Annotated in this window: 113 protein-coding genes and 2 pseudogenes (2 of these 115 only partly in view); 87 read left to right on the top strand and 28 right to left on the bottom strand. The window is 36.4% G+C overall.

Annotated features, from left to right (window positions below):
* The 5 genes from ACNHOZ_RS08945 to ACNHOZ_RS08925 all read left to right on the top strand — a co-directional run.
* Positions 1-85: the 3' portion of a hypothetical protein gene (locus ACNHOZ_RS08945; protein WP_028412856.1), read on the top strand. Its footprint begins 824 nt before the window's first position; only the last 85 of its 909 coding nucleotides appear in the window; its start codon lies beyond the left edge, outside the window; it ends in the stop codon at positions 83-85.
* 216 nt (positions 86-301) lie between these two features.
* Complete coding sequence (locus ACNHOZ_RS08940; protein WP_048019044.1) at positions 302-1,399, top strand: acyltransferase; 1,098 nt, start codon at positions 302-304, stop codon at positions 1,397-1,399.
* 121 nt (positions 1,400-1,520) lie between these two features.
* Entirely contained in the window at positions 1,521-2,057 is a 537-nt protein-coding gene (locus tag ACNHOZ_RS08935; protein WP_048019045.1) for a sigma-70 family RNA polymerase sigma factor, read from the top strand.
* A gap of 1 nt (position 2,058) precedes the next feature.
* A complete protein-coding gene (locus ACNHOZ_RS08930; protein WP_048019046.1) occupies positions 2,059-2,457 on the top strand; it encodes a PadR family transcriptional regulator in 399 nt (132 codons plus the stop codon).
* Positions 2,454-3,728 (top strand): FtsW/RodA/SpoVE family cell cycle protein, encoded by a 1,275-nt coding sequence (locus ACNHOZ_RS08925; protein WP_048019047.1) that lies wholly within the window; start codon positions 2,454-2,456, stop codon positions 3,726-3,728. The genes ACNHOZ_RS08930 and ACNHOZ_RS08925 overlap by 4 nt, the downstream gene beginning before the upstream one ends.
* Before the next feature lie 10 nt (positions 3,729-3,738).
* On the opposite strand, the gene ACNHOZ_RS08920 is transcribed toward ACNHOZ_RS08925, so the two are convergent.
* Positions 3,739-4,026, bottom strand: a complete 288-nt coding sequence (locus ACNHOZ_RS08920) for a hypothetical protein (RefSeq protein WP_048019048.1) — start codon at positions 4,024-4,026, stop codon at positions 3,739-3,741.
* Positions 4,027-4,248: 222 nt separating this feature from the next.
* Here ACNHOZ_RS08920 and ACNHOZ_RS08915 point away from each other — a divergent pair, with 222 nt between their 5' ends.
* The 3 genes from ACNHOZ_RS08915 to ACNHOZ_RS08905 all read left to right on the top strand — a co-directional run bounded on the left by ACNHOZ_RS08915 (position 4,249) and on the right by ACNHOZ_RS08905 (position 5,900).
* Complete coding sequence (locus tag ACNHOZ_RS08915) at positions 4,249-4,737, top strand: GyrI-like domain-containing protein (RefSeq protein ID WP_033579408.1); 489 nt, start codon at positions 4,249-4,251, stop codon at positions 4,735-4,737.
* Between the two features lie 93 nt (positions 4,738-4,830).
* Complete coding sequence (locus ACNHOZ_RS08910; protein WP_013057601.1) at positions 4,831-5,121, top strand: hypothetical protein; 291 nt, start codon at positions 4,831-4,833, stop codon at positions 5,119-5,121.
* Between the two features lie 320 nt (positions 5,122-5,441).
* A complete protein-coding gene (locus ACNHOZ_RS08905; protein WP_033579407.1) occupies positions 5,442-5,900 on the top strand; it encodes a hypothetical protein in 459 nt (152 codons plus the stop codon).
* Between the two features lie 41 nt (positions 5,901-5,941).
* Here the strand turns inward: ACNHOZ_RS08905 and ACNHOZ_RS08900 are convergent, their stop codons facing one another.
* The gene (locus tag ACNHOZ_RS08900) at positions 5,942-7,162 is read right to left on the bottom strand and encodes a DUF418 domain-containing protein (RefSeq protein ID WP_048019049.1); all 1,221 of its coding nucleotides are present in this window, start codon (positions 7,160-7,162) and stop codon (positions 5,942-5,944) included.
* A 165-nt stretch (positions 7,163-7,327) separates the two neighbouring features.
* Here ACNHOZ_RS08900 and ACNHOZ_RS08895 point away from each other — a divergent pair, with 165 nt between their 5' ends.
* The 6 genes from ACNHOZ_RS08895 (at position 7,328) to odhB (ending at position 15,667) form a co-directional block, all read left to right on the top strand.
* Entirely contained in the window at positions 7,328-8,224 is an 897-nt protein-coding gene (locus tag ACNHOZ_RS08895; RefSeq protein WP_028412863.1) for an NAD-dependent epimerase/dehydratase family protein, read from the top strand.
* 121 nt (positions 8,225-8,345) lie between these two features.
* Positions 8,346-8,792: an OsmC family protein gene (locus ACNHOZ_RS08890; RefSeq protein ID WP_048019050.1), complete on the top strand. Its 447-nt coding sequence runs from the start codon at positions 8,346-8,348 to the stop codon at positions 8,790-8,792.
* A 138-nt stretch (positions 8,793-8,930) separates the two neighbouring features.
* Positions 8,931-10,475 carry an MDR family MFS transporter gene (locus tag ACNHOZ_RS08885; protein WP_048019051.1) on the top strand — a complete coding sequence of 515 codons (1,545 nt, stop codon included), beginning with the start codon at positions 8,931-8,933 and terminating at the stop codon, positions 10,473-10,475.
* A 66-nt stretch (positions 10,476-10,541) separates the two neighbouring features.
* Complete coding sequence (locus ACNHOZ_RS08880) at positions 10,542-11,129, top strand: PadR family transcriptional regulator (protein ID WP_028412866.1); 588 nt, start codon at positions 10,542-10,544, stop codon at positions 11,127-11,129.
* Positions 11,130-11,493: 364 nt separating this feature from the next.
* Positions 11,494-14,355 (top strand): 2-oxoglutarate dehydrogenase E1 component, encoded by a 2,862-nt coding sequence (sucA, locus tag ACNHOZ_RS08875; protein WP_033579402.1) that lies wholly within the window; start codon positions 11,494-11,496, stop codon positions 14,353-14,355.
* A gap of 16 nt (positions 14,356-14,371) precedes the next feature.
* Entirely contained in the window at positions 14,372-15,667 is a 1,296-nt protein-coding gene (odhB, locus tag ACNHOZ_RS08870) for a 2-oxoglutarate dehydrogenase complex dihydrolipoyllysine-residue succinyltransferase (protein WP_048019052.1), read from the top strand.
* A 41-nt stretch (positions 15,668-15,708) separates the two neighbouring features.
* On the opposite strand, the gene ACNHOZ_RS08865 is transcribed toward odhB, so the two are convergent.
* Positions 15,709-16,317 (bottom strand): TetR/AcrR family transcriptional regulator, encoded by a 609-nt coding sequence (locus ACNHOZ_RS08865; protein ID WP_033579400.1) that lies wholly within the window; start codon positions 16,315-16,317, stop codon positions 15,709-15,711.
* 193 nt (positions 16,318-16,510) lie between these two features.
* On the opposite strand from ACNHOZ_RS08865, the gene ACNHOZ_RS08860 reads away from it, so the two are divergent.
* The 8 genes from ACNHOZ_RS08860 to ACNHOZ_RS08825 all read left to right on the top strand — a co-directional run bounded on the left by ACNHOZ_RS08860 (position 16,511) and on the right by ACNHOZ_RS08825 (position 24,651).
* The gene (locus ACNHOZ_RS08860; RefSeq protein ID WP_048019053.1) at positions 16,511-17,686 is read left to right on the top strand and encodes a YhgE/Pip domain-containing protein; all 1,176 of its coding nucleotides are present in this window, start codon (positions 16,511-16,513) and stop codon (positions 17,684-17,686) included.
* Positions 17,687-17,721: 35 nt separating this feature from the next.
* Positions 17,722-19,233, top strand: a complete 1,512-nt coding sequence (locus tag ACNHOZ_RS08855; RefSeq protein ID WP_230683475.1) for an FAD-dependent monooxygenase — start codon at positions 17,722-17,724, stop codon at positions 19,231-19,233.
* 148 nt (positions 19,234-19,381) lie between these two features.
* Positions 19,382-19,573 (top strand): hypothetical protein, encoded by a 192-nt coding sequence (locus tag ACNHOZ_RS08850; RefSeq protein ID WP_168760334.1) that lies wholly within the window; start codon positions 19,382-19,384, stop codon positions 19,571-19,573.
* Between the two features lie 121 nt (positions 19,574-19,694).
* On the top strand, positions 19,695-20,387 hold the full coding sequence (locus ACNHOZ_RS08845; RefSeq protein ID WP_048019614.1) for a response regulator transcription factor: 693 nt from the start codon (positions 19,695-19,697) through the stop codon (positions 20,385-20,387).
* Positions 20,384-21,853 (top strand): sensor histidine kinase, encoded by a 1,470-nt coding sequence (locus ACNHOZ_RS08840; protein ID WP_028412872.1) that lies wholly within the window; start codon positions 20,384-20,386, stop codon positions 21,851-21,853. The genes ACNHOZ_RS08845 and ACNHOZ_RS08840 overlap by 4 nt, the downstream gene beginning before the upstream one ends.
* A 25-nt stretch (positions 21,854-21,878) precedes the next feature.
* Positions 21,879-22,946: a TolB family protein gene (locus ACNHOZ_RS08835; RefSeq protein ID WP_047750609.1), complete on the top strand. Its 1,068-nt coding sequence runs from the start codon at positions 21,879-21,881 to the stop codon at positions 22,944-22,946.
* Between the two features lie 156 nt (positions 22,947-23,102).
* Positions 23,103-23,864, top strand: coding sequence for a M15 family metallopeptidase (locus tag ACNHOZ_RS08830; RefSeq protein ID WP_048019055.1), 762 nt, complete (start codon positions 23,103-23,105; stop codon positions 23,862-23,864).
* Positions 23,865-23,979: 115 nt separating this feature from the next.
* A complete protein-coding gene (locus tag ACNHOZ_RS08825; protein ID WP_013057585.1) occupies positions 23,980-24,651 on the top strand; it encodes a DUF421 domain-containing protein in 672 nt (223 codons plus the stop codon).
* Positions 24,652-24,678: 27 nt separating this feature from the next.
* Here ACNHOZ_RS08825 and ACNHOZ_RS08820 read toward each other — a convergent pair whose 3' ends face one another.
* From ACNHOZ_RS08820 to corA, 3 genes are all read right to left on the bottom strand, one after another.
* Complete coding sequence (locus ACNHOZ_RS08820) at positions 24,679-25,413, bottom strand: polysaccharide deacetylase family protein (RefSeq protein WP_053074032.1); 735 nt, start codon at positions 25,411-25,413, stop codon at positions 24,679-24,681.
* 83 nt (positions 25,414-25,496) lie between these two features.
* Entirely contained in the window at positions 25,497-26,774 is a 1,278-nt protein-coding gene (locus ACNHOZ_RS08815) for a polyamine aminopropyltransferase (protein WP_048019056.1), read from the bottom strand.
* Between the two features lie 431 nt (positions 26,775-27,205).
* On the bottom strand, positions 27,206-28,168 hold the full coding sequence (gene corA, locus ACNHOZ_RS08810) for a magnesium/cobalt transporter CorA (protein ID WP_048019057.1): 963 nt from the start codon (positions 28,166-28,168) through the stop codon (positions 27,206-27,208).
* 130 nt (positions 28,169-28,298) lie between these two features.
* Here corA and ACNHOZ_RS08805 point away from each other — a divergent pair, with 130 nt between their 5' ends.
* The 15 genes from ACNHOZ_RS08805 (at position 28,299) to ACNHOZ_RS08735 (ending at position 36,883) form a co-directional block, all read left to right on the top strand.
* Complete coding sequence (locus ACNHOZ_RS08805) at positions 28,299-29,174, top strand: STAS domain-containing protein (RefSeq protein WP_063247750.1); 876 nt, start codon at positions 28,299-28,301, stop codon at positions 29,172-29,174.
* A gap of 218 nt (positions 29,175-29,392) precedes the next feature.
* Complete coding sequence (ssuD, locus tag ACNHOZ_RS08800) at positions 29,393-30,463, top strand: FMNH2-dependent alkanesulfonate monooxygenase (protein ID WP_048019058.1); 1,071 nt, start codon at positions 29,393-29,395, stop codon at positions 30,461-30,463.
* A gap of 121 nt (positions 30,464-30,584) precedes the next feature.
* A complete protein-coding gene (locus tag ACNHOZ_RS08795; protein ID WP_047750613.1) occupies positions 30,585-31,358 on the top strand; it encodes an alpha/beta hydrolase in 774 nt (257 codons plus the stop codon).
* Between the two features lie 79 nt (positions 31,359-31,437).
* Positions 31,438-31,638 (top strand): DUF6501 family protein, encoded by a 201-nt coding sequence (locus ACNHOZ_RS08790; RefSeq protein ID WP_013057578.1) that lies wholly within the window; start codon positions 31,438-31,440, stop codon positions 31,636-31,638.
* 279 nt (positions 31,639-31,917) lie between these two features.
* Positions 31,918-32,157 carry a YiaA/YiaB family inner membrane protein gene (locus tag ACNHOZ_RS08785; protein WP_168760958.1) on the top strand — a complete coding sequence of 80 codons (240 nt, stop codon included), beginning with the start codon at positions 31,918-31,920 and terminating at the stop codon, positions 32,155-32,157.
* 124 nt (positions 32,158-32,281) lie between these two features.
* Complete coding sequence (locus ACNHOZ_RS08780) at positions 32,282-32,803, top strand: hypothetical protein (RefSeq protein WP_168760957.1); 522 nt, start codon at positions 32,282-32,284, stop codon at positions 32,801-32,803.
* Between the two features lie 109 nt (positions 32,804-32,912).
* The gene (locus tag ACNHOZ_RS08775) at positions 32,913-33,131 is read left to right on the top strand and encodes a spore germination protein (protein WP_013083687.1); all 219 of its coding nucleotides are present in this window, start codon (positions 32,913-32,915) and stop codon (positions 33,129-33,131) included.
* An 8-nt stretch (positions 33,132-33,139) separates the two neighbouring features.
* A complete protein-coding gene (locus ACNHOZ_RS08770; protein ID WP_028412882.1) occupies positions 33,140-33,373 on the top strand; it encodes a hypothetical protein in 234 nt (77 codons plus the stop codon).
* Between the two features lie 155 nt (positions 33,374-33,528).
* On the top strand, positions 33,529-33,870 hold the full coding sequence (locus tag ACNHOZ_RS08765) for a DUF1033 family protein (RefSeq protein WP_013057574.1): 342 nt from the start codon (positions 33,529-33,531) through the stop codon (positions 33,868-33,870).
* A 97-nt stretch (positions 33,871-33,967) separates the two neighbouring features.
* The gene (gene sigY / locus ACNHOZ_RS08760; RefSeq protein WP_013057572.1) at positions 33,968-34,498 is read left to right on the top strand and encodes an RNA polymerase sigma factor SigY; all 531 of its coding nucleotides are present in this window, start codon (positions 33,968-33,970) and stop codon (positions 34,496-34,498) included.
* Positions 34,495-34,815 (top strand): YxlC family protein, encoded by a 321-nt coding sequence (locus tag ACNHOZ_RS08755; protein WP_048019061.1) that lies wholly within the window; start codon positions 34,495-34,497, stop codon positions 34,813-34,815. Before sigY ends, ACNHOZ_RS08755 begins: the two co-directional genes overlap by 4 nt.
* Positions 34,815-35,015: a hypothetical protein gene (locus tag ACNHOZ_RS08750; RefSeq protein ID WP_013057570.1), complete on the top strand. Its 201-nt coding sequence runs from the start codon at positions 34,815-34,817 to the stop codon at positions 35,013-35,015. The genes ACNHOZ_RS08755 and ACNHOZ_RS08750 overlap by 1 nt, the downstream gene beginning before the upstream one ends.
* Positions 35,016-35,207, top strand: coding sequence for a PLD nuclease N-terminal domain-containing protein (locus ACNHOZ_RS08745; protein ID WP_013057569.1), 192 nt, complete (start codon positions 35,016-35,018; stop codon positions 35,205-35,207).
* A gap of 12 nt (positions 35,208-35,219) precedes the next feature.
* Positions 35,220-36,110 carry an ABC transporter ATP-binding protein gene (locus ACNHOZ_RS08740; protein WP_168760956.1) on the top strand — a complete coding sequence of 297 codons (891 nt, stop codon included), beginning with the start codon at positions 35,220-35,222 and terminating at the stop codon, positions 36,108-36,110.
* The gene (locus tag ACNHOZ_RS08735) at positions 36,107-36,883 is read left to right on the top strand and encodes an ABC transporter permease (protein WP_168760955.1); all 777 of its coding nucleotides are present in this window, start codon (positions 36,107-36,109) and stop codon (positions 36,881-36,883) included. The genes ACNHOZ_RS08740 and ACNHOZ_RS08735 overlap by 4 nt, the downstream gene beginning before the upstream one ends.
* A 27-nt stretch (positions 36,884-36,910) precedes the next feature.
* Here the strand turns inward: ACNHOZ_RS08735 and ACNHOZ_RS08730 are convergent, their stop codons facing one another.
* A complete protein-coding gene (locus tag ACNHOZ_RS08730; protein ID WP_063247755.1) occupies positions 36,911-37,714 on the bottom strand; it encodes a lipid II flippase Amj family protein in 804 nt (267 codons plus the stop codon).
* A gap of 108 nt (positions 37,715-37,822) precedes the next feature.
* Positions 37,823-37,969 carry a hypothetical protein gene (locus tag ACNHOZ_RS08725; protein ID WP_014459567.1) on the bottom strand — a complete coding sequence of 49 codons (147 nt, stop codon included), beginning with the start codon at positions 37,967-37,969 and terminating at the stop codon, positions 37,823-37,825.
* Between the two features lie 251 nt (positions 37,970-38,220).
* On the opposite strand from ACNHOZ_RS08725, the gene ACNHOZ_RS08720 reads away from it, so the two are divergent.
* Positions 38,221-38,868 carry a VC0807 family protein gene (locus tag ACNHOZ_RS08720; RefSeq protein WP_013057564.1) on the top strand — a complete coding sequence of 216 codons (648 nt, stop codon included), beginning with the start codon at positions 38,221-38,223 and terminating at the stop codon, positions 38,866-38,868.
* Positions 38,869-39,003: 135 nt separating this feature from the next.
* Positions 39,004-39,276 (top strand): hypothetical protein, encoded by a 273-nt coding sequence (locus ACNHOZ_RS08715; protein WP_223260190.1) that lies wholly within the window; start codon positions 39,004-39,006, stop codon positions 39,274-39,276.
* Positions 39,277-39,333: 57 nt separating this feature from the next.
* Here the strand turns inward: ACNHOZ_RS08715 and ACNHOZ_RS08710 are convergent, their stop codons facing one another.
* Positions 39,334-41,034 (bottom strand): L-lactate permease, encoded by a 1,701-nt coding sequence (locus tag ACNHOZ_RS08710; RefSeq protein WP_155010048.1) that lies wholly within the window; start codon positions 41,032-41,034, stop codon positions 39,334-39,336.
* A gap of 381 nt (positions 41,035-41,415) precedes the next feature.
* Here ACNHOZ_RS08710 and ACNHOZ_RS08705 point away from each other — a divergent pair, with 381 nt between their 5' ends.
* The 7 genes from ACNHOZ_RS08705 (at position 41,416) to ACNHOZ_RS08675 (ending at position 50,993) form a co-directional block, all read left to right on the top strand.
* Entirely contained in the window at positions 41,416-42,741 is a 1,326-nt protein-coding gene (locus ACNHOZ_RS08705; RefSeq protein WP_168760954.1) for an FAD-binding oxidoreductase, read from the top strand.
* Positions 42,742-44,103, top strand: coding sequence for a (Fe-S)-binding protein (locus tag ACNHOZ_RS08700; RefSeq protein WP_168760953.1), 1,362 nt, complete (start codon positions 42,742-42,744; stop codon positions 44,101-44,103). It begins immediately after the preceding gene.
* Positions 44,087-45,538, top strand: a complete 1,452-nt coding sequence (locus ACNHOZ_RS08695) for an FAD-linked oxidase C-terminal domain-containing protein (RefSeq protein WP_168760952.1) — start codon at positions 44,087-44,089, stop codon at positions 45,536-45,538. Before ACNHOZ_RS08700 ends, ACNHOZ_RS08695 begins: the two co-directional genes overlap by 17 nt.
* A gap of 171 nt (positions 45,539-45,709) precedes the next feature.
* Positions 45,710-47,887 (top strand): malate synthase G, encoded by a 2,178-nt coding sequence (locus tag ACNHOZ_RS08690; RefSeq protein WP_028412896.1) that lies wholly within the window; start codon positions 45,710-45,712, stop codon positions 47,885-47,887.
* Between the two features lie 106 nt (positions 47,888-47,993).
* Complete coding sequence (locus ACNHOZ_RS08685) at positions 47,994-48,770, top strand: fumarylacetoacetate hydrolase family protein (protein ID WP_168760950.1); 777 nt, start codon at positions 47,994-47,996, stop codon at positions 48,768-48,770.
* Between the two features lie 52 nt (positions 48,771-48,822).
* Positions 48,823-49,617: an IclR family transcriptional regulator gene (locus tag ACNHOZ_RS08680; RefSeq protein WP_034268928.1), complete on the top strand. Its 795-nt coding sequence runs from the start codon at positions 48,823-48,825 to the stop codon at positions 49,615-49,617.
* Positions 49,618-49,760: 143 nt separating this feature from the next.
* Positions 49,761-50,993 carry an aminopeptidase gene (locus tag ACNHOZ_RS08675; protein WP_034268925.1) on the top strand — a complete coding sequence of 411 codons (1,233 nt, stop codon included), beginning with the start codon at positions 49,761-49,763 and terminating at the stop codon, positions 50,991-50,993.
* Between the two features lie 60 nt (positions 50,994-51,053).
* Here the strand turns inward: ACNHOZ_RS08675 and ACNHOZ_RS08670 are convergent, their stop codons facing one another.
* Complete coding sequence (locus ACNHOZ_RS08670) at positions 51,054-52,178, bottom strand: site-specific integrase (RefSeq protein ID WP_447697106.1); 1,125 nt, start codon at positions 52,176-52,178, stop codon at positions 51,054-51,056.
* Between the two features lie 1,015 nt (positions 52,179-53,193).
* On the opposite strand from ACNHOZ_RS08670, the gene ACNHOZ_RS08665 reads away from it, so the two are divergent.
* Complete coding sequence (locus ACNHOZ_RS08665; protein ID WP_447697105.1) at positions 53,194-54,696, top strand: RNA-directed DNA polymerase; 1,503 nt, start codon at positions 53,194-53,196, stop codon at positions 54,694-54,696.
* 198 nt (positions 54,697-54,894) lie between these two features.
* Here ACNHOZ_RS08665 and ACNHOZ_RS08660 read toward each other — a convergent pair whose 3' ends face one another.
* Positions 54,895-55,068 carry a hypothetical protein gene (locus tag ACNHOZ_RS08660; protein ID WP_447697104.1) on the bottom strand — a complete coding sequence of 58 codons (174 nt, stop codon included), beginning with the start codon at positions 55,066-55,068 and terminating at the stop codon, positions 54,895-54,897.
* 760 nt (positions 55,069-55,828) lie between these two features.
* Between ACNHOZ_RS08660 and ACNHOZ_RS08655 the strand changes: the two genes are divergently transcribed.
* The 7 genes from ACNHOZ_RS08655 (at position 55,829) to ACNHOZ_RS08625 (ending at position 63,883) form a co-directional block, all read left to right on the top strand.
* Positions 55,829-56,524, top strand: a complete 696-nt coding sequence (locus ACNHOZ_RS08655; protein ID WP_447697103.1) for a hypothetical protein — start codon at positions 55,829-55,831, stop codon at positions 56,522-56,524.
* A gap of 117 nt (positions 56,525-56,641) precedes the next feature.
* Positions 56,642-58,576: a homing endonuclease associated repeat-containing protein gene (locus ACNHOZ_RS08650; protein ID WP_447697102.1), complete on the top strand. Its 1,935-nt coding sequence runs from the start codon at positions 56,642-56,644 to the stop codon at positions 58,574-58,576.
* A 1,311-nt stretch (positions 58,577-59,887) separates the two neighbouring features.
* Positions 59,888-60,613, top strand: a complete 726-nt coding sequence (locus tag ACNHOZ_RS08645; RefSeq protein WP_447697101.1) for a hypothetical protein — start codon at positions 59,888-59,890, stop codon at positions 60,611-60,613.
* Between the two features lies 1 nt (position 60,614).
* Complete coding sequence (locus ACNHOZ_RS08640; protein ID WP_447697100.1) at positions 60,615-60,860, top strand: hypothetical protein; 246 nt, start codon at positions 60,615-60,617, stop codon at positions 60,858-60,860.
* Positions 60,861-61,070: 210 nt separating this feature from the next.
* The gene (locus ACNHOZ_RS08635; protein WP_182028954.1) at positions 61,071-61,493 is read left to right on the top strand and encodes a DUF6884 domain-containing protein; all 423 of its coding nucleotides are present in this window, start codon (positions 61,071-61,073) and stop codon (positions 61,491-61,493) included.
* 31 nt (positions 61,494-61,524) lie between these two features.
* Positions 61,525-62,604 carry an HNH endonuclease gene (locus tag ACNHOZ_RS08630; RefSeq protein ID WP_447697099.1) on the top strand — a complete coding sequence of 360 codons (1,080 nt, stop codon included), beginning with the start codon at positions 61,525-61,527 and terminating at the stop codon, positions 62,602-62,604.
* Between the two features lie 46 nt (positions 62,605-62,650).
* Positions 62,651-63,883, top strand: coding sequence for an EVE domain-containing protein (locus ACNHOZ_RS08625; protein WP_182028952.1), 1,233 nt, complete (start codon positions 62,651-62,653; stop codon positions 63,881-63,883).
* A gap of 338 nt (positions 63,884-64,221) precedes the next feature.
* Here ACNHOZ_RS08625 and ACNHOZ_RS08620 read toward each other — a convergent pair whose 3' ends face one another.
* Positions 64,222-64,788: a restriction endonuclease gene (locus tag ACNHOZ_RS08620; RefSeq protein WP_447697098.1), complete on the bottom strand. Its 567-nt coding sequence runs from the start codon at positions 64,786-64,788 to the stop codon at positions 64,222-64,224.
* A gap of 416 nt (positions 64,789-65,204) precedes the next feature.
* Here ACNHOZ_RS08620 and ACNHOZ_RS08615 point away from each other — a divergent pair, with 416 nt between their 5' ends.
* Positions 65,205-65,570: a hypothetical protein gene (locus ACNHOZ_RS08615; protein ID WP_447697097.1), complete on the top strand. Its 366-nt coding sequence runs from the start codon at positions 65,205-65,207 to the stop codon at positions 65,568-65,570.
* 526 nt (positions 65,571-66,096) lie between these two features.
* On the opposite strand, the gene ACNHOZ_RS08610 is transcribed toward ACNHOZ_RS08615, so the two are convergent.
* Complete coding sequence (locus ACNHOZ_RS08610; RefSeq protein WP_447697096.1) at positions 66,097-68,862, bottom strand: UvrD-helicase domain-containing protein; 2,766 nt, start codon at positions 68,860-68,862, stop codon at positions 66,097-66,099.
* Between the two features lie 593 nt (positions 68,863-69,455).
* Here ACNHOZ_RS08610 and ACNHOZ_RS08605 point away from each other — a divergent pair.
* The 4 genes and pseudogenes from ACNHOZ_RS08605 to ACNHOZ_RS08590 all read left to right on the top strand — a co-directional run.
* Positions 69,456-70,388, top strand: a complete 933-nt coding sequence (locus tag ACNHOZ_RS08605) for an HNH endonuclease (protein WP_182028950.1) — start codon at positions 69,456-69,458, stop codon at positions 70,386-70,388.
* Positions 70,389-70,806: 418 nt separating this feature from the next.
* On the top strand, positions 70,807-73,830 hold the full coding sequence (locus tag ACNHOZ_RS08600; protein ID WP_447697095.1) for a DEAD/DEAH box helicase: 3,024 nt from the start codon (positions 70,807-70,809) through the stop codon (positions 73,828-73,830).
* A gap of 403 nt (positions 73,831-74,233) precedes the next feature.
* Entirely contained in the window at positions 74,234-75,313 is a 1,080-nt protein-coding gene (locus tag ACNHOZ_RS08595) for a type I restriction endonuclease (RefSeq protein ID WP_182028945.1), read from the top strand.
* 162 nt (positions 75,314-75,475) lie between these two features.
* Positions 75,476-75,592: pseudogene (locus ACNHOZ_RS08590) on the top strand (aminopeptidase); the annotation flags it as partial.
* A gap of 239 nt (positions 75,593-75,831) precedes the next feature.
* Here ACNHOZ_RS08590 and ACNHOZ_RS08585 read toward each other — a convergent pair.
* Both ACNHOZ_RS08585 and ACNHOZ_RS08580 read right to left on the bottom strand, forming a co-directional pair.
* On the bottom strand, positions 75,832-75,966 hold the full coding sequence (locus ACNHOZ_RS08585) for a hypothetical protein (protein WP_014459590.1): 135 nt from the start codon (positions 75,964-75,966) through the stop codon (positions 75,832-75,834).
* A gap of 80 nt (positions 75,967-76,046) precedes the next feature.
* Complete coding sequence (locus ACNHOZ_RS08580; RefSeq protein WP_028409022.1) at positions 76,047-76,538, bottom strand: hypothetical protein; 492 nt, start codon at positions 76,536-76,538, stop codon at positions 76,047-76,049.
* 407 nt (positions 76,539-76,945) lie between these two features.
* On the opposite strand from ACNHOZ_RS08580, the gene ACNHOZ_RS08575 reads away from it, so the two are divergent.
* The 3 genes from ACNHOZ_RS08575 to ACNHOZ_RS08565 all read left to right on the top strand — a co-directional run bounded on the left by ACNHOZ_RS08575 (position 76,946) and on the right by ACNHOZ_RS08565 (position 79,160).
* Positions 76,946-77,365 (top strand): hypothetical protein, encoded by a 420-nt coding sequence (locus ACNHOZ_RS08575; protein ID WP_028412901.1) that lies wholly within the window; start codon positions 76,946-76,948, stop codon positions 77,363-77,365.
* 72 nt (positions 77,366-77,437) lie between these two features.
* On the top strand, positions 77,438-78,454 hold the full coding sequence (locus tag ACNHOZ_RS08570) for a hypothetical protein (RefSeq protein WP_048019067.1): 1,017 nt from the start codon (positions 77,438-77,440) through the stop codon (positions 78,452-78,454).
* A gap of 127 nt (positions 78,455-78,581) precedes the next feature.
* Positions 78,582-79,160, top strand: a complete 579-nt coding sequence (locus tag ACNHOZ_RS08565; RefSeq protein WP_048019068.1) for an HAD-IA family hydrolase — start codon at positions 78,582-78,584, stop codon at positions 79,158-79,160.
* Between the two features lie 2 nt (positions 79,161-79,162).
* On the opposite strand, the gene ACNHOZ_RS08560 is transcribed toward ACNHOZ_RS08565, so the two are convergent.
* The 3 genes from ACNHOZ_RS08560 to ACNHOZ_RS08550 all read right to left on the bottom strand — a co-directional run bounded on the left by ACNHOZ_RS08560 (position 79,163) and on the right by ACNHOZ_RS08550 (position 84,063).
* Entirely contained in the window at positions 79,163-79,759 is a 597-nt protein-coding gene (locus tag ACNHOZ_RS08560) for a mechanosensitive ion channel family protein (RefSeq protein WP_028412904.1), read from the bottom strand.
* An 848-nt stretch (positions 79,760-80,607) separates the two neighbouring features.
* Entirely contained in the window at positions 80,608-81,630 is a 1,023-nt protein-coding gene (locus ACNHOZ_RS08555; protein ID WP_033579375.1) for a hypothetical protein, read from the bottom strand.
* Between the two features lie 969 nt (positions 81,631-82,599).
* Positions 82,600-84,063 (bottom strand): hypothetical protein, encoded by a 1,464-nt coding sequence (locus tag ACNHOZ_RS08550; RefSeq protein ID WP_013083667.1) that lies wholly within the window; start codon positions 84,061-84,063, stop codon positions 82,600-82,602.
* Positions 84,064-84,376: 313 nt separating this feature from the next.
* Here ACNHOZ_RS08550 and ACNHOZ_RS08545 point away from each other — a divergent pair, with 313 nt between their 5' ends.
* The 5 genes from ACNHOZ_RS08545 to ACNHOZ_RS08525 all read left to right on the top strand — a co-directional run bounded on the left by ACNHOZ_RS08545 (position 84,377) and on the right by ACNHOZ_RS08525 (position 90,409).
* Complete coding sequence (locus ACNHOZ_RS08545; RefSeq protein WP_048019069.1) at positions 84,377-85,258, top strand: HAD family hydrolase; 882 nt, start codon at positions 84,377-84,379, stop codon at positions 85,256-85,258.
* 567 nt (positions 85,259-85,825) lie between these two features.
* On the top strand, positions 85,826-86,650 hold the full coding sequence (locus ACNHOZ_RS08540) for a pyruvate, water dikinase regulatory protein (RefSeq protein ID WP_028409016.1): 825 nt from the start codon (positions 85,826-85,828) through the stop codon (positions 86,648-86,650).
* Positions 86,651-86,770: 120 nt separating this feature from the next.
* Complete coding sequence (locus ACNHOZ_RS08535) at positions 86,771-88,273, top strand: malate:quinone oxidoreductase (RefSeq protein ID WP_048019070.1); 1,503 nt, start codon at positions 86,771-86,773, stop codon at positions 88,271-88,273.
* Between the two features lie 251 nt (positions 88,274-88,524).
* A complete protein-coding gene (locus ACNHOZ_RS08530) occupies positions 88,525-89,184 on the top strand; it encodes a 2OG-Fe(II) oxygenase (RefSeq protein WP_033579371.1) in 660 nt (219 codons plus the stop codon).
* A gap of 400 nt (positions 89,185-89,584) precedes the next feature.
* Positions 89,585-90,409, top strand: a complete 825-nt coding sequence (locus ACNHOZ_RS08525; RefSeq protein WP_048019071.1) for a thermonuclease family protein — start codon at positions 89,585-89,587, stop codon at positions 90,407-90,409.
* 66 nt (positions 90,410-90,475) lie between these two features.
* Here ACNHOZ_RS08525 and ACNHOZ_RS08520 read toward each other — a convergent pair whose 3' ends face one another.
* Positions 90,476-90,619 carry a hypothetical protein gene (locus tag ACNHOZ_RS08520; protein WP_155404581.1) on the bottom strand — a complete coding sequence of 48 codons (144 nt, stop codon included), beginning with the start codon at positions 90,617-90,619 and terminating at the stop codon, positions 90,476-90,478.
* 160 nt (positions 90,620-90,779) lie between these two features.
* Between ACNHOZ_RS08520 and ACNHOZ_RS08515 the strand changes: the two genes are divergently transcribed.
* From ACNHOZ_RS08515 to ACNHOZ_RS08475, 9 genes are all read left to right on the top strand, one after another.
* Positions 90,780-91,334 carry a GNAT family N-acetyltransferase gene (locus ACNHOZ_RS08515; protein ID WP_047750646.1) on the top strand — a complete coding sequence of 185 codons (555 nt, stop codon included), beginning with the start codon at positions 90,780-90,782 and terminating at the stop codon, positions 91,332-91,334.
* 197 nt (positions 91,335-91,531) lie between these two features.
* Positions 91,532-92,092, top strand: coding sequence for a hypothetical protein (locus tag ACNHOZ_RS08510; RefSeq protein WP_048019072.1), 561 nt, complete (start codon positions 91,532-91,534; stop codon positions 92,090-92,092).
* A gap of 199 nt (positions 92,093-92,291) precedes the next feature.
* Positions 92,292-93,122 carry a YitT family protein gene (locus ACNHOZ_RS08505; RefSeq protein WP_047750647.1) on the top strand — a complete coding sequence of 277 codons (831 nt, stop codon included), beginning with the start codon at positions 92,292-92,294 and terminating at the stop codon, positions 93,120-93,122.
* A 312-nt stretch (positions 93,123-93,434) separates the two neighbouring features.
* Positions 93,435-93,848 carry a DUF4395 domain-containing protein gene (locus ACNHOZ_RS08500; RefSeq protein ID WP_048019073.1) on the top strand — a complete coding sequence of 138 codons (414 nt, stop codon included), beginning with the start codon at positions 93,435-93,437 and terminating at the stop codon, positions 93,846-93,848.
* A 244-nt stretch (positions 93,849-94,092) separates the two neighbouring features.
* Positions 94,093-95,616, top strand: a complete 1,524-nt coding sequence (gene nikA / locus ACNHOZ_RS08495) for a nickel ABC transporter substrate-binding protein (RefSeq protein ID WP_048019074.1) — start codon at positions 94,093-94,095, stop codon at positions 95,614-95,616.
* A gap of 2 nt (positions 95,617-95,618) precedes the next feature.
* Positions 95,619-96,560 (top strand): nickel ABC transporter permease, encoded by a 942-nt coding sequence (gene nikB, locus ACNHOZ_RS08490; protein WP_028412916.1) that lies wholly within the window; start codon positions 95,619-95,621, stop codon positions 96,558-96,560.
* Positions 96,557-97,363: a nickel transporter permease gene (gene nikC / locus ACNHOZ_RS08485; RefSeq protein WP_047750651.1), complete on the top strand. Its 807-nt coding sequence runs from the start codon at positions 96,557-96,559 to the stop codon at positions 97,361-97,363. The genes nikB and nikC overlap by 4 nt, the downstream gene beginning before the upstream one ends.
* Positions 97,364-97,368: 5 nt before the next feature.
* Positions 97,369-98,166 (top strand): ABC transporter ATP-binding protein, encoded by a 798-nt coding sequence (locus ACNHOZ_RS08480; protein WP_048019075.1) that lies wholly within the window; start codon positions 97,369-97,371, stop codon positions 98,164-98,166.
* Positions 98,167-98,175: 9 nt separating this feature from the next.
* Entirely contained in the window at positions 98,176-98,946 is a 771-nt protein-coding gene (locus tag ACNHOZ_RS08475) for an ABC transporter ATP-binding protein (RefSeq protein WP_033579363.1), read from the top strand.
* Between the two features lie 64 nt (positions 98,947-99,010).
* On the opposite strand, the gene ACNHOZ_RS08470 is transcribed toward ACNHOZ_RS08475, so the two are convergent.
* Together ACNHOZ_RS08470 and ACNHOZ_RS08465 are read right to left on the bottom strand one after the other, a co-directional pair.
* Positions 99,011-99,307, bottom strand: a complete 297-nt coding sequence (locus tag ACNHOZ_RS08470) for a hypothetical protein (RefSeq protein ID WP_048019076.1) — start codon at positions 99,305-99,307, stop codon at positions 99,011-99,013.
* A 281-nt stretch (positions 99,308-99,588) separates the two neighbouring features.
* The gene (locus ACNHOZ_RS08465) at positions 99,589-100,908 is read right to left on the bottom strand and encodes a DUF2254 domain-containing protein (protein WP_230683474.1); all 1,320 of its coding nucleotides are present in this window, start codon (positions 100,906-100,908) and stop codon (positions 99,589-99,591) included.
* A 173-nt stretch (positions 100,909-101,081) separates the two neighbouring features.
* Here ACNHOZ_RS08465 and ACNHOZ_RS08460 point away from each other — a divergent pair, with 173 nt between their 5' ends.
* On the top strand, positions 101,082-101,528 hold the full coding sequence (locus ACNHOZ_RS08460) for a DUF4385 domain-containing protein (RefSeq protein WP_034268877.1): 447 nt from the start codon (positions 101,082-101,084) through the stop codon (positions 101,526-101,528).
* Here the strand turns inward: ACNHOZ_RS08460 and ACNHOZ_RS08455 are convergent, their stop codons facing one another.
* Complete coding sequence (locus tag ACNHOZ_RS08455; RefSeq protein WP_033579360.1) at positions 101,529-102,842, bottom strand: hemolysin family protein; 1,314 nt, start codon at positions 102,840-102,842, stop codon at positions 101,529-101,531.
* Between the two features lie 269 nt (positions 102,843-103,111).
* Here ACNHOZ_RS08455 and ACNHOZ_RS08450 point away from each other — a divergent pair, with 269 nt between their 5' ends.
* The gene (locus ACNHOZ_RS08450; protein ID WP_063247770.1) at positions 103,112-105,145 is read left to right on the top strand and encodes a Na+/H+ antiporter; all 2,034 of its coding nucleotides are present in this window, start codon (positions 103,112-103,114) and stop codon (positions 105,143-105,145) included.
* A gap of 47 nt (positions 105,146-105,192) precedes the next feature.
* Here ACNHOZ_RS08450 and ACNHOZ_RS08445 read toward each other — a convergent pair whose 3' ends face one another.
* Positions 105,193-105,729, bottom strand: a complete 537-nt coding sequence (locus tag ACNHOZ_RS08445) for a histidine phosphatase family protein (protein ID WP_221833035.1) — start codon at positions 105,727-105,729, stop codon at positions 105,193-105,195.
* Positions 105,730-105,992: 263 nt separating this feature from the next.
* On the opposite strand from ACNHOZ_RS08445, the gene ACNHOZ_RS08440 reads away from it, so the two are divergent.
* Entirely contained in the window at positions 105,993-106,874 is an 882-nt protein-coding gene (locus ACNHOZ_RS08440) for a M23 family metallopeptidase (protein WP_048019080.1), read from the top strand.
* A 29-nt stretch (positions 106,875-106,903) separates the two neighbouring features.
* On the opposite strand, the gene ACNHOZ_RS08435 is transcribed toward ACNHOZ_RS08440, so the two are convergent.
* A complete protein-coding gene (locus tag ACNHOZ_RS08435; protein ID WP_028412928.1) occupies positions 106,904-107,362 on the bottom strand; it encodes a hypothetical protein in 459 nt (152 codons plus the stop codon).
* 154 nt (positions 107,363-107,516) lie between these two features.
* On the opposite strand from ACNHOZ_RS08435, the gene ACNHOZ_RS08430 reads away from it, so the two are divergent.
* The 4 genes from ACNHOZ_RS08430 (at position 107,517) to ACNHOZ_RS08415 (ending at position 110,499) form a co-directional block, all read left to right on the top strand.
* A complete protein-coding gene (locus ACNHOZ_RS08430; protein WP_447697130.1) occupies positions 107,517-108,206 on the top strand; it encodes a GntR family transcriptional regulator in 690 nt (229 codons plus the stop codon).
* 81 nt (positions 108,207-108,287) lie between these two features.
* On the top strand, positions 108,288-109,319 hold the full coding sequence (locus ACNHOZ_RS08425) for a zinc-dependent alcohol dehydrogenase (protein WP_328174980.1): 1,032 nt from the start codon (positions 108,288-108,290) through the stop codon (positions 109,317-109,319).
* Entirely contained in the window at positions 109,316-110,077 is a 762-nt protein-coding gene (locus tag ACNHOZ_RS08420) for a glucose 1-dehydrogenase (RefSeq protein ID WP_047750660.1), read from the top strand. The genes ACNHOZ_RS08425 and ACNHOZ_RS08420 overlap by 4 nt, the downstream gene beginning before the upstream one ends.
* A 62-nt stretch (positions 110,078-110,139) precedes the next feature.
* Entirely contained in the window at positions 110,140-110,499 is a 360-nt protein-coding gene (locus tag ACNHOZ_RS08415; protein ID WP_394531760.1) for a hypothetical protein, read from the top strand.
* 42 nt (positions 110,500-110,541) lie between these two features.
* Here ACNHOZ_RS08415 and ACNHOZ_RS08410 read toward each other — a convergent pair whose 3' ends face one another.
* Entirely contained in the window at positions 110,542-110,772 is a 231-nt protein-coding gene (locus tag ACNHOZ_RS08410; protein ID WP_013057513.1) for a hypothetical protein, read from the bottom strand.
* Positions 110,773-111,025: 253 nt separating this feature from the next.
* Here ACNHOZ_RS08410 and ACNHOZ_RS08405 point away from each other — a divergent pair, with 253 nt between their 5' ends.
* Positions 111,026-111,538, top strand: a complete 513-nt coding sequence (locus tag ACNHOZ_RS08405; protein ID WP_394531758.1) for a topology modulation protein — start codon at positions 111,026-111,028, stop codon at positions 111,536-111,538.
* A gap of 82 nt (positions 111,539-111,620) precedes the next feature.
* Here the strand turns inward: ACNHOZ_RS08405 and ACNHOZ_RS08400 are convergent, their stop codons facing one another.
* Complete coding sequence (locus ACNHOZ_RS08400) at positions 111,621-112,289, bottom strand: glyoxalase (RefSeq protein ID WP_394531757.1); 669 nt, start codon at positions 112,287-112,289, stop codon at positions 111,621-111,623.
* A gap of 43 nt (positions 112,290-112,332) precedes the next feature.
* Positions 112,333-112,734, bottom strand: a complete 402-nt coding sequence (locus tag ACNHOZ_RS08395) for a hypothetical protein (RefSeq protein ID WP_014459632.1) — start codon at positions 112,732-112,734, stop codon at positions 112,333-112,335.
* Positions 112,735-112,862: 128 nt separating this feature from the next.
* Between ACNHOZ_RS08395 and ACNHOZ_RS08390 the strand changes: the two genes are divergently transcribed.
* The 3 genes and pseudogenes from ACNHOZ_RS08390 (at position 112,863) to ACNHOZ_RS08380 (ending at position 115,018) form a co-directional block, all read left to right on the top strand.
* Positions 112,863-114,095 (top strand): MFS transporter, encoded by a 1,233-nt coding sequence (locus tag ACNHOZ_RS08390; protein ID WP_328174978.1) that lies wholly within the window; start codon positions 112,863-112,865, stop codon positions 114,093-114,095.
* Positions 114,092-114,253 (top strand): annotated as a pseudogene (locus ACNHOZ_RS08385) (GNAT family N-acetyltransferase); the annotation flags it as partial. The gene ACNHOZ_RS08390 and the pseudogene ACNHOZ_RS08385, both read left to right, overlap by 4 nt.
* Before the next feature lie 27 nt (positions 114,254-114,280).
* Positions 114,281-115,018 carry a hypothetical protein gene (locus tag ACNHOZ_RS08380; RefSeq protein WP_394556320.1) on the top strand — a complete coding sequence of 246 codons (738 nt, stop codon included), beginning with the start codon at positions 114,281-114,283 and terminating at the stop codon, positions 115,016-115,018.
* Positions 115,019-115,204: 186 nt separating this feature from the next.
* Here the strand turns inward: ACNHOZ_RS08380 and ACNHOZ_RS08375 are convergent, their stop codons facing one another.
* Positions 115,205-115,343: the final stretch of a DMT family transporter gene (locus ACNHOZ_RS08375; RefSeq protein ID WP_394556319.1), read on the bottom strand. Its footprint extends 773 nt past the window's final position; 139 of the gene's 912 nt are visible here — the last part of the coding sequence; the start codon falls outside the window, past its right edge; it ends in the stop codon at positions 115,205-115,207.

Below are 115,343 nucleotides of genomic sequence, written 5' to 3'. Positions count from 1 at the left end.
AATTAAACAGCATGTGCAGGCTTTGCATGAAAAAGAAATCGATATTAAACAAGATAATAAGTTTGCATGGAAAATGTTAATTTAAAAAACAGGTTACCGATAATCTGTTTTTTGTTTTGTAGTTCTTTAGAATCATTTATTTGGAATATTGAAAGACATCATACAAGTAAACAAGACTAGAATATTGGAAGTTAAGAAATTTTTTCCATGACTATAAGGTTAATTTTACCAAAATGTCTTTTTCGTTTGGATAATTATGCTAAAATAGAGCTCGAGTTTATTTTAAGGAGCTGACAACAAGATGGAACGTAATTATTCAATTGATTTTATTAAGTTTTTTGCTACAGTGTTTGTGGTTTGTATTCATGTTAATCCATCACATAACGATTTCTTTTTAGGGAACCAGGAAAATGTGCTAGATGTCATTGTTGACACATTTGCACGATTCGCGGTTCCTTTTTTCTTTATTGTATCAGGGTATTTGTTTATGAATAAAATTCAAAAACATCCAAAACCTTCTGCATACTTAAAAAAATACACGTGGAATATTTCAAAGCTTTATGCATGTTGGTTCATCTTTTATTTATTGTTTGGTGTAGTTCTGCGCTTATTTCAAAACCACGGAACATTAGCAGAGCGAAAAGATGCAGTAGCTGATTATTTAACATCATCCATCACATTCAAAGATATCTTTTATTATGGAAGTGACACAAGCGGATTTCAGCTTTGGTACTTAATTGCGTTAATTTGGGCTGTTGTCATCGTTTTCTTATTTCAAAGATGGAAAAAGATCGGTTTATTAATGCTTATCAGCACCGTATTATATGTAACTGGGTTATTTGGACAGTCTTATTCTTTATTTTTTCCACTTTCTTTTCAAACGAGAGATGCCCTGTTCTTTGGTTTGTTCTATACAGTATTAGGAGCTATGTTTGCCCTATACGGCCAGCGAATTCTATCAGTATTAAACGTAAGGCCAATGATTTATTTAGCCAGCTTTTTTGTGTTTTCAGCGTTAGAGATCGCCGAGCGCTACTGGTTGGTTAATATCCAGCACAGCAAGCCCGGAGACTATTTTATTTCTACGATTTTTTTATCAGCATCATTGTTTTTATTCGTATTAAGCAGTCCAAGTCTTGGCAAAAACTCGTTTTTTTCAAAGGTTGGGAAAAATTCAGTTGGCATTTATGTCGTGCATATATGTATATTAAATGAGACCTATCGATTGCTTCGTTCCATAGATTCTTCTTTCTTTACAAATAGTATCGTCGCATATGTACTTATCGTCCCAGCAGTTTTTTGGTGCTCGTACTATTTATACAGAGGGATTCAATGGACAAAGGGAAAATTACATGCAAAGCCGCACAAACATTCGTTTACAAAGCTACAGCATAAATAAGAAAAGCACCGGAGCAAGGGACTGACCCCAAAGCTTCCGGTGTTTTTTTGATAAAAAATAAGTAATTTAAAACCTAATTGGCTTGAGCTTCGTCTAATGTATTGAAAAAGAGGTGAGTGAAGTGAACGATTTGCTATTTGCATTAGTAGAGCAAGAAGAGTATGAAATTCTTTTAGAAGAGGCTATGAATGAATATGGTCAATCCATCTTGCAGCTTGTATATTCTTACGTGCGAAATTCTACTGTTAGTGAGGATTTGACACAAGAAATTTTTGTGAAGTTTTATAATTCTCTTTCTACGTATTCTAAGCAATCTAGTTTGAAAACTTGGTTATGGCGCATTGCTATTAATCACTGCAAAGATTATTTAAAAAGTTGGTACGTGCGAAAAATGCAATTTACAGAACATATACATACGATTTTTGAATCAAGCAAAGAAATGATCGAAGAAGAAATGGTAAAAAAAGAGGAGTCTGAAGAATTGGTTCAAACTGTAATGAGTCTTCCATTAAAGTATAGAGAACTCATTTATCTACATTATTTCGAAGAATACACAATTAAAGAAATAGCTGAGCTTTTATCTATTAATTCTAATACGATTAAAACACGATTACGGCGCGGAAAAGAATTGTTAAAACAAATGATAGAGGAGGGCTAATATGGATGAAAGATTACGTCATCTAAAAGGCTCAATGAAGCAATCTGTATTCCAAAACCTGCAGTTTACTGACAAGCACAAGCAAGCTATTAAGCGACAAATAAAACAAGAAAACATTTTACTGCCAGCGCTACAGCTTCTGTCAGTTGAAAAAAATGGAATAGAACTTGTTCAAAAATTACGGAGTAGAGGAATTCAAGAGTTTGATGAACAAGAAGGGTTTGTGTACATTCTGCTGCATCAGCTTGAGCAAAAATCATACGTAACAAGCCGCTGGAAAGAAGATCAGAAGAAATACTATCAGCTGAATAGTAAAGGTAAAAAGGTAATGAAAAGCTTAGAAAATGGAAGTCAACGATCAGCTTTTGTCCTTCAAGGGTTATTAGGAGGAGGACAATGAAAAAAGAAGAATTTTTACAGTCAATTACTCAAGAAATAAAACATAAAGAAGCAAAAGAAGCAGTGCATCAAGAGCTTGATGCCCATATTAAAAACTTAGAACGAGAATCTATTCAGCGCGGTGTTTCTCAAGAGGAAGCTGAAAAAAAAGCTGTTGAACAAATGGGCAGTTCAGCGGAACTAAGCAGACGCTTTCAAAAGCTATACCGCACAAAGATTGATTGGATCTTAGTTTCATTATTTGTTGCAGCGTTAGGCTTAGGAATGTTGACAATTAAGCTAGGTTCATCTATATCAATGGAAACCAAACTTATTACTGCATTAATTGGACTAGCCCTGACAGCAGTATGTGCTTTTCAAAACTACCGCAAGTGGAGAGAGTGGGGGTGGGTAGCATTTATAGCTCCTACACTCCTCCTTGTAGTATTTAATCTGCATATATTGCCAGAAAGGATTCAACCAAACGTTCAAGGTACAACCGTAGTAAACCTATCTTTTTTTAGCCTAGATTTAAATTTCATTTTAATATTTTATTTAATAGGTTGGGGATATATTTTACAACGTAGGTCATGTAACGTTCCCATTATAGCAGTACTATTTATTTTAACCATAGTCTTATACGGGCGTTTAACTAGTATTCCTAATGTGATGATGTACATCATCATGATCGCTTCTATGTTTATATTTAGTGCTCGTAAACATGCTAAAAAGATCACTTTGTTGTTTCTACTCACACTGTTTATAATTATAGCCGTTATGCTGCTCCTTTCAGGAAGCTCTTATTACTTAAGTCGTCTATCAATTGTGTTGCATCCAGGGAAAGATCCAGCAGGGGCAGGCTACGTCCCTGTACATCTTTCTCGCCTGTTCCATCAGGCTGAGTGGCTTCCTCAAGCTAATCCATCAGAGGGATACCGAATAGGTGGAATCGACACAGAATTTGTATATGCAGGTTTGACCTATGCCTACGGCTGGGGAATTTCAATTTTTATTATGCTAGTGTTGAGTGCTTTATTAGTAAAAATGATACTGTTAATTAAACAGATTCGCGGTCCGTTTGGAAAAATGCTTGTTTCCGGAAGCGTAAGCGTGTATGCATTTCAGTTGCTTTATAATTTAGGTATGTCGTTTAATCTCCTCCCAATTATGGGTGTATGGTTGCCATTTATAAGTTATGGTATGGGTCCCACAATTGCAAATGCGGTGTTCATTGGCATTGTGCTTAGTATATATAAAACAAAAGATATACCGATAAAAGAGCTGGCTAACTAAGCCAGCTCTTTTATGATGCAATAGCATACAAAAGCTGCTTTTGCATTCTAGGAGATAAAGGAATATTTTGATACAATTCGTAAATATGATGTTCGTTCCGGTGATAACAAATCCAATCCTTGTACGTTCCTTTTAAGAAGATGCGAAAAAACACGATTCGCTTATTCGTGCCGCCTGTTTTTAATTCAATTTTCAAATCATCTGTTTCTAATGTATACTGTACTGTAGAAGAGGAGAGAGCAAGTTTAGTTGTTTTTTTACTTGTTTTAATGAATTCGGCAAGTTCAATGATCTTCATTTTTTTACCTCACTCTATTGTAAATTAGGGGTATCTTATACGTATGATGTGTACAAAGAAAATAGAATCGTTTTTTTTATAGTTTAGAAGAATGATCTTCAGCCCCTTCGTTAAGGGATTTGCATAAAAGGTTGACGTTTTCTTTGAATACAAATAAAATGCATATTAAGAAGTATTTCCCTCATTGTAACTACAGAAAAAGAAGAATTAAGGGGGCTCAATATGTTGACTGACTTAGTCGTAAGTCAAAAAGTAGTCAAGGTAAATGAATTTACTGTTGTAGGAGTGCCTATTCGAACAGATGAACCTGTGGAAGAAACGGGCACAGGTCTTATTCCTGAGCACTGGCAGACTTTTTATAAACAACAGTTAGCTAATAAAATCGCCAATAAAGTAAATGGTAATACATTTGCTCTTTATACAGAATTTGAATATAATCAAAAAATGGATTTTACATTTGCTCTAGGATATGAAGTTTTACCTGGCGGCGAACTCAAAGATGATATGAGAGAGTTCATCATCCCAGAAGGTGAATATATGGTGTTTACAACAGCTGTTGGGCCAGCTAGACAGGTAGTAGTAGAGGCTTGGGCTTATATTCGCGAGTGGGCTAAAAAAAATCATCGTGCCTATAAAATAGACTTTGAATTATATGATGAACGCTGTATTGATCCTGAGTGCAGTCAAGTTGATATTTATGTTTCGATTTAATAGCTAGTTTTGCTAAGTAGTTAAGATGCAGATAAGCGTTTTTTGCTGCGTTCTTACTTTTGACGATAGGAATACAAAAGGGGTTTAGCGAGAGTGATCAGCAACGATTTATTACAAGCTTTAAAAGACGGATATAAACAGAGAATTAAATGGGTACTTATAAGTCAAATGGCACTGTTCATCACCGTAGCAGTCATACTTGTATCAAATTTTGTCACTAAATTTTCGTTTAACCAATTAAGCTTTATTTTTGTTTTGGTTAGTATAAGTTCGCTGTTATCAGGGGTAGAGCACGTATTGTTAAAACGTGAGAAGTGGCAATGGATTTTTGATTTTATTTTAGCTGCTTTTTTTATTGGTTTATCTATTTTTTTACACCGTTAAAGCGCCTGATTCAGCGCTTTTTTATTTTGGGCAGCACCGCACGCAATGTTCGAATCTTTCTAGTATAAACAAAAAATAGGTATTTATGACGAAAACAGTCAGAAAATTCAGTAAAAAAGTCTTGTATCTTGTCTTTATTTCGATTATGATAAGTTTACACCCTTCGTATTCACTTCTTTGGATGTCAGTACCTCTATTTTTACACTACAGAAAAGAGGTGAAGCCATTTCTTCAGTTTTCCTGCTAGCCTGCATATTAACCCTTTTAGCTATTTTATTTAGTAGCAACTACCCTCAAAATTAAAGGAGAGATCCGCGCTTATGTCAAAAGCTCCTGTAAAAAACGATATTGAACTTCAACTATCTGAAACGCACTTTTTTCAACTGCTTGATTTAATTTATTTAGGTAACTGGATGGTCACAGCATGTTCTGGAGTGGAAGATGAGCATGCACAGGAATATACGGATGTAGAAAAACAAATGTTTTCACATGCAGAGCCTTTCCTTGAAAAAGGACCTTTTCACACGCTAAACAGTGAGGTTATGTTTACAGAAGAACATGAAGATTCTCTTCAAGATATTATTGGAGAATACGATAACGAAGTGTTTTGGGAAGCGCTAGCCTATCGCATGGCTAAACGAGATGTGATAGAGCAAATAGGACCCACTAAAGAAATAAAAAATGAAGTTTTTATGCAAATTTTTCATCGAGAAATGGATTATATACGAGAGTTTGAGACAAATGGAATTAAACGAATAACTATACCGCCTTTGCAGTAAAGGAGACAAATCGGCTTTCAACCTTGAAGGCCGATTTGCTGTTAAGCTGAAGCTTTTCTATTCCGCCTGAGAGGCGGGAGAGATCGGTATGTAAAGCTCCGCCATAACCATTCACACGGACCGTAATAGAAATAATAAAGCCACCACTTATTAAGAAAAAGCTGGAGTGTATAGATGATGAGACAAATAACCGTGCTTTCCGTTAAGGTAAGAGTTCCGTATAAACCAAAGACTCGAACCATCCACAGGCAAATTAAAGTTTGGCTAAGGTAAGTTGTTAATGCCATTGTTCCACTATACTTAAAAAGACCCAGCATTGAAGCGTAAGGAGAAAATTGCAGGAATAACAGTAAGGTGGTAAGATAAAAAAAACATAGAAAAATGCCGCTCAAACTTGTAAAAAGGTGAATGGCCGCCTGCTGATAGAGTTCGTATCTTAAAATCTCTGTTTTTAGCATGGCCAGAATAATAGTTAAAGTGAAACCTGCTGCGCCTGTTATTGACTGAATTTTCTTGAAAAAAGAACGATTTTGTTCGATATTATGTACCAATCCTTTTTTAGCCGTATATAAGCCAAATAACAACATAGAAAATACGGGAAAGATAGAAAACGGTAGATTTAATAGCATAGGCACCACTTCAACATTCAAACGATAAAACAGCCAAGATAAATAGTCTGCTTGCCTGTAGGTGGATAAATATTGGGTTAAGACATGTTCATGTAAAGCTTTATACTCCCACTGAGCCTCCTGCAAGACGTGTGCTGGAGTAAAAAACTGCATACAAGCCAAAAGATAAAAAAAGCATAGCAAGCCTATTGCCCACAGCAAAATCGTCTTAGCTTTTCGATTGTAAAAAAAGAATAATAAAAGACCGCCAATAGCATACACATGCAAAATGTCTCCATACCAGAAAAAGACAAGATGAAAAAGCCCGATTAATAGCAAAGCAGCCATTCTTCTTGACCATAAAGCAGCGGCAAAGTACTGCTTTTCTTCAGCTCTATGCAAAAAAATTCCGCATCCAAGTCCAAACAAAAAAGAAAAGATGGTAAAAAACTTCCCTTGGACAAACAGCTGCAAGAATAAATCAATATAAGCATCTATTCCTTCATACTTATAAGAAACATTGTACAGCTGAAAAATAAATATCGGAGAAGTAAAAGCCGGTATATTCACTAAAAAAATGCCCAGCAAAGCAATGCCCCGAATAATATCAAGAATAACAAGACGTTCGTTAAGGGGAAGTGGAGAAGGATTCATCGCTGTCGCTCCTTTTGGTTAGATATGTACATCTTAACACGGCAGTGGCGAAAAAATAGGTGGAAGTACAAAAAAATAAGCGGAAAGATTCATAGCTTTATGGATGAAAAAGTTGGATAATAATGGTATGGTCACCCATATCAAATATGAAAGGTGGAGAAAAAGATGAAAACAGCACTTGTGTTAGGTGGAACGCGTTTTTTCGGAAAAAATTTAGTTCAGACATTGCTTTCTAAAGGAGTACAGGTTACGTTAGCAACGCGAGGTAAAACACCGGATGATTTCGGCGACCGAGTTGAGCGAATTTTTCTTGATCGTGTAGAAAAAGATTCTGTAATCGAAACAACAAGAGGAAGAAAATGGGATGTTATCTTCGATCAAATATGCTATTCTTCACACGGCGCAGCTGTTGCTGTTGAAGCTTTTCGTCATAGTACGAGTCACTATGTACTTACCTCGACTCTTTCAGTATATGGTTCTTTAGAAAAAACGTGTTATGAAGAAGATTTTGATCCATACAAGTATCCTATTTCATATACACGCCGTGAAAATATTTCCTATCAAGAAGGAAAACGCCAAGCCGAGGCAGTATTCTTTCAAAAAGCACCGTTTTCGGTAACAGCTGTCCGTTTTCCAATTGTCATGGGAAAAGATGATTATACGGACCGCTTGCGTTTTCACATAGAAAAAATTATGCATGGAGAAGAAATTGGTGTACCGGCTATTGAAGCAGAAATGAACTTCATTTCACAGGAAGAAGCAGGTGAATTTTTAGTTTGGTGTGCAGAACAGAAGCTAAAAGGGCCGATTAACGCTTGTTCAAATGGTACCATTTCACTCAAAAATTTATTTTCATATATTGAACAAGCAGCGGATAAAACAGCAAGAACAACCTCTCGTTTAACGGATGAAAATAGTTCTCCGTACGGAGTAGATCATTCTTGGACGATGAGCAATGAAAAAGCTAGCTTTTGGGGATATTCATTTACGAACCTGCAGGACTGGCTGCCTTCATTAATCAAAACTGTCGTTGAAAGCGAAAAGAAAGTACCTTTAAGTTAGAGAACAACAAAGACTGCACGTTTAGCAGTCTTTTTGCTGTTACAAGCAGAACATTTTTATTTTATGAGCAAAAAAGGTACGCTAAGTATACATCATTATATAGAAGAAAGAAGGATACACTATGGCAAAACATCACTTTCATTTGCAAGCAAATTGGCCAGGAGGCCGAAATGAAGTGGGAACAATTGAAGCAGGGCAATTAAAAACAAACATTTCTATTCCACCAGAAATGGACGGGCCAGGAGCCGGGACAAATCCAGATGAAATGCTGCTAGGAGCAGCAGCCACCTGCTACATTATCACGCTTGCAGCGATGCTAGAAAGAAGTGGAATCCATCAGGAGGCTTTAACGATGGAATCAGAAGCTATCGTGGACGTAATGAATGGTGTGTTTACGTACGAAAAAATCATTCATAAACCTCACGTGATCGTCACACCTGAATTCGCGGCCCAAGAAGAGAAAATCAATCGACTTATAAAAAAAGCAGAAACGTCCTGTATGATTTCAAGAGCCATTCAAGGAAATGTAGAGATCGAATTAGAACCTCAGTTCACAGTAAAAGCGTAATGAATCCATTACGCTTTTGTTATGTTTATTTCTAAAAATAGCACATTTAAGATTGTAAAATACTCAAATTTGAATATAATAATTTAAGTAGCTATCATTTCTGTTCATCAAAAAGATGACGCGAAAGGAGGAACTGAAATGGTTTCATCAGAAAAACATATTCGTTTTATCGTAGCAGGATTGCTGCTCGGTATTTTTATGTCAGCCATGGATAATACCATCGTAGCGACGGCTATGGGGAAAATCATTTCTGATCTAGGCGGATTAGATAAGTTTGTTTGGGTTACGTCCGCTTATATGGTTGCCGTGATGGCAGGTATGCCGATATTTGGTAAACTATCTGATATGTACGGCCGTAAACGGTTTTTTATTTTTGGGTTAACCGTATTCTTACTTGGATCCGCGTTGTGTGGTTTAGCACAAAGCATTGTGCAGCTAAGTATTTACCGAGCGATTCAAGGAATTGGAGGAGGAGCGCTTCTTCCGATTGCTTTTACCATCGTATTTGATATTTTCCCTCCTGAAAAACGCGGGAAAATGACGGGATTATTAGGTGCCGTTTTTGGCTCAGCAAGCGTATTTGGTCCACTTCTCGGTGCTTACATTACGGAATACATCAGCTGGCACTGGGTGTTTTACGTGAACGTGCCAATTGGACTTTTATCGTTATTTTTTATTATGCGCTTTTATAAAGAGTCAAAAAGTCATAAAAAGCAAAAAATTGACTGGGCTGGTGCAGCCACTCTTGTCATTTCAGTAGTAAGTTTAATGTTTGCTCTTGAACTTGGAGGAAAAGAGTATGAGTGGTCTTCTCCGCAAATTTTATCTCTTTTTGCTATCTTTGCTGTGGCGCTGTCACTCTTCTTTTTTGTGGAAAAGCGCGCGCAAGAGCCGATTATTTCATTTTGGATGTTCAAGCGCCGTTTATTTGCAACATCACAAATTCTCGCTTTCTTATACGGAGCAACGTTTATTATTTTAACGGTATTTATTCCTATTTTCGTTCAAGCTGTCTACGGAGGTTCTGCTACAAATGCAGGTTTAATTTTAACTCCGATGATGTTAGGCTCAGTAGCAGGAAGTGCGATCGGCGGGATTTTTCTCACAAAAACAAGCTTCCGAAACTTGATGATTATGTCCGTTTTTTCATTTGCAGTAGGAATGTTCTTGTTAGGAACAATGGAACCTGATACACCTCGTTGGATGCTCACGGTATTTATGATTTTGACTGGATTTGGCGTAGGATTTAGCTTTTCTCTTTTACCAACGTCGTCAACTCATAAGCTAGATCCACAGTTTAGAGGTTCTGCCAACTCAACAAACTCATTTGCTCGTTCTTTAGGAATGACGCTGGGAGTTACGATTTTTGGAACGATTCAAAGCAATACATTTACAAATGAGCTGCAGCGCAATTTTCAAGGTATGGGAAATGGATCACAAGGAGCATTTTCTCAAATAGGAGATCCGAGTGCAGTTTTTCAATCAAGTGCCCGAAAGAGCATTCCGCCTCAAATATTAGATAAGATTGTTGATGCTATGTCTACATCGATCACGTATGCATTTATGCTTGCTCTTATTCCAATTGCAGTAGCTATTATTACTGTCTTTTTAATGGGAAATGAACGAGTGGAAGTTCCCCCTAAAAAGCGGGTAGAAGCTAAGGAACCGGCAGCTCAAAAATAGAAAAGGCACGAATTTATTCGTGCTTTTTTTACTAAATAAGATGCATATCAAGAGGTGAAAGGTGTTATGAGTGTTAAATTAGTCATACTGGGCTTATTAATGGAAGGAAATAAGCACCCTTATGAAATTCAGCAAACCATTAATGAAAGACAAATGAAGCACTATATTAAACTTGCAAGCGGTTCTTTATATTACGCTTTTGATACGCTCGAAAAAGATCAGCTGGTGAAAGTAGTCGATGTGATTCGAGAGACGAACAGACCTGAAAAGACCGTTTATTCTATCACGGATGCAGGAAGAGAAGAATTTGAACGCCTTTATTTTGAACAGCTGTTAAAAAAAGAGCATATGCATAGACCTGTTTATGCTGCTCTTTCATTTACTTCTTACGTGGATCAAAAAAAAGTGGCTTCTGCTTTAGAAAAAAAGATTGAGGAAACGGCAGCTTATTTAGAAAAAATGCAAAATTTGTACCAAGTTAAAAAGGTGGATCATTCCATTGCAAATCTGTCGATCATTATGCGCACGATTATGCATTTGAAAGTAGAACTAACTTGGTTCACTCATTTACTCGAAGCGGCGAAAAGCAGCAAGCTTACAGAAGTAGATGATGGTTATTTTAAAGACGTTGAAAAAATCGTAGATGAGTTTTAAAAAAAGAAGCAAAACACTGCTTCTTTTTTTAAATAGTCATAAAATATATTTCAAGCAATTTAATTTTGCCAAAAGCTAGGTCAATAACAATTAATTAACACCTGATTCGACCTTTAATCAGCTTTACTTATAAAACGCTTTCAAAAAGTAGTAAGACTATTAAAAAAGTAAAAAAAATTAAAGAAATATAGCGATTTCATTTTGATTGACGAGTAAAAGAGTGGTAAAATATAAGCAGATATCAGATACACACGCAGTGAGATTTATCACTCGTTGTAAAGATGTCAGACGATAAGGTAATCGACATTCAAAATGGAAAGATTGTTGAGTACGACAATTATTATAACTCGTTGGGGGTTTTATCATGGGTAACGAAACGTCGAATAGAGGGGAGCCTTGGCAAGGATTTTTGGGTCCGAACTATGGCTATGTATTAGAACAGTATGAGTTATACGAAGAGCAGTCAGATCTAGTAGATCCAGACTTAAAAGAATTATTTGATTATTGGGGTGCTCCTCCATTAAACGAAAGTGAGCAGGTTCAGCAAGCTGAATACGCACAGGCTGCACCTTCAGCTAACACATCTAAAATTGCATCGGCTATTAAGCTAGCGGAAAACATCCGTGCTTATGGTCATCTATACGCGTCAATTAAGCCTCTTGAAAGCGAGAAGAAAGATCCTGTCTTGCTTCACTTGGAAGATTACAATTTAACGCAAGAAGATTTAAAATCAATTCCGGTTGATATTTTATGTACGAATGCGCCATCACACGTCAAAAATGGTTTAGACGCAATTAACTATTTAACAGATGTCTACACAAAAACCATTGCGTTTGAATTCCATCACGTACATAACATGGAAGAGAATAAGTGGCTGACTGATATGGTCGAGTCAGGTGCTATTTTCCAACCTCTTTCAAATGAGAAAAGAACTTCTGTATTAAAGCGTTTAACAGAAGTAGAAGGCTTTGAACAATTTTTACACCGTACATTTGTCGGACAAAAACGCTTTTCTATTGAAGGCGTAGATATGCTAATTCCACTTGTAGATGAACTGATTGCACGCTCAGTGGAAACAAGCCCAAAAACGGTTAATATCGGTATGGCTCACCGTGGACGTTTAAATGTATTAGCACACGTATTAGGCAAGCCGTATGAAATGATTTTTGCGGAATTCCAGCATGCGCCTAACAAGGAATTAGTTCCTTCAGAAGGTTCAATCGGTATCAACTATGGCTGGACGGGAGACGTAAAATATCACCTGGGTGCCGACAAACAAATTAAAGCAGAGAACACAGTTCGAGCTCGTTTGACATTGGCTAGTAACCCTAGTCACTTGGAGTTTGTTAATCCGGTTGTGGAAGGGTTTACAAGAGCGGCTCAAGATGAGCGTGATGTGAATGGATACCCGAAACAAGATGTAAAAAAATCGTTCGCGATTTTAATTCACGGAGATGCTGCGTTCCCTGGTGAAGGTATTGTACAAGAAACGCTGAACTTAAATCAATTGACTGGTTATCAAACAGGTGGAACAATCCACATTATTGCTAACAACATGATTGGATTTACAACAGAAAGCGTCGATTCTCGTTCAACAAAATATGCAAGTGACTTAGCAAAAGGGTTTGAAATTCCAATTGTTCACGTAAACGCGGATGATCCGGAAGCCTGTTTAGCGGCTGCTTATTTTGCTTATGAGTATCGCAGACGTTTTAACAAAGATTTCTTGATTGATTTAATTGGATACCGTCGATTTGGCCACAATGAAATGGATGAACCGTCTGTAACGCAGCCGAAGATGTATGAAATTGTGACAAAACGTCCAACCGTTCGTGCTATGTATGCAAAGCAGCTCGAAGAACAAAACGTTATTCAAAGCGGTCAAGCAGATCAAATTAATGAAGAGTTACAAGCGAAGTTAAAAGCAGCTTATGAGAAAGTACCGCCAAAAGCTGAAAAACAACATAGAATTATGGAAATGCCACAAGCAGTCTTCAAAGGAATTTCAGATATTGATACATCTGTTACAAAAGAAGAGCTGTTTGAAGTGAATCAAGAGCTAGTGAAATACCCTGAAGGATTTAACGTATTTCCAAAACTTGATCGTATCTTATCTAAACGTGCCAAAGCGTTTGAAGAAAATGAAAGCGTGGATTGGTCATTGGGTGAGGCATTTGCATTTGCTACGATTTTAAGAGACGGCACGCCAATTCGTATTACAGGCCAAGATTCTGAACGTGGTACGTTTGCACATAGACATCTTGTTCTTCATGATCATAAGACAGGGGATGTTTACTCACCACTACACGCAATGAAGAACGTAAGCGCTTCCTTTGATATTCGTAACAGTCCATTATCTGAAGGTTCAGTGCTTGGATTTGAATACGGCTATAATGTATTTGCTCCTGAAACGCTTGTTCTTTGGGAAGCACAATTCGGTGATTTTGCCAATGCAGGTCAAGTTATTATTGACCAGTTTATTGCAGCAGGTCGTGCTAAGTGGGGACAAAAATCTGGAATGGTCTTATTGCTGCCACATGGCCATGAAGGTCAAGGGCCAGAACACTCAAGCGCTCGTCTAGAACGTTATTTACAGCTAGCTGGAGAAAACAACTGGACAATCGCAAACGTAACAAGCGCTGCGCAATATTTCCACTTACTTCGACGACAAGCTGCCATTTTACAGCGCGAAGAAGTAAGACCGCTAGTAGTTATGACACCAAAAAGTTTGCTTCGTAATGCTTTTAGTGTGTCAAACCTTGAAGAGTTTACAAAAGGCTCTTTCCGCTTAGTAGTAGAACAGCCTGGATTAGGCAAAAAAGAAGATGCAGTTGAACGAATCGTTCTGTGCAGCGGAAAAATCAGCAGTGAGTTAACGGAACGCTTAAACAAAGCAGAAGATGATAAAGATTGGCTACACGTTCTTCGTCTAGAACAAATTTATCCGTTCCCAAGACGCGTAATTGCTGAAATCTTTGCTCGCTATAAAAATTTAAAAGAGATTGTCTGGTTACAAGAAGAGCCTGAAAACATGGGCGCATGGAACTATGTAGAAGATCGACTGCGTGAAGTAGCACCAGAAGGAGCTACTGTTGACTACATCGGCCGCACAAGACGCTCAAGTCCAGCTGAAGGAGATCCAACAGTTCACAGACAAGAACAAGAACGTATTTTACAAGATGCATTAACTAAAAATGAAATTGCTAACGACGTTGTTACACGATAAGGAAGGGGAATGAACCATGGGAGAGATTAAAGTACCGGAATTAGCAGAATCAATTTCTGAAGGAACAGTTGCACAGTGGCTAAAACAAGTAGGAGATTTCGTTGAAAAAGGCGATTATATCGTTGAACTTGAAACAGATAAAGTTAACGTTGAAATTACAGCTGAAGACTCTGGTGTGCTAACAGAACTTCTTGCTGGCGAAGGCGACACAGTACAAGTTGGTGAAACAATTGCACGTCTTGAAGCGAAAGAAGGAGCTTCAGCACCAGCAGCACCAAAAGCTGAAGAAAAACCAGCAGAAGAAGCATCAAAACAAGAAGCTGCTCCAGCTCAGCAAAAAACAGTTGAAGAAGTAGCGCCAGCAGCTGAAGCGCCTCAACAAGGAAATCAAAAACAATGGCTGATTGCTTCTCCTGCAGCTCGCAAAGCAGCAAGAGAACGCGGAATCAAGCTAGATCAAGTACCAACTACTGATCCTCTTGGCCGTGTGCGTAAACATGATATTGATTCATATGCAGATCAAAAATCAAATGAGCAAAAACAGCAGGCACAAGCAAGTAAGCCAGCTAACCCGGTATCTCCGTCTCCAGCGGCAAGTGAAAATAGCGACAAACCTGTTGAACGCGAACGTATGTCACGTCGTCGTCAAACAATTGCCAAACGTCTCGTTGAAGTTCAGCAAACAGCGGCTATGTTGACAACGTTTAACGAAGTAGACATGACGGCTGTTATGGCTCTTCGCAAACGACGCAAAGACAAATTCTTTGAACAGCACGACGTAAGACTTGGCTTTATGTCATTCTTCACAAAAGCAGTAGTAGCAGCACTTAAAAAATACCCATTATTAAATGCTGAAATTCAAGGCAACGAGTTATTAATTAAAAAATTCTACGATATTGGTATTGCTGTGTCAGCTCCAGACGGTCTTGTTGTTCCAGTTGTACGTGATGCTGACCGTAAAACATTCGCTGGTATCGAAGGATCTATCGTTGATTTAGCGAAAAAAGCGCGCGACAACAAATTAGCATTAAAAGATTTACAAGGTGGAACGTTCACAATTACAAACGGCGGTGTATTCGGTTCATTAATGTCTACACCAATTTTAAACGGGCCTCAAGTTGGTATTTTAGGAATGCACAAAGTTCAGCTTCGTCCGGTAGCAATTGATGAAGAGCGTATCGAAAATCGTCCGATGATGTACATTGCACTTTCTTACGATCACCGTATCGTTGACGGCAAAGAAGCCGTAAGCTTCCTAGCTACTGTTAAAGAACTATTAGAAGATCCAGAATCTTTATTACTAGAAGGTTAATAAAAAGAACCTGCTATTCTCCGAGAGAATAGCAGGTTCTTTTATGTTCGCTTAATGCCTGCAACATAAGCAGGACCCAAAAAAGTCATGCTAGCGAGTGTCAGAGCCATTTCTCTAGGTGACTGCTTCATATCTTGTTCTAGCCAGTGCTGAATGACGCCAAGATGCGCTGACGTTACATAAGACATTAAATGTTCAAGTGGAACAAGCGGAGGCGTTTTATTATCCATGAGCTCTAATTTTTCCAGCATATTGGTTTTCATAACTTCTTTAATTTTAAGATGAAAGCCAGGGTTGCCTTTTGGACCGAGCATAACCTGCATAAAACGCGCATTCTCTTGAATATATTCAAAAAGCGCAATAATAAACGGCAAAGGCTGTTCTTTCAAATTAGCAGATACAATCTCATTTGGATTTGCTTTTTTGATAAATTCTTTTATTTCTTGAATGACTTCATTTTCACTTTTTTCAAGCAAATCGTATTTGTCTTGGTAGTGTAAATAAAAAGTTCCTCGATTAATATCGGCTTTTTTCGTCAGATCTCTGACCGTTACGCCTTCAAATCCTTTCTCTTCCATTAATTCTGTTAAAGCATCTCGGATAAATTTCTTCGTTCGAATAATTCTACGATCTGTTTTTGAATTCCCCACAGTTTTTAAACACCTACTTTTTTCTTTAATAATGAACAGTTATGTGTTTTGTGTTAAGTAAGCGACATTCCCATGATTATTGCATATTGAGAATGCAGGTAAATTTATTATAATTTACATAGTGATCACTAATCAACAGCATGTACATTATCTTTCCATCAACGTGTATATGCTTAAAGAAGGGGATATCTATATGAAATTAAGTAACCAAAAGCTTATATATCTTTCACCAATTATAGTGGTAGCAGTTATTTTCATTTTTACCCTAACGTTAATTCCTTCAGTAAGCCAAGCACCTAAGAATTTGCCAATCGCATTTGTAAATGCCGACGAAGGAATGACAGTTCCAGCAAAGGGTAAGGTAAATATAGGAGATCATATAAAACAAAATATGAAGAGTTCAAGCGCTGAACAGGCTTCGGTTAAATGGATTTTTGTATCAACTACTAAAGAAGTTGAAACAGGGTTAAATAATCAAAAATACTACGGAGCGCTTATCATTCCAAAAGATTTCACCAAAAAACAGGCGACTCTTCAGACGGCTCAGCCTGAGGCACCTGCTATTAGATTGTTAGTGAATCAAGGAATGAATACAGCTGCTTCAACACTAGCCAGTCAGGTGCTAAACGGAGCAGTTGATCAGATGAATGAAAATATGCGCTTGCAGCTAGTGAAAAGATTTGAACAAAGCGGAACGCAACTAAGTGCAAACCAAGCATTAGCACTCGCTGCACCGATTCAAAAGACAGTGATAAACGTCAATAAAACAGGGACTCATAGTGTCAACGGAAATGCCCCCGTTTCATTATTTCAGCCGCTGTGGATGGCAAGCATAGCAGGGGCAGCAGTTGTCTTCCTCAGCATCCACAAAATCACGTTTTCTTCTCGCAAAGAGAAAATTGTTAACCAAGTAGGGTTCGTAATCATTGGTGCTACACTTGCTTTAGCTGCAGGTTTCGGGCTAGCGTGGCTAGCTGAAGTAGTTGGAATAAGCGTTCCTTCATTTTTGGATACAGCACTATTCTTAGCTATTGCTTACTTCAGTTTTTTCACCTTGATATCAGCCGTACTTTCATGGCTAGGACTAAAGGGACTTCCAATTTTCGTTATTATTCTATTTTTTGGCGCACCTTTGCTTTCAATGGCCCCAGAAATTATGCCTGATTTTTATAGAGAGTGGATTTATCCATGGCTGCCAATGAGATTTATGGTAGATGGCGTAAGAGAATTATTTTTCTTTGGAGAACATCTGACATGGAATTCTTCTGTATCTGCTCTAGCTCTTATCTCTTTAATAAGTTTGTGTGCTCTGTTTGCTTCTGCTTTACCTGCATCTTCTGTGAAAAAAGAGAAGTCTCGCTCAATATAAAAAATACTGCAACTGAATGAGAAGGAGAGATAATGATGAAGCCACAAATCCTAATCGTTGGTGCCGGACCTACTGGCCTTGTGATGGCCTATAATTTAGCCAGACATACCATTCCTTTTCGAATTATTGATAGAAACGAAGGGCCTGGGCAAGCCTCCCGGGCAATGGCTATTTTACCGCGAACCCTTGAATTTTATCAGCAGTTCGGTTTTGCAGATGAAGTCATAGACCGCGGGATTAAGATGGAAGATGTATACGTCCGAGTAAAGAATAAAATAAAAGCAAAAGTTCATCTAGGATCTTTAGGAGAAGGATTAAGTCCTTTTCCTTTTGTTCTTACATTTCCACAGGACGACCACGAGCGGTTTCTGCTTGAAAAATTAAAAAATCTTGGGATTGAAGTAGAATGGAAGACGGAGTTACTATCTCTAGCTGAACACGGAGAAGGGATAAAAACTTTATTAAAAGCCCAGCAAGAGGAAACCGCTTATTTTAAGTATATTTGTGGATGTGACGGAGCACACAGTACAGTTCGTAAACAAATGAATATAGAGTTTAAAGGAGAAAAATATAAACAGCATTTTTATGTGATGGATGTTCACGGCTCTGGTGAAGTGATGAAGAATCAAAAAATCAGTATTTCATTTAGCAATGAAGAATTTTTGATTTGTATGCCTGTTAGAAGTAAAGGAACGTATCGAATGATCGGCATTATTCCTTCAGCTCTTTTGGATCAAAACGATATAAAAGCTGAAAATATTCAAACTTTTCTTCAACAAACATTTGGTGCTGAGATTGAAAATATAAATTGGTTCTCAACATACAATATCCATCACAGAGTAGCAAGTCGTTTCCGACAAGGGCGTATTTTTCTAAGTGGAGATGCAGCCCATATTCATAGTCCTGCAGGCGGCCAAGGAATGAACACAGGAATTGGAGATGCAATCAACCTTTCATGGAAATTAGCAGCTGTCCTTCAACACAAAGCGGCACTTTCCATATTAGATACATACGAAGAAGAAAGGTTACCTTTTGCAGAGCTGCTTGTAAATACAACTGATCGCGCTTTTAAGCGAATGGTGGCAAGAGATAAAACGAGTCAATTTTTTAGAAAGCATATCTTTCCGCCTGTACTGTCCTTTTTATTTCGCTTTCCTTATCTCCGTCACAAAGCATTTACAATTTTATCTCAAATCCGCATTAAATATCGAAATAGTAACCTAAGCAGCGGACAAGGGACAAATGTGCAAAGTGGTGATCGGTTACCTTATGTGGAAGGGAATTTTGAATCTTTACAGTCCTTAAACTGGCAAATACACGTCTATGGAACAGCAGCACAGAAGCTAAAAAAGAGCATGAGAGAAAAAGGCTTCTCTTTGCATGAGTTTTCTTGGAACCCCTATATGAAGAAAGCAGGGCTTCAAAAAGATGCACTGTATGTTATTAGACCGGACGGGTATATCGGTTTTATTAGCAGCGAACAGCGTATAGAGCTTCTTTATCAATATTTGAATACTCATAAAATCCGTCCTTTTACAAATGAATAATAACGCTAATAAAAAGCTAAGACAACATGATTTTAGCTAAAAGAAAATTGGATCGATGAATCGAGACTCTTCAAGGAAAATCAACTTTATTCGGATTTTTTTATGGTCATGTAAACGTAGATTTCATCTATTTAGTTTACTCAAGCGGTTGATTGGAGGGCAAGGCGCAGACTCCTGCAGGAAAAGCAGAACAGGTGAGACCCCGCAGGAGCGCAAGCGACGAGAAGGCTCAGCGGCCGCCCGCGGAAAGCGAAGCCTTGCACGGAAATCAACCGCGGTGTCAAAAGCGCTCCATACTAAGCCTCTTTTATCTCATTTGTGCGTCTTTAGATTGAATTGATTTTGTTATGTCTCAATCTCTTTATTTTTGTTTACAATTTCGAAACAACTTGGAGATGTTTTTGCTAAAGCTGTTTGATAAGATAGACGAAGAGAAATATCAAATGAAAGTACGTGATACATTGAATAAAAGGATTTTAGTAGTAGATGATGAAAAAAGTATTGCCACAGCGGTATCTTATGCTTTCAAGCGCGAAGGATATATTGTAGACACAGCATCTGACGGTGAAGAAGCACTTGAAAAAGTAAAAAGCTTTCGACCTGACGTGATGATATTAGATGTGATGATGCCAAAACTAACCGGCTATGAAGTATGCCGAAAACTTGAGAATCGAAGAGGAATGGGGATTATCTTGTTGACGGTTAAAAATGATATCGTCGATAAAGTTCTAGGTTTAGAGTTAGGCGCTGATGATTACATGACCAAGCCATTTGATGTAAGAGAACTTGTAGCTAGAGCTAAAGCACTTGTTCGGCGAATAGAAAAAAATGAAGCTCCTGAAGCTGTGGGAGAAATCACGGTGGGAAAAGTGAAAGTGAACTTAATTCAGCGCACGTTACATGTTGATAATGAGTTAGTTAAGCTTACACCAAAGGAGTTTGATCTTATTGCTTTATTGCTTGCCAATTTAGAGAGAGTGTACACACGAGAAGATTTACTAGATCTTGTCTGGGGAATGGATTATGCAGGCGGTACACGTACGGTAGATATTCACATGCAGCGCCTTCGAAAAAAAGTAGGAGAAGCAGAGCCTTATTTGCTTCAAACGGTATACGGGGTTGGATATAAAGCGACTGCAGGAACCAATGAATGAAAATCAGCCTAAAAGCTAAGATGGGACTCGTTCTTGCTTTTTTAATTATTTTAACAGTAACCGTACTGAGCGTACTCGTATTAAAAGGAATTGAGACCAATCAGCGTGATCAGCTAGAAAGTGAACTTATTCAAAAAAGCAAAGCAGCGGAGCAAACGATTCATCAAAGTTATGTAACAGGTGACCCGTCTCTGAATACAGATTCCTTTCTTCAGCAAAAAGGACAGCGCCTTGCATCTTCAATTGCATCACAAAGCGGAATGCAAACAGTCCTATATAATCAAAAAGGACAGGAAGCAGGAAGCTCTATTCCCATCGGCCAAAAAGATGTGGATGTTTCTGATACGCTTAGCTATGCTTTGAAAGGAAAAATAGCCTATCAAATCTCGGGTTCTTCCCTTATTTACTTTGCACCTGTGTCAATCGAGAATCAATTTATTGGAGTCCTTCGTTTTGACCATTCCCTAAAAAATAATCAGCAGTTTATAGCTGACATTAGGCACTTATTTCGTATGGGGGGAACGATTGCAGCGGCAGCAGCTTTTTTAATTGGCTATGCTTATTTTTATCGCATTGCTTCTCTCATCGCTACGCTTCAAAAAACTTCACAGCAGATTCGAAAAGGCCATTATTTAACTGATGTGCCCTTCAAACGGCGCGATGAACTCGGAGAGCTCAGTCAAGGCTTGTTTTTTATGAGTACGTCGATTGAAAAAAACATCGATCAAATGAATAAAGAAAAAAGAAAGCTTGAGTTCGCCATTTCGAAACTGCAGTCTCTCGAACAGCAGCAAAAGCAGTTTATCGGTAACATTAGCCACGAATTTAAGACGCCTTTAACATCGATCAAAGCTTATGTTGACTTACTTGATATGTATCGAGATGATCCTCAGCTTATGGAAGACGGTGTGCAGAACATTCGTAAAGAAACGAATCGCCTCCATGAAATGGTGGATAAAATCTTAAAGCTTTCAGCACTTGAGAAATATGATTTCGAGCAGCGACCAGAGCAAGTTGAATTGAAACGGCTTCTAGAAGACATATGCGATCGTATGAAAGGAAAAGCTGCTAAATTTGATTTGACTCTTCATACAAATATAAAAGAAGCGGTTGTTTGGGCTGATCGCGAAAGCTTAATACACATTTTCATTAATTTAATTGACAATGCTATTAAATATAATGAACCCGGAGGAAAAGTGGAAGTAGCATCTTATACTTTAGAGAATTCTATCATTGTAGATGTAGCCAACACCGGAATAGGAATTCCACCCGAAGCAGAAGAGAAATTATTCCAACCATTTTTCACCGTAAATAAAGATCGGTCGCGTTTATCCGGAGGAACAGGTCTTGGCTTAGCATTAGCCAAAGATTTAACTGAAAAACAAAACGGTGTTATCAAGCTGCATCATTCTGACTCTACATGGACAACTTTTAAAGTGTCGTTTCCTTTAAAAAACGAGAACTGAGTTAGCTAAAAGGAGTGAACCGTTATTGAAACGGTATAGATTAATGATATATATCGCAAGCACTTTTCTTATTTTAGCATCATGCGGCCAAGGAGAAGGTCATAGAGAAACGGTTGAAAAACCAGACAAGAAAATTACTGTATTGGACCACGTAAATCAAGATGGAAAAATAGAAGTGAAAGACGTTCAAGATATTAACGGAGTAAGAGCGTTTCAATTTTTGAATGAAAACACAGTGATTGTTAGTCAAGAAAATAAACAATTTCGGTCGCACGATTTCGGTCCCAAAGAGGTATATGCGCAGAATTTAGCTACTTATAATCTAAAAAACAAGTCTACTTTTGTGTTGCATCCAAGCAATGAAATTCAACATGCGGCGAAGCTTTCTCCAAATGGCAAATATCTTTTTTATAAAGTTGCAAAAGGCGAAGATACATTTGGTTATATAATGAACGTTCAAACAAAAAAAACAGTTGAAATCAAGAATGTTCTTCTCTACCCATCAAGCGGAGAGTGGCTTAATAATTCAGAAGTAATGTTTATTACAATGGAAGGAAAGCTTTCTAAAGCAAATGTAAAAGGAAAAGCAGAACCTCTATTGCACAGAGACGATCGAATCTTAGATGCAGTTAAAGGGATAGGTGGCATTTATTATATTGGTGTAAACAACCAGCTTTTTTTTCTTCATAACGAACAGACGGACCCTGAAAAAATCCGAGATAATGTGGTTTCTATTATCCCGTCTCCAAATGGAAAGCAATTAGCGCTCGTTCAGCAAAAAGATGCCCAAACGAGAACGCTGTCTATCACAGATTTAAAAGGATCAGAGGCCTTTCAGCTTGCTCTGTCCACTCAAATTTTTGGTGTCAGCTGGTCTCCCGACGGTTCGAAATTAGCTTATAATTTTATTTCTGAAAAAGAGGGAGATAAAGGGATATTCATAGCAGATGGATTAACAGGAGATGTTACACACTTAAACGTAAATTTAGACTATGCCGCTGATCAGCTTGCCTGGAGTCAATCAGGAAATAAACTAGTTGCATCGAGCTTTACGCAAAATCAAGTTCATACGTATATTATCTTTTTGAAATAGACTGCTTAGGCAGTCTTTTTTTTACGCATACTAAACTTCTTTAAGAGTGTTTACAAGTTTGAAACAACTGAATAAAAGACAGAAACATTTATGTTTTATTCTTTCTTTACAGGCTTTTATAGCGTATCAAAAGCCATGTGAAAGGAGTAAGACATCATGAAATACTTTTTATTTATTTGTTCTTTAGCTTTTGCGCTGATGATAGCAGGGTGCGGCACAAGCAATTCTTCATCAAAGTCTGCCGGAGAATTCACAAAAAATGGACAGGCTCAAAAACTAGAAAGCTCATCAGCTTCTTCATCTTTAATGAAATCTAATGTAGACGAAACAGTGGTAATAGCCAATCCAGAATCGGTTACGGCTTTAGTTAATAAGAAGCATCAGCTTCCTGAATCTTACCAGCCTTCCGATTTAGTCTATGCCGACGTTCCGTTTATCTTTAACGAAAAAATAGAAAAACGAATGCTTAGAAAGCCTGCGGCACAAGCTCTTGAAGAACTTTTTCGAGACGCGGAAAAAGAGGGGATCAGCTTACTTGGCGTATCTGGTTATCGATCTCACGAGCGGCAAAAAGAGCTTTTTGCATTTTACGCAAAGCGAGACGGTGAAGAACAAGCACGCACCTATAGCGCCTACCCAGGAACGAGTGAACACGAAACGGGACTAGCAATCGATGTCACCGGAGGAAAGGGAATATGTGCTGCGACAGACTGCTTTGCTGATACACTAGAAGCTCATTGGCTTTCAAAACATGCGTATCAATACGGATTCGTTATTCGATATCCTCAAGGTGAAGAACAAGTTACCGGTTATAAATACGAACCATGGCACCTTAGATATGTAGGAAAAAAGGCAGCCTCATCCATTTTTAATCAATATATAACGTTAGAAACCTATGCAAGTAAGAAAAAAGCTTAATCAAAAGTTCTATAGCTGGAAAACGAAGGAAAGAAAAATGAAAAGGGAGGTTTATTACTCTCACATATGATACAAACTGATACTATAACATGCTTGCTATAGAGGAAGGGTATCGATGTATAAAGATATTGCGATTGAACTGATATGTGGATTTTTAGCGCTATTTATTATGCTGAAGCTTTTAGGTAAGACGCAGTTTGCTCAAATCACTCCGTTTGACTTTATTACAACGCTTGTCCTGGGAAATATTGTAGGGGATGCAGCTCTTGAAAAAGGAGTAGAGTTAACTGAAATTCTTTATAGCGTTTTGATTTGGGGGCTTCTGATCTACGCAGTGACAAAGCTATCTCAAACCTTTACAGGGTTTAGAGGAATTCTTGAAGGAAAACCTTCAATGATTATTTATAAAGGGAAAATCCTTTATAAAGAGCTTAAGAAAAACAACTTGGACTTGAATCAGCTTCAGCATCTAATGAGACAGCAAGGGTATTTTTCACTGTATGAAGCAGAATACGTCATTTTAGAAACAAATGGAGAGGTGAGCGTCGCTCCTAAACACGAATTCGGCCCTCCGACGAAAAATGATTTAAACATCCCTTATTCTCAAACTAATTTACCTATTGCTTTAATCATGGATGGAAAAGTAGTGCCTGGTAATTTGAAAGAAGCAAACGTAGATGAAAAATGGTTAAAAAAACAGCTTGCAATCAAGAAAATTAAAAAATACAGCGAAGTTTTTTATGCTGAATGGCAGCAAGAGCGGGGACTGGAAATAACAAAATTCTAAAAACCCTTTTCTTTTAAGGAAAGGGTTTTAGTTTTCTTTTAATAGCTTAGCAAAATCCTCAATCGTTGTAGAATACGTGACGTACAGACGAGGAATAAGATAGTTTTCATTCTTTTGTCCGCTTTCAGTAAAAAATTTTGGAATCGTTGAAAGCCCAAATGTATAATTCTTTTTTGTTTCTTCGACTACGCGGCTATTGACCTTTCCGTAAGGGTAAGCAACAGCAATAACGGGCTGGCTCGTGATGGATTCAATTTTCAGCTTTGATTCAGCTAGCTCATAGGATAAATTTTTCGTCTTAGTTAAATCCGGATGGGTAGCGGTATGAGACTGAATAGAAAAAAATCCTGAATCAACAAATTTTTTTAAATCGGCTGGCGACAAACGGTTGGGACGGCCAATAAAATCTGAAATCACAAAAATTGTAGCCGCTGGATGAAACTGAGGGCTGGCTGCTCTTTGAAAAATAGGCAAGATAGTAAGATTATTTTTATATCCATCGTCAAATGTAATAAATATAGGCTTTTTTACGCGCTTCAGCTCCTGCCATTTTTCAAATGTTAGCGGCGTATACCCTTGCTTTTTGAGATAAAGAAGCTGTTTCTCAAAATTTTCAGGTGTCACATAAAGTTCTTTTTCCCCGTGGCCTGTGTAGGAATCAATAGAGTGGTAAATCAGTATAGGTACTTTCACTTGGCTAAAAGCGGGGGAAGGGAAAATAACAGTTAGCAATAAGATAACAAAAACCGAAATTTTTCTCATAACAATCCTTTCTAACGCGCAGTGATGACGAGACTATCTTAGTATGTCAAAAGAAAAGGAATGTATAAGCCAAGCTTTCTTTTTTACAAGTATAAGCCTTCTTTTTTAAATATTTTATGCAGAACCAAGTGCTCAGCAGAGTTCACAACCGCAAACTGTTTTTTAGAAAGAGAATGAGGAGAAAAACGCATTAGCTTAGTAAAGTCTGATGGCAGCGTAGTAGATGAAACATCAGTAGAGAGTATAGGGGCAGACAAAGATGTTTTCGAGCCGATGTGAAAACCCCAATCTCCAAAAGAGGGAATAATGGTGTGGTAGCTCAACGTATAAAACTGAGAAGCTTTCATCGTCTTATTAATGCTCCAAAAAACGATAGGTGTGTCTCTAGGAGAATTTGACTGACATACGACTAAGCCTCTGTGTGATAGTGAACGTTGGAGAAGTGTGTAAAATTCTTTTGTATAAAGAGCACTTATTTTTTTGTTAGTAGGATCAGGAAAGTCAATAATGATGATATCATAACACGCTGAATTCAAAGAGAGGTAGTCAACAGCATCTTGAATATGAACAGTGACACGAGAATCTTCAAACGAGTGTTGATTTAATTTCTTTAATTCTTCTACATTTATCGCAGCATTTACAACGTCAGCATCTATTTCCACAAGGTCTATTTCTTTAACTTCCTTATATTTAAGAACTTCTCGCAAAGCTAAACCATCTCCTCCGCCTAGAATAAGAATGCGGCGAGGACTTAAGGAAGCTGCAAAGATAGGGTGCACAAGAGCTTCATGGTACGCATGTTCATCCAATGAACTAAATTGCAGCTGTTCATCCAAATACATTCGAATATCAGATGCTTTAATCAGCTGAATATCTTGAATACTGTTTTTCTGATGAAACAAAATGTCATGCTGACCTGATAAGATCTGCTGTAGACTAACGTGATCTGAGTCATCTCCACGATTGAGAAGACGAGTGCTTGCAGCATGCTGACGATTTTTTGTTAGAGTTTCGGCGTGTTGAATTCCGCGAGAAATTGAATATACAACAGCTTTTTTTGAAGCTAATTGCTTCAGCAACGCATAACCAATTTCAATTATTTCTTTGTCTCCGCACGTATAAAAATCTAATGAAGCGTAGTTTTCCTCCGGCCAAGTATGAATAGACAAGTGAGAGGTAGCTAATACGAGAATACCTGTAATGCCTTGGGGCGTAAACTGGTGAAAATAACAGTGCAAAACTTCCATCTCTGCATCTAGTGCAGCTTCAATAAGAATTTGCCTTAAAAGTGAGGGATCATTTAATATCACTTCATCGCATTCGAACGCATCCATTAGCAAGTGTTCGCCTTTAATATCCACTACTTCAGCCTCCTTTCTGAGCATTATTTTCACTATCTTATGAAATTTTTCAGAAAAAGGAAACGCAAGCACGTTAGTTTATAAATATTTTCGGGAAATAACTAGTTATCATCACATAGAAAGGCGGTTGAAGCAAACATATTTTCGTTGAAGGAAGAGCCGAACAATCAATCCATACTCTTAGTAGAAATCGAAACCTTTCGAATTTTTTCATTGATAGGATGAACGTAGGATTCATGTATTTAGGATTTCTAGCGGTTGATGGGAGAGCAAGGCGAAGACTCCTGCAGGAAAAGCGAAACAGGGGAGACCCCGCAGGAGCGTAAGCGACGAGGAGACTCATCGGCCGCCCGCGGAAATTGATAGCACTAGCTCACTTATCCAATTTATTCATCTTTACATTGGATTGATTTCGGTATGTCTCAATCTTTCTACTCTTTATCAGCATTAAACCAGCCTTTTCGCTTGAACCATAGAATTAAACCAAGCGTTATCAATCCCATGAATCCAAGCACAAAGAAATAGCCATAGTGCCACTTTAGCTCAGGCATATTTTCAAAATTCATTCCGTATACGCCAACGATAAAGGTAAGGGGAATAAAGATAGATGAAATAACAGTCAGCGTCATCATAATTGAATTCATCCGGTTTGAATTAAGAGAAAGATAATTATCGCGCATATCAGACGTCATTTCCCGGTTTGATTCAATCATATCGGCTAATTTTAATAAGTGGTCATAGACATCTTTAAAATACCTTTTTTGTTCAGGATGAACATCTAAGCGTTCAGAATTTATAACACGGTACAATAAATCGCGCATGGGCAAAATGGTTCTTCTGATTTTTAGCAAATCACTTCGAAGTTTGAATACATCTTCCATTAAAACAGAAATGGATTTCTTTGCATCTATGTTTTCTATATCATTCAGCTCATCTTCAATCTGATATACAGTGGGGAAATATTCATCTACCACTTTATCCATCACAGAATATGCAAGATAGCTTATCCCTTTTTCTTGAATCGAAGGTGTATGAAGCAACTTTTCCCATACTTTATCAATTGCAGCTGACGGGTGAAAATGAAAAGTAACGATGTAATTTTCGCCGATAAAAAGGTCAACTTCTTCAGCTTCTAACGTTTGACGATTTAACGAATGAAGGACAAAAAAACTGTATCCTTCATAATAATCGAGTTTTGGACGCTGCAGAAAATGAAAGCAATCTTCAATCGCTAACGGATGAAAGTGAAAAGATGATTGAAGCAGCAGCGCTTCTTCTTCAGAAGGGCAGTTAAAGTCAATCCAATAGTACTGAATAGAGGGATCGTGAATCTGATCTAATTGTATATGTTTCACAAGTTTGTTATCGTTCGTAAGAGCTAACGTTCGTATCATTTGAAAACTCCTTTGTGTTTTTATAGCTATTTTCAATGTAGCATAAAATCATAAATTGCACGTATTTAAAAAAATAATTTTCTTTTTTCTCTTTTTATAAAACTAGTAAGGGTGAAAAAGTTGAATTATAATGATAGTAGTAGCTCGTATGGAAAGGGGAATTGTTTTGAATAAAAATGAAGCACTTCAAATGTTTTTCTTAAAACATGCAGATCAACTGACGGAAGAATGGTATGAGAGCCTTGAAGACAATGACCCAGAATCGGTTTATGCATCTACTCATCCGGAAGTCATTTCAGTATTAAAAGGTCAAAATAATGAATTTCATTTATACATAGCCGATGTATTTATAAAAAGTGAAAAAGAATTTTTTGATTCCTTTGAAACTTGGATTTTAAAGATTGCCGAGGACGGAGAGCATGTAAGAACGCCTATTCATTATATTATTCGAGAATTTTTCCGAGTTAGAAAACAGTATTTAACGTATTTAAATCAATTTGTAGAAGAGTATGACCAAGATATTACGCAAGAAGAACTAGACGAATGGAACGAATTGATTGTACGCGTGTTTGATATCACCGTTTATAAATTTGTTGAAGAGCACCATCAGCATTCAAAGCGGTTGCTTGAGGCACACAAAGAGCTGATTAATGAGCTGAGTTCGCCAGTTATTCCATTGAGCGATCATATCGCGATTCTTCCGCTTGTTGGGGATATCGACACGGCAAGAGCGCGACGAATTTTAGAGAATACGTTAACTCGCTGCGCTGAACAGCAAGTGAATCACCTTTATATTGATATTTCAGGAGTAGTTATTGTTGATACGATGGTTGCTCATCAGATTTTCCAGCTGATCGATGCCTTAAAATTAATAGGCGTAGAATCAACTATCTCTGGGGTACGTCCTGAAATCGCGATTACCGCTTCTCATTTAGGTTTATCGTTTGAAAATATATCAACAAAATCAACTCTTGCTAATGCGATGGCTTCACGTATGAGGAAATAAAAAAACAAGAATTATTTTTAATTCTTGTTTTTTTATTTCAATTCATACTTGACATATAGGTGAAACAGGTATTATGATTTTACTAATTTAATAAATAAAAAGAGTAGTATTACATACGCTAATATAAAAATGCACCTCTATAATTAGCGAACAAGAATTGAACAAATAATATGAAAACGCTTTATATAGAATGCGAGGATATTTAGGAGGAAATGGAAATGAACATCTTATGGTTTTTCCCTACAGCAGGCGACGGACATTATCTAGGCACAACCGAAGGAAGTAGAACAAGTGATATTCACTACTTAAAGCAAATCGCACACGGGCTGGATTATCTAGGATATGACGGTGCTTTGTTGCCTACTGGTTCAAATTGTGAAGATTCATGGGTGATTGCATCGGCACTTGCTTCCGTTACGAATCGACTGAAGTTTTTAATTGCACTTCGCCCCGGTGTCATGTCTCCCACACTTTCAGCACGGATGGCTTCGACATTTGATCAAATGTCAAACGGCCGACTTATGTTAAATATTGTGACGGGAGGAGATCCCGTGGAGCAAGCAACGTACGGTAACTATTTAAGCCATGATAAACGCTACGAGTTAACAGATGAATTTTTAACGATTTGGCGAGATGTAATGGAAGGAAAAAAAGTGGACTATAAAGGAGAACATCTTGATGTAACAGGTGCGTACATTCCGTCGCCTCCTGTCCAAAAACCGTATCCTCCGCTGTACTTTGGCGGGTCTTCTCCAGCAGGAAAAGAAGTAGGAGCAAAGCATGCAGACGTATATTTGCTGTGGGGAGAGCCTCCTGCAGTGATCAAGACGAAAATTGATGAGATGAAAGAAAAAGCTGCAAGCGAAGGCAGGGACATTCGCTTTGGTATTCGCCTGCACGTTATTGTAAGAGAATCAGAAGACGAGGCGTGGGAATCTGCAGATAAATTAATTAAACATGTTAATGATGATACGATCAAAGCGTTTCAAGATAAGTTTGCGTCATTTGACTCCACTGCCCAAAAAACACAGTCAAGTTTGCACAGCGGCACAAAAGATCGAGGTGCACTGGAGATTGCTCCGAATCTATGGGCAGGAATCGGCTTAGCACGAGAAGGAGCCGGAACCGCTCTTGTTGGAAGTCCTGAAATTGTAGCGGATCGGTTAAAAGAGTACAAAGAGCTAGGAATTGATACGTTTATTTTATCAGGATACCCGCATCTAGAAGAAGCATATACGTTTGCTGAGCTAGTATTTCCACATATTCAAAAAGAACGAAGCAAGAGATAATTCTTGCTTCGTTCTTTTTGAACCGTAAAAAAATAAATAACCCAGTTGACTTATAGGAATTATAGGTGTATTATAAAGGTAGTTCATTTAGTCAGAAAATTTGTGGTAAAGGGTGAAGAAAATGGAACGTTATGACGTAATTCAAGGCGCAGAATCTTTTTATTATAAAGGCAACGACATTGGTATACTTGTTTCTCATGGATTTATGGGGACTCCTCAAAGTATGGAATATATCGGAAAAGAATTAGCTAAAAAAGGTTTTACTGTGTACGGTTTGCGACTAACGGGACATGGTACTCACTACTATGATATTGAACAAACAACGTACGAGGAATGGAAGCAGGACTTTTTAAATGGGTATCAGCGTTTGAAGCAAGAATGCCGTCATGTATTTATCTTAGGTCAGTCCATGGGAGGCACTCTCACCTTTCATACAGCAAGCCAAGGATTAGATCTTGACGGAGTTATTGCAATCAATCCGGCTATGACGTCCATTCCTTCAATGGAACCTTACCGCTCTCGTCATACGCCTCGTTATTTAAAAGAAGATCATCCTGATATTAAGGATCCAAACGTACATGAAATTACGTACGACAAAGTACCAGTGCGCTCTATGCGTGAGCTGCTTTCTTTAATGGACGAAACAAAAGAACGCTTATCTTATGTAACATGCCCGGCTTTAGTACTAACATCAACCGTTGATAACGTAGTACCGCCTGAGAATTCAGCTTATATCTTAAACCATATTCAATCAGCAGAAAAAAGACAGTACATGCTTCGAAACTCTTACCATGTTGCGTCGATGGATTTTGATAAAGACACAATTGTTGCACAAACGGCACAGTTTGTACAAGCAACAGTTGCCAAAAAAAAAGTGCATGAGCGAATTTTTTAATTTTTAAATTCGCTCCGTTTCTTTTTTACTTCAAGTAAGATAAAATGAATCTTGAATGAAAACAAAGGAGTGTACATACATGATTCATTTAGAATGGAACGATCGTCCAACAATTAAACAAGTAAAATGCATACATACAGATGCAAAAAAATTCGTGGTTGAAAATGTTTTAACAGCAGGAAAAACATATGATGTAAAAAACGAAACAGAAGAATTTTATTTTGTTGTTGATAACACTGGCCAAGTCGGCGGCTTTTATAAAGAATACTTTGAAGGCTAAACAAAAAAATCATCGTCTCGGCGATGATTTTTTTATTGCAATAATTAAATGGAGCTTTTCTTAATGAAAACGAATGAACATACTTTTAAAGAGAAATTCCATATATCTCATCATTTCGAAAAAAAGCTTTATGATAAAAATAGGATGTAAGACCTAAATTCTTCCGTTTCTTGTTCTGATTAAAAGGGTAACTGACTATAAATACCCATGACAACAATTATTTTACAATGTAAAATGAAAGCGACGCTTAACAGAAAAAGGAAAAGAGGAGGTCATACGATGAAAAAGCGTAATACAGCAGCTTTTACATTTTTAGCATGGACAGCTTTTATTACAGCACTATTAGCTATGTTTATAGGAATTTATACCTTAGATGCATCATTACCGATAAAAGGTTATTATGCTGTTGGAACATTATACTTAACGATGTCCGCTTTTGTGCTTCAAAAAACCATTCGTGATAACGAAGAAGATACGGCGCACGAACGCAAATATGACAAAGCAGAAGAAGAATTGTAGAGCTAAAAAAAGCATTTTTCTAGCTCTTTGAAAAACATCCCCATTTTTGGGAGATGTTTTTTTATATAAAAAAACAGGGAACTTGTCACTCCATGTCGTATTAATAAAGAAGGAGGCGATTGAATTGACACAACTAATGATTAATAACGTAAATTTTCACGTTGATATGTTTGAAGAAAAAATGATTACTGATGCGAATACAGGTGAAGAGTTGAAAAGGCTAAACTTTTCTTTTTCGGTTGTAGGCAAAGCAGCTTATGATAAATATGATGCATTTTTTGAGGATCCGTACTTTGAAGTAACAAATATGGAGACAAAAGAAACGCTAACACTAAAAAACATTTCGCATAGCACATTTTATCAGTCACCTGAAATTACAGATCATACAAATATTGTTTTCAGAGTGAAGCTGCAGCAAGAACCTGTTAAAGAAAAACAACAAGTGAAAAATGAACGTCCAACAGAGAGCACGGTCAACGAAATGCTTTTATCTAGAATAAAGTTTAAGGCTCTTGTCGAAATACTTGAAGAAAAAGGACTTCTAACAGAGAATGAGTTGTATACTAAAATTGAAGAAGTAGCAGAACGAGATTTTGATATTCTTCGAGATGAATTAAGTCATTCTAAAAAAGAGGTAAAAGCGTAAAAATACCCCACTCTGCAGGGGGATTTTTTATTTATATCCATTAATTTATAACCCTTTTGATAAATCATTCATATATTACATCACGATGAAAATAAAAAGGGTGAGGATAATGCCGATTGTTATTAATCATGTAGTGATTCCAAATGTTACAGGAGGAGTCGTTACATTTGGCGACACGTACTATGTTTCTCCAAAAAGTAACAGTAAAACTGCGCAAGGTTCAGGGTCTTCAAATACAGGAATTTGTGTAAATACAAATTCGGGACTTTCTAATACAAATACGCTCGATCCGGATGGTTCTGACCAAAACGGCTTCGGAAACGGATAAGGAAAGAGATGTTTTACTCTTCTTTCTACACGCCTTTTCAGTATTCGTTTTATCCGTATTTTATGCCTTCTTTTGCACGTCCAATTGGATTTGTCGTGTCACCTGATGGAGCGATGGATAACTGGTGGGGCAAAAAACCATCTTGGTGGGGGAAAATCACGCCTTCAGCCGGCGTTTTCCCTCCTGTTACCCAGTATTATACGGGCAGTTTAGTTCCTTATAGTTTAAGGGGCTATTACTAATATAAAAAAGAAGTTCAGATTAAGCCAACTTGTTAGCGCCTATTTCCTAAAAATAGGCGTTTTTTTCCGTTTTACTTGATTCAAAGTTATTTTTGCTGAATAATAAGGAAAAGAGAATTTTTAGAAGTAAGCTGTAAGTAAGGAGATGTTCAATCATGACAGATAAATGGAGAGTTCATAAAATAAAAAGTGATTGTGAACCTTGGCTTTTTTTAGAAGGCTGGGAAAAAGATATTATTGAAACCATTGAATTTGAAAAAAAAGAAGAAGCGCTTCGCTACTACGCGATGATGATTTATGAATTTCATCAAAAATACGCAAGCGTGCGAAGTGATGAACTAGCGCTCTTTAGCTTTTGGAACGAAGGCGAAAAGGAATTTTGCGAGGCCTGTGATGATGACCTTCAAATCTTCCACGGTGTTTTATTCGCTAAAAACGATGAAGTCTATTCATTAGAAGAAGATGAAGAAGGATTAAAAATGCTTCGTACTAAATAAAAACGTCCTGCGGGGCGTTTTTTTTATATAAAAAATGAACGATTTCAATCGCTCAAGCGTCATATAGGTGATGAAACAAAAAGGAGGGGTGACCGCTTTGGAACAAGATGATTTCATCCTTGTCCAAAAAGCATTACAAGGTGATGATGATGCCTTTTCATTATTATTTCAGCGCTATCATTCATTTTTATATAAATACCTTTTAAAGCTGACATTAGATGAGGACTTATGCAGTGAATTGTGTCAGGAAGCAATGATGAAGTGTTACGTGAATCTTTCTTCATACAAAAATGAAGCAAAGTTTTCGACTTGGATGATATCTATTGCTTCAAGACTGTACATGGACTATTTGCGCAAGCAAAAACGTGAAAAAAGCAGTCTTCAGCGAATAAAGCAGTCTTTATCGCATCAGCTTCAGTGGAAAGCTAAATACAAAGGAGTGGAATGGAGTGAGATGTTTTCCGATTTTAATGAACTCGATTCACGCTTTCGAATTCCTGTCTTGCTTCGACATTATTACGGATATACATACGATGAGATTGCCCATATGCTGAATATGCGAGCAGGAACGGTCAAATCAAGAGTAAACAAAGGAGTAAACATACTGAGAAAGGAGTGGAAAGAATGAGAAAAGAAAATGACAATCAGCCCTTGCATTCTTTAAAAAAAGATTGGGAGCAGCTAGAGAGTTTAGCAAGTCATGAACATATTTCTCTTCATGTAATTAAAGAACAACTTCTTATTGAAAAACAAAAGCAGAAAAAAGCTTTCCGGAAAGAATTATGCTTATTTACATTAACAGCACTTGTTATTTTAACAGTAATGGCAACGGCTATTTTACAAATACCTGCCTTATTTATCGCCATTGAAGTGATCGGGATCATTGTTGCGCCTCTTTCTTTTATCGTCTTTCACTATAAACGGAAAAAGGAGATGTTTTTATAATGAATGAAAAATGGATTTTGGTTCTGTTTATTTCGCCATTTCTTCTTCTTCAAAGCTTTCTCCTTTTTATCAATGCAAAAAAACGCGGCGCCCATCCATGGTTTTGGGGAATATGGGGGCTGATTCAAATTCCAATGCCAACGCTGTTTTATTGGTTTTTTATTATTTGGCTTCCAGCACGAAGAAAAAGGGGGATGTAAATGAAGGACATTAACTGGTTGTTAATTGCTCCAATTCTATTCTTACAATTGCTTTTAATGATTCCAGCGTTAATAAGCTGCATAAAGCAAGAAGAGACAAACGGACCAAAATGGTTATGGGGACTCATCATTTTATGTGTAAGTACAGTCGGTCCCGTTTTATATTTTGTTTTAGGACGTAAAAAACAGTGAGGTGGAGCGAAGATGTTTATGCAAGTAGAAGGACTGACAAAAACGTACCGTAATATAACCGTTGTAGATAACCTTTCATTTAATCTCGATAAAGGAAAATGTGCAGCATTGTTAGGCCCTAATGGTGCAGGTAAGACGACTACTTTGCATATGATTGCAGGTCTTACTGCACCTAATAAAGGGAAAATTTCTTTTGAAGATAAACAGCATCAAGACGTACGATCATTTATTGGCTTTCTGCCGCAGCATCCTACGTTTTTTAATTGGATGACGCCTCAGCAGTATTTAACTTTTTTAGGTCTTTTATCTAACATTTCAAAGAATGTGCTTTCCCAACGAATAGATGAAGTACTTGAAACGGTAGGTTTAAAAGGAAAGGAAAAGCAGAAAATTGCTGGCTTTTCTGGAGGAATGAAACAACGTTTGGGCTTAGCGCAAGCCTTGTTACATAAACCTGAACTGCTAATTTTAGATGAACCCGTTTCGGCTTTGGATCCTGAAGGCAGAAAAGATGTCCTAATGATTATCGAAACATTAAAAAAAGATACGACCATCCTTTTTTCAACTCACATTTTGCATGATGCAGAACAAATATGCGATAACATGATTATGATTAAAAACGGACGCATGAAATGGAATGGAACAAAGAGTTCGCTGCACCAAGAGTTTGCGGATCCTGCTTTTACGATTGAAACAGAAGAAAGGCTCCCTGCATCATTTGGCAGTCTGCCAAGTGAACAGGTGCTGTTTCATTCTCCTTATAAAGCCACTGTAAGTGTAAAAGATACATCTCAGCAGCAGCTGCTGCTTCAACTGCTTGTTGATCAACAAGCAAATCTTGTTTTATTTGAACGAAAACAGCATTCTCTCGAAGATGTGTATCTAGAGGTGATGAACAAATGAACACATTTGGAGTCTTATTTAAAAAGGAACTGCATGAATTATTTGCGAACGGCAAAGGAATTTGGCTGCCTGTCTCTCTAATTTTGCTAGGCATCACACAGCCTTTAACGAATTATTATATGCCACAAATCATTGATATGGCAGGAAATTTACCAAAAGGAGCCATTATTCAACTTCCTACTCCCACCGGTCAAGAAGTATTGCAAGGTGTCCTTTCACAATATAGCACAATAGGAATCTTATTGATTGTACTAGCAAGCATGAATATGATTTCAAATGAACGACAAAATCATGCGGCTGTACTTGTTATGATGAGACCGGTGAGCGTCATTCAATACATTATGAGTAAATGGGCTGCGCAAATCGTACTGGTCATTGGCTCAACGTTTATAAGCTATATAGCAGCGTGGTATTATACAAATCTTTTATTTTCACATGTGGATTGGACTCATATGCTAGTTAGCTTTCTTTTATACAGTCTGTGGCTGATTTTTATTCTGTCCGTTTTAGTGACAGCTGGAACCTTTCTTTTACAAAGCGGAGGAATTGCTGGAGTAAGCATATTGATCATTGCGTCACTTTCATTTTTGAGTACTTTGTTTACGAATCAATTAAAGTGGAGTCCTGCAGCGCTGTCACAATACGCCGGTCATATACTTGAACAATTGCACTGGTCACAAAGTGTCACCAATACCGTAGTTGTTACATTAGTGAGCTGCTTTCTTCTTTTAATTGCTGCTGTTTATAGATATAAAAAAGTAGAATATGTATAAAAAGACTTCTGAAACGAAGTCTTTTTTCTAAGGAATTAATTTGCAAATCCACGCAATATAAAGAGCAGCGGGGACTAAGAGAATCTGGGCACATACTGTCCCGCATAAACGAGAGATGACGAGTGTACCAACCATTTTATTCATAGATTGCTTAGTCGATTCACCTTTCATTACCTTTTCAGTTAAAATGGCTACTTGCGGATCTACAAACACAGCAAGGGTAATCATCGCTAGTCCGTTAATAAGACCAGAAGACATCAGAATTGATTTAGAAAGGGTAGGCTCGAGCGTAGAAGCATAAAGAGTGGAAAGAACACCTACTGTATAAATGGTCGTAGCCATTAAATTCAAAAGAAGCAACCGCTTGGGCACTCCGCCTATTCGAAGCTGAGACAGCATAATCCACCTAGGACGCTTCACGTGTTTTTTTGCTTTTTCCAGCGTATGTATAGAAGTAATGTTTTTCATCATTTTGGGTACAGATCCTGCTACTTCTAAGTGTGAAATCATGCGAGAGAAGATTGATACAAAGCTAGGAATTAAAAGAGCACCTGCGATTGTCCCAATAGAGGCCGCGAGCAAGATAGTTTGAAGCTGATGAAGTAGAAGGGGCAAATCTTCTTTAGACTGGACCGCATCTCCTAATTTGCCGGTCAGCGGAGCTTGCACCATATTAGCTGTTCTTGAAACGATGACAATAATATTAAAAAGAGATAGGGCCACGACTAGTTTTCCAGTTTTCAAGCCCGCGAGTCTCACAGAGTAGGCTAGTGTTTCAATCATGTGAATAATTCCTACAAATACACAAATAATCAGTAATTTTTCCATCATAATAAGTAAGTTCCTTTCTTTGATACACGCACTTCCTTATTATGTATAATTTTGGTTCATTTGTAAATAAAAAGCCGCTTGCTACTCTTGGTAGCAAGCGGCTTTTTATTATCGATGCTGGTTAATATCACGAAGTATATCTTTGCTAGCCTGATAATCTTTTTCCCGTTCTTTTTCCACCTGTAGACGTTTGTCTAGTTTACGGCTATATTCAGCATACCCCACGCCGTGAGAAAGCTGCATGGCCTTTTCCATTTCTGACGTGTACGTTAGGTGAAGTGCGATAATGAATCAATCCTTTCAGCATTTTTCACTTGTGGCACATGTATTGCTGCTCAAGTGTTTCGATGTTTATAATTCTTGAAGTCTTTCTAGAAATCGTTTTCCCTGTCGCTTTGGATCTAAACATAAATGATTAAAATTTCATAACATTCCAGGTAAAAGCCTTTTTTTCTTGCGTAGTATCCCATATAATAGCAGGAACAACGTTTTTAAAGGAGTTATATATGAACAATACAAAACGAGTATGGTTTGATTTACTTTTTTATATCGCTATTCCTTACCTAATATGGAATCAGGGAAAAGACATTATTGGTGATTACTATGCCATTTTGCTTTCAACAGCACCAGCGTTTGTGTATACCATTTATACATTTATTAAAGATCGCCAGTTTAACGTAACAGGATTGTTTATTGTCATTACGCTGCTGGCACGTACCATTATTGATTTAATTTCAGGAAACGCAGCGACGATGTTAAACAATCAAGTATACTTTATGATTGGACTGGCTGTAGTTGTCCTTTTTACCATTGTGATAAAAAAGCCAATTGGTTTGTACTTTTTTGTAGATACGGCGTACTTAATGGGCTATAAGCGAGAAGATTCTCTTAAGCTCTTCCACCAGCCTGATTTATTCAAAATGATGAACTGGCTTACAGTACTGTTCGCAGGTCGCTATGTATTTTTAGCAATTGTAAAATACGTATTGATTCAAAAGTACGGAGTAGAAGGGTACGGGAACATGATTGTATTCCGTCAGGCCGTTACGTGGGCATTCTCCATTTTAATTGCCGTCTACACGTATTTTATCTATAAAAAAATTCAAGATAAAACAGGGATGGATAATCCAATGAATCCAAATGTAAATGAATAAAAGGAGAAGCGTGCGTTTAGCTAACGTACGCTTTTTTTGTTACAAAACAGTGAACAGTGCCCGAAACACTAACATCTCATTTAAAATTAATAGTAAAATAACGCTATTAGAAACGGAATGAAAGTAGGTCAAGAAATGAAACTATTATTAGCATGTCAAAAGCAGCCTTATCGGATCTTAGAAATGATTATGGTGTTTTTCACTTTAATTTTTGTCGTACTGTCGTTTTTTGATTACCGTCAGCTGTTTTTTCTCGTGTTTACCCTTGGAATTGTATTTGCTATTCGAGCGTTTGAAATGCAAGAAGGAGAGAAAAAGACGCAAGGAAACATCTGGCTGCTTGTCGGTGTTGTCATGATTTTGCTAGACATAGTTTTATTTGTTGTATATGCCATTAATCGATCTTAACTAAAAGAAAAAGGCTTCCGTGCAGAGGTTCACCTCTAGCTGCGGAAGCTTTTTTGATTAAGGAATCATCCACGATAATACATTGGATTGTAAAAATGTTAGTAGGCAGACAATCAGCAGTAAAAATAAGCTGTGCTTCACCGTAAAACGAAGCAAATCGGATTCTTTTCCTGCTAGCCCAACCGCAGCACAGGCGACGGCGATGGACTGCGGTGAAATCATTTTACCGGTTACTCCGCCCGAAGAGTTTGCTGCAAGCGCAAGAAGCGGATCCATTCCAATAGACGTGGCCGTGATTTTTTGCAAATTGCCGAACAATAAGTTGGCTGATGTATCTGATCCTGTAATAAAAACACCAAGCCAGCCGAGTACAGGAGAGAAAAAGGGAAATAACGCGCCTGTTTTAGCTAATAGCAGTCCTAATGTTGTACTCATTCCAGAAGCATTTGTCACGTAAGCAAATGCCACAACGGACATAATCGTAAGCAGCGGCAGCGCTAATTCTTTGCACGTCTCGTTAAACGTAATAAACCATTCTTTCCAAGAGATGTTGACGATAAATTTTGTGACAACAGCAGACAACAGGATAGCTGTGCCCGCAGCGCCTAGTAATTCTAACTTATACACTGCCGCAATTGGTTCTCCATTTCCATTTAAAATTAAATTATTTAACCAAGGTACTTCTGGCATAAACGTTAAATAATGTCCGACGGAATTGATAGCGCTCAAAAAAGCGTTAGCTCCTTCATAATGTCCCGTCAGAGCGGTTTTAATTTGAGGAATTCCCCATATGGAAATAAAGATCGTTAAAATTAAAAAAGGTGACCACGCCTTTGCAATTTGAGCCCCCGTGAATGCGGGCTGACCTTGAGTTTCTCTTGGCTCAGCCGAAGCGGAAGCTACTTCATGTGCTGCTTTTTCAGACTGAAAGCGAAACGTTGTTTTCGGTTTCCAGAATTTTAAGAAAATAGCGAGCGCAAAAAGTGAAACGAGTGCCGATAAAATATCGGGAAGTTCAGGTCCTAAAAAGTTAGAGCTTACAAACTGTGTAAGAGCAAAAGAGACCCCCGATACTAGAATAGCAGGGAGTACTTCTACTGTTTTCTTAAATCCAGCCATTACAAAAACCAAATATAGCGGAATAAATACAGAAATAAAAGGAAGCTGGCGGCCTACCATTTTAGAGATTTCCATTGCCGCTACTCCAGTAGGACCCTCCATAGCCGTGATAGGAATACCGATTGCACCAAAAGCAACGGGTGCTGTATTTGCTAATAAACATAAGCCCGCGGCATACAGCGGATTAAAACCTAGGCCTACCAGCAAAGCTGCTGAAATCGCAACAGGTGCGCCAAAACCAGCAGCACCTTCAAGAAAAGCCCCAAACGAAAAAGCAACCAACAAAGCTTGAAGTCTGCGATCTTCTGTAATAGATACGACAGAGGTACGAATAATATCAAACTGACCGGTTTTTACAGTTAGTTTGTAAAGAAAAACGGATGTAATGATAATCCATCCAATCGGCAGTATACCGTATACAGCTCCTTGACTAGCTGACATAAAAGCCATGCTAGCCGGCATTTTATAGGCAAGCATCGCAACGGCAAGTGCGACCAGTAAGGTTGTAATCCCAGCCATATAACCTTTCATTCGTTTAATAGCCAGAGCCCAAAAGAAGTAAAGAATAGGAATCAAAGCGATTAATGAAGACCAAATGACGCTGTTTCCTACAGGAGTGAACTGCTGTGTCCATGTCATAACTAACACCTCATTTTCAAATTAGTGAACTACGAATTTAGTAAAACGAAACCATTAAAACTACGATGATAAGGTCATCTGATGACTTATGTAAAAATGAATTCGCTTACATTATATTCTAATCCTTTCGTGATAGGCAAGTACTAAAAGAAACTTTTTTCTAAAGAACGGACATTTTTTTGTTGATAAGAAGAAAATACTGGTTGAAAATCCCAAGAATAGGTGATTAAATGATTGTAAGCGCTTAAAATATATCTTTTCATCTATTCTACTAATTATTCTTCTTATTAATCTACTACTTTCAGTCGTATTATACATGGCACTTCTGTATGTTATTAGTGAAACGTTGTTTGCTATTACAAAACGAGAGGAGTCAATTTATTGAGTACGTTAGAACTTCCAGGTCATTTAAAATCCATTTTATCTCATCCTTCCACACTTGAAGAACAGCATATGAATCACTTCCTTGGAAATAACGGGTCCGTGCATGTTAAGCCAACTTCAGAACAAGAAATAGCAGCCGTTTTAAGGTATGCGGCGGAACACGGAAAAAAAGTCATCATTGAAGGGAACGGTACCAAAAAAGGCTTTGGCGGGCTTATAGACACAGCAGATCTTTTGCTTTCGCTGACTGAATACAGCGGAATTGTTGAACATACAGTAGGCGATATGACGGTTACTGTAAAAGCTGGTACGCCGTTTGGAGAGCTGCAAACGTATTTAAAAACGTACAATCAGCAAGTTTCACTTGATCCAGCTCTAGGAGACTACGCTACAATCGGCGGAGTTATTGCAGCGAATGAAAGTGGCCCAAAGCGCTTGTCTTATGGATCAGCTCGAGATGCAGTAATCGGTATGAGAGTCGTATATTCAGATGGAACCATTGTTCGTTCAGGGGGAAAAGTCGTCAAGAACGTGGCTGGCTATGATATGAATAAGCTGTTTATTGGTTCAATGGGAACGCTCGGCGTTATATCCGAAATAACGTTAAAGCTGCGTCCGCTGCCCAAGTATCAAAGCGTTCTTTTTCTTTCTTTTTCAACAGGCAATATCGAAGAAATTCATGCGTTTGTTAGCAAAGTCTTAGACTCCATGATAGAGCCCGTTTCCTTGGAATTATTAAATCCTTCTCTAGCTGAAGATGTAATAGGGCAGCATCTGTTTACGCTTGTAATCAGCTTTGAAGATGTGGAAAGTTCCGTTCATTATCAAGAGAATTACATCAAAAGCATCCAGCCGTCTGATACGATTTTAAAAGTGCTTCATGAAAAAGAAGCCGAGGTATTTTGGGGATTTTTTAGTAACATTAGTCCAAATGGTGCATGCTGTTCTTTCGAAGAGGAAACGGAAGCCACTTTAAAAGTCGGTGTACCAAATATGAATGTACTTGACGTGATAAACAAAAGTACTGCTTTAAAAACATCCCTTCCCATGCTGGTAAAAGCACATGGAGGAGTTGGACACGGTCTTTGCTCAGTCTACATAAAGGGCTCAGAAGAAGCCATTCTTTCCGTTATCACTTCATTTACTGAAACAGCTAAAACGTACGGAGGATATGTGGTCGTTAAACATTTGCCTTTTATACTGCGTCAAAAAGTCAATGTATGGGGAGAAAAACCTTCTCATTTTCCGTTACTAGCAGGAATTAAAGCAAAGGTGGACGCTAAAAATGTGCTTAACTATAAACGATTTATAGGAGGAATCTAAGTGAATTCAGCGAAAGTGGATATCAAAGATGCTCCATGTCAAAGCGTTAGCAATTATTTGTGGAAAGACGCGCCAGACGAAAAAAAATGGGCGGATTGTGTACACTGCGGAATGTGCTTGGAGTCTTGTCCTACCTACGAAATAACGGGGCAAGAACAGCATTCACCAAGAGGACGCGTGCACCTTATCAAATCGGTAGCAGAAGGAAAGATAAGCGTGAATGAACAGTTTACAGATCCTGTATTTGCTTGTTTGGACTGCCGTGCCTGTACAACTGCTTGTCCTGCAAATGTAGACGTTGGCGGACTCATTGAAGAAGCTCGCGGCCAAATTCGTCAGGCGATGCCTTTGACGGGATGGAAAGGAATGATCAGCAAGTTTTTTCTAAAAGAACTTTTTCCTCATTCTCATCGCTTAGAAGCTGCAGGAAGTCTATTGAAGCTGTATCAAAAAAGCGGGATGCAAAAAATGGTTCGCACAACAGGCATGTTAAATATGATGCCAACACATCTAGCAGAAATGGAACATGTAATGCCTAAAATTACCCGTTCTGTTCGAAAAAAATATAAAAAAGAACGCGTTCTAAAAGCAAAAGCCGAAAGAAAAGCCGAAGTTGCTTTTTTAACGGGCTGCATTATGGACGTCATGTTCAGTGATATTAACGAAGCGACTCTTAATGTATTAAGAAGAAACGGCAACGACGTTGTTATTCCTCAGTCTCAGACGTGCTGTGGTGCTTTGCACGTTCATGCAGGAGACCGAGACATGGGAAGGCAGCTTGCCAAAAAAAATATAGAGGCGTTTCAACATGCCGATACTATTATTGTAAACGCTGCAGGATGCGGCTGCATGTTAAAAGAGTATCCTGAACTATTTAGAGAAGAAGAGCAAGAGTGGCTTGAAAAAGCCGAAGTCTTTGCTGAAAAAGTCCAAGATATTTCAAAATACCTTCACGATACGGGATATCGCCCTCCGCAGGCGAAGCTGCATACGCGCATTACGTACCACGATGCTTGTCATTTAGCTCATGGTCAAGGAGTCAGAGAAGAACCAAGAGATATTTTGCTTTCTATTCCAGGAGTGGAAATGGTTCATATGGCTAACGCAGACAGATGCTGTGGAAGCGCAGGAATTTATAATTTAACAAACCCTGAAATGGCGGGAGCCGTACTCCAAAATAAAATGGAACATATCCCTGATGATGTAGAAATGATTTCAATGGGAAACCCAGGATGTATGCTGCAGATGGCAGTAGGAGTAAAAAAATATGGACGAAGTCAGCAAATTGTTCACACGGTACAGCTTTTGGAGTGGGCCTATCAAAAAGAAGAGGAGGAAGCGCATCGTGTTGAAGAAAAATAGAATAAAAGATCTTCACGTAAAAAACCTTTCTCAACTAGTAGATGCTCATTCTATTTTGTATCATAAAGAAGATTTACTTGCGTACGACTGCGATGGGTTTACCATTCATAGACATTTGCCTAAAGCAGTGGTATTTCCTCAAAATACGAAAGAAGTTTCTAGCATTGTTAAATACTGCAATGAACATGACTTGCCTTTTCTTGCAAGAGGAGCAGGCACAGGACTGAGCGGAGGAGCGATTCCGCTTAATAACGAAGTGGTTATTAGTTTAGTGAAAATGAAGCGGCTGCTTAGCGTCGACTATGAAAACAGACGTGCCGTTGTAGAGCCCGGATTTATTAATCTTAAGTTAACTAATTCAATCTCTGAAAAAGGATATTATTATGCACCCGATCCTTCGAGTCAGTATTGCTGCACCATTGGTGGAAATGTAGCGGAAAACGCGGGAGGGGCACACTGTCTAAAATATGGCGTAACTACCAACCATATTTTAGGGCTAGAGGTGGTGCTTCCAAATGGAGATGTGATTGAACTTGGCAAGCAAGGTATTCCAGATGAACCGGGATATGATTTATTAGGACTTTTAACAGGATCAGAAGGGACGTTAGGAATCGTTACAAAAATTACGGTGCGCATTTTGAAAAACCCCGAAGCCAAACAAACGGTACTTGCCTATTTCGACCGCGTAGAAGACGGCAGTCAAGCGGTATCCGACATTATATCAGCCGGCATTGTGCCCGCTGCGCTTGAAATGATGGATAAAACCGCCATTGAAGGAGTGGAAGCTGCTGCGTTTCCAGTCGGACACCCTAGAGATATTGAAGCTCTTTTATTAATTGAAGTAGACGGCATTTCAGCCGGTATCGAAGAGCAAATCATACGTATTTTAGACGTATGCAAAAAACAAAACGTACGGGAAGTGAAAGTAGCTGAAAGTGAAGAAGAGCGCGCCAGGTGGTGGGCAAATCGCAAAACAGGATTTGGAGCGATGGGAGCTATATCCCCTGACTACCTCGTACAAGACGGCGTTATTCCAAGAAGTAAACTGCCTCAAGTGCTGAAGCGAATCAACAAAATTAGCGAAGAATCTGGCCTTCGCATTGCCAATATTTTTCACGCTGGAGACGGGAACTTGCATCCGCTTGTATTATTTGATGCTAGAAAGCCGGGGGAAACTGAAAAAGCACTCGAAGCCGGAAGCGCATGTTTGCAAGTATGTGCAGAAGTAGGAGGAACGATTACCGGGGAACACGGTGTGGGCATTGAAAAAAAAGAAGAAATGCGATTTGTTTTTAATGAAGATGAAATTCAAGCACAAACGAATATACGAGAAGTATTTAATCCTAAAAATCTATTAAATGCAGGAAAGCTTTTTCCAAGTCCGAGCCGCTGCGCTGAAGTCAAAAAAGAAAAGAAAAAAGTGGGTTATTTTTAGAAAATTCTTGAAAATACATTCGCTCGATGATATGATTTTTTTAACAAAAATAAAACGCTGTTTTGTAATAAGAAACAGTACCGCATATGTTCGTCTTAACCATTTTGGCAAAAAGAATTGAAAGCGCGTCCAAATTTAAAAATGTAAAGAAGTAAGAGGAGGAAACAGACGGTGACAAATTACAAACAAGTTGGAAATCTGAAAGTAGCTCCAGTTCTCTATCAATTTATTAATGAGGAAGCTCTCCCGGGCAGCGGCCTAAGTACAGAAAATTTTTGGTCTGATTTTGAAGCGTTAGTAACTGAGTTAACACCCGTAAATAAACGTTTGTTAGAAAAGCGTGATCAGCTTCAAGCTCAAATTAATGCATGGCATCAAGAAAATCCTGACGGTGACTTTAACGAATACAAATCGTTTTTAACGAGAATTGGCTATTTAGAAGACAAGGCAGAAGATTTTCTTATTGGTACAGAAGGAGTAGACAGCGAAATTGCCTATCAAGCGGGACCACAGCTTGTGGTACCAGTGAATAACGCTCGGTATGCTATTAACGCTGCTAATGCACGCTGGGGTAGTCTCTACGATGCACTTTACGGCACTGATGCAATCAGTGAAGAAAATGGAGCTTCGCGCACGAGTTCTTATAATCCAATTCGAGGAGAAAAAGTTATTGCGTTTGCAAAGAATTTTCTTGATGAAGTTATTCCGCTCGTTCAGTCTTCTCATGCAGAAGTGGTTCAGTACAGTCTTGAAAATGGAAAGCTTGTTGCTCAATTAAACGATGGCAGTTTAACAGAGTTACAGGAAGAAGATAAATTTGTAGGGTATCAAGGAGAAGAAGAAAGCCCTGATGCTCTTTTATTCAAAAACAACGGCCTGCATTTTGAAGTTCAAATTGATCGTACGGATTCGATTGGTAAAACAGACGATGCGGGTGTAAAAGATATTTTAATGGAAGCAGCTCTTACGACGATTATGGACTGTGAAGATTCAGTAGCGGCAGTAGACGCAGAAGACAAAGTAGACGTTTACCGCAACTGGCTGGGATTAATGAAAGGTGATTTGACGTCTACTTTTAAAAAAGGAAGTCAAAACATGACAAGGCGTTTAAATCCAGACCGTACCTATATTTCTCCCCACAAGGAAAAGATTTCACTGTCTGGCCGTTCGCTTATGTTTGTTCGAAACGTTGGGCATTTAATGACAAACAGCGCTGTTTTAGATCGAAATGGCAACGAAATCTATGAAGGTATTTTAGACAGCGTGATTACTAGTTTAATTGCCAAACACACCTTGCTTAAAAACGGTACGTATCAAAATTCTAAAAAGAGCTCTATCTATATCGTTAAACCGAAAATGCACGGCTCCAAAGAAGTGGCTTTTGCCAACACGTTATTTAATTCAATTGAAGATATGCTAGGGCTTGAGCGTCATACGATTAAAATTGGCGTAATGGACGAAGAGCGCCGCACAACGCTTAATTTAAAAGCGTGCATCAAAGAAGTAAAAGACCGAGTGGCGTTTATTAATACTGGATTTTTGGATCGAACAGGTGACGAAATTCACACTTCTATGGAAGCAGGCGCTGTTATTCGTAAAAATGATATGAAGGCGTCTAAATGGCTTCAAGGCTACGAGCAGTCTAATGTAAATGTAGGGTTAGCAAGCGGGTTCCAAGGCCGCGCTCAAATCGGAAAAGGAATGTGGGCAATGCCGGATATGATGGCCGAAATGCTGAAACAAAAAGTGGGGCATTTAAAAGCAGGAGCGAATACGGCATGGGTGCCTTCACCAACCGCAGCAACGCTTCATGCTCTTCACTATCATCAAATTGATGTAAGAGATGTTCAAAACGAATTGCTTACTAAGTCCACTGATTTACAAGATGACATTTTGCAAATTCCTGTGGCCGAAAAACCAAATTGGAGCAAAGATGAAATCCAGCAGGAGCTAGACAACAACGCTCAAGGAATACTCGGCTATGTAGTAAGATGGGTCGACCAAGGAGTAGGGTGCTCAAAAGTACCGGATATTAATAATGTAGGGCTAATGGAAGACCGGGCAACGCTTCGTATTTCCAGTCAGCACGTAGCCAACTGGCTTCATCATGGGATTTGTACAAAAGAACAAGTAACGGAAACGCTAAAGCGAATGGCAAAAGTAGTGGATCAACAAAATGAAAATGATCCTCTGTATCAGCCAATGTCATCGAACTACAGCGCATCCATTGCTTTTCAGGCAGCCTGCGATTTAGTATTTCAAGGCTATGATCAGCCAAACGGCTATACGGAGCCCATTTTACACCGCCGTCGTATCGAAGCAAAGGCAAAAGCAGCTATAAAACAGTAAAAAAACGGCCTGTCAGCATAGAGATGGCAGGCTGTACTTACATCTTAAGAACCTGACTACCTACGATCCTTATTAAAACAAAGCAAATGGGAAAAGGAGTTATGTCATGAAATTTGTAAGGTTTGCTATACAAGATAGCCGTCATACAGGTGTACTAAAAGAGGATACGATCAGCGTTATTGAAGGAAATATATTTGAGAAGTGGGACTATACAGGGCAGACTTTTTCACCGAGTGAAGTAAGGCTTTTGGCTCCTTTAGAGCCGAATCAAATTATTGGAATAGGCGCTAATTATGCAGCTGCAAAGTCGGAGCTGCCAAAAGAAATGCCTTCTATTCCTGTCTTCTTTTTTAAGCCCACATCCTCTGTGATTGGTCCAAACGAAGACATTGTTATTCCAACTGCTATTAAGCACGTTAAGTTTGAATCTGAGCTTGCAGTTGTTATTGGAAAAGAAGCGAAGAACATCGCAGTAGAAGACGTACAGGACTATATATTTGGGTATACAATTGGAAACGATGTAACGGCTCCGGATTATTTTCATAAAGACGGGCACTGGACCATTGGAAAATCCTTTGATTCATTTACGCCTCTTGGCCCCGTAATCGAAACAGAGCTTGATTTTAAGTCGATTCATGTAAAAGCGTTTTTAAATGGCGTTGAAAAACAAAACAGCTCGACAGATTTAATGATTATTTCGGTTGGAGAAATGATTGCTTACCTATCTACTGTTATGACCCTTAAGCCGGGAGATGTGGTTTTAACAGGAAGTCCGGTCGGCGCGGAACTGGTGAGCGCAAACGATGTTATTGCATGCACCATCCGAGAAATTGGGACCCTCCAAAATCCGTTTGTTGCAGAAAAAGAACGTGTAAACGTATAAAAGTGATAAAAAATGCCCGGCAGTAAAATGACACATAGAGGAGAGAGGAAAAATGGAGCGAGAAAATATGGTTAAGTCTGTAAGCCGGGCATTGGACATTGTCACAATTGTCAGCATGGAAAGAGAAGGGGTAGGCGTCACAGAAATTGCAAAGCAAATGGACATTAATAAAAGCTCCGTATACCGTATTCTAACTACTCTTGCTCAGTATGGCTATATTGAACAAGATCAAGAAAGCGGGCGGTACAAGCTTGGGTATAAGTTTTTAGAAGTAAGTTCAAAGCTTTTAGATTCTATTGATCTACGAACGGAAGCAAAGCCGTTTTTGCAAGAACTTGAAAGTGAGACAAATGAAGTTATTCATCTTGTTGTCTACGATCAAGGTGAAGTAGTGTATATTGAAAAGCTAGAAGGAAATCAGACGCTGCGCATGCACTCAAAAGTGGGGAAAAGAGCGCCTATGCACTGTACGTCTGTCGGTAAAGCTATCCTAGCTTTTTTACCGCTTAACACGGTAACAAGCATTCTTGAAAGAAAAGGCTTACCAGCTCATACCGATCACACCATTACAGATGAAGAAAGCTTTCTCCGGGAACTTTCAGAAGTGAAGCAAAAGGGATATGCGCTGGATTTAGAAGAAAATGAATACGGAATTACTTGCATCGCAGCCCCTATTTTTGATCACCTTGGTCAAGTCGTTGCTGCAGTCAGCATTTCCGGTGCTACGATGCGTATGACCAATGAGCGATTAACGTACCTTCAAGAACGCATGGTTGATATAGGCAAGAACATTTCGGAGCGGCTCGGCTACAAAACGGAATCTGTGAAAGACAAAAGTTTGTTCTGATTCTTAGAGAACAAACTTTTTCTATATAATAATCTGTAAAATAACGTAATTGTATTATGTAAACTATAGGCTAGGATTTTTAATTGATGTTTTATTCGTGATACAATAAAGTTGTTAGAATATATACGTAAAGGAGATAAATTATGGAACAGTTTGAGCGCAATATTGAAAAGTACGCCGAGCTAGCTGTAAAAGTCGGTGTAAACATTCAAAAAGGGCAAGTATTAAACATTAATGCTGATATTTCTTCCGCTGATTTTGTTCGTGAGATTGCGAAAAAAGCGTACGAAGCCGGAGCAAAGTCTGTTGATGTAGACTGGCATGACGATCATTTAGTTCGTTTGAAATATGAAAAAGCGGATGAATCTGTATTTAATGAATTTCCTGCTTGGAAAGCTCAGGCAAGAGAAGAGCTTGTGAAAAACGGAGGCGCTGTTTTATCTGTAATTTCAAGCGGTCCTGACTTACTAAAAGGAGTAGACGGCAAACGTATTGCTGCGTTCCAAAAAGTAAGTGGAAAAGCAATGAAAAAATTCCGTGAAGCGATCCAATCTGATAAAATCAGCTGGTCCATCGTAGCTGTTCCTTCGAAAGACTGGGCAGCTAAAGTATTTCCTGACGTTCCAGAAGAACAGCAGCAAGAAAAACTATGGGAAGCTATTTTTAAATCTGTGCGCGTAGACCAAGAAGATCCAGTGGCCGCATGGGAAGAGCATAATGCTTCATTACATACAAAAGTAGACATTTTAAATGAAAAGAGATTTTCTAAGCTTCACTATAAAGCGCCAGGAACAGATTTAACAATTGAACTTCCTGACAAACATATTTGGGTGGGCGCAGGCAGTGTTAATGAAGAGGGTAACTCGTTCATGGCCAATATGCCAACAGAAGAAGTATTTACACTTCCAAAAAAAGACGGCGTAAATGGTCAAGTAACAAGCACAAAACCGCTTAGCTACGCAGGAAACTTAATTGAAAACTTCACGCTAACATTTGAAAACGGAAAAATTGTGGATGTAAAAGCAGAAGAAGGCGAAGAAACGTTAAAGCACCTAATTGAAACAGATGAAGGTGCCAAATACTTAGGAGAAGTAGCCTTAGTACCGCATCAATCGCCAATTTCTCAGTCAAACATCATTTTCTACAACACGCTATTTGACGAAAATGCATCCAACCATTTAGCCATCGGCAGCTCGTATTCCTTCTGTTTAGAAGGCGGAAAAACGATGTCTAAAGAAGAGCTATCACAAAACGGAGCAAACGACAGCATCACCCACGTTGACTTCATGATTGGCTCAGCTGAAATGGACATCGACGGCATCAAAGCTGACGGTACAAGCGAGCCTGTGTTTAGAAAAGGGAACTGGGCGTTTTGAATTAAACCTTGATGTAATAGGGTTTTAACCACCTTAACCTTTTGGTCGGTCACAAGCTGGTCACATATTAACGAATAAAGTGTTTAATTTATCAGCCACTTCTTGTTGCATACTCGGCAAGACGTGGCTGTATTGGTTTAATGTGATTTGAATGGAAGAGTGTCCAACACGTTCGGAGATAACCTTCACATTCACATTTTGCTGAATCAACATGGTTACATGCGTATGACGTAAATCATGAAATCGTATCACAGGTAGTCCAAGTTTTTTAGCATGGTTTTTAAATCTCTTAGATAAAGTAGATGAATCTAAAGGGTTGCCAAACTTTGTGCAGTTCACTAAGTCATAATCGTTATAAGCTATACCTTGTTTAAGTTTATTAGCTAATACTTTCTTACGCTCTTTTTTCAATTGATTAATAAGCACATCAGGAATATGAATAGAACGTACACCAGACGCTGTTTTAGCCCCCACCTTAAGTTCTTTTGCATACCCGTCATAGATTTGTCTAATGTAGATAACTTGTTTTTCAAAATCAATATCTCTCCATCGTAGCCCTAGGATTTCTCCTTTTCGCATACCAGTAAGCAGAGCCATAAGAACAATTGTATAATATCTATTTTGTTTAGCATGAGCAATGTAGTAATTTACCTGCTTCAAGTCCCAAATGCTCATTTCAGATTTTACTTCTCTTGGTATATTCACATGTATTAATGGATTCTCAGAGATGAGTTTTAAACCATGTGCCTTCTTCATAAGCTGATTCATTAAGAATAAAAGCTTCCGAATAGAATTGTGACTAAGAGAAGAATCTGCTACCAAACTGTTAGTGAACTTTTGAAGAACGATTGGATTCAAATCTTGTAGCTTATAATGACCTAACTTAGGTTTAAGGTGATTTCTATATAAGCACTGATGGTTCTTTAATGTACTTTTAGCTAACTGTGTCTGTCTTTCTATAAACCATTCCTTTATAAAACTATCTAAATCAATTAGCTGTGGTTCTATAAAAGTACCTAAGTTTAACTCATTTAGTACAACTGCTAAAGCTTTTTCCGCTTCTTTCTTCGTTGTAAAGCCACGTTTCTTCTTTTGTCTTCGTTTACCTGTTAGTTCGTCTCTACCAATATCTACTATGAAATAATATTTACCTGTTGTTTTATCTTTTTTTACACTTCCTTGCATCTTAAGAGCCTCCTGTATTGCTCTTAAGCTAGTAGTAATTAAAGGCTTCCTTAGGTAATTTTAACATACAGGGATTAAAGAAAATATGTAAAGGTTTAATGAATCTTATTTAGCTAATGTTTTACCCTGACTTGAGAAAGTTTTAAATGTTGATATGAGCCTAATTTCTGTAGGATAAGCAACGATGAAAGAGAGTCCAATATGGATGCTCTTCTTCCTTTCAAAGTGAAGAATAAGCAGAGGGGCGGTAGTTTCCACATATTACAGCCTTCTTTCTGTAAGCATAACCTATAGTAGGGATGCATACACGTCACAAACCTTCCGAAACGATAGCTGACTAATAAAATATTGCTTTTATTAGTTTGGTTATTAAGAATTTATTTTGTGTAGGTCTCCACATAGCTTTAAAATTATATTATTACCAACTTTATATTTTTGTAAAAGAAGGGTTCAATAGAGTGAAATAGTTAGGTATAAATTCCACCTGTAGAAAAGGATTCTTAAACAGGGCTAAAATTATGTGTACTATAGACTATTACAGCGTAGTTGGTGAGAACTATGATTCAAATATTCAATAGTATTTCAACTCATGTAATGCTAATAGTAACCGCTTAAGTTTTAGAATTATCAAAAAAGAAAAGCCATTCTACTATAAGACCGTTAAGAGAATTTGAGCTAGATATGGTCATAATAAGATAAGAAAATAAATTTAGGAGTTCTAGTCGAACGACATTTGACGACGAGGTAATATAACAAACACATCTGTCTACTTTAAAGAGATAGCGACCAGAACCAGTATTCCTATAAGGTAGGAGGTTTTTCAATATTTATGAACTTTAATCTAGAAAAATAATATTTAATGTACTGGGTTGCATAGTAGAATTATTGAAATTTCTTAATTAACTACGAAAAATGAAAGTTAACCTAGTATAATTATCTATAGAAAAGATATCATTAAGCTTTGTAGAAAGGTTTTATGGAATTAAATTCTATTAATTTAAGGGCGGAATAGAAAATGAAAAGTTATTCTAGTTTTATGGATGAATTCAATAAAGATAATATTTTAGAAGGATTACTAGCTTATGGAATGTTTAGTGAAAAATTACCTCCTATTTTTGATGGGTACAAATTTTATAAATATTGTAAAGATAATTCCCCGACCTTTAGCAACTTTGAGAAAGACAGCAATTATATAAAGTATGAATCGATGAGAAATATCAATGTACCAAGATATCTTGGTATTCCTAATCCGATAAATTATTACAAATTATGTAATTTCATTTCAGGCAAATGGGATTCAATTAAAGAACATTTTGAGGAGAAAACTAATAATCAAAGCCAAAAAGTCAGTAGAATTCATATTAGGAAAATGAAAGATGAGAAAACAATTTTTCAGATGAATTATAAAGATTACCGAACCGATGGAGATGGAGAATTAGAGTTTTTACTAGGTGCAAAGTACTTAGTGAATGTAGATATTTCTACATGTTTTCCAAGTATGTATACCCATTCATTACCTTGGGCTTTGGTTGGAAAGGGCTATGCTAAAAAGAACAGAGGTTCAGAACATTGGTTTAATAAATTGGACTTTTATGTTAGAGGAACTACAAATGGAGAAACTCACGGTATATTAATTGGACCTCACGCTTCCAATTTATTATCAGAAATTATATTAGTATGTATAGACAATGAGTTAGTGGAAAAGGGATGGAAATACATTAGAAATATAGATGATTATACTTGTTATGTAAACTCGTATGAAGATGCACAAAGATTCTTAGTAGATGTAAATGATGCACTTAGAACCTATAATTTGATGCTAAACCATAAAAAAACAAAAATATCACCTCTACCTTTAAGCTCAACTGAGCAATGGGTAAGGAAGTTAAGTATAACACCTATAAGCAATGAGTCGTATTTAGACTACAAGAGTTTAAAGCTATCAATAGATGTAGCCATAGAATTGTTGCATTCTAATAATAATAATGCAGCTATATTAAACTATTTAATAAAAGTTGTAGGGAAGAAGCAACTTTCAAGAAGCGCTAAAGATTATTACATAAAAAACATCTTACACTTATCCATAATATTTCCATATTTAATACCACTATTAGATACTCATGTATTTGAGAGTCAAGCTGTTAAAGAGGAAGTCATTGAAAAATTTTCACAGTTGATATATCAAGAAGGTTTTAAAACTAATAATTATGAGATGTTGTGCTACTCGTTATTTTTTGCATTAAAATATAAATTTACAATTCCTGATGTTAACTTTGAAGATATTAGAGCCTCTAGGCATTGTATATTAATGCTATTAGGATACTTGTATAGTAAAGATATTAAAAAGGATAAAGATGAAGTAAAAGTCTTTAAAGACTTAGCCAAAGAATTAATAAATGACAAAGATGATTTTGACGAAAACTGGATTTTTGTATATGAAGTTTTAACTGTTGGATTCTTCAAAAGTGAGTGGAGAATTCTAAAGAAAAACAAGATTAGCTTCTTGAGAACTTTGTAAACTTAACAATCTACGCGTGTAGATTGTTAAGTTTGAAAATATGTTTCTATTCGTAGCTAATAAAAAAGCCATCTCAATCAGATGGCTTTTTTATTTCAGTATTAAGATAGGTCCATTTAATCGTAACCATTCTTTGCGCAATATAGCTCTAAACGTGATTTTAACTTCATTGTCACTGTGCCATGTTCAAGATACCAATTAATCCTTAAACAATTGCCGCAGCTGCTGGCTTTTCCCAGCCTCATCCATCTCAGAAGGAACAGCGGCGATAAACCTTTCTCTCATAAAAGCTAAATCGGCTTTCTCTTGTATAATTCCTTCGAATTGTTTATCGGTGATACATTTAGAAGCAATGAGGCGAATACCTTCCATTCATTCAACAGTAATAGGTACGTCTTTTTTATCGTCGGCATGCTATAACACCTTTCTTCTATAATCATTATTTTAAGGAAGTATTTTGTAGCAACTAAAATTATGTTTTTTAATAGGCGGTGTGTATATATCATGTCAATTGAGAGTGTAGGAACGTAATTGTATCATATAAGGTCGAAAGCTAAGATAGGGGGGATTTCCACAAATTATCCCCTTTTTATTATGAGACCACCCTATAGTAGATTGAACCACACAATACTAAAAATTCCCAGACAATATAGATGCTGTTATAACTCTTCCCTATATTAGAAGTAATAAAATGTTGATTTTATTACTTCTAGTTTTAAAAAAGTTTGTTCATTATATGATTCTATAATTCAGAACAACCAATTTTCAGTTCACTATATTGATAATGCATTTGTTAAGGTTCTAGTTTTCTCAAAATGAATAACCAAGACCTAAAGAACCCCACTTGTATTACTTTTAAGTATGTGAAATCTACGGTTTCCCCATGCTGCTTTAACATATATAGGTTGTAATACACAGGAGTGATTGTTTAAAATTTCATTTTAAACAAAGTTTTTTCAGGATAATAACTATATTTCAATAATTTTGCTTAGTGATTTTGTTAAGCAAAATTATTGAAATTAAAGGTTTTTGTTATTTTTTCAATATCAAAAAAATTATTGCGATATTATCTAATGAGTAATATGATGTTAAATAACGGAAGGGATTGTTTGAGAGGAGGTGATTTCGAACTATGTTTATTGCATACTCGGATGCTTCAGTAAGAGAAGGAGAAACTTCGCTAGGTTTCTTTATTGTCTTTGAGGATAAAAGTGAGATAAGAAGAAGGATAGTAGTAAATGAACGTGATAACAATGTTGCTGAAGCTTTAGCATTATCGGAATTACTGGCTTTTCTCAATTATTACAGTTTAAAGAAGGGTACTATACTTCTGGATTCTAAGGCAGTGAAAAGCCAACTGAAAAAAGAGTGTAAACACAATAAAGCGAGAAAAAGAGATAGAAAAAACCGTAGGAATTTGCCAAAGGGCATATATAAAGTCCTTGAAAAATTACAGATTCGAACCCAACTAATAAGCCGAACACGTAATGTTGCTCATAAGGTATGTTGTAGAAAAGAATTTATTCTATCCACCCCCATTTCTCAAGTTAATCGCAAATACTATCAGGTATTAGGGACATATAAAGATTATTTCATGCAACAATCAGTTTTAGATGAGTATAGAAAAATACATAATAACCCTTCCGCTACCTTTCACGAAGCACAGATAGATTTAAATAAGGAAATCTGGCTAGCCGACCTTGTTGAGGATACAGAGATGACAAAGGTTTATGAGATTCGTGATAAAAGAATAAAAGTTGTCCAAGATACTATGGTAAAAGTATGCAAAGTTAATTACGAGGAACTGGTAACCATTGGAGAGTGTTAAGAAGCCAAAGAGGGTACTCGATTGTTACTTTAATAGCAAAGTTGGACGTTCACATTGCTAAAATATATTAGTTATAAATCCTTCATAAAATACTTTTATGTTAGTAGGGTGGAAGCTATGAATAAAAGGCAAAAAAAGAAGATATATTCATCGGAAGAACTTATTAGATTTCTTCAACAATTTCATTTAAAAAACAACCGTGTACCTAATACAAGGGAGCTTGATAGTACTTCTGGCTACCCTAGTGCAGGAGTTTTCAGAAGGGCTTTTGGTAGTCTTAAAAAAGCATTTGATGAAGCGGAAATCGATGTTGGTAGCCAATTTAGGCTTTATTACTCAGAATCAGATTTAATTAACTATCTAATAAAGTACGTAAGTGAGTTTAAAGAATTACCAACTGTACGAGATATGGATAATGCAGAGGAATATCCAAGTGCTACAGCTTTTCGCTTGAAATTTGGTTCTCTAAGAAAAGCACTAGAAGCTGCTAATTTGCGCATTCCAGAAAATTACAGAAAAAACTATAGTGAAGATGAACTTTTACACTCATTGCAAAAATATATTAAAGAGTTTGGGAATATTCCAACTGTAGAACAAATGGATAAGACAGTTGGTTACCCTAGTGCATCAACTTTTAGATATAGATTTGGTTCTCTTCGTAAAGCACTTATTAAATTAGATATAAATTTACCAGACAGTTATTATGTTTCTTACAAACGTGAGGAATTGTTGGAACTTCTTAGAGAATATTACCACAACTTTGGCTATCCAACATCAAAAGGTTTAGATGAGAATAAATACTATCCTTCAAGTAGAACTTATTTAAGACGTTTTGGTACATTTAGAAAAGCACTCATTGCAGCAGGTATGCAAGTACCAGAGTATACCTTTAATATTTTTACAAACAAAGAATTAATTAACCTCCTAAAAAGATATAGTAAGGAATATGGTTTACCTACATACGATGGTATCACACAAACGAAAGGTTACCCATCTGCATCGGTCTATGTTTCAAGATTCGGTAGTTGGCAGGAAACCTTAATCAAAGCAGGATTTGATTTACCAGAAGATAGGTTGCGAAGATTTAACAAGATTACTCTTAGCGATGATGAAATTTTGGAACACTTGAGATATCATACTTGGTTAAAACTTATTCAAAAAGGTAGAAAAGGATTGCACTTTTGTTCTTTACTAGTTCATCATGAAATAGATGAAATAAAGGACCTACCAGTGACACAGGTATTATTTAGAAGGTTTGGTGGGGTAAAAGAAGCGTATAAACGATTAGGGATGGATTATGATGTAATCAATAAAAAATTGGCTAAACAATATATGATTAGTCAGTTTAAAAAATTGGCTAAATATATTGCAAGAACACCAAGGTTGCCAGATTTAATTGAATATGATTGGTATACAGGGATTTCATTAATTGCCTGGAAAAATCATTTTGGAGGAATAAATGACATTCAAATCGAATGTGGTTTTGAGCCTATATATTCAAGGGTATTCCGTACCAGGGAAAAATTATTAAGTGACCTCCATTGGGTTAAAGAACAACTTGGTGGACAAACTCCCACTAAGGATGACCTTTTACAGTACAGAGAAAACATAGCACATCCTACAACCTATATAAATGAGTTTGGTAGTTACTTAAATGCTTTAAAGCTTGCAGGACTCGAACCAGCTAGGTATAAATATACAGAAAAAGGGACCTTATATCGCTCTAAATATGAATATAGGTTCTATACCATGCTTGAAAATAAGGGTATTGATTATTCCGTTGGTTACTATAGAGATTATATTCCTGAGCTTAAAGGTAGACGATTTACGTTTGATGCAGTTATTTGGATAAGAAATAGGAAGTATTTTGTTGAGTTGTTTTGTGTGATTAACAATCTTGGTAATTACGATAAAAAAACAAAGTTTAAGATAGATATTTGTAATAAGTATGACATTCCTTTAATTGAGTTCTATCCCAAGGAATTTGTATTGAATAATAGTGAAGAGAAACTGTACAAGTTACTTTTCAAAAAAATAGCACTATTAAGTTAATGCGTTACTATTATTAAATCAAATATCTAAGTTAGCAATAATTAAGTACTGTAATCTACACCAACACGACCTAAAATACTCCGACACGAGACAGATTTTCTGTGCATCTCATCCACTAAAAAGACCTTAACAATAAGCATTTTTAAAGTAAGTCTCGAAACGCTTAAAACTATTTTTTAAAAGTCTACTTATCGCAATAAACATCATCAATAATAGTTAAATCAATAAAATAGTTTATGACTATGGAAATAAACGTATTTTCTTCAAGGCGGAGCATCGAAGGTCACTCTTGTTTTGCGCTTTAATAGATTGTAGTTAAGTATCTATATCCCTATTACTAATCTTATAAGGGCTTATTTTAGCAATAGGTTGCTTGTCGGCAGCTAAATCAAACCTAAGTCAACACAATTCAACCCCTTGTAGCTTAAAGGATTGAGAAGAAATCCCCCAAAAAAGCAGAGTTCATTCTGGGATACAAGGAAAAATTCCTCGGAAAAAGGGGAGTTGTTCTAGAGTTTTGTCGCAAACTCCTTTGAAAAAGGGGAAAAGACGGGTTGCAAAATAGAAGACAAATTATAAAATAGAAGATTAATATCTAAAGTAGAATATATGATAGCCCCCCGCATAGGCGGAGACTTCGAACTATGGTGAATTCTATTTTTTCTTGAGGGGTAGAGTTCATAGATAATCAAATTGAATTTTTTAGTTGTGCTATGAAAAAAAATCCTTTGCCACTCACCACAATTTCTCATTAAAACATTTGTAATCCCCTAGTGAATCTGCTTAGATTTAATCCTATGAGATGTGTATTGACATCTTGTAACATCTATGATAGTATAAGCTTATATTAAAATAAATGTACTCGCATTGTTGTTCAAACAACATAGTGTTATTTTGCGACTTGGTTCTATTGCAGAACTAATGACTTAGGCACAGAAGAGTCTATTAATCCATTAATTTGGGTTGGTAGCTTTTCTGTGCCTTTTTGCGTTGGTGTTTTTTAGTAACGAAGCTAGATTAACAGAAGGGAAATGAAGATGAACAAGACTTACTATTGCTATTCAAAACAACTTAAGGATTTCTTAAAAATGAACAATTTAAGATATTCCACAACTGGGAAACACAAGGGTGGAAACATCTATTGGTGCTTTAAACGTGGTGAAAAATTAGACATTGCTTTAGGTAAATGGAATGAACTCAAAACATTAATAAATAAGTGAATCAAAATAAATTGCTGAAAGCGAAAAAGGCTTCTTCATACTAAGTCAACGAAGAAGATAAAAAAATCTAAGTGAAAGAAGGAGAATTACGGTGATTAAATACGTCGAAGTTAATAATGATTTTATTTGGAATATTGAAGAGTACTGCTACAAGGAGCAGTTCATTACGGTTCTATTAAGAACCTTGAGCATGAACCCTATGGGGTCAGCTAGAATAGGAGTTAACAGTTTGCTACAGATGCTTTCATTAAGTGATGATAAGAAGAATAAAGCATCTTTAAAAGAAACCCTTGTGGAAATGGAAAAGAAGGGGATGATTTTTATCTTTAAAGATTTCAGTAAGATAAATCAAATTCAAGCAGGAGATATGAAGTATGCCAATGATTACTTTATTGAGGTATCTCATGTTTCTCATGCTAAAACCATTTTCGGTAAAAATGATGAAGGCAAAACTAAGAACAACTTTACTAAGATTTCGTTTGATGTGATGATGAAGCTTGTTGCAATGAATGAGCGCAATAAGTCAATTGCATTCTCAGTCTATTTTAATATTGTGCATTGGATTTGGGAAGGTGTTTCAAATTGGAGGGTGTCAAACCCTACAATTAAAAAGCTCGTAGAAGCTACTGGGTTAGATAAGAAGACAATTACTAAGTATGTGAAAGTGCTTATGGAATATGAGTTAATTTACTTTGAGACTATCAGGGAAGAGTATGATAAAGAAAAGAACTATTACTGTAAGTGGGAGGATAAAGATTCATTTAAAGAACACGTTAAGGCTCTTCAAAATTATTATAAAGAGAAAGGTGGAAAATAGGGTGAAATATTATTATATTATGGGACAAAAAGAGTTGCGTAGTGATAGAAAAGGGAATAAGGTTTTTAATCCTATAACTGGAATGTACGCTGAGGGAAATAGTGTTGGTGAAATGCTTTATAATGCTGGGAAAGCAATTCCTAAATTTATGGATGATTTTGATTCAATTCAATGGACTGAGCTTGACGAAAGGCGTGTACAAGAAGTATTGAAAAGTGGAATAAAGTTTGCAGACGGAACAATATAAAAATGTAATAAGAATATAATTATACAAGTAATTACAACTAATATTAAAGGAGGAGCTGGAATGACACTCTAATATACAAGAAAAGGTACGAGGGTAGATAGGGACAAATGGCACGAATTTTTCATAAGAGAAGTATTTAAAAGGTACTGCTCTTTTTGTATTTACATGGTATGATTTTCCTATTGATTCATAAAAAGGAGCAGTCTATTTATGAAGATAGCATTAGTTAGTTGTACAAAAGTAAAAGCTAATTATCCTTGTGTTACTAGAGAGATGTATCAACAATCAACTTTGTTTAAGAAAGCAATTAAGTTTATTGAACAGAGGGATTATGATGATTGGTTCGTGTTATCTGCAAAATACGGAATCTTAAAACAACATGAGGTAATCGAACCGTACGATTTAACCTTAAACAATATGAAAGCATCAGAACGAAAAATATGGGCAGAGTTAGTCCTTAAGCAAATAGAAAATATGAAATTGAATCTGTCACACATAGACTTTTACATGGGGATTAAATATAGACAGTACCTAATTCCTGCTCTTGAACAAAAAGGTATTAAATGTACTGTGCCGCTTCAGGGAAGAGGAATAGGTGAACAATTGAAATTTTATACAGAGAACAGTAATTAATATATGCTTTTTAATGAGAGGTGATAATAAGGTGTCAATTCCAAAGAATATTAATAGAGAGCATGTAATAGAAGCTATAGAAAAAATCAAAAGAGAAGGAATACCATGGAGAAGACAATCAATAAAATACAATCTCCTCTATGAAAAAGAGTATTATCCACCCAAATATGTATTATCAATTGCTAACTTGTTTGCAAATGGTGAGGAATATTCATCTTACGACTTTAGTGGTGGAGACGAAACTAATATCTTCCTTGAAAGGCTAGGCTTTGAAGTAATTGACATTTCTAAAAAGGAAAAAGAGTTAACCACTTTTCAGGTTTCTATACTCGAGCCAGTCAATCGTTCTAGAGAATATCAATTATACAATGAATCTACTAGAGATTTAATCGTTTACGAATATCTTTTTCATTCAAGAACTCACCGTTGGCTCGATGAGCGTATTTTAGGCTTGAATCCAGATGAAAGTCGGGGTTATCAAGCCATGAGTATACTACATTTCATTGGGTTAAAAGAGAAACACAAAGGCATCTTTAAGGAGTTAGGTATCCAAGAAGCTATACATTTGTTAGAGCAGCAGGATACTGACTTTAGTTTAGTTATTCAATGTCTAAATAGACACGAGAAACAAGGGAATAATAGTTTAGACATAGCGATGGAGTCAGCTAAAGATGAGTATGATGAATTAGAATCATTTGTAACAGTTACGCCAGAAGTAATTAAAATATTAGAGACTGAAAGAGAACAAGTCATTAAGGCTAGAATAGGTCAATCAACCTTTAAAAGAGATTTAGTGAAAATTCAAAAGAAATGCAGTTTGTGTGGTGTATCCGATGAGCGCTTTCTAGTAGCAAGTCATATCAAACCATGGAGTCAATCTAATCACCAAGAGCGGCTAGATATCAATAACGGACTGCTCCTTTGTCCCAATCATGATTCTTTATTTGATAAAGGATATATTAGTTTTGATGATAATGGAGCAATTTTAACTTCTAGTAGCTTAGATGATAATGAAAAACTCTTTCTCAATATCAATGATAAGCTGAAAATTAAATTAGGTTATGCTCAACAGCAGTATATGAAATGGCATAGAAAGAACAAATTTAAATAGTTTAATAATGTAATTAGGCTAATATTAATGTAAAGGACTGAGTGCAATGAATACATGGATATTTCAAGGTAATCCCAAAGTTTTTGATATTGATACTTATATTAAGAAGCATAAATATATTTGGTGGTCATTAAGGCAAGAGCATTTTTTAGATACGATTGAATTAGATGATGAAGTCTTTTTGTGGAGGTCAGATGGAAATAATAGAGGCACAGGTGGAATACTAGCTAAAGCTAAAGTAATAAGTTTGCCTGAAGAAAGAACCAATGACGAAACTTCGCAAAATTACTGGTATACCGATGAGTGGGAAAATCCATATTTAGCTGTAAAATTGGAGGTTCTACAGGTACGGTTGGAGGATGGTTTTATAAGCAGATTATCTCTCCTTGAACATCCTGTTTTAAAGGAGTTACTTATCCTGAGACTTAGGCAGCAAACAAACTATCTTTTATCAAAAGAACACGCAATTGAACTTCAAGGTTTATGGAGTGCTAATAATCATTCAACTTTGTTGAGAAGTCATTCATGGGAGGTTATAGGCGAAGAAATAGCAATAAAGGAACTTGATAAATCCACATTTCTTCATCATGGTACTGGTATTCCAAAAGAAGTGAGAAGATTTTTTAGTGCTATAGATATGAAAAGAGGAGAAAGAAGAGAAATCGCACTTGAATATAAGCAAAGAGTTTATCATGCACGTTTAGAAATGGATAAGCATTCCTCTCCACGAAGCAGACTGCTTTGGAAAGCAGATTTTTCAGAGGAAATAAGAAATCAATTTCCAAATGCTTATTCTCATTTCGTAAACAAAAGTGAACAATCGTTAAGTGAAGTTACAAAACTTAGATTTAAAAAAGTAGGCAGCAGTTTAGATACATATTTAGTCGAATTTCTAAGTACTATTGATAGCAAAGTCGTAATTGAAGATATAAATTCAGAAGAAATTGAATTATATGAACCTAGAGCGGAAGGCAATCTTGTCACTTATTATGGAAGAAGGTACGAACGTGACCCTATTAATCGAAAGCGTGCCATTGAATTCCATGGTTTGTCCTGTAAGGTATGTGGTTTTAATTTTGAAGAGGTTTATGGGGAACGTGGGAAAGGTTTTATTGAGGTGCATCATATAGAGCCACTAAGTACATTAGAAAAAGAAGCAGTTACTGACCCTGAGCTAGACCTTATTCCTGTTTGTGCTAATTGTCACAGAATGATACACAGAAGGAGAGACAATACTCTGACAGTGGATGAATTGAGAGCATTGTTAACTCATTATTAACAGACATTGATATAACGATTTCTTCTGGTAATTTGAACAAAGGGTTAATATATTATTAGATTTTAATTAATATGACAACGGTCATTGTCGAGGGGGGGGGATTATTATTCTTATCTACATCTAAACCTAATGAGAATGTTTTTATTATAATTTCAAATCAAACTCACAGGAGTGCTTCTTTATTGAGGCTCTCTTTTTTGCCTTGTAGGGGATGCTTAATATAAGTTGAAGTGAAACCACGGTGTCACATAATAGAACTACGACTTTATCGTTTGCTGCCTTAAGGTTAAGAGCATCGAGTAAGGATGCTCTTAACAGTTTCATTATGTAATCATAGGCTAACTAATTTGTGTCCTATTTTTCTCTCTCACCATCCAATCAACTAATTGGTCTCTGTCTATTAGCTTAACATCATTGGAAGTTGCTAGATTTATAGCTGGGGCAGTAAAATAATTGTTAGTAATAACCCAACATTCATTAACACCATAATAATTTTTTGCTGACGAAATTTCCTGAACTGCTTTTATACCAACTTTTTTACTATAACGTTTTGCCTGTACTGCTATCTTAATGCCATTGGCAGATAAAATAAGGTCTGCCCCATAATCTCCAGATGCTTGCGTTTGTTGTACATTATAGCCCATAGCTGTTAGTAATATTGCTAAGTAGTCTTCGAATGCTCTGCCATTCATTGAATCAACTTGGTAAATGCAAGATTGTAACAGTTTTTTTTCATATTCGTTCTGTCTTTTATTGTTGGCTTTAATCCTAAAATCTATCGTTATGATAGCGATAATTGCTAATGGGATAAGGAATATTATATCGTCAGGGTTAAACAATATGATATTTACACTAAAGATAAATGTTATAAATGCAAAAAATATAAGCACAACTCTCCATACCATAAAACTGAGCCTCCTTCATATAGTTTTTTAAGTCAAGCACTAATTATAGCATATATAGACTAGGTTAAAAGTAGTAGGATTAACATTTGCATGTCTACAACAAGAAGAACTGTTTTTTATTGTAATAAGGAAGAAGATTAAAGAAAGAGCAAGTGTGCAAATATAGCAGATACATGCTTAGAGACACTTAGAATTGCTCGTGGTGATATGAGATAATGAAAAATGGTGAACTATTAGATGAGTTATTAATAATAGAAAATACAGTGGGGAGGGTTAGAGAAAAAGGCAAGAATAGCTAAAAAGAGGGGAAACAGTTCTTAAATAATACAGAATATACGGAAGAATTAGTTTGTAATATGGAAGGAATTACGTTGGGACACTTACACAGTTAGCATAAATAGCGGAGGTTATTTGAAATGGTTAGTTACACATTTGATGGAACGAAGTCTACGTTTAAAAATAACATTGCGGAAGCAATAATTAATTTTAAAAAGTTAAGCGAAAGCCGAGTAGATATAAAAGTTGAAATGAAGCACTACGCGACAAACACTAATGCAACTTATAAAAAGTATATTGCGCTAAAGGATGACGGAAATTTGCAACACTACCCGATTAAAGAATTTGTAGTACAAGGCATAAATGTAGGTGAATACAACACTATCAAGAAATATTTTACATATTTATTAGGTGAAGAGGGTTACAAGGAATTTAAAGATGCCTTTTTAAATGAATATTCAACACGCAAGGATATGGAGTTGAACAGGTTTATTAGAAGGGATTAATAGGGGAGGTTATAGTATTATGACTGCCTACCTAGTAATTCTAAAATTTATGTAAACAACAATATTTACAGTGAATAAACTCTATAAATGCTTTACGTTTATTTTGTTAAGAAGGTAACTACTTTTGAATGTTAGATATTCTTAAAGAAAATGGAAAACTACTTGCCTTTGCTTTTACTAGTACATGCCAAGTCTTATTATTAAATATGCGTATTTGTCATGATGATAATCCGAGATGTTGTAGAAGGTAGGAAGAGAGCGAATAGGAGAGGTAAATAAGCCTTCATTCACAGCACCTTTTTATTCACTATATATTATTTTTGACACTTGTATAAAATAGTTAGTTAACCGCTGAACCTCCTTCAGAGTTATTTCTTAAAATTGGCTTTATATAATTGAGAGCTTAGCATGCTAATAAAAAGACAGGGAGTACAGCATCTCCCTGTCTTTTTGTTTAAGAGCTGAATTAGAAATTCCTAAGAACTTTTAAATTTTACTTCATCAGCATAGTAGCTATATATTAAACTTATTTTTTTATTTCATAGGTTTGTTTTATTTTTTTTGGTAGACACAAGTAATTAATATAGCAGACTTTACATTTTTGAGCATTGCAACTTTTCTCTAATTGATTATCTCGTATGTTATTAGCAACCTGTTCAATTTTATTTTTGGTTTGTAAATATTCACTTTTATCTACTAAAGTTTTCTTTTCCAAGACATTCTCGTCAATATTATAGATTTCTGTATAATCAGAGTGTTCGCCTGTATCCTCATAGTAGCCCATAGCATAAATCCTAAGTTGTTCTTCTGTTAAGAAAGGAGATTGTATTCCTGATTCTGTTTTAAAATCAATAATAGAGGTTTTTTGTATACCATCTCTTGATTTTTTTTTAGTCAAATCCATTCGTCCATTAACGATGACGCTCTCACCTAATTGTACCTCTATCTTTTTCTCAACAAATTCAATCTCACTATTTTCGTTTATCAGTTTTTCGTGGTACGTTACCATCGCCTCCTGAGCTTTGAGAAGCATTTTATCATAAATTTCGGGGATGTTTTTTGCAAAAGGCATATGGAATAATTCTTTGACAGTCTTTTTTATATCATCTGACTGCAATACTACTCCATTAAGAAGTTGGTTATGAATGTCCATTACACTAGCATGTATTGAATGTCCGTACCCCATAAATGGCTCAATTGGCTGTACGAATCCATAGTTATGAGTCATTTTATATCTATAAGGGCAAAAATGATAGTCATCTAGCTTTGTGAAGTTAAGTACTATTGTTTTTTTCTCTTCTTCATCTACGTGGATAGGTTCTCTATTCAAAAGTATTTGGCGAATGGCATCATTGTAATCTAATAAGTAATTTGAGTTTCGACATTCTAGTATAAACTTGGATTCACGCTGATATAGACGGTTTGTTTCTGTGCCATAATTTGCGCCACTTAAAAAACAGTACTTCTTACTTCTAGTTAAAGCCACGTAGAACAAGCGCCGTTCGTCTTCCTCGTTAGAGTGAATTAACCTTTCTTGATTCGGAATAATATTTTGACCTATAACGTGAGATATATTTCGCCCGCCTCTTTTTTTGATTGGGAATAAATTTTTTCTCATAAAAGGGATAAATACTGCTTCAAATTCAAGACCTTTGGATTGATGAACAGTCATTACCCTTACACCTTGTTCAGGGGAATAATGTTCATTTTCTAAATGTCCTTCTTGATAATAATCTTTTGCAGAGTAATAAATATGTTGACAAAAGGAAGTTAGCTTTCTGTCAGGTTTTGTATAGTAATTGATATATTCGAAGTCATGTATCACTTGACTAAACTTTCCTAAGTTATACATTATAACTTCCAAATCTTCTTGAGTTATATTTTCTTCTTCTTTTAATTCAATCATATCTAAAAATGTCTGAAAAACTTTTTGCAAAAGAAATTTGTGGAAGAATTTGTAACTAGTAATAGGGTTATCATCTAAATATTGAATGCCTGCTTCTATATTCTTAGGTGATAGAATGGGATGGACTCTTAACCATAATGCTGTTAGCTCATTACGTTTTAAGCTTCCGTTCAAATAATTAAAAATAGCTACAGAGGCTTTTACTTCACGTGTTTCAAAAAGACCGTTAAAACCCTCTACTGCTACATGTATTCCATTATCTTGTAAATAGTTAATTAACTCTCTAGCATAGGTTTTTGTTCTAACTAAAATAGCGATATCTTTTTTCGGGAGTCCCTTTTCGCTAAGGTTATTTATGTTATCTACAATAAATTGGTTTTCTTCACTAGAAGTATGAAAGTTTTGATAAACGATATCTCCATCTTCATATTTAACTCTTGATTTCGCTTTAATGTTTTCTAAGTTGATAAGTTTATCCTGGTTGTGAGAAATTAATTCTTTAGACATTTCTACAATACCATTTGAACTTCGAAAGTTATCACCTAAAAGAATCGGTTTACATGGTGCATAACGTTCATTAAATGTCTTAATTTGTTCTATATCTGAACCACGCCATTGATAAATAGTTTGATTTGGGTCACCAACAGCACATATATTAGCTCCTAAATCATGAAGTTGTGTTATTATCTTTTCTTGAAGTGGATTTACGTCTTGATATTCATCAATTGTAACAAATTTAATTTTGTTGCTAATTTTTTCTCGAACTAGGGGGTCAGTTTTTAACAATTTAAGAGCTAGCTCCATTATCATAGTGAAATCCATAAAGAAATGTTCATTAAGGTATTTAAGGTATTTTTCTTTTGCTGTTAATAATTCAGGTGTTAAATCTGAATCTTGTACTTCATTCTCTCTTATAGAACTCATTACGGTTAGAAATAATTTGGAATCCAAAAAGTTTCTTAGTCCCAAATCTCGCATGCCTGCTTTTACGTATGCCCGTTCAATAAATAATTTTGTTTGTACATCACTCAATACTTGGTAATTATTGTAGACTGGTCTATGCTCCTTTACTAGCTCTAAACAAAATCCGTGTATTGTACCAACGTTTAATTGTGCTAGCCCTTTAACATCATTGCCTAATATTCGTTTGATAGCGTCAATTGTTTTTATCCTTAAATCTGCTGCTGCTGCTTCTGTAAAAGTAAGTGCAAGTACATTTTCAGGTTGTAAGTTTCTTGTTTTAATGATGTCTGCATTTCGTGTTGCGATAACTGTCGATTTTCCACTTCCCGCTCCAGCTAAAACAAGCAGATTTCCATCTTGAGTATCTATTACTTTTTGCTGAGATTTAGTAAAAGTGATAGTTTTATTTGAACCTGTTAACATTTAATGCCCCCTAATATTTACTCACTTCATATACATTATCTAACAAAATAAGGTATTTTTCTACTAAAATGATTTAATATTCCGATAATAACGCGGGTGAAAACCTAATATAAAAAGCTTAAAGTAGCAAAGAAGTTTTAGTGCAAGATTAGAAATAAATATGTAACGAACAATAAACACTCTAAACAGAAAAGGAATATGCGAGGAAACCTTTAATAACAAGCTTAAGAACATAAAAATTTATGGTAAGTGTGGAGGTGATAAAACTTAAAAGTATTGTCACAAGTTTTGAGTTGTAATAATATCAAATCGTTAAAAGGTGGGAAAAAATAGCGACATAAATATCTAATAAAACTCTGGTTTTATTGGTTGTTACAGATAACTTGGATATAGAATAGATTAGAAGGACAGGTTTTAACATTCTATCCTCCTTTATAATATTTATGTAAAAAGATATGGTATAATAATCCTATATAGTCGTGAAAATACAGGATAATTTTGGAGTCCACTCCAGTCATGGTTATCTATTTAGGGTAATCAATCAGTTCAAATTTTGTTTAAGAACATTGTAAATTGGAAGGGGGGAGCATGCTATGAGTAGTTATATTATCCCGTATTTAGACCCAAAGAAACATAACAGGGAAGAAGACCCATTATTCTCAGAATACACTTACGGAGATGATGGGGATAGAGGAATGATTTTAAAAGCTAAAGTTTCAAAGGGCGACTTCCTTTTTTTTTATAAAACTATAGAAAATAACCCTTGTATCACTGCATTTTACGAAGTGGAAAAGGTTTTGGATATTCAAAAAGCTAAAATGAATAATACAATCATGATGAATTATCGGAATTCTCACTTATTTAAAAATAATGTCCAAAAAAATGAAGTAATTGTTTTTGGGAATCCAGAAAAGTCAATGATACTTGAACATCCTTTGACTATTAAGAGAACATTACTAGAGGAATTATCAATTAATTATAGTCCATCTCCGAATCTTACAGAACTACAAAACCTTACGTTAAAGTTAAGATGGAAGCGATTAGATAATGCACAAGTCGAGTTATTACTTAAGAAAATGAAGCCACTGCACAATGAAAGTTTTCTAGAATTACAGAAAGATTTAGAATCACCAATTGTTTTGAATAAAACGGAAAAGGAAGTAATTGCTAAGGCACGTATAGGGCAGTCAATTTTTAAAAGGACTCTTTTAGCTGTAGAAAAGAAATGTAGACTGTGCGGTGTCTCAGATGAAAGATTGTTAGTTGCAAGTCATATCAAGCCCTGGAGTCATTCTACTCATAAAGAGCGGTTAGATGTGAATAATGGATTGCTACTGTGTCCAAATCATGATGCTCTGTTTGATAAAGGACATATTAGTTTTGACAAAGATGGTTTGATTTTAATTTCCAATAGTCTGGATAAGTATTCTAAGCTTTTCCTTAATATCAATGAAACTATGAATATTAGAATGAAAGAAAGCCAGCAGCAGTATATGAAATGGCATAGAGAGAACAAGTTTAAATAGGTAATAATGTATCCAGCTAACAGTACTATAAAGGAATGAGTGCAATGAATGCATGGATATTTCAAGGAAACCCCAAATTTTTTGATGTTGATGCTTACATTAAAAATCATAAATACATTTGGTGGTCAGTAAGGCAAGAGAATTTTTTGGATAAGATTGAATTAGGTGACCAAGTCTTTAAATTATGTCTTCCATTGCAGTTTTAGATGCATAAGTTTTTTTAAATACGGCTCTACACCCATGTATTAAAAACGGAGCAGAAGGTTCAAATTTATTAGATTTCTATTATTTTGCTTAACGATTTACGAAATAATTTTCTAGAATGTTTCCTGTTATAAGTAGCCGCAATTCATTGTACAGCTTATGTTTTAAGAATCATAAATATTGCAAAATTAATTTATAAAAAGGTGAGGTATATTTGGAAAGAAACATCGGTAATGAATTATTCAATAAACTCTATGACTATCAAAAAGAGTCGTTATTAATAGTGGAAAAATATCTTAGAAGCACAACTAAAAAACACGCATTAATTAAAATGCCAACTGGTACAGGAAAAACCATACTTATTGCATATATAAGTAATTATTTTGAGAAATATAAAAATATACTGCTTGTTTCTCCTTCGAAAGCAGTAACTGAACAATTAGAAAGAGAGCTTAAGACTTCAATTCCTAATAACTTTAAACTTGTCAAAAAATTTAAAGATGTCGAGAAATTATATCCGAGTAACGTAGAAGATTTATTAAAAACAAAAGCAAGTACAATTTTTATATGCACAGCGAAGTCTTTGAACGATATTAGAGAACAACACCCTCCATACTTTGAGATTTTAAAGAAGAAAATCAATCTTATAATATTTGATGAGGGTCATAGAGAACCTGCAGACAAATGGAAACATACTATTAGAGATTTCAATAAGAAGGTATTACTTTTTACTGCAACACCGTTAAGAAATGACAATAATAATTTTCATTTGGATAATAAATACATCTATAATTACCCTTTTCATAAAGCAATTGAGGATAATAAGATTAGAAGACCTACTTTTACTGAATATAAAGGAGAAGAAAAACTAGAGGACTTTATTGATTATGTACATAACAAAGTACAACATTTTATGAACTCTTTTAATAGTAACCCAAAGGTTATTTTAAGATTTGACAATGTAATGGATATAATCAAGGCAAAAGAAATTCTAAATAAAAAAAATATAGAAGTAGTTGCTATACATAATACTTTTAAAAATAATATAGAGGAGGGGTTCTATAAGGATGTTCCTGATACAAAAGGAATATCAATTAATTATTGGTTGCATCAGAACAAACTGATTGAGGGAATAGATGATGACAGTTTCTCAATTTTAGCTATATACCACTCTTTTAATGATGTTAGGTCTCTTATACAGCAGGTTGGTCGGATAGTTAGAAAAAATAATTCTATTTCATCTAGTATAGTGATATTTAGAAATGATAAAGTTAACCAAGAAAAATTGTTTACAGAATACATGCACTATGAAATAAAACTAGAAAAAAATAAAAATTTAATTAATTTCAATTATGATGATTACTTTAATAAAGTACTTTCATACCATCCTTCTCATCTACATATAAATCAAAGATTTCTTGAGAAAATAAATTATTTAAAAGTAGAGTTAGATGAGGAATACTTAATGAACTTCCGCTTACCCTTAAAGACAAATATCTTTTATAGTAAGCTAGGAATTAAAAAGTTTGAGAGTTACTGTGAAAGTATAATAAATAACCTTCTGAATGGGGAAGGCGCTAAAATTATTTATGAACTTAAGAATATAGATTCACTAACATTTGTAATTGTTTATTCTGTATACAGAAATTCGCCATATCTAGTTAATAATTATTTCATTGAACCTAAATTGGGTATAGCTATCTTTAAAATAAATAGAGATTTAATATTTTATTATGATAGTAACGACAATATTCCTATGGAGCTTCTTTACGAAAATGAAAAGGTCGCAGCAGATGACCTTCAAAAGCTTTTTGATAAAGATAGTATATTTAAACAGGTAACAATTAATAGTGGATTTGTTGCAAATAGTGTGAGACGTCAAACTTTATTCACTGAAAATATGGATTCCGTGTCGCCTTCTATTACAGATAAATATAAGTTTTGCACGACTGTACAGGGAACAGATGAGGGACACGATGCTCGAAAAAGAACCAGATATATAGGATTTGGTAATGCTCGGGTCTCAGATTCAGGGAATTTATTTTTATTAAAGGAATACCTATCTTGGATTGATTATCTTGCCCAGAAGCTAAAGACACAAAATAATAAACTTTCAATCTTTGAGAGATATGCTCCCAAAACGAAGACACCCTCTAACTTAGAAGCCTTAAATGTGCTTATTGATATTGACGAGTCCCTACGAGGGGAACTTATGGACTCAAACAATAATATAGTTTTTTTGGACAACCTGAGTTTCAGTGTAGCTAATAATGAATTTACTATTAAGCACAATGAGCATCAGTATAATGTTAAAGTTGAATTTGATAGATACAATTTCAGGTATTATCTCAAAAAGGTTGGAAAATGGGATATATATATAAATATAAATCATCAAAAAAAAGATTTAATATCCTACTTGAATAAAACACAAAATTTACAGGTTCTGACCAAAGATTGTGAGTCAGTATACTGTAAAGGAAACTTTTATAAGATTGGTATTAGCAATGAGGATAATAGACTAAAAGACATTTTAATAGAGTACGAACCCAAAAGAGAAATAATATTCAATGAAAAAGGGAAGTATTACAAGAAAGCGTCTAGGCTTAGTATAACCAAGCCAAAATGGGATTATAATTCTTTATTCTATTTAATCGCAAATCTGGGAAGAAACTTAAATCAAAATAATAAAGGGTCTAGTGAAATCCATAATACTTTGAAGAACTTAGATTATTTAATTTGCACGGATTTAGAAACAGAAGTAGCCGATTTTATAGGTCTAGATGAAAACAACAAGAGCGTTTACTTTATACATTGCAAGGCAGGTAAGAACCAATTATCAGCAACAGCATTTCAAGATGTATGTACTCAAATAATTAAAAATTTGGATTACGTAAATCCATTAAGTACAAGGATTCCTTCTGAGGTAGATAAATGGGGGAACGACTGGGCAGTTTCTAGTTATTGCGTGAAGAAAAATAGAATGATTATAAATCCAAAAGGTACTTCTTCAAAAGATATATGGGAAAAAATCAAAAAGATTTCCCGCCTTCAAGAATCAAATGTATATGTTTGGGCTATGCTCGGAAATATGTTCTCAAAACAGAATTATCTTGACAATAAAAAGAAAGGTGCTATTCCAGAACCTGAATTAATACAGATAGATTACCTATTAATGTCTACTTGGGCAGCAGTGCAAAATTCAAATGCGAAATTTAAAGTATTCTTTGATAAGAAATAAAGAATGTTGAATTAGATAAGTATCGTGTTGATATTAAGACTCACATTGTATTTGTCTTTTAGAGAATTAAAGGTGAAATTTCACATTATAAGCCGCTTAGCTAAAAGTTATGACCAAAAAAAGACAGCAAGTAAATCTTCAAACTTGTTGTCTTTTTTGGAGTTTAAACTATTAAACAAAGGAAAATTTTCATTTAATGTACTAAGAATACAATGAAGGTCATTACATTTTAGTAATCTTTTTTTTATTAGTTATTCACAATGCTTATTAATATGCCTTTCAATAACATAGCAAAAATTAAGCAGCTAAGTAAATTCTTTAAAAAGTATTGAAACCACTTCAATCAAAACTACATAGTTTCCTTTTTCAAGCATAGTAATAGTACATAAGGGGGAGAGATGAAGTGGAGAATTTCATTCAACAGATTAAGGCTCTATCTAGTAAAATTAAAAGAATCCAAGATAATATTAAGACTGAAGAAGCGACAAAAACATCTTTAATTATGCCTTTAATACAAACATTAGGATATGATGTTTTTAATCCAGAGGAGTTTGTACCTGAATTTATAGCAGATGTTGGTATAAAAAAAGGTGAAAAGATTGACTATGCAATTATGGATAGTGGAAGTCCAGTAATATTAATCGAAGCAAAAAGTGTGCATGAAAAGCTTCCTAAACATAATTCTCAGCTATTTAGGTATTTTGGCACAACTAAAGCTAAATTTGCTATTCTAACGAATGGTATTGAGTATAGATTTTATACAGACTTAGAAGAACCAAATAAAATGGATACCAAGCCCTTCTTTATTTTTAATTTGCTTGATTTTAGAGACAACCATATATATGAGATAGCAAAGTTTAGAAAAAACGTATTTAACATTGAAAATGTTCTTACTACAGCTTCGGAACTAAAATACACAAATGAAATCAAACAATTTTTAAATCAACAATGGGAAGAGCCAAATGACGAGTTTATTAAATTTATTTTAAGTGATGTTTATCAAGGCGTAAAAACAAAGAAAGTGATAGAAAATTTCAGGGAGATAGTAAAGAAATCTTTAGCACAATTTGTAAACGAGAAGGTAAATGATAAGCTTCAAAAAGCTTTAAACTCTTCCGATACCAATGAAGAACATGTGGTAGAAAACGAAGAAGTTCCACAGAATGAAAATCTAGCTGAAGATAAAGTTACTATCGAAACCATTGTTACAACTGAGGAAGAAATAGAAGGGTATGTTTTTGTAAAGTTGCTATTAAAAGATGAAATTGACTCAAATAGAGTTCATTATCGAGATAATAAAAGCTATTTTAATGTGTTATTAGATGACAGTATTAGAAAATGGGTTTGTAGGCTAGGTTTTAATACAGCTAATAAGTATATACAAATAAATGATGAAGAGAAAACTATTTATAAATTAAATAATGTAAATGAGATTTCGTTGTACAAAGATAAAATACTTGAAGTAGCAAAGCAGTTTCAGTAGAAGAGTATGACAAATAGATAATAAAGAAAGAGAGCAATTTGCTTTCTTTTTATTTATGAATAATATATGCAAGGAAACCTTTAATAACAAACTTAAGAGCATAAATTTTTTGGTCACACAGTGGTCACGGTTTGGTCACAGAACCCTAATTTATCACTCTAAAACGACAGCATCACCCACGTTGACTTCATGATTGGCTCAGCTGAAATGGACATCGACGGCATCAAAGCTGACGGTACAAGCGAGCCTGTGTTTAGAAAAGGGAACTGGGCGTTTTAATAAACAGTTTAATCTATGAAGTCTTTAAAATAATCAAGATAAAAAACTTATAGCCACTTCTCAGTTTATGGAAGTGGCTATAAGTTTTTTTATATAAAGAGGAGAGTAATACGTTAAGTGAATGAATTCGTAAAAATTGATTTAAATAGAATATTATTACAAATATACTTACCAAAAATTATTGTTGGGCTAAAAATAAATAATATATAAATAAAAAGAAGAATCACGGCAGGCGAACTTCACTCAGTTCCACCTTGCTGTGATTCTTCTTTTTTAACCGGAGCGTCACGCTTGAACATGTGATAGTAGGTAAACCCCAAGCATAGAGCGCCGGCGATTGAACAAAAATATTGCAAAAAACGGACGAAATCCATTGAAATGACCTCCCATTTTCAGTTTCGCTTCTAGTATGTACAGGGAAGTGAAATAATATGTGAAAAAGGGAGGTTTTCTCTTATAGTTCGTATGGTTCTTGAAGAGTAAGGTAAGGCTGCTGATCTTCAAGACCAAGACGCTTATTTAATTGTCTTTTCATTAAATCGTACTGGTAGATGAGGTGAAATTGATTTTTTTTCGGTGTTTCACAGCGAATGTAGGTTTCTTGCCCGTTCTTGTCTGTGAAATGGATGGTTAACTCACCGAAATAGCGTTGAACAGGAGCTCCGTGAAGGCCTTTTTCATTTTTGACAACCTTTGAAAATTCTGCTCGTTGAATACGGTTAAATGGAATAATAGCTACTTGATTGATAACAAGACGCTGATCGTACATGTCAATTTTAGATATGGAAATTTGATTAATTCCTTCTGCAAATTTAACATGCCCGTTTACAGAAACAAGCGGTTTGCGATCCTCAGGATCAACAGCGCCTTGAGGTCGCTTAATGACGTAGAAGCTAGCTACGCCAAGTGCTACGATACCAACCACAACAATAAGTGCAAACATCATTTTGCATTCCACCTCCTGAGTATAGATGTGTAATCTGAATTTAACAGCAAGCTGTTTCAGTTGCCATATTGCCTCAACAATGAGGATAGAGAAAAGCAGTTCGGCAGTTCATTATAAGTATATACATACGTTCGACAATATGGTGTGATATTCCTTCTTATTATGACTTTTTTACGACAAAATGGGCAAAACTCTTTCCGAAAATGAAGTGAATCAGTTACAATTTAAGGATAAGGTACCAAATTTCTTTTCTATCTCAAAAAAGTGCAGAAAAGCGTAAAAAATTCTAGGTACTTTCTCATATTTTTACTATTTTTATAGAATTTATTCCAATTTCTAATCCTTTATCGTGTATAATCTCTTGTGTGCAGCATGATATACATAAAGGTGTAAGGAGGCACAGTTCATTGTCTTTATCAGCAAAAAAGATATTATTATTAGTTTTAGTAGTTATATGTTTAGTGTTAGTTGTGATGCAATTCATAAATCGATCAGCAGAGCCGACTTCTGGACAGGCCCAAGAAACACTGAGTAAGCTTCCTGAACAAGAAACCGTTAAAGAAAAAGCGAAAGGCGACGAGGAAGCGCACAAATATCGAGTGTATTATATTACTATTGAAAAAATCGAAAATGGTACATACAGCGGAACAACAAAAGAAGGAACGGGCATTAAATTTTCCGATAAAAATTTAAATGAACCGATTCCAAGCAATTTGAAAAAAGGGGATATCGTTAAAGCATACTTTGATCTTGAATATAGCACGAAAGGTCTAGTCAAAGTAGAAAAGGTAGACGAGATACCCGATGATGACGAGAGCTCAAGTTAATTGAGCTCTTTTTTTGTGTTTTACGAATGTGGTAAAATATTGAATATATAGATACGATACAGGGGGAAGAAGATGATAGCAGCAATTATAGTAGTAGCGGTAATTCTTTTAGTTTTGATTATTAAAGGGGTTGCAAAGTCGAGAAGATTTCGCTTCTATAAAGAGGAGCTTCCAGATGAGCTCGGAATACATAAAGATAATGGCTTTGAAGATATTGTTCATTCACTAGAAGATTCTTTACCGGTAGCCTATGTTCAGCAAGTGAAACAGCGCATGAAAGGAAAAAATACAAAAGACGATGAAGTGGAATGGACGTTTTTTGAGATGAAGCGCTACTTTTTATTAAATGCAGTCATCAAAGACGTACCGATGTTTAGTGCAAAAGTGGATGAAGTATGGCATGAAATGATTATGTTTACAGTAGATTATGAGCGTTTTACAGAACACTTTTTCAACCGCTTTTTGCATCACCAGCCAAATGTAGAAACAGCTCCATCCCCACAGCCGGATAAGCGAGCGTTCTTCGATTGGATGTATGCTCATTTGTTTGACATAACGGGTAACAGCCGACTGCTTTGGGGGAAATTTTTTCAGCATCCGCTTGATAAAAGTACGCTTCAAGATTTTCAAAGATTATCAGAAGATGAATTACTAGATCGCTATTTTTTAAGAAACGGCAAATGGGAAAAACAGCAGAGAGCCCTGATTCAAACGTTAAAAGAAGAAGTCACTGCTGCACGAAAAAGAAAAAAAACGGGCGGATCAACTTATTTTAAAAAAGCGGCTAAAAAAGGAAATGTATCAAACGAACTTCTTCTTCAAGGCTTTGTTTTTTATTCTCTCTACAAAGCCACCAACTTTTCAAGCCATATGAATGAACTGTTGCTATATAAAAAGACGATGTATGCGGGAGAGACAGCCTCTTACAGTGGGTATAGCTGTTCAAGCCCCTGGGAAGACAACCGCCACCATCACCACAACGATGGAGGTCATCACCATCATGACAGCGGCAGCAGCTGTTCGAGTTCAAACTGCAGCAGTTCAAGCTGTTCAAGCTCTAGCTGCGGGAGTGGGTGCAGCAGCAGCTAATAAAGTAAAAAAACTTGTATAAAACGAGTTTTTTTACTTTAAATGCAACGACGACAAAATGATTCACTGACAAGCGGTGAAAAATTTGGTATAATCGTTACGTTTTTAAAAAGGAGAGACAGCGAAAATGAATATTTTATGGGACTTTGATGGAACCATCTTTGATACCTATCCGACTATCGTGAAAGCATTCAAAGAATTACTAACAGATCAAACGATTTCAGAAGATGATATTTTAAAACAAATGAAAATATCTTCTGAAGTAGCAATCAAGCATTTTGATATTGAAAAGTCTTTGTTTGATAAACACTTCCATGTGCTCGAACAAAAAATCAATCCTAAAGATAAGCCTGCTTTTTCTCACGTAGAAGACGTACTGAGCTTTGCGGATACAAATGTAATTGTTACGCACAAGTCTAGACAATCTACGCTTGATATCCTGGCATTTTTTAATATGGAGCACTACTTCACGGAGATTATTACAAAGGATGATGGCTACAAACGAAAGCCTGATAGCGGAGCTTATGCCTATCTTCACGATAAGTATCAGCTCGATTTAGTAATTGGGGATCGCGAACTCGACTTAAAACCTGCCCGTGAACTGGGAATTAAAACATGTGCATTTCAAAATAACGATATTGAAGCAGATTATCACCTTACATCATATAATCAATTCTTTACAACGGTCGTAAATAAAAACTCGTGAAGCTATTCTTCACGAGTTTTTATTTGTTCAGGTGTATGTATTTCGGGGATTTCACCGAGCGTGTAGTTCGCTACTTTTGTAATGTTACTATTAGCAAAAAAATAAAACTCTCCGTCAACTCCGCGAATTTTTGTCGTGCGCAATCCAATTTCTTCAACAGTTCCTTTCGTATCATTTATAGATACGTGATCTCCTACTGAGAATTGATCTTCAAATAGAATAAAAAACCCATTTAAAATATCTTTAATCAAATTCTGTGCACCTAAGCCTGTAATAAACCCTGCTACGCTAATACCAGCTAAAAGTGCTTTCATATTAATTCCGATTGCCTCTAAAGACGTAATAAGTGCAATAAAATACACAACGTACATGACAATGCTCAGACAAAGTTTTTTCAGCGTTATTTCTTTTCGTTCGTTGTACCTCAGCAGTTTAGTTTTAAATCTGAAATCAAAGATTTTATTAATGACACTGCGAGCAAACCGGATGACAATTTGAGCAATGATAAAAATGAGGATAATCTTTATGATTACTTCACTAATGTCAATCCACCTACCGGTATTAAATAAAGTTTGCTGTACCCACTGTATGTATTTCATGACTAAGTCCCTTTCTTGCTTTATAAATTTTTCTCTACTGAATAGTATAATTTATTTTAAAAAATATACTACTAGAATTTATTAAGAGGCGTTTGAACTATTGTTTTATTTTATTTTAATTTATTTGTATTTGGTATATGTAATGAAAACTCCTTAATTTAGAAAAAGTGAAAATCCTCAGGTATAGATATTTTTAAAACATTTCTTTATACAAATATTAAATAAAATCTTATAGCAGAGATTAGTATAGATCTTATTAGCAAACATTATATACAGATATTAAAGAAAGAAAAATCCTCTAAAAACCCAATGATATCAAGGGTTAGAAAGAAAATAGCTTTTCAATAAATAACTGTGTGGAAAATAGCCCTTTTTTGTGAACAGCATCCTTTGGCTAAAGGATGTTTTTTATCGTAGTAGATATGAAATCTATTTTATTTACTATGTTTTTTCTTCTACAATAGATGGATTTTAAAATCAATAGTATGAAGATTGCTGTTAAAAGTATGAATTATTTCCACTGTGGATAAAAGTAGTTATGTTAAAGAGTAAATAACCTTGAAATTATCGTTAATAAAAAAATAAAAGGGATGTTTTTATTAATAAAGAGGATGATATAACAGTCATTGAATATGTTTTCTTTCTTTTGTGGATAAGTATGAAGGTGTTTTTTTAGTAATATTCCATAGTTATACACAAGAAATATCATTTATTTAAACTCGTTACGTTTATATGGATAGGATAATGGAATTGGAGAGCTGAAAAAATGGGTGCTTGTTTGTACTATTTGTATCAAAAAGAGAGGAGAAGGGATAGAAAATAAAAAAAAGGCATGCCAAAGAAGCCCCTTATGAAGCTGTAAGTTCGGCAGGGACTTGATCTTGAAGATTTTTTGAAAGCTCTTTTCGAATGAGCGTACGGATTTTCCCACCGTAATTTTCAACGACTTGAGCATCATGGCTGAAGAAGGCCTGTTCAATCAATGTATAAAGGGCAGACTTCACTCGTTCAATACCATATTCAAAAGAAAGCTGAACCAAATCAGCGATGTCTTCGTTTTGGAATGAAGACATAACAATTCCTGTAGAATCTGTGCTGTGTCCAGATAATTTTACAAAAGTCTCTTCAATAGTACGTCGAATCGCCGCATCGTATTGATCTCTCTTTTCTTGTTTTGACATCTTGCCATTTTTAGCTCCGTCTTTTAAAACAAAGAAAATAGTAGATCCTTGGACAACGGTTTTAAATGCGCTCGCCTGCGTTTCAGCTATTTTTTGCATCATACCTTTGTAGTGAGTATATTTCGGCGTAAAAATTTTATAGTCATTAAAGCTAATTTTTGAAGTGTTTTCTCCAGGATTAAACTGACGCTTAATCGTATCGTTGTCATAAACCAATTCTTTGCGCAGCTCTAAGCGAAGGGCATTTACGTTTTCAATTAGAATAAGTTCTTCAAAGCGAGTATATTCTAATTCCATAAACCCAAAGCCGTGTTCTTCAAAATATTGAGGGTAGGGAACAATACAAATATTGATTCCTTTGCCGCTGCGAGAATAGGAAATTAATTCTGTTTCTGCTAATACTACATTGTTGTTGCGAACTGTTCGAACTGTACAATTCAAAGCGGCTGCAATCTCTTTTTCAGAAACATCACAAATAATACCTCTTTCATCAACGTGAAGGAAGTGATAAAAAATTAATTGTGAAATTTGAGATTTAGATAAACGGTGATGTTCTGCCACTGTCTTGATTGTAGGGTTCCCATGAGCGTCTAGGTCCATGTGATCTTCAATATCTTTATATTTTTCTACGGTGCTAGACAATTGGCGAATAATTTGTTTTCCAATTTTCGCAAATTCTTTTTTTATCATGAGAATCCCTCCAATCTATTTCATATCAACAATAATTTATTAGGGTAAAATAACAAAGAATACCTTGTGAAAATTATATCAATAAGAAACAGAATCGCAAACGAACGAGTAGTACGCGAAAAACGGCAAAAGGTTCAAAGAATGCTGTCATAGCAAGGGATTCAGCGTATAGGTTTTTTAGTACGACAAAAACGGCAAAAGCAAGCAAGCGCCGGTAGAACAGTGTTTGTTACGATCAGTAAAAATCAAAAAAAACTTTATGCGTTTTAGTACGTAAAAAACGGCAAAAGGCTCAATATAGTACGCCGAAAATAGCAAAAGTGAAGAGTGGTACGCCAAAAATAGCAAAAGTGATCTCGATTCACCTAAAAAAAGGGAAAAAAATCACTTCTCTGATCGCTGTAAATAACACAATGAATTTCAATAGTACGTCAAAAATGGCAAAAGCTATTTTTAGTACGTGAAAAACGTCAAAAACGACCTGGTAGTACGCTAAAAACAGCAAAAGTTATCGTTTGGTACGTCAAAAATGGCAAAAGCTTTATATATGCTGCGAAAAAAATAAAAAATGGGGTTTGAAAATGACATAACAAAGGGAAAAGCAATGTTTAGTACGCAGAAAACGGCAAAAGTAGTGAAGGAGTACGTCAAAAACGGCAAAAGGTAGGATTGTTTTACGAAAAAAAGAGAATAATTAACACTTAATAAGTGATGACGGGTAAATAAAATGAATTTAGTACGTCAAAAACAGCAAAAGAAGCAAAGTAGTACGTCAAAAACAGCAAAAGACAGTAATTAGTACGCAGAAAACGGCAAAAGTAGCGGAGGAGTACGTCAAAAACGGCAAAAGCTTTTGTGTAGTACGTTAAAAATGACAAAACTTCCAAACTATGAAATGAAAATAGAGGGAGATTTTGTATCAAAAAGACGAAAATGGCAAAATGTCAAATAAAAAAGGAAGGGAATGATTTACCCTTCCAATGTTTCTCTATGTTCTCCTCCAAAATAGTCTTGAATTTCATAATTTTGAAGAGGAATAAAAGAGATTTCAAATCCTTGAAGTTTTTGCTGATAACTTTGGATCAGTACTTGATTGCTAACAAATTCTGCTAGAGATTCATTAATTAATTTTAGGTTTACATCAATTTTCTTTGAACGAAAACGAACTTTTGAAGCAAAATATTGATACGGGTAAAAATGAGTGTAAGACTTTTCTTGTAAATAACAGTCTAAACGCTCTTTTTGAAATGCATAAAGCAGTAAAGAAGACAGCGAGTTATCTTTAAACTTTTTAATAACGTCACTGTAAATTTGTACAAACTGCTGATTTAAAAAGCCTTGATGCGTATCATCGCTAAATACAATCGTTGCATATCGTCTGCCCGTTACTTCATCGGTTTCAATAACAGCCTTTTGAAAGAAGTTGATCGCAAATTTTGTATCTCTGGAATTTTTCTTCTTTGCTACACCTTCTACGTGATACCTGGCAATTTTCATAATACGGGCTTCAACGGCTTCATAGTTTTTTACACCTTTTGAATTATAAATTTCTTTCACGATATCCGCTAAATCAAGAGTCACCGTTTTTTCTTTATAAAACATCTCGTCGCGCTGTGAAAGAGCAAACTGGATAATTTGGGAATCTTTTGGGTCTAAAACCATATTTCGTTTGGAAAGAACCGTTTGATTATCATTCACAGGGATAATGGTGCGAATGAAATATTCTTCATCAACTTTATAGTCATTATATAAAACGACTTCTTGGGAGTTTGTTTTAACTTCCATATTGGTTTTAAGAGAATGACTTTCGTTTGAGAAGATAGGCGCCTCTACCCACGAATTTAATCGTTTATCAATCCAGTTGCTTAAATTTCCATTGTATTTTTCTAAGATGATTTCCGCAATTAAAAAAGTAAAGTCCGTGTGAAATGCTTTCTCTATTTGATAATTCATTTTTGAATCTAAATAAGGAAAATCGGTAATGTTTGTTTTTTTGCTTTTAGCCCATGCCTCTACTTCTTTTAACTTTATCTTTAAAATATCTTCAGGTTTTTCCACGCCAAACAGCTTTTTTAAGTGTTCGGTATCCACTTTTTTATCCATCACTTTTTTGGCTAATTCAATGTCTTCAAAAATAGGATTAGGCTTTTCTGCTTTAATATCTTTTTTTAATGTTTGCAGCCAGTTTTTCTTATTTGATTGTCTTCTTTTGTAGGCTGGGTTTCGTATTTCCTTAGGATTTATTAATTTATTCTCTAAAACAAACGTATCTTGCAATATATTTAAAATGTAGTCTTCTATAAAATCTTTTTCATTCGAAAAAAACGAATGAGAATCATATAAAAAGTCTATGCACTTTGCTTTGATATTGTCATCGATTGCATCGCTGATTTGTTTAATAAGGTAAGGAGAAAAATTGGATGGTTCGTTCATGTTGACCTCCTCTGTATGTATTTAATCTGTAACACTCTTATTATATCTTTTTTGAACGATACTCTAAAGGCTAAAAGGAAAATTCGTTTTTGTGAATGCTGTTTTATATCAAATTAGCCTAACCAGCTATTAGTATATAAAGGCTTATTGCAAATATAAAATTCTTTCTTTATAGCGCTTGTACAATTTTAGATGTAAGGAGAGTATTATAGTAGCTTTATAAAAGAGAAAAGCAAAGTACATTCATTGAGTTTGAAAATGGAAAAGTTTATACTTGCCAAGTACACTCTTTTTACAAATAGGGGGAATAAATATGTTGTTAAAACCTAAAGCAATTTTTTTAGATATGGACGGTACGATATTAAATCGCTCCAACAAAGTAAGTATTCAAACAAAAGAAACCGTTGACGAACTACGCAAACAGGGAATTTTTGTTTTTATTGCTACGGGAAGAGCGTTTGATGAAATAGAAGAGTTAGTTCCTGAAGGCTTTCAAGTAGATGGATTTATCACATCAAATGGTATGGCAGGATACGTAGGAAAAGAATCAGTCTTTCAGCATTCGCTTTCACTTCAATTGGTGGAAACTATTATTGAAAAAGCAAGAGCGAACAAGGTATACTACGAGCTTTTCCCGTATGGCACACCTCGCGTGACGTTAAAACAAGATCAGCCGTATGTTGAAAATGAAATTAAAGAGCCAAAGCCAGACAGTGTGGAAATTAACGAATGGCTTTCTCGTAAACAAGCAATTAAAGAAGAAATTGACTGGAAAGATTCCGTAGAAGGAAGTGAATTTTCAAAGTTCTATTTCTTTGCAAGAACGCACGAGCATATCGATAAATGGAAAGAAGAGCTTGAAAAACTCAAGCAAGAAACAGACTTTACAACTTCTACTTCATCTAAACACAATGTCGAAGTGATGGTGGCAAACGTAAATAAAGCAACGGGAATTCAGCAAATGCTAAAACATTTTAATTTGCCCGAGCAAGACATTCTAGCAATTGGCGACAGCAACAATGATTTACCAATGTTTCAGTTTGCCAGCTACGCTGTAGCTATGAAAAACGCGCCGGATCATATTAAAGAAATTGTCGATGACATAACGGAATTTAACTGTGACGAAAACGGCGTATCTCATTATCTTTCTAAATTTTTATTACAAAAATCTACTAGAAGTAATCCCGTTTTATAGAAATGAATCTATTTCACGACAATGCATTATAACCAGCTCTTCAAAACATCGTCTGTTAGGCGATGTTTTTAGTATACATAAGATGAAAAGTAAACCGTTCATTATTTTTAGTTATAGCACTCTTAGCTAAAAAGAATAGCTAAGAATAAATCTTCTATAACTTAAAAATTATGTTATAAACAACATAATTATATAACTATCCTCGTAACTATCCCTGCAAAACACCTCTCAGCCCTGATGAGTCCCACCATGCCAAAGCATAAAACATTTTAAAATCTAAACTTTTTCTTTCTTTAAACTTTTTATAAAATGCGCGGAAAAGGGATTGTATCTCCATATATTTAATGCTAATATAACATTTAATGAAAATAGTATAACATATTTAGTTTTATTTTATAATTAGTATGACATAAATCCTTAATTTAATTGTTTTGTTAAAGTGTTTATAATCACAGTGACTAGCATATTTATCTATTCGTTACTATTAAATTATGTATCTTGCAAGCTGCTAAATAAAAAATACTAGCGTTATTAAACTATTAAAATCAAAGAATAGGAAGGTTTAATGTGAATAAAAGAAAAATTGTCTATATAGTTTCCGACTCAGTAGGTGAAACGGCTGAGCTGATGGTAAAAGCAGTTTTAACTCAATTTAGTGGAGAAGATATTGAAATTCAAAATACTTCTTACGTAGAAGATGAGCGAAATATTGATAATATCATTGCTGAAGCAAGGTGTAACGAGGCCATCATTGCGTATACTATCGTCATCCCACCTTTAAAACAATATCTTGACCAAAAGGCACAAGAAGAAGGAATTGTAGCCATTGATTTAATGACCCCACTTATGAGTGCCTTTAGCCAAACCTTTAATAAAGAACCTAATCTCCAACCGAGATTAACGAGAAAATTAGACGATAACTATTTCCGAAGAGTAGAAGCAGTTGAATTCGCTGTTAAATATGATGATGGACAAGACTTCAGAGGCATCAAGCGAGCTGATCTAGTGTTGATTGGTGTTTCGAGAACATCTAAGACGCCACTTTCTATGTATTTAGCTCATAAAAGTCTTAAAGTAGCGAATATACCTTTAGTTCCAGAAGTGACTCCTCCTGATGAACTTTTTACTATTCCGAAAAATAAATGTATTGGTTTAGTTATTACACCGGATAAGCTCAATGAAATCCGAAAAGAACGATTAAAAAATTTAGGTTTAGCGTCTCAAGCCAATTATGCCAATGTAGATCGAATCCTTGAAGAGCTGGACTATGCTGAGAAAATTATGAAGCGCATTGGCTGTCCTATTGTTAATGTCTCAGGTAAAGCAGTTGAAGAAACCGCTGAAGTGATATTGAGCATGTTAAAAAAGGATAAGATGAAAGGATATGTATAAAAATGCCCATTATGTAAGACAGATAACTTGTCAGACATACTTAATCTGTAGAGAGTCAGGTAGAACAGGCGTGTTGCTAAAAGGTGCTTTTTTAAAATATAAAAGATAAGGAAGATTGTGATGAGCAATGTATATAAAAAAACAGACGTTATCTTAATTGGGGCCGGAGTGATGAGCGCAACGTTGGGATCTTTACTAAAAGAGTTAGCGCCGGAATGGGAAATCAAAGTATTTGAGAAACTCGCAGATGCAGGAGAAGAAAGCTCGAATGAATGGAATAACGCAGGGACTGGCCATGCTGCCCTGTGCGAGTTGAACTATACATCTGAACAAGCTGACGGATCTATAGATATTACGAAAGCAGTGCGAATTAATGAACAGTTTCAGCTTTCAAGGCAATTTTGGTCGTATCTTGTAAGCAGTAATTTAATTCATCATCCGCAAGAGTTTATTATGCCAATCCCTCATATGAGTTTCGTACAAGGAGAAAAGAACGTATCCTTTTTGAAAAAACGTTTTGAAGCGCTATCAAATAATCCGTTGTTTCAAGGGATGGAGTATTCGGATCGTCCTGAAAAGTTAAAAGAATGGATGCCGCTTGTTATGAAAGGCCGTACATCGACTGAAGCAATTGCGGCAACCAAAATTGACTCAGGAACGGACGTGAACTTTGGAGCTTTAACTCGTATGTTGTTTACACATTTAAAAAGTAAAAGCGTAGAAATAAACTATAACCACAGCGTTGAAAATCTGACACGTACCGCAGACGGCTCGTGGGAAGTAAAAGTACATGATATTCATAGCGGCAAACAGGAATATCACACGGCGAACTTTGTTTTTATCGGAGGAGGAGGCGGAAGTCTGTCTTTACTCCAAAAAACGGGTATTCCTGAGTCCAAACATATTGGAGGGTTCCCGGTAAGCGGGTTATTTATGGTATGCAATAATCCCGAAGTTGTAGCGCAGCATCACGGGAAAGTGTACGGAAAAGCAAAGGTTGGCGCTCCGCCGATGTCGGTTCCACATCTTGATACACGCTATATCGACCGCAACAAAACACTGCTGTTTGGACCTTTTGCCGGATTTTCACCAAAGTTCTTAAAAACGGGTTCAAATTTGGATTTAATCAATTCTGTAAAACCGAATAATATCTTAACGATGTTAGCAGCAGGCGTCAAAGAGATGGGCTTAACGAAATACTTAATTCAACAGGTGCTATTGTCAAATGAAAAGCGTATGGAAGAACTTCGCGAATTTATTCCAAACGCAAAAAGCGAAGACTGGGATATCGTCGTAGCGGGTCAGCGTGTACAGGTAATCAAAGATACGGAAGCCGGAGGTAAAGGAACTCTTCAATTCGGTACAGAAGTTGTGAGTTCAGCGGATGGTTCCGTTGCTGCATTGCTCGGGGCCTCGCCAGGCGCTTCGACTGCCGTTCATGTTATGCTTGAAGTGTTAGAAAAATGTTTCCCGCAGCATATGAAGAACTGGGAACCAAAAATAAAAGAAATGATTCCTTCTTACGGCTTGTCACTGGTAGAAAATCCAGCGCTTTTTAACGAAATTCATGCTTCTACAGCACAAACGCTGAATTTAAGTAAAAAAGAACTTGCGTACCGATGATTTTAGGCGGCCTTTGGCACGTATGCTTTAGATTAAAAGAATTTTTTTAGGCTGCTTTATAAAGTGTTTAAAATATAAGTGAAATCTATAAGAAAAAATGAAGGAGCTCCGTTATATAACGGGCTTCTTTTTATTTATTTCCTTTGCTAGCAGAATTTACTTCGTATACATGATATAATTCTTATTAGTAAGCGTTTACATATAATAGAGTGAAGAATTGGAAAATAGCTATTTTGAGGAGCCGATAAAAGATGATTACAACTAATACATCTTTACTAACGAAAGAACAAACGATTTTTAGCCATTCAGGGAATAAAATTAAATTAGAAGACAGAGAGATTAATATTGTTGCTCGATTTGAAGAGCCTCTTGTTCTAGTTTTAGGAAATGTCCTAAGTACCGAAGAATGTGACGAACTTATACAGCTATCCAAAGATAAAATGCAGCGATCAAAAATTGGAGCTGAACGTGAAGTAAACAGTATTCGAACGAGCAGCGGCATGTTTTTTGAAGAAAGTGAAAACGAGCTTGTACATCAAATTGAAAAGAGACTTTCTAAGATAATGGGACCGTCTATTGAATATGCTGAAGGCCTTCAAGTTTTAAAATACTTGCCTGATCAAGAATACAAAGCGCATCACGACTATTTCACTTCTGCAAGTAAAGCATCTAAAAATAACCGTATTAGTACATTGGTTATGTACTTAAATGATGTGGAAGAAGGAGGAGAAACTTATTTTCCTAAGCTGGGTCTTTCCGTATCTCCGACAAAGGGAATGGCCGTGTACTTTGAATATTTTTATAGTGATGCTGAACTTAATGACCGTACTCTCCACGGAGGAGCTCCTGTTATAAAAGGAGAAAAGTGGGTCGCTACCCAGTGGATGCGCAAACAAAAAATTCGATCGTAAAAACAAAGGTTTGAAGAGTCCTATTAGCTATTGTTAGTAAGGGCTCTTATTTATGTTACAAAAAAATAGTCATCATGGCAGTCAGTTATGATATTGAAATATTCACACTTATTCTATTTGTGCGGCTATTCCTTATTCTTATAAGCCGGTAGACGATAAATGTATTTGTAGTGTAAAATATCCTCATGATTAAAAATCTGGATACACAAAAACGAAAAATGTGTTCGTGAAATAAAAATAAAATAGATGCTATTTAAAATAATGACTTTAAAACAGGCTGCGCGAAAAACTCGTGAAAGGTATTTTCACGAGTTTTTGTTTTTAGGTGATTTACACTATTTATAAAATCATTTTACTTTTATATAGTAGATAGGGAATGTGTTAAAGGAGGACCCGGGTTTTGAAAGAAATAAAAGCAATTATTTACATCATGATCGTGATGTTTATGCTGCTTCTTACTGGATGCAGTGATGAGCAGGCAAGTCATTCAAGCACACCTTCTACGGATACAAAACAAGAAGTTCAAGTAGAAGGTTCATCAGATCAAGAAGAAGACCATAGTCCTTCTAAAGCAAGTCGTGAAGACGTAGTAGGTGAGGCAGCTACGGTAGAAAGAGTGGTGGATGGCGATACGCTTAAAGTAAAAATGCTGAACGGAAAGACGGATCGCGTACGACTACTTCTTGTCGATACCCCAGAAACAAAGCATCCCAAACTAGGCGTACAGCCCTTTGGTCCAGAAGCATCTGCTTACACGAAAAAAAGGCTAGAAGGGAAGGAGATCACTCTTGAATTTGATGTGCAAGAACGTGATCAATATGGACGGTTACTTGCGTATATATGGATAGACAATGAGCTATACAATGAAGAGCTGCTAGCAAAAGGGCTAGCCCGCGTAGCGGTATTTCCTCCTAACACAAAGTACGTAGACGAATTTAAGAAAATACAGGAGCAGGCTCGAAAAAGCGAAAAAGGCATCTGGAGTATTGAAAACTATGCCCAAGAAAAAGGATATAATACGGATGCTGTAAAAAATCAGTCCTCTTCTAATCAAAAAGATACTCAATCTGCCACAAGCTGCGAAGGTAAAATAAAAGGAAATCAAAACTCTAAAATTTATCACGTGCCAACAGGGGCACACTACAATCAAACAATGAACAACGTCATTTGGTTCTGTACTGAAAAAGATGCACAAGAAGCAGGATACAAAAAAGCAAAAAACTAACAAAGAAATTCAGTAGCTGCTGAGTTTCTTTTTTTGTGAGTTCCATAAGTATGTGTATAGGATTGGCTAAATACCGTCCAACAAAGAACGACCAATTCGTATAAGAAGACGCACGGGCCATATGAGCAACTGAGGCACTTGTAAAAGAACCTCCGCTATAAGTTCTCTCCCGCTCATCGTATTATCTTTCTGCCGACAGCGTTTTTTCATAGTCATCATCCATTCATTTGAAAATATACATTAATTATACAATGAAAGGAAGATTAGGAGTTAATTTTTTTCTTTCTTTTCTTTTTCGTGTTAAAGTAGATAGGTAAGAAGTTTTGCTACAAATAACGCAAGCGAAGAGAATAAAGGGAGTTTGAAAATCGTGAAAATAAGGAAAGCAAGAAAAGAAGATGCTTCTGCTGTAACGGAATTACTTTATGACATGCTTGGGAGTATTGCACGCTCTCATACGGCGGCTACAACGAATGAAGAAGCGCTTTTAAGACTTAAAGCGTTTATTCTGTCTGAGAAGAATCGCTATAGCTATCATCATATTACAGTCGCAGAAGTCGATGAGAAGGTAGTTGGACTTATGCTTTGCTACGAAGGAAGTATGTTACAAACGCTTTATGAACCAGTTAAGCGTTTTGTGCGTGCGAAACTTAATAATCCAGCGTGGGAAATTGATATAGAAACGGAACATGGAGATTATTATATTGATTCTCTATGTGTAGACGAAGATTACCGCGGAAAAGGGATAGGAACGGCTCTTTTAAATGTAGCCAAGCAAGAAGCCAAAAAGCGTAAGATGTTTTTATCGTTAAACGTTGAATACAATAACATAGAAGCCAAAAAATTGTATCAGCGTATAGGCTTTCAAGAGCATAAAACCATTTTTATTGATAAAAAACCATTTTTTTATATGAAGACTGCCTGATCATCTTTACGGTAGTATTTTTTGTGATAAAATGGATATATAAGTAAAATAATAAGAACCAACAGCTCAGCACTTTTGCTGAGCTTTCCTGTAAATCGCGTAAACGTATCAAAATGGAAAGAATCCTACATCCAATGGACCATAAGCAAGCGGTCATGAAAGTATGTTTGCTGATGTGCCACATGAAAGGAGCGTGCATGAACATCAGAGATCTTCCGTTTAATATGAGTTATCGATTTAATGAACAGCTTCGAGAAGTTCCGATTAACCCACACCAAATGAAGCAGGGAATCATCTATTTAAAGAAACGAGCTCTTGAAGAAGAGGATGAGTGTGCCGCTGCTAAAACATATGGACATATTGGTGTATATGAGCGCATACTTGGAGAATTAACGAGCAGTGAAAGACACTTGCAGCTGGCCATTTATCTATATGACCGACATGCTGATACAATAGGTGAATTTTTGAATACGATCCGACTTGGACATACATATCACTGGCAAGAACAGTGGGATAAGGCGAATGAAACGTTTCAGCTACTCATTGAACAATTAAAAGCAGATGAAGACCTTCACATATATGAAGACTTTGTCTATCAGCATTATGGAAAATGTTTACTTGATCAGCGGGTTGTTTCCAGAGCACATCACTATTTTCAACGCGCGTTAGAAATTCGATTGAAAAAAGGCGATAAAGAATTAATTGAGTCGACTAATTCCTGCATCCGTCTTTGCTTAAATAAATTAAAACATTCCTAGTATACATAAAAGATAAATGACTCATAGCCTTGGTTACACATAATGCATAAACTTTCCGTTTGACAAACGTATGTGAACATATTATAGTCATACATGGCAATTTAAGAATACGTAATATAAAAACTAAACATAAGCGTCTCTTCTCTTTTGGAGAAGGGGCTTTTTTATGTGAATTTTTATGCCGAGGAGGGTTTAATTGATGAGTAAAACAGTAAAAGATGTCATCTTTTTATTAATAGGTTCGTTTGTATTTTCACTTGCAGTTAACATGTTCGTCATTCCAATAGGACTGGGTGAAGGCGGCGTTACGGGTATATCCATTATTTTATATTATACAACGCATCTTTCAACGGGCATCACTAACTTTATTCTAAACGGTATCTTGCTTATCGTAGGGTATAAATTTTTAGAGAAAAAAACCATCGTCTATACAATGATTACGATTATCACTACATCTATTTTTCTTCACGTAACTGAAGGCTGGGGTCTTCATCTTCGCGAAGAGCTCATTGGCATGGTTTTTGCCGGTGTACTGCTAGGCGTTGGAATTGGGATGATTTTGCGAGTTGGTGGAACAACAGCAGGGTCAGCCATTATTGCTCGAATTCTAAATAAGTTTTTAAACTGGAAAGTCAGTCGTGCACTTTTAATTGTTGATTTACTAGTGGTATTGGCTTCTTATTTTATTATTGGAATCGAAAAGTTACTATTTACGATCGTCATGCTTTACATTACAACAAAAGTAATTGACTTCGTTATTGAAGGATTTGATGCCAAAAAGGCCGTTACCGTTATTTCAAGCAACAAAAACGAAGTAGCGGACCAAATCAATGAACAGCTTGATCGAGGTGTAACGATTCTAAACGGTCGAGGGAACTATACAAAAGAGTCAAAAGAAATTTTGTATGTCGTTATTAACAAGCAAGAGCTTATTAAGCTTAAAAAGCTGATTAAAAAAATTGATGATGAAGCATTTGTGATTGTACACGATGTACGAGATGTAATTGGAAAAGGCTTTTTAAGCGCATAAAGCCGCAATTCTTGGCAATTTTTTCTGACGTTAGTGTTTTCCTAAAAAGTATGATATAAGTGTGTCTAAAGACAATTCAATATACGAAAGGAAGAACCCATATGCGTAATAAAAGGCATGTAAAACGTCTTCTTCAACGTCGAATCCGTTCTTTACGATACGTTGTCTTTATTTTATTTACGATACTGATTTTAAAGTACGTTAGTGAAATTATGTAACTTTTTTATATAAGTCTTATCGCTCATTTGGAGTGCTTTTTCTTTTAAATTAGTAAACCAATTTGTATAATAGGTTTTAAGAAGGAGGAGTTCCATGAGCATTCCCAAACCATTAGTTCAGCTTAATCAACTCTTTATCGTTATAACGGTTTTGATCGCTTTACTTGCGGCAAAGTGGCTTTTACTTTTGCCTTTTCTCGTTGGAGTAGTCACACTTGCAACAAAGCGTAATCCCGTAATTATGGCAGGGAAAACTCTTCTCCGAAAGCCTGCTTCTTCTTATCAAATGGAAGACCGGGCTCAGCAGCTTTTTAATCAATGGATTGCAACGATATGCATTGGGATTGCTTTCATTTCCTTTTTAATGGGTTATACGCTTGTCGGCTATGTATTTAGTATAATGGTGATTCTTGCTGCAGGTGTAGCGCTGATGGGGTATTGTATAGGCTGCACGATTCGTTATCGATACATGATGTGGAAATATAAAAGAAAAAAATACCCTGCATAAACAAAGCCTCGAGAAGGCTTTGTTTTTTTTTGCTCATTTGTATACGTTATCAATAAATTCAATCATCATAACGGATGAAAACAGATGTTAGAGCACCTGTATCCTTTAAAAACCTTTGTTGACAAAGTAAGGTAAACAAATTAAACTTTTTATGATAATAATAATCGTTACGATTTAAAGGAGGGGAATTATAGTTAGAGACCGTACATAAAAAAGGATAGCTTTTAATAAAGGAAGGGTTTATATGAAAAAAAAGATAAGTCTGCTATGCTTAACGCTTGCTACGATAGGTATGCTAGCGGCATGTTCGAGTAAATCCGCGAGTACCGGACAAGAGAGGGAAACAAAATCACTTACTTTTGTATCGAATTTTCCAAGTGACACGCTCGATCCACAGTTAAATTACACCACTGTAAGAGCCGGCATTGCGGAAACACTAGTCAAAGTGAATGAGCAATTACAGATTGAACCATGGCTCGCAAAGAAATGGAAAACAGAAGATAATGGGACGACCTGGATATTTGAGATTAGAGGCGGGATTACGTTTCAAAATGGCAAGGATCTGAATGCTGAAGCCGTGAAACATTCGTTAGAAAGAACGATAAAAGAAAGCGAAGCAATGAAAAGTGCACTTAAAATTAAAGAAATGAAAGCCAGTGGCCAAATCTTGATCATTACAACAACAGAGCCGCTTGCTACGCTGCCTTCTGAACTTGTTCATCCAAACACGGCAATTATTGATGTAGATACTTCAGATATAAAAAGTAAACCAGTGGGAACGGGACCATTTAAAGTAGCTTCGTTTAAACCGGATAGTGAAATGAAAGTAAAAAAATACAAAGAATACTGGGACGAGGAACCAAAATTGGATGAAGTTGTGTTAACATTTAATGATGATGAAAATGCACGCACGTCTGCTTTACAATCAGGTGAAGCTGATATTGTATATCGTCCGGCAATTGAAAGCTTAAATACTTTAAAACAAGATTCATCTATTGTAGTAGATATACAGCCGAGCCTTAGAAATCAAATGCTTTTCTATAATTCAAGGCAAGAAGCGTTTAAAGATAAAAATGTGAGAAAAGCGTTTGATGTATTATTAAATCCCACGGATGTTGTCAACACAGCGCTCGCAGGTCAAGGTTCACCAGCAGCAGGTCCATTTTTAGATAGTTTGGATTTTTCGAACGATCAAAAAACGAAAACCTACGGACCAAGTGAGGCTCAAAAACATTTAGAAAAAGCCGGTTATATACTCAAGGATGGAAAAGCAATAAAAAATGGAAAACAACTTTCTTTTAAGCTTGTTACATACCCTTATCGTCCAGAACTGCCTTTAATGTCACAAATGCTTCAGTCAGAAGCCAAAAAGATTGGTGTGAAAATAGACATTCAACAAGTGGAAAATATGGAAGAGTATATGACAACAAAAGATGATTGGGGAATCGTTACATACAGCCTAGTAACCGCGCCGCGAGGAGATGCAGGATATTTCTTTAATGCTCTTTATACGGAGGGAGGGGCATTTAATGTTGGACATTTTCATGAACCAGCATTAGCTTCCATTATTGATGAGCTTAATAAAACCGTTGATCAAAAACAGCGCAATAAGTTAGCAAGACAAGCGGGAGAAATAGCAGAAAAGGAAACGCTGCATTCTTCGATTGTTCACCCGAACAATTTTGTAGCCTATAGAGACAATGTGAAAAATTGGGTTACAGCCAAAAGTGAATACTATGTGATAACAAAGGATTTAGATGTGAAATAGATATGAAATTAATTGGTAAAAGAATAATAGAATTACTCATTTTTTTAGTTATCCTATCGTTTCTCAGCTTTGTTTTAATGAAGCTGGCTCCAGGAGACCCAGTTAAGCAAATGCTCCGCGTAGATGACGTGGCAGTTTCTGAGGAACAAATAAATAGTTTGCGAACAGAGCTAGGGTTTAATGAACCTGTATATATTCAATATGGAAAATGGCTGACGCGTTTTTTTCAGTTTGATTTAGGATCTTCGTATATGACAAAAGAGCCTGTCATCGACGAATTAGTTGAGAAGTTTCCGGCTACGCTGCGCTTGACGGTTGCATCTTTGGTTGTGATGCTTTTAATAGCTGTGCCACTCGGAACGCTGTCAGCACTATATCCAAATAAGTGGATTGATTATCTCAGCAGAAGTATTTCTCTAATTGGAGCGTCTATTCCAAGCTTTTGGCTCGGTCTTTTGTTTATACAGCTGTTCTCTGTACGTCTTCAATGGCTTCCTTCAATGGGTACAGGCACAGCAGCCCATCTTGTGCTGCCTTCTTTAACACTTGGTTTTGCCATGTCCGCTGTGTATATGCGAATGATTAGAGCTAGTCTGCTAGAAGGATTGAAACAAGATTTTGTACGATCTGCTCGAGCAAGAGGAATAAGTGAAAGCCGCATTTTTATTTTCCATGCGTTTCGGTATAGCTTAACACCCATTCTTACCATTTTAGGGACAAGCTTAGGGAGTTTACTTGGAGGAACGGTTATTATTGAAGTGCTTTTTGCTTATCCTGGAATTGGAAAATTAGTTATTGATGCGATTATGAATCGTGATTATCCTGTGATTCAAGGGTATATTTTGTGGATGGGCCTGTTTGTTGTTTTAATCAATTCACTTGTGGATTTGAGCTACAAATATGTAAATCCCCAGCTCTATGTAAAGGGAGGGGATAAAACGTGAAAAAGCCGCAGCTTCTTTTTGTAGTAATAAGCATGTGTGGTATTGTGCTTATTTTATTTTGTCTGTTTGGAAGTCAGCTAATACCAATGGACCCCACACAAGTCAATATGCAAGACCGGCTTCAAAAAGCCAACAGTGATCACTGGCTAGGGACTGATCACTTAGGCAGAGATCTTTTTTCACGAATCATAGCTGGAGCTCAGACTACGATTGGAACTAGTTTTCTTGTCTTAGCGCTCTCTCTTTTGATTGGAGTCCCGGTTGGTTTAGTTTCAGGGTATATTGGAGGAAAGATAGATCGCTTTTTAATGAGAATTGTAGATGCTTTTTTAGCTTTTCCTGATTATATTGCAGCCATTGTCTTAAGCGGACTGTTAGGGCCTGGATTATTTAACTTAATTGCTGCAATGGTTATTGTAAAGTGGGTTAGTTATGCAAGGGTAGTGCGGAGTATTGTGCTTCAAGAGAAGTCAAAAGAATATGTGCTGATTGCTAAATTAAACGGAGTGGGAACACTACCTTTAATCCTTCGCCATTTTCTTCCTCACGTCGGGGGACATATTCTTGTTCTTGCTACGCTGGATATAGGGAAAATTATTTTAATGATGGCTTCATTATCCTATATTGGACTAGGGACTCAGCCGCCTACTCCGGAATGGGGAACGATGCTAAATGAAGGCAGGGCCTACTTTTACAATGCTCCGCAGTTAATGTTGATACCAGGTGTGGCCATTATTTTATTTGTGCTGACGTTTACAGCTTTAGGTGAATATATTCGAGGGAAATATCAAGTTAATCGATAAAAGAGGTGGCCGTCATCGTTTTAGAAGTAAAGCATTTAGCCATTTATAATAAAACAAAACAAATCGTAAAAGACGTTTCTTTTATAATCGAGCAAGGACAGTGGATGGCGCTTGTTGGAGAAAGCGGAAGCGGTAAAAGTATCACTGCTGCTTCGATAGGAGGACTGCTGCCTTCAGGTGTAACGCTTAAAGGAGGATCTATTATCTTTAAGCAGAAAGGAGAGGCGCCTATCCTTGGAAAAGATATTTCGTATATCTTTCAAGACTATCGAAGTGCTTTTACTCCTTTTTTAACAATTGGAAAGCAGTTTGATGAAACGATTCGTACACATAGTAAGCTGTCTAAAAAAGACAGGAAAGCCGCCATTTTTCAGGCTTTAAAAGCTGTGAATTTACCTAATGAACGCGTATATAAAAGCTATGCTTCTCAGCTGAGCGGAGGACAGCTTCAGCGAGCAGCGATTGCTTTAGCGCTGGTGATGAAGCCTGCCTTGATTATCGCAGATGAACCAACTACGGCTTTAGATAGCGTGGCAGCAGCTGAAGTTCTTCAGCTGCTGTATAAGCTGAAAGAAGAAGCTGGCTGTGCCATTCTGTTTATTACTCATGATTTGCGTCATGTGCGGAAATATGCGGACCGGGCAGCCATTATGCTAGCAGGAGAAATCGTGGAAGAAAACAGTATCGAATCTCTGCTTCACACTCCGCGTCATTTTTACACAAAAAAACTGTTTAACGCCATTCCTTCTTTACGGAAAACGCCTGATCGATTGTTAGATACGCAGAAAAAAGTGTTGATATAGGAGTGAGATATGAAAGAAAAAAATATATTACGCGTCACGCAGCTTGTGAAACAGTATAAAGACGTTAAAGCGCTAAATAATGTTTCCCTGCATATCGATAAAGGGGAATGTGTAGGGATTGTCGGAGAAAGTGGAAGCGGAAAAAGTACGCTTGTAAAAAGCGTGCTAAGGTTAACAGAGACTCAGCAGGGAGAAGTATGGTTTGCAGAGAAACCTCTTCACCGGTTAAAAGGGAAAAAACTGCAGCAAGCTCGTCTAGGCATGCAAGTGGTATTTCAAAACCCCGCGGCTTCTTTTAATCCAAAAGTAAAAATCATCGATTCTTTGCTCGAGCCTTTGCGGCAGCAGCGAACCGTTCCTTCATTTTTATCTCATGTGAGCAGAAATGAAAAAGAAATCGCTTTTTATTTGTTAGAAAAAGTCGGAATTAACGCAGAATATGCGTTGAATTATCCCCATGAACTCAGCGGAGGACAGCTTCAGCGTGTAGCGATTGCGCGTGCCATTAGCGTAGGTCCGTCTCTGGTACTGTTAGACGAACCAACAGCGAGTCTTGATGTTACGGTACAAGCAAAGATTTTAAATTTATTAAAAGATTTGCAGGAGACTTTTCAGCTGTCTTATCTTTTTATTTCGCATGATTTAGCAGCAGTAAAATTTATGAGCAGTCGCATGATGGTTATGCAGCAAGGCGAGGTTATCGATCAATTTGACCGTGCACAGCTATTTGATAAAAACAGGCATCCCTATACAAAAAAGCTTGTGCGTTTATTTGAATAGAAAATAAAGCTCTTCGTTTAATATACTAAACGAGAGCTTTTTTATAAATGAGAATGAGACAAAGTCAGGGACGCGGCGGTGGAGTATGCATATGGATAAAGTGATAGCCTACTTGGCAGAGCATGATAAAACTAATGGTGAGTACAACAAGAGGAATTAGCTTGTTTTTTCCTCGTTCTTCATATAGTCCGGCTGCGCTTAAAAGAAAGCCAATAGTAGCTAAAGGAGGAGAGGAGCGAAAGAATAAATCTGCAGCTGTAAACCCTTGGTTTGTATATTTATAATAAAAAAATAGACCTGTAATTAATAAAAATAGTCCAATCCAAAACAGCGTAAGTTTTCCAAAAAGGGTTTTAGGCACTGTGTTTTCACTCCTTTTGTCAGTCAAGTACCATAAAATACTAGCATAAAACGTTTTGGTTTGCATTAGAGAAAAAGAACTTGAATGATACAATATGTATAAAAGAACAGGTTTGAAGTAGGAGGAGATGAAGTATTCAAAGCGCTTCATGTAAAAACATACATATCGTTGGATCCGTTGGAAATGGAAAAACGACTCTAGCCCGTTTGTTATCCCATAGATTAGAAGTTCCTCACATCGTAAGAAAAAGCCGCTCAGTTGATGAGCGGCTTTTTTGGTTTTTATTCTATCAGCATAGACCCGCATTTTTTTTCACAAGCTTTTGCAAGGTTTTTGAGAAGCTGATTAAGAAACTCTTTGTCCATTTTAAGCCACTCTTCCTTTTGCAGTCCTTCTACGATATAGGAAGAAAAAACCCACACGTCGTTTTTGATGGCAGAGCGATTTGTTTCAGCGATTACAGTTAATGCCTTAATGACAGCAGACATCACGGAAACATCTTCTTTTCCATAATGGCGAATTTGATAGAACGCTTTGTACAAATAATCCGTAAAAGAAGGTTTTTCTAGCAGCACTCGAATACGTCCTTCTTCATCGCAATAATAAGGAGAGGAAGAATAACTTTGTCCGAGTTTGATAAACACTTGCGTGAGCTGTTCAATGCAGTTAATAGCTGTTTCAGGGTCATTAATAGCTGGTGAAATAGCTCTTAATGCAATTTCACTTAGTTTTTGAATACCTAATTTTACATCTTGGATCGATTCTTGGTCATTTGTAATAAACAAGCAATGAAGAAATTTTTCACGTTCTAACGATTGATTGTGAGTGATTACAGTTAATAACGGTGTGTCTGCTTCTACATACTCTCCGGGTGCTTTTTCGAGTTTAACAATGACATTTAATTTAGATGCTAGTGCTGTTAAATGGTTGAGTTCGATATATTGAATATATCCTTGTCTATTACTTTTAATTTGCAGTGTGTTTTCACTATCAAAATCAACCTGTATTTCATTCTTTGATTCGGGGTGCTTTTGTTGTTCTAGCCGTCTCTCTTCAATGGTAAGCATCGTTTTTTTGGCAATGTTTGAAATTAAATTTCCGACTTTAATCCAGTTGATGACGTGGTGAATCAAAAACACAAACATCCCTAAGCAAATGAATGCTACCACGATGGCTAATGAAGGAACAATAAAAGTATTGCTGACTTGGTTGCTGCGAACTTGAATGAGCAGTACAAGCACGTATACGTATCCACCGATAAAAGTGCCAAGCACGCGCTGAGTTTTGGCATCTGTATTAAAGTTCTGAATCGTTCTAGGAGAAAACTGACCTACAAACGTAGTCAGTACCACTAACACAGAAGAAAACGTAATTGTCGTCATCGTTAATAAGGAATTTGATACTGAACTTAAAATAGTATGAGCAAGCTCTTTATCCGTTAGAAACACGGAAGGAACTAACTTTAACCACTGTTTGTGAGCTGTCAAATATCGATCTAAAAATGTACTAATAGTGGCTAAAACAAAAGCAATAATTCCGTATATAGAAGGAGTAATCCAAAAATTAGCTTTTATTCGATTTTGCTGTAGCTTTATTGACATAACGAAATCTCCCATATCATGATTTAATAAGTTCGGACTTCTTTTAGTATGAAGAAAAAAGTTAACCATACTTATCCACCTATTATTACCCTCACCTGCATGTGAAAAACTTCTTTAAGAAAAGTTTTATCATTCATTTGTAAAGGGTAGAGATCAAAAAGGAGGGAAGAGCCGTGGCATTTGATTATTCACTTGACTTTGAACATATCGATTTTAGAAAACATCCTGAAAAGTATAGAGTAGGAAAAGGAGAACAAGGAGTTCTCCTTGTTGAGCCATATAAAAGTGAAATTCTTCCTCACTGGCGTTTTCGTACACCTGACATTGCTGAGGAATCCGCCGACGCCATCTATCAGCTTTTTTTAACCTACAAAGAAAAAAGCGATTTTGTTGGAATGGACATGGCCCGGAAATTTCTCCAAATGGGATACACGCGATCGAGGCGCTACGCGAACTACAAAGGCGGAAAGAAATACAACAAAGACGGCGAGCGTAACGAACGGCAAATTGATGAACAAAAAGCAGAATCGGCATCAATTTTTATGGAAAAATGGAAAGAGGTACGAGAGAATAAAGAGTACTTGCAAATGAAAAAAGAGCATCAAAAAAAGTACGGATAATCAGCTGGGATCCGTACTTTTTTCCTTTGTTATTTCGATTCGTTTAATATGGTGATGTTCAATATCAATGACTTTAAATGAAAAACCTTCGTTTTTGATGCTATCACCTTTAGCAAGATCAAACTTTTCGGTCAGCATCCAACCGCCAATGGTATCAACGTCTTCTTGTTCAATAGTTGTTCCGAGTAAATCATTTACTTCTTCAATCAACACCTTCGCATCTAGTACGTAGTGATTTTCATTAATTTTGTGTACGTCCGGTATTTCATCATCATCAAATTCATCACGAATTTCACCAACAATTTCTTCTAAAATGTCTTCAACCGTTACAAGCCCCGTTGTTCCTCCATACTCGTCTATTAAGATGGCCATGTGAATTCTGTCCCTTTGAATTTTAAGCAATAAGTCGTAAATGGCGATGGAATCAATGACTTGAATGATGGGTTTCATATACGTTTGCACGGTACGTGGTTTGATATCATCTTCTTTTATGTAATCCGCTAATATTTCTTTAATATTAACTAATCCCACCACTTGATCTTTGTTTCCATCTATAACTACTGGATAGCGAGTATATTGCTCTACTCTAGCCATTTTTAAGAATTCTTCTATCGTTTCATCTGCTGATACGCTAACAATTTCTGTACGAGGCACCATGATTTCTTTAGCCGTACGATTATCAAATTCAAAGATATTATTCATGAACTTAAATTCCGATTGATTAATTTCACCGCTCTCATAGCTTTCAGATAAAATAATTCTAAGTTCTTCTTCACTATGAGCTACTTCATTTTCAGAAGCTGGCTTCAGGCCGAATAATCCGACAACGCCTCTTGCTGAGTGGTTTAAAAGCCAAATAAACGGATAAAGTAACTTAGAAAAAAGAATAAGAGGACGGGAAAATAACAGCGTCACTTGTTCGGCTTTTTGAATCGCCACCGTTTTGGGCGCAAGTTCTCCAGCTACCACATTTAAAAATGTGACAATCGAAAAAGCAAGAACAAAAGATATGACATGCGAAAGTGATGTAGCAAAAGGAAGCATGTCAATAAGCGGCTCTAATAAATGACCTACCGTAGGTTCACCTATCCAGCCTAGACCCAATGCGGTAACCGTAATGCCCAGCTGTGTGGCTGAAAGATAACCATCTAAATTTGATACTACTTTTTTTGCTGCTAAAGCGTTCCGGTTTCCTTCTTCAATTAACTGATCGATTCTAGTCGACCGTACCCTAATGACGGCAAATTCCGTTGCAACAAAAAAGGCTGTTAATATGATTAATACGATGAATAAGATGACATTTACTGTTTCCAAATTTATCTCCTTACCCCGTTGAAACGGATAAGGGAACACCTCCTTTATAAAAGTTTGCTGAGCTGATTTATATGGTAAATAAAGAATATCATGTATACTGTTCCCTTAATCTCCGTAGAAATAAACTTATCGAAAAGAAAGAACACTTTTTAATAACCCGCAACATTTTTTGGCAGAAAAAGCGTAAACTAAACATTATAAAATGAACGAAAAGAGACAACGTGATAGCTTTAAAGAGATGTAAATAGAAGTAGGAGTCGATTGTTTTTATGGAATTTTTTCTGACGATATTAGTCTTATTGGCTTTGATTGGTCTATCTAATATCATTAATCATTTTGTGCCATTTATTCCTGTTCCGTTAGTTCAAATAGCTTTGGGAGCAGGGCTTGCTATCTTGCCATTTGGCGGAGATGTCCATTTGGAACCTGAATTATTTTTTATATTATTTATTGCCCCGCTATTATTTAATGATGGGAAAAACGTGTCAAGAGCTGCTCTTTGGAAGCTTCGTACACCTATTTTATTACTAGCGCTGGGACTGGTTTTTGTAACGGTGGCAGTAGGGGGATATCTAATCAATTGGCTTATCCCTTCCATTCCGTTACCGGCGGCATTTGCACTAGCCGCTATTTTGTCCCCAACAGATGTAGTGGCAGTTGGAGCTATGGCGAGCCGAGTAAAGCTGCCTAAGCGAATTATGCATTTGCTTGAAGGGGAAGGACTGATGAATGATGCCTCTGGTCTTGTAGCGTTTCAAGTAGCAGTAGCTGCTACCGTAACGGGCGTTTTTTCAATCATAGATGCTACATTTCAGTTCCTTTGGGTAGCGTTGGGAGGTTTGTTTGTAGGAGCATTTATCGCTTTTCTGATTATCAGACTGCGTGTACTTGTTCGACGTTTAGGAATGGAAGATATTACGATTCATATGTTAATACAAATTCTAACTCCATTTGTTGTCTTCTACATTGCTGAACACTTTCATCTATCGGGAATCTTGGCAGTTGTAGCAGGCGGCATTGTGCATGCGATTGAGCGCGACCGAGAGGAATCACCTAACCAGCAGCTTAAAGTGGTATCAAAAAGTACTTGGACGGTTATTTTATATTTGTTAAATGGCTTGGTTTTTGTGCTGCTTGGTCTGCAAATACCAAAAGTGGCGAAAGCAATTATTCAAGATCCAAACTTTAATAATGGACAAGTGCTTCTTTATATTTTGATTATTACTGTCTTTTTGCTTGTACTACGATTTATTTGGGTGATGGTATCATGGTCAGTAGGCTGGTATTACAAAAACAACAAGCATCTAAAACCTGAGCCTCGGTCTATTGGTATTATTACGGTTTCAGGTGTACGAGGAGCTGTTACGTTAGCCGGAGCGTTTTCGATTCCTTATACGCTTGATAACGGCAGTGATTTCCCGGAACGCTCTCTGATTATTTTTCTAGCAGCAGGCGTTATATTGTTAACCTTAGTTGCGGCAAGCATTCTTTTACCTGTTATTGCGAAAACAGAAAAGGCGCCGAAGAAGCCTGAGCGCAATACAAAAGAGGTTAAAGCACGCATTAAAGTGCACAAAGCTGCTATTCAGCGGTTAAAAAGAGAAATGACCGAGGAAAATCGTGGAGCAGCGCTTTCGTTAATTTCGACGTATAATACAACGATTAATAACATCATCGTTAAAACGCATCCTTTAGAAGCCTCTGAAAACAAACAGTATGAAGAAGAAATTCGATTGCTGGCTCTTCAGGCCAAGGGGAAATTGGTGGAAAAGCTATTAAAAGAGGAAAAAATAGACCGTGAGACAGCGTATATTTGTTTGGAACATACGCACAAGCTTGAAATGGCTGTAACCAATCGTGTAAGGTACAAATTATTGGTGAGCTGGATGAGGTTTAAAAAAGTTTTATTATTACTAGTCCGAATTTTTTCACCGAATAAGCAGGCTTTAAGAAAACAAAGCCTGCGCAGAAGAAGTAAAGTGAACAAAGTACGTATTCAAATGATTGAAGAAGCGATAAAGGTCATTAAAGAAAATATGAACGAAGAAAATCGAATGATTTCACTTGCTATCATTAGTGAATACCATAGATCCATGGCAAGACTTAGAAAAGAGAGTACGGAGTATAATTCAGGTAAACGTAAAAAAGCAACGAGAGATTTATGTTATAAAGCGTTTCATACCGAGCGGGAAACGGTGCAAGAACTTTATGAAAAAGGAGAAATCACACGTGAAATCGCTCATAATATTCGAAAAGATATCGCTTTGCGTGAAGCATTAACAATTGAAGAAAATGGTTATTAAAAAGTCGCAGAGAGTAGTCTCTGCGACTTTTTCTAATAAGTTTCATTCTATTGCTTTTCAAAAAGATAAAGCTTTCCGTTAACAGCAATATCAAATCGAGGACCTTTAAAGCCGCGTTTTATAAGTTCTTTACGCATAAACTTCATAATTCCTCCGTGGCTGACAATCAGCAAATCGTCTTCTGACTCGGAAATAGCGCGATCTAGCACTGCTGCTACTTTTCTCTTAGTCTCAGCCATATCTGTACGAGCTTGTTTGTTGATGAGTCCGGACATGCGAAACAGTAATGCCCAGAGGATAAAAGGAAGTTTAAATTTTACTGGAATAATAGGCATGGGTATTTCTCTAAGTTCCGGAAGAAGAGTGATCTCTTGGTTATAAATATGCTTTGCCGTTTTGTGTGCTCGCGGCATATCGCTTGAAAAACAGCGTTTCCATTCAATATTATTTAAATCAGTCTCTCCATACGTAATATCTGATTCATCATATTCCTGAAACCAAGCCACTAGTTCATCGGTGGATAAGCGGTGGTTTTCTGGAAGCCCTTTGTTTACTTTGTAATGACGTACTAATGCTACTTTCATTGTGAAATCTCCTTAAAATTTAAGCGCCAAAAATACTTACTCGGCGCAGCTTGATTTTTTTATTTAACGTTATTTTCATCATGCTGCACCTCCTTTCAAATATTTGTAAAATAAGTATAAAATGGATTGAGAAAATTGTAAATAAGGTATAGGAGAAGATTTTGAGATAGAATAATTGGAAAATGAAACCTTTTTATAAGATAAAACGTATTACTTATAGATAATTCAAACAAATTGAAATACATATAAAAGGGTGGATTACAATGATGGATACAGAGAGAAAAGTGAATATCAGAGAAGAGTTTGGAACTTTATTTGCAGAAGGGGATTTTAAGAAGCTTTATGATTGTGTAAGCGAAGAATTTAAACGTCAAGTTTCCCTTCAGCAATTTTTGGAGCAGAGCAAATTGTTTAATCAAGGAGAACAGTTCTACAGACTAGAAACAAATCTTTATTTAACCCCTCAAATTGAGCAGTTTATTTGGATAAATTCTACGCAGAGAAAAGCCATCAGCGTTATGTTTGATGAACATAATATTATACAAGCACTTGTGCTTGCTCCTATAGAATCATTTTCAGAGAGAGAGAAATGGAGTACAAACAAATATACGATGCCGATTCAAAGTGAATGGTTTGTCTATTGGGGTGGAAAGCATGAGTTGTTGAACTATCACCATCCAGTCGAAAGCCAAAGGTATGCATATGATTTAGTCGTGCGAAAAGGAAAGCAAAGCTATAAAAATGATGGAATGAAAAACGAAGATTACTATGCTTATGGAAAAAAGGTTGTAGCTCCGCTTGAAGGAGTCGTTATCGCAGCAGCTGATGGCCAAGAAGATAATGAAATTGGACACACGAATAAAAAAAATCCTTTAGGAAATCACGTTATCATTGAACATGAAGGGAAAGAATACAGTGTGCTTGCACATTTGAAGCAAGGGTCGGTTTCTGTGAAAAAAGGAGACGTGGTTCGTAAAGGAACGCTGCTCGGAAGGTGTGGAAATTCCGGGAATTCATCCGAACCTCACATTCATTTTCACGTCATGGATGCCTCTGACATCGAAACGTCAAAAAGTTTGCGAATTCAGTTTCATGCGGCTATTGAACCGATTCGCGGAGATACAGTTATTCCATTTTTCTATTGATTAAAAGCCATAGCGTTTGCTGTGGCTTTTTATGCAGGGATTTCCTCAAATATAAAGTCAAGAAGCCGCTGAAACAAGTAAAGGATAATGGCTACGGTAGTCATGACAAGGAAAAGTCCAAAATGACTAATTTCATACAGATTATAAAGCCCAATTTTAGCGAGAAAAGGAACTATAACATAACCATGAATCAAATCCAAAATAATGTTAACCATTATGTACAAGATAAACCCGGGATACGTAAGGTAAAAGACAAAGATCGTAATCACAATATGAAGGCAATAAATCGTTGCTCCCATGCTAGTAAGAAAAAATACGTTTTCTTGAACCGTCCACCAGTGCATTTTTTCCGCTACTTGATAGGCGATTGTCATCATTAATGCAGCAAACAACCCTACAGTAAAAAATCGTTTAACCCGCTGTTTATCAAGCAGCAGCAGTAAAAACCATGGAATAACAAGAATTCCCCATAATATAATTTGATTCATCCATCTTCCCACCTTTTATTTATCAGTAGTTCTTAGTGTAAGAAAGAATTGTAAAAATATACATTTTATAAAGAAAACGTTTACAAATAGCTTTCTTATCTATATACTAAATCTTGAATACTTGTATACAAGTTGGCTAAGGAAGTGATGACACATTAAAAAGGTAACCTACCCGGAAAGATGGCTTCGGGGAGCCTCGCTAGGAGAACAAGTTGTAAGCAAATTGAGAATTCAAATTATGAGTGGCGAGCTGAAGAAAGGAACCATACTATCGGAAAATCAGCTCTCGGCAGAGTTTGGAATGAGTCGATCTCCTATAAGAGAAGCGCTGCGGACCCTTTCAAACGAAGGACTAATTGATTTACAGCGAATGGGAGCAGTTGTTATTGGTTTAACAACTAGGGATTTAAACGAGCTGTACGATGTTCGTCTGCTTTTAGAACATTTTGTCTTAGAACGTTTATCTGAAGTTAATCATGATTCGCTTATTAAAAAGCTGGAGCAAAGCATTGATCAAATGAACATGGCAGCTAAATACGATGACTATGTAGAGTTTGCTTATCAAGATTTGCGGTTTCATGAGCTCGTGATTATCGAAGCAGACCACAAGCGGATATTAAAATTGTGGGAAAGCATCCGTGAAATTATTTTAGCTGCTCTTTTAATTACGACTGAAAAAAGGTTTCGAGATGATAAAGCAGCTTTGCTCCCACTGATTAAGCAGCATCATGAAATGATTAAGGCATTAAAGTCTCAAAATACAGAACGTATTCAAGATGAATTGAAACGTCACTTTGAAGACACACGAAATACGATAACAGCTTCACTTTTGAATGAAGCATAAAAAAGGGATAAAAGATTCAAAATGTTTTTGGACCTTTTTCTCTTTAACTTATCGACAAGTATACAAAAAGGGGATGGAGAAATGAAAGCAGGTGTCTACGTTTCAAAAGCAAAAGCCGTTATGCAGCAAAAAGCGAAACCGGTTATAAAAGAAGGAGAAGCGCTTGTAAAGGTATCTCATGCTGGAATTTGCGGAACGGATATGATGATTTATTTTGGAAAACACCCGAGAGCACAAGCACCACTTATTATGGGGCATGAATTCAGCGGAGTGATAGAGGAGATCCGAGGAGAAACGGAATTTTCTTTAGGTGACCGGGTAGCAGTTGAACCTACGCTTAGCTGCGGAACATGCGAAGCCTGTGTAAAAGGACAGTTTCACGTTTGTAAGAAGTTAAAACTAATTGGTATTGATCAAGATGGAGGATTCGCACAGCACGTGGCTGTTCCAGTGAACCGCCTTCACCTCTTGCCAGAGAAACTGTCTAGCGATCATGCAGCTCTTGCAGAACCTGTAGCGGTTGCCGTACATACAGTAAGACGCTCGCGCTTGAAAGTAGGAGACCAAGCTGTCATTTTAGGGGCAGGACCTATTGGACTGCTGATCGGGATGATTGCGAAACGAGCAGGAGCAAAAAAAGTAATGATCTCAGATATTAGTTCTTATCGCTTAACTAAAGCGAAAGAACTTGGCTTTATACCAATTGATGCAGCGAAAAAAGACGTTGTAAAAGAAGTGCGTTTGCTTACGAATGACGTCGGTGCAGACGTTGTATTTGAAGTAGCCGGAAATCAAATTACAGCAAAACAAATGGTTGAAACAAGCCGTATTCAAGGAGAGATTGTAGTGGTGAGCGTATACAAAAGCGCTCCAGAAGTAGATTTAGCAGCGATGCACTTTAAAGAAATTTCATTAACTACAACGAGATGTTATACAAGGGAAGATTTTCAGACGGCTATTGATTTACTGGCAAACGGTGAAATAGCAGCAGATTCTTTAATTTCTCATAAACTGCAGCTTGAAGATATTCAAGCGGGGTTTGAGTTTATGCAGCGGCCTGATGAATCACTTAAGGTTTTATTTGCACCAAACGGAGAGGAGAATGAACAATGACAGTAGATTTTTTTTCTTTAGATGGTAAAGTAGCAGCGATTACAGGAGCAACAAGAGGAATTGGAAGATCAATGGCGATTGCTTTGGCAGAAGCAGGTTCGGATATCGCTCTGCTGCAGAGATCAAAGGAATTTCTTGGAGTAAAAGAAGAAATTGAACGTCTGGGAAGAAAATGTTTTATTGTTAATTGTGATCTAGAAAACGCTTCTGAAGTAAGCGAAGCGATCTCATCGGTTGTTGCTTATTTTGGCAAGCTCGATATTTTAGTGAACAACGCGGGCATTCAAAGACGCTCACCCGCTGTAGACTTTGCAGAAGAAGATTGGGACGCTGTTATGAACGTTAATTTAAAAACCGTATGGCTGTTATGTCAGCAGGCGGGCCGCCAAATGCTTAAACAAGGAAGCGGAAAAATCATTAATATGGCATCTTTGCTTTCTTACCAAGGAGGTATTACCGTTCCAGCTTATGCCGCAGCAAAAGGCGGAGTTGCTCAGCTTACAAAGGCTTTATCTAATGAATGGGCAGCAAAAGGCGTAAATGTTAATGGAATTGTACCAGGGTACATTGCTACTGATATGAATGAAGCACTTATTAACGATGAAACGCGCAGCAGACAAATTATTGAACGTATTCCCGCAGGAAGATGGGGACAAGCAGATGATTTTAAAGGAGCGGTCGTCTTTTTAGCATCTGATGCGTCTGCTTATATTCACGGACACTTGCTTGCCGTAGACGGAGGATGGCTAGGAAGATAACGCATGAACCAATAAATTTTTTCATATCATGAACAAACTCGATTAAAAGGGGCGTTCATGGTATGAAAGTGTGGGTATTGAATGTTGGTATTGTTGTCACAGTGCTGACAACTGCTTGGGCGGTGTATACAAAGCCTGAAGAGAAAGAGGTTTCGCTAGTTTCTTACAATCAGTTCTCCATAGCTGTCCCAAAAGAAAGCACCGACTTTGAAAAAGAGTTAAAATCAGCTTTGACGCAGTATGGTTTTCAAGAGGTTAGAGTGCTGAATGACTATGCGGAAGCTCAAGTTCTCGTTCTTCTGCCCGCCGAACAACTTTCTTCCTATAAAAAGAAGGAGATTCAGCAAGTCGTAAATCAACTTGCCAAGCAGTATCACGTTAATCCTGATGTAGTTAATGTTCAGTTATATGAAAAAAAGTAAAAGCCTTTTAGAAAGGGGAATCCCCTCTATAAAAGGCTTTTTTTACTCTTTTTTCTTCTCTTGTTCAGCGAGCTCTTCTTGTCTTTTAAAATGTGATTTTCCTAACGCATACACAAAACTAAAAAACAAAGGAAGTAAAATAGTCAACAGCACAAGGCGAGTAAGCATATCGCCCAAGTCATTTCTCGTTAAGTAAATATTAATAGCTGCGATGACAATATAAATAAAAATCCCGAGGTTTCGTAAAAATCTCTTTAGCATAGATGCATTCATTTTTTTCACCTTACTTTTATATACTCACATTTAAGGTAAAGGAAACGATTAATAAAAGCAACCTATTTACTACAAAGCAAGAAGGAATACAGAAATTTATGATGAATGTTTATATGTTATCTGAAAATTATGTGAATAAAATTGCTAACATGAAGCTTCTTTATACAGCAGTCTGCTTTTAGTACACCGAGTCAGTATAAACAGTTGCCTTCTCTTCAATTAGCTTTATTTTCTAAAAAGGTAAGGTGATGAGATGAAAAGAGTGCTGGTAATGGGCGTTTCTCCAGGAGTAGGAAAGTCCACATTTGCCAAGAAATTAGGGAAAAAGCTTGATCTAGAAGTACATCATTTAGACAGCCTGTATTGGCAGCCGGGCTGGACGGAAAGAGACAATGATAGTTTTAGAGAATTGCAGGAGCACATTGTAAAAAAAGACAGCTGGATTATCGACGGGAACTACAGCAATTCGTATGATATTCGAGTGAAGCGTGCAGATACCATCATTTATTTAGAGCTGCCTCTAATCGTTTGTGTGTACCGAGTGATAAAGAGGAGGATTGTATATGCAAGAAAAACGCGTGAAGATATGGCAAAAGGATGCCCTGAGAAAATAGATTGGTCATTTTTTACATTTATTCTTACGACGTATCGAGAACGGCAAAAAAAGATGAGAAACCGGTTTAAAAAGCTTAAAAATGATGAGGATTGCAAGGTTTTTATGCTGATGAATAGAAAGGACATCGAAAACTATATACAAAACCTATAGGTGGAGTACGAGCTGAATTTTGAACAAAAACAGCCACGTAACAAGTTCGCTTGTTACATGGCTATATTAAAAAAACAATCATTTATTGTGTAATCTTCAGCATTCCTTTTTCGTCCAGCGCAACTGTTAAAGAATGATTGACCTTCACCGTTAATGGATGAACTTCAGAGTCTCGGTCCGAAAAAAACCACCGTCTTTTAGGCGCCCCTACAAGAAAAAATGCACTGCCGCTTCCTAAAAAGTTAAAGGTCTCGTTTAACGGCCTGTTGTTGCGCACGGTGATACCGGAGTTAATAAGCTGTGTCCCTACAGAGCGGACATGAGGCGTTGTCAAGTTGATTTCTCCTATGCTTAAAAGCGACTTAGGAGAAAAGGGGTCGTTGGATGGTGGGCAGTCTGAATATCTGGAAATGTATTCAACAATATTATGAGCAGGATCTTCAAAATAAAACGAATGAGCATCAAATGCTTCAAAATAAATTTCATCTTTCTTCTCTTCTGTATTGAGGAAGACTCTCTGAGTAACCCATTTCTTTGCTTCCATAAAGCGGTTTGCTGGAACATTAAAAGCAAAATGGTAAAAGGGCTTTGTATGTAGAGAAGTTTCTTTAAAAGTTAGCTCACTTTCACCAACTTTAATGGAAAAAGAATCAGCCGAAACGGCGGTTAAAGGGAAATCGAGAGAGTTTACATAAAAATCCTTCATTTCGTCCAATAGATGAGTGTACAGGACAGCTTGATTAATCATCATAAACCATTCCTCCTTGTTTAAACGTTGTCTAAATCACATGGCATTAAACAGATGTTTCATTATCCCTTTGAACGCTGCTTTTCCAGTGAAGCTGAAAAGAGCCTTTATGCTCCGAGCCTATAAAGTTAACGCGATATCTTTTCGTTTTTTCAGGTGTTAAATAAAGAGAGTTATTAGTCATTTCAAAGAAACGTGTACGTCTTGGATCTTCTACATATAGAGAAAGGTCTCCACTTTTAGTGTTTTTAGATAGCGTAAAAGCATAGGTTACGCCTTTTTTGAGTTTAATGCTCCGAGAGTAGCGGCCTGTAAAGCTGTCATATTCTCCAAAGAAAACCTCACTTCGCTCTTTTTTTATTCTCCCACCTACAATTTGATTTTCCTGGCCGTTAAAGTTAATAAGTAAAAAAGCAATAAGAACAATAAGAAAACTATATTTAAACATAAAAACCTCCATCTACTAAATTATAGATAGTTTTGGATTTCGTCAAATAGTGTTATAGTTTAAAAAGGGAAAAATTAACAAAAAATATTATCCCTTTGTATGTTACGCCTAACGGAAAGGAGAAAAAATTGACTCAGCGTTTTTATTTTTTAGCAGCAAGTCAAGTAACCACAAATTTAGGTTTTGTTCTTTATACAATGGCCCTCACTTCCTATATAAATCAAAACACCGGTTCAACAGCTCTTGCATCAATGATTACGGTGACGAGCTTACTTGCTCGCCTCCTTAGTGGTCTTAGCGTACCTTTACTAGCGGATACATATAAATCTATTCATATTATGCGGGCTGTACAGGTTATGCAAATAGGAATGCTCGCTGGATTGTATATGCTACTCACACAAGAATTTACAGTCACAGTACTAGCGATGTGTTTTGTCATTGTTGGGATCATTTCTTTTTTTAACGGTTTTTTTACTATTTTTAAAACGTCGGTTGTCCGCAGCTTAGTAAGTGATAGTCAAAGAATGCAGGCGAATAGTTTGCTTTCAACAATTGACCAAACCTTTCTATTTGCAGGGTGGTCCCTTGGTGGTTTCGTTTTGTCTTTAACAGGATTCACTTATTCTTTATGTATAACGGCAGGTCTTTTATTGTTCTCGTTTGTTTGCTTGCTGTTTATAAAAGAAGCTCATAGATACAAGCAGCCAGAAAAGCGAAGCGTGGCAAAGCTAATGGAAGGATGGCGCTTTTTATGGGTACATAAACGCATCAGAGCACTCGTTATAATGGACATAACTGAATCACTCGTTGGAACCATTTGGATTGGGGCTATTACTCTTTCTTTTGTGAAAGAAGTACTTGGAAAAGGAGAAGTATGGTGGGGATATATAAACGGTGCGTATTATTTTGGAAGCATAGTCGGAGGAATTATTGTGTACCGAATGTCTTCTATGGTAAAAGGAAGGCTTTTGCTTCTTATGTTCGCGGGCTCAATTAGTTATGCTGTTTTAACCGGTTTTTACGGCTTAGTAACGAACCCGTATTTAGCTTTAGCACTTTTGGTAATGATGGGTCCTGCCTATCAGCTTCGAGACGCAGCGCAGGAAACCATTTATCAAAATGCCTGCAGCAGTGGGGTTCTTTCTAAAGTAATAGCGGCAAAATCAACTCTTGTACAGGGTGCGTTTATTCTTTCTATCGCGTTTGTAGGTACAGTAGCGGACTTCTTTGGGGTGAGGATTGTATATCTATTTGCAAGCTTCCTATTGCTAGTAACGTCTCTCATAGGTATTGCAGTATTAGTTCATAACAAGCAGTCTGTGGAAACAACATCACCTGTTGAACGGGGAGAGAATATATGAAGATCATCACGCTAACGTATCTTATGGAGCATGATATAAAAGAGCTGTTAATCGAAAGCCAGGAGGAAGGCTTTTTCTTTCTTACCAAGCTAATAGCGGAGTATAAAAACGGGCAAAACGTATTTAATAAAACAGGCGAAAGACTGTGGGGAGTTTACGGTTAAACGAAAGGAATGATTTGACGAATGAAAAAACGAACCGAGCGTGTTTATTTTCATGCTGCTATATTTATGCTGGTGGGAACGTTAGTAGGGTGTGCTGGAAACAAGGACGAAAAATCCATAGAAGAAACCACAAGTGAAATGAATATAAATTCCTCAGTAAAAGAAGCTACAGGCAAAACGGATGGAAGCCCCTCAACAAAAGAAGCTGCGAGTAAAACAGATGAAAGTTCCTCAAGCAGTGAGTCGAAGCAATCAGACAAAGCTGATAAAAATGACGCCTCTTCAGAAAAAGCTGTTGATGAAAATTCCGATAGCATTTCGTCTGGAAATAGTAATTCAAAGGTTAGTAAGAAGGAAGACAAAAAAACACTATCTAATTATTCGAGCAAACAAATTGAATATGCTCGAATTTGGTTACAGCTAGGACCAAATCAAGAGATAGATGAGCTAAATGTTCGCCACATTTCAGCCGGAGAATTAGTCAATATTTATGACGATACTAGTGCTAGCTATCCAAAAGACGTTGTTACATTAGAGGGTTCTCGTTCTGTTGATGGTTCAGTGACTTATAGTAGTAACGGAAATGGTACAATTAACGTGTACAACGTTCCTTCACATTGGCCTAGTTCTGCTCAGGTAGATAAGGGTTTTATGAAAAATTACACAGAGGATATTATTCAAAATACAAAGCTGGTTCACGTTGACCCAGGTGAGGATAAAAAAATCATAAAATTAATCAACATACTAAATGTTTATTAATAAAACCAACGGGGGCTTAATTCAATTAGGACATTAAAATAATATACGAATAACGCTCAGACAAAATCTGAGCGTTATTCGTTACCATTCATATTGCTAATTCACTATTAAAATAGATGCTAATTAGGCTTTTAATTACATGGCTTTTAGCTTGTTTTTTTGCATCAACCGAACCCGTTACTCTTTTTAGTTTGCTTTTTTAAGTTTGAGAGCTGTTTTAGGAGCAGGGCTTTTTTTAACAATATACAAACCGCTAAAAATAATAAGTCCTCCAAGCAGCTGCATGGAATTGATGGTTTCTCCAATGGCTACAGCAGCAAAGACA

It is taken from the genome of Priestia sp. D51 (genome assembly GCF_053345675.1).
Note: the sequence above shows the minus strand (reverse complement) of the source record. Positions and strands in the feature narration are given on the sequence as shown.

Excerpts from the sequence above, each read along its gene's own strand:
- ACNHOZ_RS08940 (WP_048019044.1), top strand. The coding sequence starts at position 302 with ATGGAACGTAATTATTCAATTGATTTTATTAAGTTTTTTGCTACAGTG.
- ACNHOZ_RS08930 (WP_048019046.1), top strand. The coding sequence starts at position 2,059 with ATGGATGAAAGATTACGTCATCTAAAAGGCTCAATGAAGCAATCTGTA.
- ACNHOZ_RS08925 (WP_048019047.1), top strand. The coding sequence starts at position 2,454 with ATGAAAAAAGAAGAATTTTTACAGTCAATTACTCAAGAAATAAAACAT.
- ACNHOZ_RS08920 (WP_048019048.1), bottom strand. The coding sequence starts at position 4,026 with ATGAAGATCATTGAACTTGCCGAATTCATTAAAACAAGTAAAAAAACA.
- ACNHOZ_RS08915 (WP_033579408.1), top strand. The coding sequence starts at position 4,249 with ATGTTGACTGACTTAGTCGTAAGTCAAAAAGTAGTCAAGGTAAATGAA.
- ACNHOZ_RS08905 (WP_033579407.1), top strand. The coding sequence starts at position 5,442 with ATGTCAAAAGCTCCTGTAAAAAACGATATTGAACTTCAACTATCTGAA.
- ACNHOZ_RS08900 (WP_048019049.1), bottom strand. The coding sequence starts at position 7,162 with ATGAATCCTTCTCCACTTCCCCTTAACGAACGTCTTGTTATTCTTGAT.
- ACNHOZ_RS08895 (WP_028412863.1), top strand. The coding sequence starts at position 7,328 with ATGAAAACAGCACTTGTGTTAGGTGGAACGCGTTTTTTCGGAAAAAAT.
- ACNHOZ_RS08890 (WP_048019050.1), top strand. The coding sequence starts at position 8,346 with ATGGCAAAACATCACTTTCATTTGCAAGCAAATTGGCCAGGAGGCCGA.
- ACNHOZ_RS08885 (WP_048019051.1), top strand. The coding sequence starts at position 8,931 with ATGGTTTCATCAGAAAAACATATTCGTTTTATCGTAGCAGGATTGCTG.
- ACNHOZ_RS08880 (WP_028412866.1), top strand. The coding sequence starts at position 10,542 with ATGAGTGTTAAATTAGTCATACTGGGCTTATTAATGGAAGGAAATAAG.
- sucA (WP_033579402.1), top strand. The coding sequence starts at position 11,494 with ATGGGTAACGAAACGTCGAATAGAGGGGAGCCTTGGCAAGGATTTTTG.
- odhB (WP_048019052.1), top strand. The coding sequence starts at position 14,372 with ATGGGAGAGATTAAAGTACCGGAATTAGCAGAATCAATTTCTGAAGGA.
- ACNHOZ_RS08860 (WP_048019053.1), top strand. The coding sequence starts at position 16,511 with ATGAAATTAAGTAACCAAAAGCTTATATATCTTTCACCAATTATAGTG.
- ACNHOZ_RS08855 (WP_230683475.1), top strand. The coding sequence starts at position 17,722 with ATGAAGCCACAAATCCTAATCGTTGGTGCCGGACCTACTGGCCTTGTG.
- ACNHOZ_RS08840 (WP_028412872.1), top strand. The coding sequence starts at position 20,384 with ATGAAAATCAGCCTAAAAGCTAAGATGGGACTCGTTCTTGCTTTTTTA.
- ACNHOZ_RS08830 (WP_048019055.1), top strand. The coding sequence starts at position 23,103 with ATGAAATACTTTTTATTTATTTGTTCTTTAGCTTTTGCGCTGATGATA.
- ACNHOZ_RS08825 (WP_013057585.1), top strand. The coding sequence starts at position 23,980 with ATGTATAAAGATATTGCGATTGAACTGATATGTGGATTTTTAGCGCTA.
- ACNHOZ_RS08820 (WP_053074032.1), bottom strand. The coding sequence starts at position 25,413 with ATGAGAAAAATTTCGGTTTTTGTTATCTTATTGCTAACTGTTATTTTC.
- corA (WP_048019057.1), bottom strand. The coding sequence starts at position 28,168 with ATGATACGAACGTTAGCTCTTACGAACGATAACAAACTTGTGAAACAT.
- ACNHOZ_RS08805 (WP_063247750.1), top strand. The coding sequence starts at position 28,299 with ATGATAGTAGTAGCTCGTATGGAAAGGGGAATTGTTTTGAATAAAAAT.
- ssuD (WP_048019058.1), top strand. The coding sequence starts at position 29,393 with ATGAACATCTTATGGTTTTTCCCTACAGCAGGCGACGGACATTATCTA.
- ACNHOZ_RS08795 (WP_047750613.1), top strand. The coding sequence starts at position 30,585 with ATGGAACGTTATGACGTAATTCAAGGCGCAGAATCTTTTTATTATAAA.
- ACNHOZ_RS08790 (WP_013057578.1), top strand. The coding sequence starts at position 31,438 with ATGATTCATTTAGAATGGAACGATCGTCCAACAATTAAACAAGTAAAA.
- ACNHOZ_RS08785 (WP_168760958.1), top strand. The coding sequence starts at position 31,918 with ATGAAAAAGCGTAATACAGCAGCTTTTACATTTTTAGCATGGACAGCT.
- ACNHOZ_RS08775 (WP_013083687.1), top strand. The coding sequence starts at position 32,913 with ATGCCGATTGTTATTAATCATGTAGTGATTCCAAATGTTACAGGAGGA.
- ACNHOZ_RS08770 (WP_028412882.1), top strand. The coding sequence starts at position 33,140 with ATGTTTTACTCTTCTTTCTACACGCCTTTTCAGTATTCGTTTTATCCG.
- ACNHOZ_RS08765 (WP_013057574.1), top strand. The coding sequence starts at position 33,529 with ATGACAGATAAATGGAGAGTTCATAAAATAAAAAGTGATTGTGAACCT.
- ACNHOZ_RS08755 (WP_048019061.1), top strand. The coding sequence starts at position 34,495 with ATGAGAAAAGAAAATGACAATCAGCCCTTGCATTCTTTAAAAAAAGAT.
- ACNHOZ_RS08750 (WP_013057570.1), top strand. The coding sequence starts at position 34,815 with ATGAATGAAAAATGGATTTTGGTTCTGTTTATTTCGCCATTTCTTCTT.
- ACNHOZ_RS08745 (WP_013057569.1), top strand. The coding sequence starts at position 35,016 with ATGAAGGACATTAACTGGTTGTTAATTGCTCCAATTCTATTCTTACAA.
- ACNHOZ_RS08740 (WP_168760956.1), top strand. The coding sequence starts at position 35,220 with ATGTTTATGCAAGTAGAAGGACTGACAAAAACGTACCGTAATATAACC.
- ACNHOZ_RS08735 (WP_168760955.1), top strand. The coding sequence starts at position 36,107 with ATGAACACATTTGGAGTCTTATTTAAAAAGGAACTGCATGAATTATTT.
- ACNHOZ_RS08730 (WP_063247755.1), bottom strand. The coding sequence starts at position 37,714 with ATGATGGAAAAATTACTGATTATTTGTGTATTTGTAGGAATTATTCAC.
- ACNHOZ_RS08725 (WP_014459567.1), bottom strand. The coding sequence starts at position 37,969 with ATGGAAAAGGCCATGCAGCTTTCTCACGGCGTGGGGTATGCTGAATAT.
- ACNHOZ_RS08720 (WP_013057564.1), top strand. The coding sequence starts at position 38,221 with ATGAACAATACAAAACGAGTATGGTTTGATTTACTTTTTTATATCGCT.
- ACNHOZ_RS08715 (WP_223260190.1), top strand. The coding sequence starts at position 39,004 with ATGAAACTATTATTAGCATGTCAAAAGCAGCCTTATCGGATCTTAGAA.
- ACNHOZ_RS08710 (WP_155010048.1), bottom strand. The coding sequence starts at position 41,034 with ATGACATGGACACAGCAGTTCACTCCTGTAGGAAACAGCGTCATTTGG.
- ACNHOZ_RS08685 (WP_168760950.1), top strand. The coding sequence starts at position 47,994 with ATGAAATTTGTAAGGTTTGCTATACAAGATAGCCGTCATACAGGTGTA.
- ACNHOZ_RS08680 (WP_034268928.1), top strand. The coding sequence starts at position 48,823 with ATGGAGCGAGAAAATATGGTTAAGTCTGTAAGCCGGGCATTGGACATT.
- ACNHOZ_RS08675 (WP_034268925.1), top strand. The coding sequence starts at position 49,761 with ATGGAACAGTTTGAGCGCAATATTGAAAAGTACGCCGAGCTAGCTGTA.
- ACNHOZ_RS08670 (WP_447697106.1), bottom strand. The coding sequence starts at position 52,178 with ATGCAAGGAAGTGTAAAAAAAGATAAAACAACAGGTAAATATTATTTC.
- ACNHOZ_RS08665 (WP_447697105.1), top strand. The coding sequence starts at position 53,194 with ATGAAAAGTTATTCTAGTTTTATGGATGAATTCAATAAAGATAATATT.
- ACNHOZ_RS08660 (WP_447697104.1), bottom strand. The coding sequence starts at position 55,068 with ATGGAAGGTATTCGCCTCATTGCTTCTAAATGTATCACCGATAAACAA.
- ACNHOZ_RS08655 (WP_447697103.1), top strand. The coding sequence starts at position 55,829 with ATGTTTATTGCATACTCGGATGCTTCAGTAAGAGAAGGAGAAACTTCG.
- ACNHOZ_RS08650 (WP_447697102.1), top strand. The coding sequence starts at position 56,642 with ATGAATAAAAGGCAAAAAAAGAAGATATATTCATCGGAAGAACTTATT.
- ACNHOZ_RS08635 (WP_182028954.1), top strand. The coding sequence starts at position 61,071 with ATGAAGATAGCATTAGTTAGTTGTACAAAAGTAAAAGCTAATTATCCT.
- ACNHOZ_RS08625 (WP_182028952.1), top strand. The coding sequence starts at position 62,651 with ATGAATACATGGATATTTCAAGGTAATCCCAAAGTTTTTGATATTGAT.
- ACNHOZ_RS08620 (WP_447697098.1), bottom strand. The coding sequence starts at position 64,788 with ATGGTATGGAGAGTTGTGCTTATATTTTTTGCATTTATAACATTTATC.
- ACNHOZ_RS08615 (WP_447697097.1), top strand. The coding sequence starts at position 65,205 with ATGGTTAGTTACACATTTGATGGAACGAAGTCTACGTTTAAAAATAAC.
- ACNHOZ_RS08610 (WP_447697096.1), bottom strand. The coding sequence starts at position 68,862 with ATGTTAACAGGTTCAAATAAAACTATCACTTTTACTAAATCTCAGCAA.
- ACNHOZ_RS08605 (WP_182028950.1), top strand. The coding sequence starts at position 69,456 with ATGAGTAGTTATATTATCCCGTATTTAGACCCAAAGAAACATAACAGG.
- ACNHOZ_RS08585 (WP_014459590.1), bottom strand. The coding sequence starts at position 75,966 with ATGGATTTCGTCCGTTTTTTGCAATATTTTTGTTCAATCGCCGGCGCT.
- ACNHOZ_RS08580 (WP_028409022.1), bottom strand. The coding sequence starts at position 76,538 with ATGATGTTTGCACTTATTGTTGTGGTTGGTATCGTAGCACTTGGCGTA.
- ACNHOZ_RS08570 (WP_048019067.1), top strand. The coding sequence starts at position 77,438 with ATGATAGCAGCAATTATAGTAGTAGCGGTAATTCTTTTAGTTTTGATT.
- ACNHOZ_RS08565 (WP_048019068.1), top strand. The coding sequence starts at position 78,582 with ATGAATATTTTATGGGACTTTGATGGAACCATCTTTGATACCTATCCG.
- ACNHOZ_RS08560 (WP_028412904.1), bottom strand. The coding sequence starts at position 79,759 with ATGAAATACATACAGTGGGTACAGCAAACTTTATTTAATACCGGTAGG.
- ACNHOZ_RS08555 (WP_033579375.1), bottom strand. The coding sequence starts at position 81,630 with ATGATAAAAAAAGAATTTGCGAAAATTGGAAAACAAATTATTCGCCAA.
- ACNHOZ_RS08550 (WP_013083667.1), bottom strand. The coding sequence starts at position 84,063 with ATGAACGAACCATCCAATTTTTCTCCTTACCTTATTAAACAAATCAGC.
- ACNHOZ_RS08545 (WP_048019069.1), top strand. The coding sequence starts at position 84,377 with ATGTTGTTAAAACCTAAAGCAATTTTTTTAGATATGGACGGTACGATA.
- ACNHOZ_RS08535 (WP_048019070.1), top strand. The coding sequence starts at position 86,771 with ATGAGCAATGTATATAAAAAAACAGACGTTATCTTAATTGGGGCCGGA.
- ACNHOZ_RS08530 (WP_033579371.1), top strand. The coding sequence starts at position 88,525 with ATGATTACAACTAATACATCTTTACTAACGAAAGAACAAACGATTTTT.
- ACNHOZ_RS08520 (WP_155404581.1), bottom strand. The coding sequence starts at position 90,619 with ATGAAAAAACGCTGTCGGCAGAAAGATAATACGATGAGCGGGAGAGAA.
- ACNHOZ_RS08510 (WP_048019072.1), top strand. The coding sequence starts at position 91,532 with ATGAACATCAGAGATCTTCCGTTTAATATGAGTTATCGATTTAATGAA.
- ACNHOZ_RS08505 (WP_047750647.1), top strand. The coding sequence starts at position 92,292 with ATGAGTAAAACAGTAAAAGATGTCATCTTTTTATTAATAGGTTCGTTT.
- ACNHOZ_RS08500 (WP_048019073.1), top strand. The coding sequence starts at position 93,435 with ATGAGCATTCCCAAACCATTAGTTCAGCTTAATCAACTCTTTATCGTT.
- nikA (WP_048019074.1), top strand. The coding sequence starts at position 94,093 with ATGAAAAAAAAGATAAGTCTGCTATGCTTAACGCTTGCTACGATAGGT.
- nikB (WP_028412916.1), top strand. The coding sequence starts at position 95,619 with ATGAAATTAATTGGTAAAAGAATAATAGAATTACTCATTTTTTTAGTT.
- ACNHOZ_RS08475 (WP_033579363.1), top strand. The coding sequence starts at position 98,176 with ATGAAAGAAAAAAATATATTACGCGTCACGCAGCTTGTGAAACAGTAT.
- ACNHOZ_RS08465 (WP_230683474.1), bottom strand. The coding sequence starts at position 100,908 with ATGTCAATAAAGCTACAGCAAAATCGAATAAAAGCTAATTTTTGGATT.
- ACNHOZ_RS08450 (WP_063247770.1), top strand. The coding sequence starts at position 103,112 with ATGGAATTTTTTCTGACGATATTAGTCTTATTGGCTTTGATTGGTCTA.
- ACNHOZ_RS08445 (WP_221833035.1), bottom strand. The coding sequence starts at position 105,729 with ATGAAAGTAGCATTAGTACGTCATTACAAAGTAAACAAAGGGCTTCCA.
- ACNHOZ_RS08440 (WP_048019080.1), top strand. The coding sequence starts at position 105,993 with ATGATGGATACAGAGAGAAAAGTGAATATCAGAGAAGAGTTTGGAACT.
- ACNHOZ_RS08435 (WP_028412928.1), bottom strand. The coding sequence starts at position 107,362 with ATGAATCAAATTATATTATGGGGAATTCTTGTTATTCCATGGTTTTTA.
- ACNHOZ_RS08425 (WP_328174980.1), top strand. The coding sequence starts at position 108,288 with ATGAAAGCAGGTGTCTACGTTTCAAAAGCAAAAGCCGTTATGCAGCAA.
- ACNHOZ_RS08420 (WP_047750660.1), top strand. The coding sequence starts at position 109,316 with ATGACAGTAGATTTTTTTTCTTTAGATGGTAAAGTAGCAGCGATTACA.
- ACNHOZ_RS08415 (WP_394531760.1), top strand. The coding sequence starts at position 110,140 with ATGAAAGTGTGGGTATTGAATGTTGGTATTGTTGTCACAGTGCTGACA.
- ACNHOZ_RS08410 (WP_013057513.1), bottom strand. The coding sequence starts at position 110,772 with ATGAATGCATCTATGCTAAAGAGATTTTTACGAAACCTCGGGATTTTT.
- ACNHOZ_RS08405 (WP_394531758.1), top strand. The coding sequence starts at position 111,026 with ATGAAAAGAGTGCTGGTAATGGGCGTTTCTCCAGGAGTAGGAAAGTCC.
- ACNHOZ_RS08400 (WP_394531757.1), bottom strand. The coding sequence starts at position 112,289 with ATGATGATTAATCAAGCTGTCCTGTACACTCATCTATTGGACGAAATG.
- ACNHOZ_RS08395 (WP_014459632.1), bottom strand. The coding sequence starts at position 112,734 with ATGTTTAAATATAGTTTTCTTATTGTTCTTATTGCTTTTTTACTTATT.
- ACNHOZ_RS08380 (WP_394556320.1), top strand. The coding sequence starts at position 114,281 with ATGAAAAAACGAACCGAGCGTGTTTATTTTCATGCTGCTATATTTATG.